Source organism: Myxococcus sp. AM010 (assembly GCF_013372585.1).
GTDB classification, from domain to species: domain Bacteria; phylum Myxococcota; class Myxococcia; order Myxococcales; family Myxococcaceae; genus Myxococcus; species Myxococcus vastator.
This window is the reverse complement of sequence record NZ_JABXEO010000006.1, coordinates 1-115,343: the sequence shown is the minus strand read 5'-3', so window position 1 is coordinate 115,343 and position 115,343 is coordinate 1. Positions and strand designations below refer to the sequence as shown.

At 69.8% G+C, this 115,343-nt stretch carries 83 protein-coding genes (1 of these 83 running past the window's edge); 47 read left to right on the top strand and 36 right to left on the bottom strand.

Features of this window, described 5'->3' with window-relative positions; translation table 11 throughout:
• From HV826_RS05780 to HV826_RS05765, 4 genes are all read right to left on the bottom strand, one after another.
• On the bottom strand, nucleotides 1-1,173 hold the 5' portion of the coding sequence (locus HV826_RS05780) for a DNA polymerase beta superfamily protein (RefSeq protein ID WP_176415997.1). It extends 123 nt beyond the left edge of the window; 1,173 of the gene's 1,296 nt are visible here — the first part of the coding sequence; it begins with the start codon at nucleotides 1,171-1,173; its stop codon lies off the left edge, out of view.
• Between the two features lie 83 nt (nucleotides 1,174-1,256).
• Nucleotides 1,257-2,675 carry a glutathione-disulfide reductase gene (gor, locus tag HV826_RS05775; protein ID WP_176415996.1) on the bottom strand — a complete coding sequence of 473 codons (1,419 nt, stop codon included), beginning with the start codon at nucleotides 2,673-2,675 and terminating at the stop codon, nucleotides 1,257-1,259.
• A gap of 123 nt (nucleotides 2,676-2,798) precedes the next feature.
• Complete coding sequence (locus tag HV826_RS05770) at nucleotides 2,799-5,633, bottom strand: response regulator (protein ID WP_176415995.1); 2,835 nt, start codon at nucleotides 5,631-5,633, stop codon at nucleotides 2,799-2,801.
• Nucleotides 5,634-5,675: 42 nt separating this feature from the next.
• Nucleotides 5,676-6,269 carry an EF-hand domain-containing protein gene (locus HV826_RS05765; protein ID WP_176415994.1) on the bottom strand — a complete coding sequence of 198 codons (594 nt, stop codon included), beginning with the start codon at nucleotides 6,267-6,269 and terminating at the stop codon, nucleotides 5,676-5,678.
• A gap of 384 nt (nucleotides 6,270-6,653) precedes the next feature.
• Between HV826_RS05765 and HV826_RS05760 the strand changes: the two genes are divergently transcribed.
• Nucleotides 6,654-8,201, top strand: coding sequence for an RIO1 family regulatory kinase/ATPase (locus HV826_RS05760; protein WP_255217055.1), 1,548 nt, complete (start codon nucleotides 6,654-6,656; stop codon nucleotides 8,199-8,201).
• A 461-nt stretch (nucleotides 8,202-8,662) separates the two neighbouring features.
• Here HV826_RS05760 and HV826_RS05755 read toward each other — a convergent pair whose 3' ends face one another.
• Both HV826_RS05755 and HV826_RS05750 read right to left on the bottom strand, forming a co-directional pair.
• Entirely contained in the window at nucleotides 8,663-8,887 is a 225-nt protein-coding gene (locus HV826_RS05755) for a hypothetical protein (protein ID WP_176415993.1), read from the bottom strand.
• Between the two features lie 109 nt (nucleotides 8,888-8,996).
• Nucleotides 8,997-10,010, bottom strand: a complete 1,014-nt coding sequence (locus HV826_RS05750; RefSeq protein ID WP_176415992.1) for an NAD(P)-dependent alcohol dehydrogenase — start codon at nucleotides 10,008-10,010, stop codon at nucleotides 8,997-8,999.
• A 53-nt stretch (nucleotides 10,011-10,063) separates the two neighbouring features.
• Between HV826_RS05750 and HV826_RS05745 the strand changes: the two genes are divergently transcribed.
• Both HV826_RS05745 and HV826_RS05740 read left to right on the top strand, forming a co-directional pair.
• Nucleotides 10,064-11,068: a multiheme c-type cytochrome gene (locus HV826_RS05745; protein ID WP_176415991.1), complete on the top strand. Its 1,005-nt coding sequence runs from the start codon at nucleotides 10,064-10,066 to the stop codon at nucleotides 11,066-11,068.
• The gene (locus tag HV826_RS05740; RefSeq protein WP_176415990.1) at nucleotides 11,065-12,588 is read left to right on the top strand and encodes an NADase-type glycan-binding domain-containing protein; all 1,524 of its coding nucleotides are present in this window, start codon (nucleotides 11,065-11,067) and stop codon (nucleotides 12,586-12,588) included. Before HV826_RS05745 ends, HV826_RS05740 begins: the two co-directional genes overlap by 4 nt.
• Before the next feature lie 60 nt (nucleotides 12,589-12,648).
• On the opposite strand, the gene HV826_RS05735 is transcribed toward HV826_RS05740, so the two are convergent.
• Together HV826_RS05735 and HV826_RS05730 are read right to left on the bottom strand one after the other, a co-directional pair.
• Nucleotides 12,649-13,275: a hypothetical protein gene (locus HV826_RS05735; RefSeq protein WP_176415989.1), complete on the bottom strand. Its 627-nt coding sequence runs from the start codon at nucleotides 13,273-13,275 to the stop codon at nucleotides 12,649-12,651.
• 71 nt (nucleotides 13,276-13,346) lie between these two features.
• The gene (locus HV826_RS05730; RefSeq protein ID WP_255208217.1) at nucleotides 13,347-13,823 is read right to left on the bottom strand and encodes a putative toxin-antitoxin system toxin component, PIN family; all 477 of its coding nucleotides are present in this window, start codon (nucleotides 13,821-13,823) and stop codon (nucleotides 13,347-13,349) included.
• A gap of 82 nt (nucleotides 13,824-13,905) precedes the next feature.
• On the opposite strand from HV826_RS05730, the gene HV826_RS05725 reads away from it, so the two are divergent.
• A complete protein-coding gene (locus HV826_RS05725) occupies nucleotides 13,906-15,162 on the top strand; it encodes a DEAD/DEAH box helicase (RefSeq protein WP_176415988.1) in 1,257 nt (418 codons plus the stop codon).
• 18 nt (nucleotides 15,163-15,180) lie between these two features.
• Here HV826_RS05725 and HV826_RS05720 read toward each other — a convergent pair whose 3' ends face one another.
• The 4 genes from HV826_RS05720 to HV826_RS05705 form a co-directional block, all read right to left on the bottom strand.
• Nucleotides 15,181-16,062 carry an alpha-ketoglutarate-dependent dioxygenase AlkB gene (locus HV826_RS05720; RefSeq protein WP_176415987.1) on the bottom strand — a complete coding sequence of 294 codons (882 nt, stop codon included), beginning with the start codon at nucleotides 16,060-16,062 and terminating at the stop codon, nucleotides 15,181-15,183.
• A gap of 96 nt (nucleotides 16,063-16,158) precedes the next feature.
• Nucleotides 16,159-17,850: a penicillin-insensitive murein endopeptidase gene (locus HV826_RS05715; RefSeq protein WP_176415986.1), complete on the bottom strand. Its 1,692-nt coding sequence runs from the start codon at nucleotides 17,848-17,850 to the stop codon at nucleotides 16,159-16,161.
• Nucleotides 17,851-17,968: 118 nt separating this feature from the next.
• The gene (deoD, locus tag HV826_RS05710; protein ID WP_176415985.1) at nucleotides 17,969-18,688 is read right to left on the bottom strand and encodes a purine-nucleoside phosphorylase; all 720 of its coding nucleotides are present in this window, start codon (nucleotides 18,686-18,688) and stop codon (nucleotides 17,969-17,971) included.
• Between the two features lie 13 nt (nucleotides 18,689-18,701).
• Nucleotides 18,702-19,115 carry an energy transducer TonB gene (locus tag HV826_RS05705; RefSeq protein WP_255208218.1) on the bottom strand — a complete coding sequence of 138 codons (414 nt, stop codon included), beginning with the start codon at nucleotides 19,113-19,115 and terminating at the stop codon, nucleotides 18,702-18,704.
• A 185-nt stretch (nucleotides 19,116-19,300) separates the two neighbouring features.
• Here HV826_RS05705 and HV826_RS05700 point away from each other — a divergent pair, with 185 nt between their 5' ends.
• The 4 genes from HV826_RS05700 (at nucleotide 19,301) to HV826_RS05685 (ending at nucleotide 22,718) form a co-directional block, all read left to right on the top strand.
• A complete protein-coding gene (locus HV826_RS05700) occupies nucleotides 19,301-19,972 on the top strand; it encodes an abortive infection system antitoxin AbiGi family protein (RefSeq protein WP_255208219.1) in 672 nt (223 codons plus the stop codon).
• A 59-nt stretch (nucleotides 19,973-20,031) separates the two neighbouring features.
• Nucleotides 20,032-20,472, top strand: a complete 441-nt coding sequence (locus HV826_RS05695) for a hypothetical protein (protein ID WP_176415983.1) — start codon at nucleotides 20,032-20,034, stop codon at nucleotides 20,470-20,472.
• Nucleotides 20,441-20,938 (top strand): MerR family transcriptional regulator, encoded by a 498-nt coding sequence (locus HV826_RS05690; RefSeq protein WP_255208220.1) that lies wholly within the window; start codon nucleotides 20,441-20,443, stop codon nucleotides 20,936-20,938. The genes HV826_RS05695 and HV826_RS05690 overlap by 32 nt, the downstream gene beginning before the upstream one ends.
• 64 nt (nucleotides 20,939-21,002) lie before the next feature.
• Nucleotides 21,003-22,718 carry a CotH kinase family protein gene (locus HV826_RS05685; RefSeq protein ID WP_176415982.1) on the top strand — a complete coding sequence of 572 codons (1,716 nt, stop codon included), beginning with the start codon at nucleotides 21,003-21,005 and terminating at the stop codon, nucleotides 22,716-22,718.
• Nucleotides 22,719-22,766: 48 nt separating this feature from the next.
• On the opposite strand, the gene asnS is transcribed toward HV826_RS05685, so the two are convergent.
• Nucleotides 22,767-24,167, bottom strand: coding sequence for an asparagine--tRNA ligase (gene asnS / locus HV826_RS05680; RefSeq protein WP_176415981.1), 1,401 nt, complete (start codon nucleotides 24,165-24,167; stop codon nucleotides 22,767-22,769).
• A 284-nt stretch (nucleotides 24,168-24,451) separates the two neighbouring features.
• Here asnS and HV826_RS05675 point away from each other — a divergent pair, with 284 nt between their 5' ends.
• Together HV826_RS05675 and HV826_RS05670 are read left to right on the top strand one after the other, a co-directional pair.
• Complete coding sequence (locus HV826_RS05675; protein WP_176415980.1) at nucleotides 24,452-25,480, top strand: kinetoplast-associated protein; 1,029 nt, start codon at nucleotides 24,452-24,454, stop codon at nucleotides 25,478-25,480.
• A gap of 84 nt (nucleotides 25,481-25,564) precedes the next feature.
• Entirely contained in the window at nucleotides 25,565-26,590 is a 1,026-nt protein-coding gene (locus HV826_RS05670; RefSeq protein WP_176415979.1) for a methyltransferase, read from the top strand.
• Nucleotide 26,591: 1 nt separating this feature from the next.
• Here HV826_RS05670 and HV826_RS05665 read toward each other — a convergent pair whose 3' ends face one another.
• Nucleotides 26,592-28,802 (bottom strand): fused MFS/spermidine synthase, encoded by a 2,211-nt coding sequence (locus HV826_RS05665; RefSeq protein WP_176415978.1) that lies wholly within the window; start codon nucleotides 28,800-28,802, stop codon nucleotides 26,592-26,594.
• 170 nt (nucleotides 28,803-28,972) lie between these two features.
• Here HV826_RS05665 and HV826_RS05660 point away from each other — a divergent pair, with 170 nt between their 5' ends.
• On the top strand, nucleotides 28,973-29,782 hold the full coding sequence (locus HV826_RS05660; RefSeq protein ID WP_176415977.1) for an SAM-dependent methyltransferase: 810 nt from the start codon (nucleotides 28,973-28,975) through the stop codon (nucleotides 29,780-29,782).
• Nucleotides 29,783-29,974: 192 nt separating this feature from the next.
• Nucleotides 29,975-30,652, top strand: coding sequence for a hypothetical protein (locus HV826_RS05655; protein ID WP_255208221.1), 678 nt, complete (start codon nucleotides 29,975-29,977; stop codon nucleotides 30,650-30,652).
• 58 nt (nucleotides 30,653-30,710) lie between these two features.
• On the opposite strand, the gene HV826_RS05650 is transcribed toward HV826_RS05655, so the two are convergent.
• From HV826_RS05650 to HV826_RS05640, 3 genes are all read right to left on the bottom strand, one after another.
• On the bottom strand, nucleotides 30,711-32,165 hold the full coding sequence (locus HV826_RS05650; protein ID WP_255217054.1) for a tetratricopeptide repeat protein: 1,455 nt from the start codon (nucleotides 32,163-32,165) through the stop codon (nucleotides 30,711-30,713).
• A gap of 146 nt (nucleotides 32,166-32,311) precedes the next feature.
• Nucleotides 32,312-34,066: a DUF4215 domain-containing protein gene (locus tag HV826_RS05645; RefSeq protein ID WP_176415975.1), complete on the bottom strand. Its 1,755-nt coding sequence runs from the start codon at nucleotides 34,064-34,066 to the stop codon at nucleotides 32,312-32,314.
• A 244-nt stretch (nucleotides 34,067-34,310) separates the two neighbouring features.
• Nucleotides 34,311-35,771 (bottom strand): M20 family peptidase, encoded by a 1,461-nt coding sequence (locus tag HV826_RS05640; RefSeq protein WP_176415974.1) that lies wholly within the window; start codon nucleotides 35,769-35,771, stop codon nucleotides 34,311-34,313.
• A gap of 190 nt (nucleotides 35,772-35,961) precedes the next feature.
• Here HV826_RS05640 and HV826_RS05635 point away from each other — a divergent pair, with 190 nt between their 5' ends.
• Entirely contained in the window at nucleotides 35,962-37,752 is a 1,791-nt protein-coding gene (locus HV826_RS05635; protein WP_176415973.1) for a glycosyl hydrolase family 18 protein, read from the top strand.
• A gap of 41 nt (nucleotides 37,753-37,793) precedes the next feature.
• On the top strand, nucleotides 37,794-38,612 hold the full coding sequence (thiD, locus tag HV826_RS05630; RefSeq protein WP_176416033.1) for a bifunctional hydroxymethylpyrimidine kinase/phosphomethylpyrimidine kinase: 819 nt from the start codon (nucleotides 37,794-37,796) through the stop codon (nucleotides 38,610-38,612).
• A gap of 21 nt (nucleotides 38,613-38,633) precedes the next feature.
• On the opposite strand, the gene HV826_RS05625 is transcribed toward thiD, so the two are convergent.
• Nucleotides 38,634-40,838, bottom strand: a complete 2,205-nt coding sequence (locus tag HV826_RS05625; RefSeq protein ID WP_176415972.1) for a M3 family metallopeptidase — start codon at nucleotides 40,836-40,838, stop codon at nucleotides 38,634-38,636.
• A 169-nt stretch (nucleotides 40,839-41,007) separates the two neighbouring features.
• Between HV826_RS05625 and HV826_RS05620 the strand changes: the two genes are divergently transcribed.
• The 3 genes from HV826_RS05620 (at nucleotide 41,008) to HV826_RS05610 (ending at nucleotide 43,526) form a co-directional block, all read left to right on the top strand.
• On the top strand, nucleotides 41,008-42,537 hold the full coding sequence (locus HV826_RS05620; protein WP_176415971.1) for an acetyl-CoA hydrolase/transferase C-terminal domain-containing protein: 1,530 nt from the start codon (nucleotides 41,008-41,010) through the stop codon (nucleotides 42,535-42,537).
• Nucleotides 42,538-42,547: 10 nt separating this feature from the next.
• The gene (locus HV826_RS05615) at nucleotides 42,548-43,264 is read left to right on the top strand and encodes a tetratricopeptide repeat protein (RefSeq protein WP_176415970.1); all 717 of its coding nucleotides are present in this window, start codon (nucleotides 42,548-42,550) and stop codon (nucleotides 43,262-43,264) included.
• A gap of 76 nt (nucleotides 43,265-43,340) precedes the next feature.
• Nucleotides 43,341-43,526, top strand: coding sequence for a hypothetical protein (locus HV826_RS05610; protein ID WP_163781489.1), 186 nt, complete (start codon nucleotides 43,341-43,343; stop codon nucleotides 43,524-43,526).
• 48 nt (nucleotides 43,527-43,574) lie between these two features.
• On the opposite strand, the gene dusA is transcribed toward HV826_RS05610, so the two are convergent.
• Nucleotides 43,575-44,573: a tRNA dihydrouridine(20/20a) synthase DusA gene (dusA, locus tag HV826_RS05605; RefSeq protein WP_176415969.1), complete on the bottom strand. Its 999-nt coding sequence runs from the start codon at nucleotides 44,571-44,573 to the stop codon at nucleotides 43,575-43,577.
• Between the two features lie 231 nt (nucleotides 44,574-44,804).
• Between dusA and HV826_RS05600 the strand changes: the two genes are divergently transcribed.
• The 7 genes from HV826_RS05600 to HV826_RS05570 all read left to right on the top strand — a co-directional run bounded on the left by HV826_RS05600 (nucleotide 44,805) and on the right by HV826_RS05570 (nucleotide 55,213).
• Entirely contained in the window at nucleotides 44,805-45,815 is a 1,011-nt protein-coding gene (locus tag HV826_RS05600) for an NAD(P)-dependent alcohol dehydrogenase (RefSeq protein WP_176415968.1), read from the top strand.
• Nucleotides 45,816-45,990: 175 nt separating this feature from the next.
• Entirely contained in the window at nucleotides 45,991-46,617 is a 627-nt protein-coding gene (locus HV826_RS05595) for a DUF47 domain-containing protein (protein WP_176415967.1), read from the top strand.
• Nucleotides 46,618-47,643 (top strand): inorganic phosphate transporter, encoded by a 1,026-nt coding sequence (locus HV826_RS05590; RefSeq protein WP_176415966.1) that lies wholly within the window; start codon nucleotides 46,618-46,620, stop codon nucleotides 47,641-47,643. It abuts the gene before it with no gap.
• 388 nt (nucleotides 47,644-48,031) lie between these two features.
• A complete protein-coding gene (thrA, locus tag HV826_RS05585; RefSeq protein ID WP_176415965.1) occupies nucleotides 48,032-50,491 on the top strand; it encodes a bifunctional aspartate kinase/homoserine dehydrogenase I in 2,460 nt (819 codons plus the stop codon).
• Between the two features lie 115 nt (nucleotides 50,492-50,606).
• The gene (locus HV826_RS05580) at nucleotides 50,607-52,217 is read left to right on the top strand and encodes a hypothetical protein (RefSeq protein ID WP_255208545.1); all 1,611 of its coding nucleotides are present in this window, start codon (nucleotides 50,607-50,609) and stop codon (nucleotides 52,215-52,217) included.
• Nucleotides 52,218-52,231: 14 nt separating this feature from the next.
• Nucleotides 52,232-52,732, top strand: a complete 501-nt coding sequence (locus tag HV826_RS05575; RefSeq protein WP_176415963.1) for a hypothetical protein — start codon at nucleotides 52,232-52,234, stop codon at nucleotides 52,730-52,732.
• 381 nt (nucleotides 52,733-53,113) lie between these two features.
• A complete protein-coding gene (locus HV826_RS05570) occupies nucleotides 53,114-55,213 on the top strand; it encodes a spermidine synthase (RefSeq protein ID WP_176415962.1) in 2,100 nt (699 codons plus the stop codon).
• An 11-nt stretch (nucleotides 55,214-55,224) separates the two neighbouring features.
• Here the strand turns inward: HV826_RS05570 and HV826_RS05565 are convergent, their stop codons facing one another.
• Together HV826_RS05565 and rsgA are read right to left on the bottom strand one after the other, a co-directional pair.
• Nucleotides 55,225-56,592 (bottom strand): TAXI family TRAP transporter solute-binding subunit, encoded by a 1,368-nt coding sequence (locus HV826_RS05565; protein ID WP_176415961.1) that lies wholly within the window; start codon nucleotides 56,590-56,592, stop codon nucleotides 55,225-55,227.
• A 113-nt stretch (nucleotides 56,593-56,705) separates the two neighbouring features.
• Nucleotides 56,706-57,791: a ribosome small subunit-dependent GTPase A gene (gene rsgA, locus HV826_RS05560; protein WP_176415960.1), complete on the bottom strand. Its 1,086-nt coding sequence runs from the start codon at nucleotides 57,789-57,791 to the stop codon at nucleotides 56,706-56,708.
• Nucleotides 57,792-58,169: 378 nt separating this feature from the next.
• Here rsgA and HV826_RS05555 point away from each other — a divergent pair, with 378 nt between their 5' ends.
• From HV826_RS05555 to HV826_RS05545, 3 genes are all read left to right on the top strand, one after another.
• Complete coding sequence (locus HV826_RS05555; RefSeq protein ID WP_176415959.1) at nucleotides 58,170-58,640, top strand: FBP domain-containing protein; 471 nt, start codon at nucleotides 58,170-58,172, stop codon at nucleotides 58,638-58,640.
• Between the two features lie 57 nt (nucleotides 58,641-58,697).
• A complete protein-coding gene (locus HV826_RS05550) occupies nucleotides 58,698-61,001 on the top strand; it encodes a hypothetical protein (RefSeq protein WP_176415958.1) in 2,304 nt (767 codons plus the stop codon).
• A 648-nt stretch (nucleotides 61,002-61,649) separates the two neighbouring features.
• On the top strand, nucleotides 61,650-62,030 hold the full coding sequence (locus HV826_RS05545; protein ID WP_176415957.1) for a DUF488 domain-containing protein: 381 nt from the start codon (nucleotides 61,650-61,652) through the stop codon (nucleotides 62,028-62,030).
• Here the strand turns inward: HV826_RS05545 and HV826_RS05540 are convergent.
• The 3 genes from HV826_RS05540 to HV826_RS05530 form a co-directional block, all read right to left on the bottom strand.
• Nucleotides 62,027-62,176 carry a hypothetical protein gene (locus HV826_RS05540; protein WP_176415956.1) on the bottom strand — a complete coding sequence of 50 codons (150 nt, stop codon included), beginning with the start codon at nucleotides 62,174-62,176 and terminating at the stop codon, nucleotides 62,027-62,029. The genes HV826_RS05545 and HV826_RS05540 overlap by 4 nt on opposite strands.
• A 140-nt stretch (nucleotides 62,177-62,316) precedes the next feature.
• Nucleotides 62,317-62,772: a hypothetical protein gene (locus HV826_RS05535; RefSeq protein ID WP_176415955.1), complete on the bottom strand. Its 456-nt coding sequence runs from the start codon at nucleotides 62,770-62,772 to the stop codon at nucleotides 62,317-62,319.
• Between the two features lie 188 nt (nucleotides 62,773-62,960).
• Nucleotides 62,961-65,396: an ABC transporter permease gene (locus tag HV826_RS05530; RefSeq protein ID WP_255217053.1), complete on the bottom strand. Its 2,436-nt coding sequence runs from the start codon at nucleotides 65,394-65,396 to the stop codon at nucleotides 62,961-62,963.
• A gap of 194 nt (nucleotides 65,397-65,590) precedes the next feature.
• Here HV826_RS05530 and HV826_RS05525 point away from each other — a divergent pair, with 194 nt between their 5' ends.
• The 7 genes from HV826_RS05525 to HV826_RS05495 all read left to right on the top strand — a co-directional run bounded on the left by HV826_RS05525 (nucleotide 65,591) and on the right by HV826_RS05495 (nucleotide 76,956).
• Nucleotides 65,591-66,676 (top strand): nitronate monooxygenase family protein, encoded by a 1,086-nt coding sequence (locus tag HV826_RS05525; protein WP_176415954.1) that lies wholly within the window; start codon nucleotides 65,591-65,593, stop codon nucleotides 66,674-66,676.
• Between the two features lie 129 nt (nucleotides 66,677-66,805).
• Complete coding sequence (locus HV826_RS05520; protein ID WP_176415953.1) at nucleotides 66,806-67,447, top strand: DsbA family protein; 642 nt, start codon at nucleotides 66,806-66,808, stop codon at nucleotides 67,445-67,447.
• A gap of 55 nt (nucleotides 67,448-67,502) precedes the next feature.
• Entirely contained in the window at nucleotides 67,503-68,270 is a 768-nt protein-coding gene (locus tag HV826_RS05515) for an RNase H family protein (protein ID WP_176415952.1), read from the top strand.
• An 80-nt stretch (nucleotides 68,271-68,350) separates the two neighbouring features.
• On the top strand, nucleotides 68,351-70,240 hold the full coding sequence (locus tag HV826_RS05510) for a methylmalonyl-CoA mutase family protein (protein WP_176415951.1): 1,890 nt from the start codon (nucleotides 68,351-68,353) through the stop codon (nucleotides 70,238-70,240).
• Complete coding sequence (gene scpA, locus HV826_RS05505) at nucleotides 70,240-72,432, top strand: methylmalonyl-CoA mutase (RefSeq protein ID WP_176415950.1); 2,193 nt, start codon at nucleotides 70,240-70,242, stop codon at nucleotides 72,430-72,432. The genes HV826_RS05510 and scpA overlap by 1 nt, the downstream gene beginning before the upstream one ends.
• Nucleotides 72,429-73,412, top strand: a complete 984-nt coding sequence (meaB, locus tag HV826_RS05500) for a methylmalonyl Co-A mutase-associated GTPase MeaB (protein ID WP_176415949.1) — start codon at nucleotides 72,429-72,431, stop codon at nucleotides 73,410-73,412. Before scpA ends, meaB begins: the two co-directional genes overlap by 4 nt.
• A 76-nt stretch (nucleotides 73,413-73,488) precedes the next feature.
• Complete coding sequence (locus HV826_RS05495; protein ID WP_176415948.1) at nucleotides 73,489-76,956, top strand: methylmalonyl-CoA mutase family protein; 3,468 nt, start codon at nucleotides 73,489-73,491, stop codon at nucleotides 76,954-76,956.
• Nucleotides 76,957-77,049: 93 nt separating this feature from the next.
• On the opposite strand, the gene HV826_RS05490 is transcribed toward HV826_RS05495, so the two are convergent.
• Nucleotides 77,050-78,852, bottom strand: coding sequence for a DUF4215 domain-containing protein (locus tag HV826_RS05490; protein ID WP_176415947.1), 1,803 nt, complete (start codon nucleotides 78,850-78,852; stop codon nucleotides 77,050-77,052).
• A 130-nt stretch (nucleotides 78,853-78,982) separates the two neighbouring features.
• Nucleotides 78,983-80,734, bottom strand: a complete 1,752-nt coding sequence (ybaL, locus tag HV826_RS05485; RefSeq protein WP_176415946.1) for a YbaL family putative K(+) efflux transporter — start codon at nucleotides 80,732-80,734, stop codon at nucleotides 78,983-78,985.
• A gap of 317 nt (nucleotides 80,735-81,051) precedes the next feature.
• On the opposite strand from ybaL, the gene HV826_RS05480 reads away from it, so the two are divergent.
• Nucleotides 81,052-82,713, top strand: a complete 1,662-nt coding sequence (locus HV826_RS05480) for a hypothetical protein (RefSeq protein WP_255217052.1) — start codon at nucleotides 81,052-81,054, stop codon at nucleotides 82,711-82,713.
• Between the two features lie 91 nt (nucleotides 82,714-82,804).
• Nucleotides 82,805-85,804: a DEAD/DEAH box helicase gene (locus HV826_RS05475; RefSeq protein WP_176415945.1), complete on the top strand. Its 3,000-nt coding sequence runs from the start codon at nucleotides 82,805-82,807 to the stop codon at nucleotides 85,802-85,804.
• A 43-nt stretch (nucleotides 85,805-85,847) separates the two neighbouring features.
• On the opposite strand, the gene HV826_RS05470 is transcribed toward HV826_RS05475, so the two are convergent.
• Nucleotides 85,848-87,020, bottom strand: coding sequence for an FHA domain-containing protein (locus tag HV826_RS05470; protein WP_176415944.1), 1,173 nt, complete (start codon nucleotides 87,018-87,020; stop codon nucleotides 85,848-85,850).
• A 2-nt stretch (nucleotides 87,021-87,022) separates the two neighbouring features.
• The gene (locus tag HV826_RS05465; protein ID WP_176415943.1) at nucleotides 87,023-89,320 is read right to left on the bottom strand and encodes a thioredoxin domain-containing protein; all 2,298 of its coding nucleotides are present in this window, start codon (nucleotides 89,318-89,320) and stop codon (nucleotides 87,023-87,025) included.
• Nucleotides 89,321-89,832: 512 nt separating this feature from the next.
• Here HV826_RS05465 and HV826_RS05460 point away from each other — a divergent pair.
• The 3 genes from HV826_RS05460 (at nucleotide 89,833) to HV826_RS05450 (ending at nucleotide 94,631) form a co-directional block, all read left to right on the top strand.
• Nucleotides 89,833-91,266, top strand: a complete 1,434-nt coding sequence (locus HV826_RS05460) for a serine/threonine-protein kinase (protein ID WP_176415942.1) — start codon at nucleotides 89,833-89,835, stop codon at nucleotides 91,264-91,266.
• Nucleotides 91,267-91,485: 219 nt separating this feature from the next.
• Nucleotides 91,486-93,369, top strand: a complete 1,884-nt coding sequence (locus HV826_RS05455; protein ID WP_176415941.1) for a S28 family serine protease — start codon at nucleotides 91,486-91,488, stop codon at nucleotides 93,367-93,369.
• Between the two features lie 236 nt (nucleotides 93,370-93,605).
• On the top strand, nucleotides 93,606-94,631 hold the full coding sequence (locus HV826_RS05450; protein ID WP_176415940.1) for a phosphagen kinase: 1,026 nt from the start codon (nucleotides 93,606-93,608) through the stop codon (nucleotides 94,629-94,631).
• A gap of 27 nt (nucleotides 94,632-94,658) precedes the next feature.
• Here HV826_RS05450 and HV826_RS05445 read toward each other — a convergent pair whose 3' ends face one another.
• From HV826_RS05445 to HV826_RS05425, 5 genes are all read right to left on the bottom strand, one after another.
• A complete protein-coding gene (locus HV826_RS05445) occupies nucleotides 94,659-95,570 on the bottom strand; it encodes a glycine betaine ABC transporter substrate-binding protein (RefSeq protein ID WP_255208039.1) in 912 nt (303 codons plus the stop codon).
• Nucleotides 95,571-95,584: 14 nt separating this feature from the next.
• On the bottom strand, nucleotides 95,585-96,418 hold the full coding sequence (locus HV826_RS05440) for a proline/glycine betaine ABC transporter permease (protein ID WP_176415938.1): 834 nt from the start codon (nucleotides 96,416-96,418) through the stop codon (nucleotides 95,585-95,587).
• Between the two features lies 1 nt (nucleotide 96,419).
• On the bottom strand, nucleotides 96,420-97,604 hold the full coding sequence (locus HV826_RS05435; protein ID WP_176415937.1) for a glycine betaine/L-proline ABC transporter ATP-binding protein: 1,185 nt from the start codon (nucleotides 97,602-97,604) through the stop codon (nucleotides 96,420-96,422).
• 8 nt (nucleotides 97,605-97,612) lie between these two features.
• A complete protein-coding gene (locus HV826_RS05430) occupies nucleotides 97,613-98,707 on the bottom strand; it encodes a hypothetical protein (RefSeq protein WP_176416031.1) in 1,095 nt (364 codons plus the stop codon).
• A gap of 325 nt (nucleotides 98,708-99,032) precedes the next feature.
• A complete protein-coding gene (locus HV826_RS05425) occupies nucleotides 99,033-99,593 on the bottom strand; it encodes a TetR/AcrR family transcriptional regulator (protein ID WP_217918509.1) in 561 nt (186 codons plus the stop codon).
• A gap of 109 nt (nucleotides 99,594-99,702) precedes the next feature.
• Here HV826_RS05425 and HV826_RS05420 point away from each other — a divergent pair, with 109 nt between their 5' ends.
• Entirely contained in the window at nucleotides 99,703-100,146 is a 444-nt protein-coding gene (locus HV826_RS05420) for an isoprenylcysteine carboxylmethyltransferase family protein (RefSeq protein WP_176415935.1), read from the top strand.
• Between the two features lie 173 nt (nucleotides 100,147-100,319).
• Nucleotides 100,320-100,796 carry a hypothetical protein gene (locus tag HV826_RS05415; RefSeq protein ID WP_176415934.1) on the top strand — a complete coding sequence of 159 codons (477 nt, stop codon included), beginning with the start codon at nucleotides 100,320-100,322 and terminating at the stop codon, nucleotides 100,794-100,796.
• A 53-nt stretch (nucleotides 100,797-100,849) separates the two neighbouring features.
• Here the strand turns inward: HV826_RS05415 and HV826_RS05410 are convergent, their stop codons facing one another.
• On the bottom strand, nucleotides 100,850-102,931 hold the full coding sequence (locus HV826_RS05410) for a WD40 repeat domain-containing protein (protein ID WP_255217051.1): 2,082 nt from the start codon (nucleotides 102,929-102,931) through the stop codon (nucleotides 100,850-100,852).
• Nucleotides 102,932-103,192: 261 nt separating this feature from the next.
• On the opposite strand from HV826_RS05410, the gene HV826_RS05405 reads away from it, so the two are divergent.
• The 4 genes from HV826_RS05405 (at nucleotide 103,193) to HV826_RS05390 (ending at nucleotide 109,979) form a co-directional block, all read left to right on the top strand.
• On the top strand, nucleotides 103,193-104,641 hold the full coding sequence (locus HV826_RS05405; RefSeq protein WP_176415932.1) for an FAD-binding oxidoreductase: 1,449 nt from the start codon (nucleotides 103,193-103,195) through the stop codon (nucleotides 104,639-104,641).
• Between the two features lie 100 nt (nucleotides 104,642-104,741).
• Nucleotides 104,742-105,926 carry a bifunctional 2-polyprenyl-6-hydroxyphenol methylase/3-demethylubiquinol 3-O-methyltransferase UbiG gene (locus tag HV826_RS05400; RefSeq protein ID WP_176415931.1) on the top strand — a complete coding sequence of 395 codons (1,185 nt, stop codon included), beginning with the start codon at nucleotides 104,742-104,744 and terminating at the stop codon, nucleotides 105,924-105,926.
• A 150-nt stretch (nucleotides 105,927-106,076) separates the two neighbouring features.
• Nucleotides 106,077-108,251, top strand: coding sequence for a methyl-accepting chemotaxis protein (locus HV826_RS05395; RefSeq protein WP_176415930.1), 2,175 nt, complete (start codon nucleotides 106,077-106,079; stop codon nucleotides 108,249-108,251).
• Nucleotides 108,252-108,581: 330 nt separating this feature from the next.
• The gene (locus HV826_RS05390) at nucleotides 108,582-109,979 is read left to right on the top strand and encodes a hypothetical protein (RefSeq protein ID WP_255217050.1); all 1,398 of its coding nucleotides are present in this window, start codon (nucleotides 108,582-108,584) and stop codon (nucleotides 109,977-109,979) included.
• 44 nt (nucleotides 109,980-110,023) lie between these two features.
• Here HV826_RS05390 and HV826_RS05385 read toward each other — a convergent pair whose 3' ends face one another.
• Nucleotides 110,024-112,429, bottom strand: coding sequence for a helicase-related protein (locus HV826_RS05385; protein WP_176415928.1), 2,406 nt, complete (start codon nucleotides 112,427-112,429; stop codon nucleotides 110,024-110,026).
• Nucleotides 112,430-112,692: 263 nt separating this feature from the next.
• On the opposite strand from HV826_RS05385, the gene HV826_RS05380 reads away from it, so the two are divergent.
• A complete protein-coding gene (locus tag HV826_RS05380; protein WP_176415927.1) occupies nucleotides 112,693-113,733 on the top strand; it encodes a linear amide C-N hydrolase in 1,041 nt (346 codons plus the stop codon).
• A gap of 122 nt (nucleotides 113,734-113,855) precedes the next feature.
• On the opposite strand, the gene HV826_RS05375 is transcribed toward HV826_RS05380, so the two are convergent.
• Nucleotides 113,856-114,833, bottom strand: a complete 978-nt coding sequence (locus tag HV826_RS05375) for an NADP-dependent oxidoreductase (RefSeq protein WP_176415926.1) — start codon at nucleotides 114,831-114,833, stop codon at nucleotides 113,856-113,858.
• Between the two features lie 171 nt (nucleotides 114,834-115,004).
• On the opposite strand from HV826_RS05375, the gene HV826_RS05370 reads away from it, so the two are divergent.
• A complete protein-coding gene (locus HV826_RS05370) occupies nucleotides 115,005-115,304 on the top strand; it encodes a hypothetical protein (protein WP_176415925.1) in 300 nt (99 codons plus the stop codon).
• The last annotated feature ends 39 nt before the right edge of the window (nucleotides 115,305-115,343 follow it).

The following is a 115,343-nucleotide window of genomic DNA, read 5'->3' as shown; positions in this document are numbered from 1 at the left end:
GCGTTCGTAGTCCGGATGCTCCGGCAGACGGCTCTCCCGGTGTGCTGCCTCCAGGTCCGGCGCCAGCGCCTCCGCGTCCCGCAGCACGTCCTCCAGCGGCACGCGGCCCGCCTTGATGTCGAGCAGCCGCGCCTTCAGTGGGCCGGAGGCCTCGAAGACGGGCGCCCCCTCGCGCAGCCACCCTGTCGCCGTGGCCACCAGTCGCAGCAGGTTGTAGGCGTTCTTCGGGCGCAGCTCGCGCGCGGAGGGAGGCCGCTGGCCGCCACTTCGCGCATAGGCGGTGAGCGCCTTGAAGTCGTTGGCCGCCAGCAGCCCCTGGTCCCAGAGCGAGCGGTAGAGCTGCTTCACGTACGTCTTCGCCGCCAGCAGCGCATCGTGCGCCGACGGCGCCTCGCGAGGCGACACGGCCGACAGCCGGCGCGCCACCTCGTCCAGGTCCGGCGCGGGCTCCTCGCACAGCCATTCGAGCAGCAGGTCCCGATGCTCCGCCAGCCGCTGGCTGCGCGTGAGCTTGTCGAGCTGGCTCATGGCGTAGCGCCCGAAGCTGCCGAACAGGGCCTTCGACACGAAGGCGTCGCGCTCCTCCAGGAGCCACGCGCCCACCGGGTCCAACGCCTTCGCGCCCGGCACGAAGAGCGTCTCCAGCGTGTTCGGGTCCGCGCGGAGCGCCTGCTCCACCGCCTTGTGGACCTCCCAGTACGTGGTGCTGCCGTCCGCGCTCACCAAGTCCCTGGGCGCTTCGACCAGTCCAAATCGCCAAGGGAGAGGCAGCGCGAACACGCCGCGCACATCCACGTCCGAGCGCTCGTCGGCCAGCCCCCAGGCATGGCTGCCCACGCGCGTCTCCAGCACCACACACGGCGTCAGCGCGCTCCACGCCGCCTCGCGGCGCTGGGCGAACTGCACCTGCCCCGGGCGCCGGGGCACCAGCTCATCCCGCGCGAACCACACCTCCCCCACGCCGACAATCTGCACGTCGAAGCCGCCGTCATGCGCGCGGACCACGCGGCCCACCACGCCCTGCGGGATGCGGCGGCCTCCGGAGGCCAGGCGCTCCACGCGCGTCGTCACCTCGGTGCCGTGGGGCAGCGGCACCGACAGCCGGTCCACCTGTTCCAGGCCCCGGATGCGCGCGCCGCCTGGGGAGGAGGGCTCCGTCGATGAATCACTCATGGGGTCGTCACCTCTCGAATCGGTGCGAAAGCCGCCCTGGGACGGCGGGACGAGCGCCGCCCTGACCCGCACCAAGGCGGGCCTCAGCGCCGGGTGGGCGCCCCCGCATCATGCCCCAGCTCCGCCGCCATGCGCTCGTCGGGGTCCGGACGCTTGTCTCGCAGGGTGACGAACTCCTCGGCCGCGGTGGGGTGGATGCCCACGGTGGCGTCGAGCTGCTTCTTGGTGACGCCACACTTCACCGCCACCGCAAGCCCCTGGATGATCTCCGGTGCGTCCGTCCCCACCATGTGACAGCCGAGCACGCGGTTGGACTCGCGCTCCACCACCACCTTCATCATGGTGCGCTCGTTGCGCCCGCTCAGGGTGTGCTTCATGGGGCGGAAGCTGGTGACGTAGACGTCCAGCTTCCCATGGCGCTCCCGCGCCTCCACCTCCGTCAGTCCCACGGAGGCCACGGGCGGCTGGCTGAAGACGGCCGACGGCACGTCGGTGTGGTCCATCTGCGTCGGGTTGTCGTTGAAGAGCGTCTCCGCCAGGGCGCGCCCCTCCGCGATGGCCACCGGCGTGAGGTTGATGCGGTCGGTGATATCGCCCACCGCGTAGAGGCTCTCCACCGAGGTGCGGGACCACTCGTCCACCACCACCGCGCCGCGCGCATCCAGCACCACCCCCACCTCCTCCAGCCCCAGTCCCCCCGAGTTGGGAACGCGCCCGGTGGCGAACAGCACCGCGTCCGCCTCCACCGTCTCCCCCCCGCCCGTCAGCAGGCTCACCCCGCCCTCGGCGCGCTTCTCGATGTCCCGGATGAAGGTGTCCGTCATCAGCTCGATGCCCTTCTTCCGCATCTCCTCCGTGAGGAAGGAGCGCACGTCTTCATCGAACCCGCCCAGCACGCTGGCGCCACGAATCAACATCGTCACCTGGGAGCCCAGCCCGTGGAAGACGCCCGCCAGCTCCACGCCGATGTACCCGGCCCCGATGATGGCCAGCCGCCGTGGCAGCTCCGGGAAGGACAGCGCCTCATCGGAGGTGACCGCATGCTCGATGCCCGTGATGTCGGGCGGGAGATAGGGCCGCGAGCCCGTGGCAATCAGGATTCGCTCGGCCGTGTACAGCTTTCCGGCCACCTCCACCGTGTGCGGGTCCACCACGCGCCCGCGCCCCTCCAGCAGCGTCACCCCCGAGTCGCGCAGCAGCCGCCCATACACGCCACGCAGCCGGTCCAACTCCTTGTCCTTGGCGGCCAGCAGCTTGCTCCAGTTGAACGCCGGCTCCTGGACCGTCCAGCCGTAGCCCTCCGCGTCCTGGAACTCCTCCCGGAAGTGCGCGCCATACACCAGGAGCTTCTTGGGCACGCAGCCGCGGTGGACACACGTGCCGCCCACGTCGCGGTCCTCACACACCGCCACCCGGGCCCCGTGCGCCCCGGCCCTGCGGCTGGCCGCCACACCGCCAGAGCCGCCGCCAATGGTGAACAGGTCGAAGTCGAATCGGGCCATGTGCTTTGCATCTCCTCGGTGACATTCGCGAATGAATCTGGAGAGATAACGCTCGGACGGGGCGTCGCGCACCGCCGACGTGCGCCTCCGCCGCGCAATCCGGGCCGCCCCACCCGCGGCGTGTCAGGCGCCGGACAGGGCCAGGACGCTGTCACGCAGGCGGCCCAGCAGCAGCCGCGTCACTTCCAGCTCCGCCTGGCACCGCTCGAGCCGCTCGGGCATGTCCTCCAGCCGGCCGGTGTCCGCCTGCAATTCAATGTCGCGGGCCTGCGACTCCAGCGCGCTCGCGCCAAACCAGGCCGCGTTCGACTTGAGGGTGTGCGCCGCCCGGCCCAGGTCGTCCGCGTGCCCACGCACCAGGGCCGAGTACGCGTCCTCCAGGAGCGCCGGCATGCTGTGCAGCGCGGTGTCGATGAGCTCGGGGAGAATCTGCGCCGCCTGCGCCCCCAGCTCCGCCCACAGCCGGGCGAGCGCGGCGGACTCCAGGCCCGGGATGCGCGCCGCGTCCGGCAGACCCTCCAGGACCGTCTGCAGCGGCGTCAACGCGACCGTCTCGCTCGCGACCCGCCGCTCCGGCGCCACGTCCGAACGCCGGGGCTGGCAGCGCAGCAGCGCCGCCGTCAGCGCCTCCACGCGGATGGGCTTGCCCAGGAAGTCGTCCATGCCCGCCGCGAAGCACTGCTCCCGGTCGGAGTCCATGGCGTTGGCCGTCATGGCGATGACCCAGGGCTGCGCCTTGGGTGGCAGCTCCTGGCGGATGCGGCGCGTGGCCTCCAGGCCGTCCATCTCCGGCATCTGCAAATCCATGAGGACCGCGTCGTAGCGCTTCTGGGACAACGCCTGCAGCGCCTGACGTCCGTTGAGCGCCACGTCAGCGCGGTAGCCGAGCCGCTCCAGCACGAGCAGCGCCAGCTTCTGGTTGGTGGCGTTGTCCTCCACCAGGAGGATGTCGAGCGGCACGGTGTCCCCCGGCCGCTCCCCTGGAAAGGGCCCCGCGCGCGAGGGCCGCGTCTGCCGAGTCTCCGGGAGCTGGGGGAGGTGCTGCGAGAAGCACGACACCAGCGCGTCGTAGAGCTGCGAGTCCTTCAGCGGGCGCGACAACACGCCGGCGAACAGGCCCTCGGGGGGATTGCCCCGTCGGCCCGGCGTCGACACCAGCACCAGGGGAAGTGCCCGCGTCTCCTCGCGCTGCCGGATGCGCTCGGCCAGCGTGGTGCCATCCAGCCCCGGCATGTGGTGGTCGATGAGCACCGCGTCGAACGAAGCCCCCGCCTCCAACTGGGCGAGCGCCTCCAGCCCCGAAGCGGACTCCACGGGCACCAGGCCCCACGACTGGAGCTGCCGGCCCAGCAACCTCCGGAACAGGGCGTTGTCGTCCACGATGAGCACGCGCCGGCCCTGGAGCAGCCCCTGCTCCTGGCGCGGCTGCACCGCGTAGGCCTGTGGCGCCGCCTGGGCGCGCAGGGTGAAGCGGAACGTGGTGCCTTGTCCGGGCACGCCCTCGCTCTCCACCCAGAGGGTGCCGCCCATGGCCTCCACCAGCCGCTTGGAGATGGCCAGCCCCAGCCCCGTGCCACCGAAGCGCCGTGACACGGAGGCATCCAGTTGGTTGAACGGTTGGAACAGCCCCGTGCGCCGGTCCTCGGGGATGCCGGGGCCGGTGTCCTGCACGCTGAAGGTCAGCTCCCAGTCCGCCGCGCCCTCCGCGCCGCCCAGGGCCGAGCCCTCCACGCTCACCACCGCGCCGCCGTGCTCGGTGAACTTGAGCGCGTTGCCCACCAGGTTGAGCAGCACCTGCCGGAGGCGCGACGCGTCGCCCACCAGCATCTGCGGCAGCCGCGGCGCGAGGTCACACCCCAGGTCCAGCCCCTTCTCACTGGCGCGCACGGCCATCAAGTCCAACACGGACTCCACGCACTGGCGCAGGTCGAAGGGCCGCAGCTCCGCCTCGAAGCGACCGGCTTCAATCTTGGAGAAGTCCAGCACGTCGTTGAGCAACGTCAGCAGCGCCTCGCTGCTCTGCCGGATGGTGGCGACGAAGTCGCGCTGCTCCTCCGTCAGCGCCCGGTCCAGGAGCAGGCCCGTCATGCCGATGATGGCGTTCATCGGCGTGCGGATTTCGTGGCTCATGGTGGCCAGGAACAGGCTCTTGGCCTGGTTGGCCGCCTCCGCCGCCTTGCGCGCCCGTTCAAGGTCGGAGATGTCGTGGTAGATGGCGATGAAGCCGAGCTGCCGTCCGCCCACCGACACCGGCAGGGCCCGCAGCTCCACGTCCACCACGCTGCCATCCTTGCGGACCCGCCGGGTGACGGAGCGCAGCCGCCCGCGCTGCACGACCTCGCGCGACGCCTGCTCCGCCTCCGGGAGGACGGTGGGCTCGGTGGCCACCAGCTCGAAGATGTGCTTGCCCAGCGCCTCTGCTGGCGAGTATCCGAACAGGCGCGTGGCCTCCGGGTTCCACGACAGCACGCGGAACTGACGGGTGATGGTGATGATGGCCACCGGGCTGTTGATGACCACCGCCTCGAAGAACTCCTTCTGCTGCCGGAGCGAGGCCTCCACCTCCAGGCGGGCCGTCATGTCATGGAGCTGCAGGACCCAGCCCCCGTCACCTTCTCCGGACAGGGGCAGCGTCACCACCCGCAGGTAGTGCGCGGGGCCGGCGCCGCCTGGACGCTGCCCGGCCAGCTCCGTCTCGCGCAGGGCGGCGTCGGCGGGAGCGCGTGGCTCGGGAGGGCGCCAGCCAGGCAGGAGCAGCCCCACCGGCTGCCCCACGAGTCCACCACGCGGCCCGAAGATGCGCTCCGCGGCGCGGTTGACCTCCACGATGCGCTGCCCAGCATCCAGCACGAGCACCCCATCCCGCGAGTGCTCGAATACCGCTGCATGTGCGCTTGACGCCAGGTCAGCCACCCTTGCCCCTGCCACGAGAATGAAGGTCCGCTCGGAGCGCATCATGCCAGACGCGCTCGCGGACCAGGACGGTGTTGCGGCGAACCGTCAGCGGCTGTTCCACCAGGCCTTGAACTCGTTCCAGGAGATCTTCCCGGTGCGGTCCGTGTCGACGATGTCGACGGCGATCTCCAGCTCCTCGTCGGAGATGTTCTGCCCCAGCGCCTCCAGCAAGCGCGCGAACTCGGCACGGTCGATGGTGCCGGTCCGGTCGCGGTCATACCGCTGGAAGATGTCGAGCACCTCGTTGCCGGAGCTGGTGAACTCGTCCACCGCGGCGTGGACGGGCGCCAGGGGCTGGAACCCCGCGGACGTCGTCTCCACCTGCTCGACGAAGGGCGACCCTGTCGCGGGCCGCTCACGCCGAGTCGCGGACGTCCGCCGCGTCGCCGCCTTCCGCGCGGGGGACTTCTTCGCGGTGGCCTTCTTCGCCGTCGTCTTCTTCGCGGTGGCCTTCTTCGCCGTCGTCTTCTTCGCGGGTGCCTTCTTCGCCGCCGCCTTCTTCGCCGTCGTCTTCTTCGCGGTGGCCTTCTTCGCGCCGCGCGACTTGCCGGCAGCCTTCTTCGGCGTGGCCTTCTTTTGCGTCGCGCTACGCCGGGATGACTTCTTCGCAACAGCCGTCTTGCGTGACTTCGTCGCCATGATGAACCCCTCCCTGGACGGCGCGCATCGTAGCGCTCCCTCGTTCGGGTCCAAGCATCAGCACGCGCCCCAACCCACCCGCCATGGCGTGTGGCCTCCGTCCCCTGCCGAACGCGGACGGTGGGGATGGCCTGGAATCAGCCCCAGGGCACGGTCCAAGATGACCCACCCAGCGCCTTCAAAGCCCTGGCTACCCTGGAACCCCAGGAGGCAAACTGCTAGCGAGCCTTCCGCCAGCCTTCTTGGCTGCTTGCCGCACCGTGTTGGTAGCAAGAAGGGCCCACGAGATGTTCACATACTGCCGTGCGCCGCGAACAGGGCCGCCCGCACGCTTGCGACTACGCCGCCAATCCTGCCCGGCCCCCACTGGAACCCCGCGTCGGAATGAATGACTCGCTAGAGACCCTCCTGGCCGATGGCATCATCGAAGCCATCATCGGCCAGTTGAAGACGGGCAAGGAGGCCGAGGTATGGCTGGTCCAGCATGCCGGCCAGGTGGTCGCGGCCAAGCTGTACAAGGAGCGCCACGAGCGCAACTTCCGCAACAACGTGGGCTACCGGGAAGGCCGCGAGGTGCGCAACTCGCGCACGCGCCGCGCCATGGAGAAGGGCAGCCGCTTCGGCCAGAACGCCGCCGAGGACGCCTGGAAGAGCGCGGAGGCTGACTCGCTCTACAAGCTGCACGCCCAGGGTGTGCGCGTGCCCACGCCGGTGCTGTTCTACGAGGGCATCCTCCTCATGGAGGTGGTGTTGGACCCTGAGGGCCACCCGGCCCCGCGCATGGTGGAGGCCCCACCCGCCACCCCCGAGGACGCGCACGCCCTCTACGTGGACCTTCGGGCGCAGGTCATCAACATGCTGTGCGCCGACCTCATCCACGGCGACCTGTCCCCGTACAACATCCTCATGAGCTACGCGGGGCCGGTCATCATCGACTTCCCGCAGACGGTGGCGGCCGCTCGCAACAACCGCGCGGAGTTCTATTTCCGGCGCGACCTGGACAGCGTCCGCAACTTCCTCGCGAACACCGCGCCCTGGCTGCATGACGCCGCGGGCGACACGAGCGAAATCTGGAATGCCTATGTGCGCCGGGAGCTCACCACGGACTTCGTGCCGTCGGGCAGCGTCCGGGAGGGGACTCGTCAAAACAGGCGTGGAGGGCCTCGGAGCCAGGGGTTCCGGCCCCAGGGTGACGAGCGCCGAGGTGAGTTCAGCCCACCGCCGTCCGCGCCGGTCGAGCAAGCCGCCGCTCCCCAGCGCGACATGACGCCCGAAGAGGCCGCCGAGGCCGAGCTTCGGGAGCTGGAGGCGCTGGTCCTCAGGCAGGGTGGCGGTGAGCGTGGCAAGCCCGCGGTGGCGGCGCCTCCGCCTCGGGGCAGGCGCAATCGGGGCTTCGGCGGAGGCCGACCCCCGCCGAGGGGCGGAGGCAACGGCAATGGCGCTCGGCCGCCGCAGAACGGGCAGCGGACGGGCGGCGTTGCGCCTGGGCGCTCGGGCTCGAATGAGCCTCGTGCGAGTGGTGGCGCCCAGAGCGGCCCGCGCTCGAATGAGCCTCGTGCGAGTGGTGGCGCCCAGAGCGGCCCGCGCTCGAATGAGCCTCGTGCGAGTGGTGGCGCCCAGAGCGGCCCGCGCTCGAATGAGCCTCGTGCGAGTGGTGGCGCCCAGGGCGGCCCGCGCTCGAACGCGCCGCGAGCGAATGGTAACTCGCAGGGCAGCACGCGCTCGAATGAGCCGAGTGCGAACGGCACGCTCCAGAACGGCTCGCGCCAGAATGCACCGCGCGCGAACGGCCGAGGCCTGGGCGGTTCCCAGCCGAATGAGCGGTTCGCGAACAGCGCGCCCTCAGGAGGCCCGCGCCAGAACGAACAACGCAATGGGCGGCCGCCCCGCTCGAACTCGCGCGGGGGCAATCCGGGCGCGCCCCCCCCCTGAGCAGCGTGCGTCCGACAATGGCCGTCCGTCACGGAACGAGCCTCGCGGCGACACCTTCGCCTCACCGAGGAACCCGGGGGAGCCGCGCGGCGGTGGGGCTCGCGCCGACCGGAACGAGCGGCGCGGCACTGGCAGGCCGGAGCCTGTCGTCGAGACCCGGTCCGGGCCCGGCGCCCCAGCGCAGAACACCGTCCGGGAATCCCGTCCGGGCAACGGCGGCAACGAGGGTGGCCCTCGGCAGCCGCGCCAGTCCCAGGGCCGCGGGGGGCCGCGTTCACCACGGACTGGCGGGCCCCAGGTCTCCTACGTGGCCCGCCCGGCCTCCTCGTCCGACCCAGGCTCGCACGAAGCGGGCTCCTGAGCCGTCATTCAAGGCCCCCGGAGCGACCTCCAGGGCCCGACTTCGATGACCTCCCGCCAGGCACCGGCTGTAAAATCCGGTGCCCGGGCGAGGTGCGGCGCTACGGCTTGGTACGAGGCCCCGCCTTGGGCATCTTGCCCGGTGGCTGCTTGGCCTCCGGAGGCTTCGGCCGGGTCGGCGCGGGCTGCGGTGAAGGGCGCTTGTTCGGGTCATGCCCCTCCCAGACCTTGTCGGCGACCGCCTTCGCGCCTCCCTTGATGGCGTCGTAAGCCGCGCCGCTACCAATGACCTTGACGACCTCTTTGATGATCTTGCCTGCGACCATGTGGACTCCCCCTCTGCCGCTGAAGCGACATTGAAATAATACAGGAACGTCCACAAAAGTGAACCTGCGCACACGGTGGGTATGAGCAACTCTGGTCGCGAGCGCTGCTTCACCCGACCCGGATGACCACCTTTCCGAAGTGCGCCCCGCTCTTGAGGTGCTCGAAAGCCGCGCGTGCCTCGGAGAACTCGAAGACGCGGTCCACCACCGGGCGCACGGTGTGCAACGCGAAGGCCCGGTTGAGCGCGTCGAAGCTCTGGCGGTGGCCCACGAAGATGCCCTGCACCCGCAGGTTCTGCATGAGGATGGGCGTCAGCGGCACCGACCCCGCGCCGCCGCTGAGCACGCCAATCACAGACACCGTTCCGCCGGGCCGGACCGCGCGCAGCGACTTCTCGAACGTCCCCGCCCCACCCACCTCCACCACGTGGTCCACGCCCACGCCGCCCGTCAGCGCGCGCGCCGCCTTGTCCCAGTCCGGCGTCGTCCCGTAGTTGATGCCGTCATGTGCGCCAAGCGCCCGGGCGCGCGCCAGCTTGGCGTCACTGCTGGAGGTGATGATGATTCTCGCGCCCATCAGCCGGGCGATCTGCAACGCGAAGGTGGACACGCCACCGGTGCCCTGAAGCAAGACGGTGTCTCCCGCCTTGAGCGCCCCGTGGGTGACCAGCGCGCTCCACGCCGTCACGGCCGCGCACGGCAGCGTCGCCGCCTCTTCATCGGAGAGATAGCCGGGCGTGGGCACCGCGCCGTCCTCGTGCAGCAGCACCGTGTCCGCGAGGGCACCGTCCAGCGGTCCTCCCAGCGTGCTCCCCTGCGCCGCCCGCGTGGGCTCCCCGGCGCTCCAGGCCTGGGCGAAGAGGCTCATCACCCGGTCGCCGGGCTTCACCCGCGTCACCCCCGGGCCCACCGCATCCACCACGCCCGCCGCGTCCGAGTTGGGAATGAGGGGCAGCTTCTGCCGGGGGTTGTAGCGCCCCTCCACCATCATCAAGTCACGGGAGTTGAGGCTCGTGGCCTTCACGCGCACCCGCACCTGCATGGGGCCGGGCGTCGGGTCCGGCCGCTCGACCTGAACCAGCTTGTCCAACCCAAACCCCGCTTGGATTTCATAGGCTCTCATGGGTGAGGAGTTGTACCCCGCGCCTCCCATCACGCCTACAGTGCGGAGCCACCGTGTCCGTGCTCGTCCTCTTCACCTGTTCGCTGCTGGCCACGGCGCCCACGCCGCGCTTTCCCAAGGGCACCGCGCGCATGGACGTGGGGCCCGCGCCGCACGGCCTGCCGGACTGGCGTGTCCAGCGCTGCGCGGAATGCCACGCCGTCCAGGTGGACGCCTGGCGACTCAGCGGGCACGCCACGGCCCGCGCGGATGACGTCTTCCAGGTCGCGTTGACGGAGGACCGGCCCGGCTGGTGTGTGCAATGTCACGCGCCGCTCGCTCGGAACCTGGAGCGGGGTCCACTCCCCAAGGACAGCCCGCCCGAGGAACACGGCGTCACCTGCGCCGGCTGCCATGCGCCCCCGGGCAACGAAGGCCAGGCGCCCGGAATGCCCTGCGCGGGCTGTCACCAGTTCGGCTTCCCCGTGGTGACGAGCGCGGGCCAGCGAGTGCGGCTGTCGCCCACGCAGCTTCAACAGGACACGGTGGGAGAGTGGCGCCGCTGGCAGACCCAGAGCGGCGACACGCGCCATTGCACGTCCTGCCACATGCCCCGGGGCAACCATGGCTTCGGCGGCACGCGGCGCACCGAGTCCCTCAAGGCCGCGCTCCGGGTGGAGCAGGCGGGCGCGTCCCTCCGTGTCTCCACACGCGAGGTGGGCCATGCGTTTCCCTCGGGTGACGTCATGCGCTGGGTGAGCGTGGACGTCTCCGGGGACCCGCTCTTCGAATCCTCCCGCACGGTGGCCACGTTCGGCCGCCGCCTGGAGGTCCGGGAGTGGCCTCATGAGCCCCTGCCCCACCTGGGCGCGGTGGAGGACACCCGCCTGCTGCCAGGAGAGACACGTCACGTGCCTCTCCCCGCGGGGGCCCGGTACGCGCGCGTCATCTACCACCTCGTGTCCCGCGAGCAGGAAGACTCGGGACTCTACCCGCCAGGCCTGTCCCGGCTCGTGCTCTGGGCCTCGCCCCTCCAACCCTCCCCGCCGTCCCACCCCGTGAAGGAACGCACGCCATGATCCTCCTGTCGCTCTTCCTCGCCGCGACACCGCCCATCATGCTCGAACCCGACGCGGGCGCGGCGAACCGGCTGCATCCCCGCCGCGTGACGGCCTCCTCCTTCCTGAAGAGCGGAGGGAAGGACCACCCGCCGCTCTACGTCGCGGATGACGACCCGGCCACCGCCTGGGTGGAAGGCGCCAAGGGCCGGGGCGAAGGCGAAGCCCTGGAGTGGTGGGGACCGGAGCTCACCCGCGCGAAGACGTACCGCCTGTTCATTCGCAATGGCTTCCAGCAGTCCGCGGAGCGCTTCCGCGCCAATGCCCGGCCGCGCAAGGTGAAGCTGGAGCCGCTCGTCCAGGGCGAGACAGGGCCCCAGGTGACGGGCACCCCGCTGGTGACAGAGCTGAAGGACGTGCTCGGGTGGCAGGAGGTCCGCCTGCCTGTTCCGAACCAGGTCCACGGGGTGCGGCTCACGCTCGTCTCGACCTATCCAGGCGCGTCGCACGCCAACACCAGCCTCAGTGACTTGCGCGTGTACGTGGAAGGTGACGACCCCTACAAGCCGGAGGCAGAGTCCGCGGCCTTCGAGCAGGTCCGCGCGTCCGTCCTCGAGCGCAAGCAGGCCGCCGCGCCTGACGGCAACGAGGCCCGGATTGAGTGGGCGCCCCGCTACGAAGGGGAGGTGCTGTTCACGCTGGACCGCTCCCGCGAGGAGGGCGAATACGCGCGAGGGCTGACCTACGCCGTCGGACTGTTCTCCACGATTCCCGTGAAGGACAGCTACAAGCCGGCGCTGGAGCGCGCGAAGAAGCTGGCCGCGCTCTTCGACCGGGTAAACCTCGACTACGAGGGCCAGGACTCCGAGGCGCGCGCGAAGTGGAGACGCGTCACCCCCGCGCAACCCCGGGCCCAGAAGGTCGTGGCGCGAGCGTCGCTCTCCAGCATGGAGAGCGACGGCCTCTCACCGGTCTCCGGTCTGCTCCACCTGGAAGACGCGCGCTTCTTCGAGGCGGATGCCAGCCCCGCGCAGATGCTGGCGACCCTTGAGCAGACCCACGAGAAGGAGGCTCAGGAGGCCAGGGTCTGCATGAGCAGATGCGAGCGCCAGCGCAAGGCGGTCGCCTTGCCCGAGGGCAGCTTTGACTGCTCCTGCGTGCGCGAGTGCCTGGGCGGCTGCAATCGCGTCTCCAGCCTCTCGCTCATGAAGCCCCAGCCCTCGCGCCCCGGCGGAGCCTTCATCCTGGGCTCACTCGCCCGCCCCACGTCCTTCCTCCATGGCAGGGTCGAGTTCACCGGCACCCGTGAGACCTGGCCCACCTTCCGCCAGACGCTCATCGCCTATGCCGGAGCGAAGGCCGAGGCCGTGCTCACCTACGACGACGCAGTCGCCAGGAAGGGGAACGCCCTCCGCATGCGCATCCATGTCCTCGACTGGAGCGAGACGAACGGCAAGGCGAGCCTGTCGGCCATCACCACCTTCCTCGTCTCCGAGACCCACGTCCGGGTGATGCGCCATCACCCGGTGAAGCGGGCCTGAGTCACCCCAGCGGGCCCGGAGACCACCTCCGGGTCCGCCGTGAGCGCTTCAACCCCGCGCTCAGGGCTGCTTCTGGAGCTGCACCGTCAGTGACGTCATGCCGCCGGACGCGCCGAATGAGACGGTGCCCGCGGTGAAGTGCTGCTCGGTGAAGCGCGTGACCAGGGCGCCGGTGATGGTGTCGTGGGACGCCAGGTCCTCATCCCAGAGGCGGAAGGCCCACCCCTCCGCCATCAACTGGCTCGCGCGCGCCGTACACCCTCCCGTGGTCCACGTGGGCGTGGCGCTCTGCACCACGGGCGTCCTGAACGCGGAGGTGGCCCCCGGACACGCCATCTCAACGAACACGTCCGGCGGTGAGCTGTCCGCGTCCCACGCCGAGCCATTGTTGTTGGCGGCCACCTGGGCGGCGACGGGCTGGACGCGCCAGACACCCTCCGGGTCCACGCCGCAGGACTGGTCCGCCTTGCACACCTGCGCGGTACCACACGCCTGGCACGCGGCCCCTGCCTTGCCACACGCCGAGGTCGACGTTCCCGTCTGACAGACATTGTTGAAGCAGCAGCCCGCGCAGTTCGAGGCGTTGCAGTCCACCTTCTGCGGCGTGCCACCAGGGTTGTCGTCCTCTCCACCGCAGGCAACGAGGGTGGACAGGGCCAGCGCTACGAGCATCGCAATCCGGAACATGTTCTCTCGCTTGGGAATCGAGTGCAGGTGCAGCTCGACGCGAAAGATGTTCCGGCGCGGGCGGCGTGTATCTACCCCCTGGGTGGTAGGCGGGCCACGGCCTGCCGGGGCGTGAGGATGGCGAAAGACAGGCCCGCACGGCCCGCCATGGACAGCACCCGCTTGTCCTTGCTCACCAGCCACGCCGCTCCGGCTCGCGCGGCCAGGCTCAGGAACTTCTGGTCGTCCCTGTCCCGGCAGCGGGGCAATGACGGCGTGGGCACGGACTCGGCGGACGGCGCCAGGTGGACCTGGGCCCGGTAGCGCTCGAACGCAGCGGTCCGCTCTGGCGCGCCCAGGCCGGGCTGGAAGTTGCGCGAGGCCAGCACGTAGCCCAGCTCCGCCAGCGTGTCCGCGTCCGTCCAGGCGGTCAGCGCCCCCGCGGCGAGGGCCCCGGCCAGCGGGCGTGTGTAGGGGTCATCGAACACGAAGAGGTCCAGGACCACATTGGTATCCAGGACCACCGGCAGCGGCGTGAAGGGCATCAGGTGTTCCAATCTGGCCATCATGCCCTCCTGGCGGGCGGGAATCACGGCGCCTGCCCCGCGAGGCCCTTTCCCACGAGGCCTCGCGACGTGGTACCCCCAAGCCGTGAGCGACTCCTTCGAACAACTGGGCCTCTCGCGGGAGACGCTGGGCGCCCTGCGCCGCGCGCGTTTCACGCAGCCCACCCCCATCCAGAAGCAGGCCATCCCTCCAGCACTCGACGGCAGGGATGTCATCGGCTGCGCGGCCACCGGAACGGGCAAGACGGCCGCGTATGTCCTCCCCCTGGTGGAACGGCTCGCGGGCAAGAAGGGCACGCTCGCGCTGGTGCTGGCCCCCACGCGTGAGCTGGTCCAGCAGATCGCCGAGCCGGTGCGCTTCTTCGCGGAGCCCCGCCGCCTCACGCACACCGCCGTCATTGGCGGCGAGGACATGGGCGCGCAGGTCAACGCCCTGAAGACGCTGCCCTCCTTCGTCATCGCCACGCCGGGGCGGCTGGTGGACCTGATGGAGAACACCGACGTCCGCTTCCCGCACCTGGAAGCGCTCGTCCTCGACGAAGCCGACCGGATGCTCGACATGGGCTTTTTGCCGCAGCTCGAGCGCATCGTCGCCCACCTGCCCCGCCGCCGGCAGACGCTGCTGTTCTCCGCGACGCTCGGGCCCGACGTCACCCGCTTCGCCAAGAGCCGGCTGTACAACCCCGTGCGCCTGGAGGTCACCCGCAGCGGCACGCCCGCCGAGCGCGCCGAGCAGCGCCTGTACTTCCTCCGGCCCGAGGAGAAGACGCCGCTGCTGCTCACCCTGCTGGCCCAGGACTCGGCGACGGCGCTGGTGTTCACCCGGGCGAAGGAGCGCGTGGACAAGGTCCAGCGGGCGCTCCAGCGCGCGGGGTACAAGACCGCGGTGCTACACGCGGACCGCACGCAGAACCAGCGCAAGCAGGCCATGGAGGGCTTCCGCAACGGCACCTACCGCTGCCTCGTGGCCACCGACATCGCGGCGCGCGGGCTCGACGTGGAGGACGTGGGCCACGTCATCAACTACGACCTGCCTCATGCGCCCGAGGACTACGTGCACCGCATCGGCCGCACGGCCCGGGCCGCCGCCAGCGGTATCGCCTCGACTTTCGCCATCACGCGCGAGGGGCAGGTCATCACGCGCATCGAGCACTTGATGCGCTCGGAGATTCCCCGCGTCCAGGTGCCGCGCGAGGACCCCGTCTTCAAGGAGGCGTGGGAGAGCTTCCTCGCCGCGCAGAAGGACCCGGGCCCTCCGCAGCAGGACCACGGGCAGTCGAAGCGCACGCCGGACCAGGCACCAGGGCGGCACGCGCGCTCGCACGGCAAGCGCCGCGCATAGGCGCGGGGCGGCCTTGCGTCAGGCTGGCGTGCCCGGCGCCTCACGCGCGAGGGCATCGCGGAAGAAGGCGCTGCCCTGGGCGAGCCGCGCCACGTAGGGCCGCACGTCCTCGCGCGCCTCGGGGGAGAGCGCGGCGAACGGAATGACGTGTTCGTCCGGCACGTAGCGGAACGTCAGGTTGATGCGACGGGTGCGAAAGTCGGGCAGCTCCGGGGCCAGCGTCTTGCCCGTGCGCGTGTCCACCCGCTGCACGCGGTGGAACGTCTGCTCCTTCCAGCGCGCGCCACCGAAGAGCTGGAGCGAGCCGTCATCCAGCCACTGCTCCAGCACCACCGCGTCGCGCTCGCCCGGGCGGGAGGAGGTGACGAACTGGAGGAGGGCACGCTCACCGAAGGACAGCGAGGCCACGGGGCCCGGCTCGAAGTCCTTGTGCTCGCCCACGCGGGCGGTGTCCACCCAGCGCCCGTCCTCCAACCGGCTGCCGTAGAAGTTCACCAGGCAGGTGTTGAGGTGCCAGCGGGGAGGCATGTCCGGCCCGCGGTACATCCGCCGCGCCAGCTCCTCGATTTTCGCCACCTGGCGCTGGAGCACCGCCGGAAAGGGCTCGGCCTGGACGCACCGGTTCAGGATGCCCTTGGGCGGGTGGTAGTAGTCGAGGCACGCGAACTGCCAGTTGCCGAGCCAGTACACCGGCCGCAACAGCCTCCGCTGGGACTGCCCCGGCGGCGGGGGGAAGTGCTTGGAGTAGCGCTCCTCCCACAGCGGGTGGAGCGTCGCGAGCCAGCTCAAGGCCTCCGCGCGGTCGGCGGCGGACATGAAGCTCGCGTTGTAGTGGTGGCCGGGGGAGCGCTGACGAGCCTTGTGGGCCAGCGAGCGGCCCTTGTGCGGGGGAAACGCCATGGACGGCCCGTGCCTACCACACTCCGGAACGAACGAGCCCCGTGTCACCACCTGGGAGACACGGGGCCCAAGCCTGCATGGCGGGTGAAGGCCAGGTCACCGGCCGTGGGTGATGCCCGCGGCGCCCTCGCCCTTCTCGCGCATCGGCACGACAGTGGGCTGCACCGCCGGAGCCGGGCTGGCGGCGGCCTGCTCGGCCGAAGCGGCGGGCGTAGCCTCCGGAGACGTCTTGGCGGACGCGGGCTGTTCCTTTGTGGCGGCGGGGACCACCGCCGACGCCACGTTTACGGCGTTCACGGGCTTCACCGTCGAAGCCACGTCGATGGAGGTCCCCGCGGCAGGCTTCACCATCGGCGCCACCTCCCCCGCGGGAGCCGCGGACAGCACGGTCGAAGCCGCCTCGACGGAGGCCGCGCCCACCGCGGGGATGACGGAGGCAGCCTGCCGCGCCGCGGTGGCCCCGGCCCCCTCCGGCCGCGCACAGCCATTCTCCGCCTTGGACTCGGACGCCGCGGCCACCAACGCCGGGGCCGGGGCCACCGCGTCCGGCGGCAGGCGGCGGCCAGGCAGCACGAACGGCGGCGGCACGGGGCAGTGCGTGCAGGGCCCGCGCAGGGGCACGGACAGCCGGTTCCCCGCGCGCAGGAAGTTGCTCCGCATCCGGTTGGCCTTCTTGATCAGCGACACCGTCGACCCGTACTTGAGCGCGATGCCGCCCAACGTGTCGCCGTTCCGGATGCGGTGCGTCGTCACGTTGTGCTCCGGCTGGAGCGCCAGGAACGGCTGCACGCGGCGGCCCAGCTCCTGGGCACGCGGGTTGTGGAAGCGGATGTGGAAGTGGTCGCGGTGGCCGCGAGCGTGCCGGACGACGCCCGTGGGGCCGTCATTGAAAATCGAGTCCAACCACGCCTTGTCCTCGCCCACGCGCACCGCGTGGTCATAGATGACCTTCCGCACGCGACGGTCGACGAGAATCATCTGCACATCCGTCTTCACCAGCACCGAGCGGATGAACTCCCAGTTCAAGGCCACGTCGATGACGTGCTCACGCGCGCGGGTGCGGATGGGGTCCACCGTCGGGTAGTAGAAGCCCACGTCCACGTCACGGCCGTTCTGGTGGCTCTTGTGGGGGCGCATGTAGCCGCCCTCCTTGTGGCTCATCCCGTTGACCCGGAGCGGAGGCGCGTTCGGGAAGCGGGCCCGCACGTCACGGATGGCCTCGGCCAGATAGTTGACCGTCTCCTCGGTGGCCCAGGCGCCCGCGGGGGTGACCACAATCCAGTCGTCCCCCTTCGGGAACTGCTGGGCGTTCACCAGCCGGCCGCTGTGCGCGAAGCCCACGGCCATGGAGCCCAGCGACGCAATCTCATCCTTCCACCGCCGCGCCAGCTCCTCGTCGGAGATGTCCGCCGAATAGAGCGGCCCCGTCGGCTCGGCGCCCGTGGCAACGGCGTCCGGCGTCTCCTTCTCGCCGTCATCGCCCTCACCCTCGGCCAGCTCCTCCTCCTCGGACTCCAGGTCCTCCGCGCTCAGCGCGCAGCCATCCGCGGGCTCGGAAGCAGCCGGGGCCCCCGGCTCGGCGGCCGGAGCGGACGCCAGGGGAGGAGCCTCCGGCGGCGGCTCGGCGGCGGCCACGGGGACGGAGTCCTGGGCACGCACGGCGGCGGCCGGCACAGTGCCAGCATGGGGGGAGACACGCGCGGCACAGCCGGCGCAGACGAGCAGGAGCCAGATTGGGTAACGCACCGGCGCGGAGGATGGCCCGGAATCCCGCTGGGCACAAAGCACCGACCGGGAAATCTGGCCGCCCCCGGCGCCCCCAAGCGCTGTGAGAGCGGCCCTCTCGTACCTCCAGAGCGGAACGGGCCCGCCCAGGCGCCCTGCCCGCCTGCCCTCCAACGAGGCGCTAAGGGGTGGGCTCGGCGTGGGCGACGTCCAGGGCGAGCTCAATCATCTCGTCGAACGTCGTCTGCCGCTCCTGCGGCGTGAGCTTCTCCCCGGTGATGATGTGGTCCGACACCGTGAGCAGCGCCAGCGCGCGGGCGCCCGACTCCGCGGCCACGCCGTAGAGGCCGGCGACCTCCATCTCGACGGCCAGGACGCCCATCCGCGCCAGGGTGGCGTTGAGCTGCTCCTGCGGGTGGTAGAAGAGGTCGGAGGTGAAGACGGGTCCGGCGCGCACAGGCTTGTTGCGCCGCTCCGCCGCCTCCACGGCCCGCCGCGCGAGCGTGAAGTCCGCCACCGCGGCGAAGTCATGACCCATCAGCCGCATCCGATTCACGTTGGAGTCCGTGCCGGCGCCCGTCGCGACGATGACCTCCCGGACCTTCACGTCGGTGCTCAACGCGCCGCAGCTGCCCACGCGGATGAGGACGCGCGCCCCATACGTCTTGACGAGCTCGGTGGCGTAGATGGAGATGGAGGGGACGCCCATCCCGTGCCCCATCACCGACACCCGCCGGTTCCGGAAGGTCCCCGTGAAGCCGAGCATGTTGCGCACGGTGGAGACCTCGCGGGCACCTTCCAGGAAGCGTTCGGAGATGTAACGCGCCCGGAGCGGGTCGCCGGGCATGAGGACCACGTCAGCGAAGTCACCGGGGGCAGCGGAAATATGAGGAGTCGCCATGGGCGCACCATAGCTACGGCGCCGCCACCCAGGCCACGTGGAAGTGGGCGTCCAGCGTGGCGCCGGGGAAGCTCGCCGGCAGCGGCGGGAAGGGCGCCGCCTTCTTCACGGCCGACAGCGCGGCGGCATCCCACGTCTTCGAGCCGGACACCGTGGACACGTCGGCGGAGAGGAGCTTGCCGTCCCGGCCAATCACGGCCCGGACCACCGTCTTCTTCCCCAGACCGGGCGTGCCCTTGGCGCCGGGTTGCCGCCACTTCCCCGCGACGCGCGAGTAGACCTTCTGCTGGTAGTCAGCGCTGGTCAGGTCCTGCTGGAAGAAGGCCTGGAGCCGCGGACTGCCCGCGGCGGCCAGGGCCAGGGGCGACAGGGCCAGGGTGAGCACGGCGGCGAGCGCCAGGCGACCATTTCGGGACAGGATTTCCAAGAGCGCTCCCTCGTCAAGAAGCCGCTCACCATAGCCGCGCGGACGGCCCCCGTCCTCCCGAATGCAAGACAGGCAGGCGCCGCGTGTCATGCGTCGTTCGAGTTGCATCCCCCTGCCCCGTCCGGGACATTGCCCGCGGAGTAGGGATGATGCTCGGCTACCAGACGAATCCACAGTGGCGAGACATGTCTGACTTCGTGGTTCACTTCACGAAGCCGGGACCGCCCTGTCATGACGCCTACCAGAACATGATGAGCATCCTCGGCGCCCGGACGCTCATCCCCGGCGCCGAGGGCTTCGGCATCGCCCGCCGGGAGCCCGCCGTCGCCGAGCGCCACCGCTCCGTGTGCTTCAGCGAGATTCCCCTGGACCAGCTCGCCCGGCTCGTCCAGCGCCGCAGCCTGTATGGCATTGGCTTCAGCAAGAGCTACATCCTCTCCCAGGGCGGCGGCCCCGTCTGGTACGTCCAGTACGCCTCCCCCGCGCATCTGGCCCTGAAGCACCAGGTGGAGCGCGCGCTCGCGGCGCCTTCGCCCCAGCAAGAGCCCATCTGGTCCATGACGCCCTTCGTGGACATCCAGGGCGACCACCACAACGCGCCCTACAGCTACCGCTTCGACTGGGAGCGCGAGTGGCGCGTGCCGGGACTGCTCCGCTTCACCGAGTACGACGTCGCCGCCCTCTTCCTCCCGGAGGAGCTCCACGACACCGCGCGCGACTTCTTCGCCTGGGCCGTGCGCGAGAAGGCGGGCCCTGGCTACTTCTGTCCCTGCCTGGACCCGCTGTGGAAGTCGGAGCAGATCGCCGAGGCGCTCGCGAAGCACGCCGTTGACTCCGTGCGCCTCAAGGCCGGGTAGCCCCTGGGAGACAAGGGCGCTTGACCCTGCACCTTGGTGCAGCCCGTAACGTTCCTCGCATGAACCGGAACGAACCCACCCGCATCATCCAGGCCAGCGCCCTCTACGACCTCGTCGTCACCGCCCCCTTCGCCACGCCGTGGACGGCGGGCTGGCTCCTGGAGAAGCTGCACCACCTCCATGTCGTCCTTGCCCTGCCCGGCGCCGCGCCGCCGGAGTTCGGGCCCATGCACCTCTTCTTCGTGAGCCTGATGGGCACCATCGTCACGGTGTGGTCCGTCCTGCGCCTGTGGAAGCCGGAGCCCTCACTGGGCGCCGCGGACACCGTTGGCCGTGCCGGCTTCTCGCTCTGGATGGCCGTGGCGTTCGCATCGGGCCAGACGGGCATCCTCGCCATCATGCTCGCGCTGGAGCTGACGTGGTTCTTCGTCCAGGGGAGTGCCATCCTCCAGTGGTGGAGGAGACACCATGCGCACGCGCCCCGCTCCCAGACGGCCTGACACCGCCCCCCTGCGCATCAGCGAGCTGGCCCGGGCCGCGGGCGTGGGCATCCCCACGCTCCGGTTCTACGAGCGGCGCAAGCTGATGCCCCCGCCCCGCCGGACACAGAGCGGCTACCGCGAGTACACACCGGAGGACGTGACGCGCGTGCGCTTCATCCGGCGCGCGCAGGAGCTGGGCTTCACGCTGCGGGAGGTCGCCGCCATCCTCGCGATGTCGGACGGGCGCAGCCCCTCCCCCTCCGAGATGGAGACCTTCGCGGCGGCGAAGCTCCACGCCATCGACGCGCGCGTGAAGGACCTCCAGCGGATGAAGCGCGCCATCCAGAAGCTGCTGGCCCAGGGAGGTTGCCCACCAGACACCGCGTGTCCCGTCCTGGCCTCGCTGGGCGCCCTCCCCCCGGCGTCCACGAGCCGACAGCGGCCTGCACCTCGGGGGGTGCCAGGCACGTCATGGAGTGGTTAATCCTGCGAGCCTGACGTGGCGTTCGAGGGGGAGAGACCAGGTGGGCGCAAGACGCTTTCCAAGGATGTTTCTGGCGGGAGTCGCGGGGCTGCTGGTGGCGTGTGGTGGCAACTCCGGAAGCCTTGACGCTCCAGCCCCCGCCAGCGAGGCCCCTGACAACGGGACGCGCCCCGACGCGGGCCTGCCTCCTGATGGCACGGACGGAGGGGCGACGCCCGACGCGGGTGGCGGCCCAGGCACTCCGGACGGGGGCGCCCCTGATGGCGGCCCACCGCCGCAGACCCGCCGCTGTGCGCCCACCGCGGGCGAGCCGCGCTGGGTGCTCGAAGGTGAGCCCGTCTCCGCCACCGTGACATGCTCCACCGGCCACGCCGCGCCGGACACGCGCTTCGTCGTGGACCCCCTGCCACCCGGCGCCCGGTTCGATGTGGCCACCAGCACCCTGAGCTGGACGCCCGGCAAGGACCAGGCCGCGGTGTGGCACCTCACGCTGCGCGAAGAGCGCACCGGTGAGACGGGCACGCTCAAGGTCGGCGTGGCGGAGAACGAGTCCGCGCCCGGCAACGTCCCCATCGTCGACCCGGCGGCCTACACGGAGGAGTTCGGCCTGCCGGTGTTCCACCTCTCCTACGAGGGCAAGCTGACCGCGGGCGGCTACCGGCCGGCGCAGCTCGTCTACCGGGGCCAGCGCTTCGACCTGGAGGCGAAGTACCGGGGGGCCACCTCCAGCGTGTTCCCCAAGCGCAGCCACACCCTGAAGTTCCCGGACGAGGACCTGTTCTCCGAGCCCGTCTTCGGCAACGGCTTCAAGAATCGCAAGCGCGTGGTGCTCATCACCACGTTCAATGACAACGCCTACATGCGCTCGCGGCTCGCCTTCGACGTGTGGAGCCGGATGAGCCCGGGCCATATCCACCTGCGCACCTACAGCGCGGTGCTCTACGCCAACAACAAATACGTCGGCCTCTACACGGTGGCGGACCACGTCAACAAGCGCCTGATGGCCGCGCACGGCATCAACAAGGACGCGGACGCCTTCAAGGCCGTGGACAACCGCGCCAACTTCTCGCGGCTGCGCAAGGACGGCACGCCCAAGGCAAGCCTCCGTGAGGGCTACGAGAAGAAGGAGGGCTCCCCCGAGGAAGGTGAGCCCGGCGCCTTCGCGCCCATGGAGGCCCTCACCGCCTTCATCGCGGACTCGGACGTGGACGCCTTCCGCGCCGGATTCCCTGAGCGCATGAACGCGCGGGACTACGAGGACTGGTGGATCTTCAACACGCTCATCCTGGGCGTGGACTCGCAGGCGAAGAATGCCTACCACGCCTACGACCCGGCCACCGGCGGCCCCTGGCGCTACATCCCCTGGGATCTGGACGCGAGCTTCGGGCAGTCCTACGACACCACCCGGACCTCGCCCACGGCGCGGCCCACGTTCCGGGAGGACAACCTGCTCTTCGAGCGCATGCTGGCCGACCCCGCCATCGCCGGGCCCCTGCGCGAGCGCTACCGGGCGCTGCTGCGCGACACGCTGAACGTGGAGGCCCTGCAGGCCCTCATCGACGGCTACGTCCAGGAGACGGCGGCGTCCGCGCGGCGTGACTGGGCGAAGTGGGGTGAGAAGCACCGCGACTTCGGCGACCCGGATGACCCGTGGGGCGGCCACGGCAACTTCCCCCACTGGCACACGCGCCAGGACTTCAACTCCTACGAGGAGGAAGTCGAGTACGTGCGCCAGTGGATTCGGACCCGCTGGGGCGCGCTGGAGCGCCAGCTGCCCTGAACGGTCGGGTGTCCCCTCCCTCGGTGGAGGGGACACTCGGATCGCGGCCTAGAACGCCGCGGAGCCCGGCACGCGCGGGTACGGAATGGCGTCCCGGATGTTCTGCAGACCGCACATGTAGACGATGAGCCGCTCGAAGCCGAGCCCGAAGCCCGCGTGCGGCACGGAGCCGTAGCGCCGCAGGTCGCGGTACCACTGGTAGCTCTCCGGCTTGAGGCCGAACTTCTGGATGCGCTGGTCCAGCACGTCCAGGCGCTCCTCGCGCTGGCTGCCGCCGATGATTTCGCCAATGCCCGGGGCGAGCACGTCCATGGCGGCGACCGTCTTCCCGTCGTCGTTGAGGCGCATGTAGAAGGACTTGATGGCCTCCGGGTAGTTCATCACCACCACCGGCCGGCCCACGTGCTCCTCGGTGAGGTAGCGCTCGTGCTCCGTCTGGAGGTCCTTGCCCCACTCAGGCGTGTACTCGAACTTCTTCTTGGCCTTCTTCAGGATTTCGACGGCGTCGGTGTAGTCGATGCGCTCGAAGCTGGAGTTGATGAACTTCTCCATGCGCTCGGTGACGCCCTTCTGCACCCGCTCCTCGAAGAACTTGAAGTCCGGCGCGCAGTCATCGAGCACCGCCTTGAAGACATACTTGAGGAAGCGCTCGGCCAGGTTCGCGTCCTCGTTGAGGTCCGCGAAGGCAATCTCCGGCTCAATCATCCAGAACTCGGCCAGGTGCCGCGTGGTGTTGGAGTTCTCCGCCCGGAACGTCGGGCCGAACGTGTACACCTTGGACATGGCCAGGGCATAGGCCTCCGCGTTGAGCTGGCCGGAGACCGTCAGGTACGCCTCCTTGCCGAAGAAGTCCTTGTGCCAGTCAATCTTCCCGTCTGGCGTGCGCGGCGGGTTCACCGCGTCCAACGTGGAGACGCGGAACATCTGCCCGGCGCCCTCCGCGTCGCTCGCGGTGATGATGGGCGTGTTGACCCAGAAGAAGCCCTCCTCATCGAAGAAGCGGTGGACGGCCTGGGCCGCGCGGTGACGCACGCGAGTAATCGCGCTGAACGTGTTGGTGCGCACGCGCAGGTGGGCCACGTCGCGGAGGAACTCCAGCGTGTGCTGCTTGGGCTGGATGGGGTACGTGTCCGGGTCATCCACGAAGCCCAGCACCTGGACTTCATCCGCCTGGACCTCGTAGGCCTGCCCCTTGCCCTGGGACTTCACCAGCGTGCCCCGGCTGATGACCGAGCAGCCCGCGGTGAGGTGCAGGATTTCCTTCTCGTAGTTGGGCAGCGAATTCGGAGCGACGACCTGGATGGGGTCGAACGTCGACCCGTCGCTGACGTTGACGAAGCTGATGCCCGCCTTGGAGTCGCGGCGCGTGCGCACCCAGCCGCGGACCTCCACCTTCGTCCCCTCCTCCACCCCTCCCGCGAGGGCCTTCTTCACACTGACGACCTGCATTGACGCTCTCCCTTGAGCCGTTTCGGGGACTGCGAGTTAGCCGGGCCCCGGCCCCGAGGACAAGGGCGCTGTGGCCCCAAGCGTCACCACCCAGGCCGCCCGGAGGCGCTGCTGGGGGCTCCAAGCACCCCGCCAGGCCGCCTGAAACCCAGCCAACCGTGTCAGACCCTCCAGGTATCTTTCTCCCATGGTCGCCCGAAAAGGGGACCAGCGATTCCACGAAACCCTCACGTCCCTCGCGGGCCTCACGGCCTGCCCTGGCCGTGCCATACCTGGAGAGTCACATGGCTACTCGCAAGACGTCCAAGCGCAACGTCGTCGCCCGCAACCGCTCCACCGAGGCCACCAAGGCCGCCTTCGAGGAGCTCGCTCGCAAGGCGCGTAGCAAGCCCATCGTCTCCACCAAGGAGCAGGACGCGCAGGAGGCCCACGCGAAGAACGTCCTCGCGGACGTGTCCAACCTCACCGCTGAATCCGCCGTGAAGAAGGTCACCGAGGCGGGCCTCACCATCAACAAGACGCTGGCCGGCATCAACGAGCAGGTCATCTCCCTGGTGGAGGAGCTCAAGCAGCTCGACGAGGCCATCCAGCTCAAGACGGAGGAGCTGAACGGGCTGCACGGCAAGGACGTGGCCGCCAGCGCCATCGACGTGCTCGTCGCCGAGTACGACAAGAAGAAGGCGGAGCTCCAGGCGGAGCTGGAGCGGCTCCAGAAGGACATCGAGGATACCCGGGCGAAGGCCGCCGCGGACCAGTCCGCCGAGCGGCAGGCCACCGAGGTCGCCCGCAAGCGCGCCGAGGAGGAGTACGCCTATGACACCCAGCTCCAGCACAAGAAGGAGCAGGACGCCTTCGCCGAATCACTGCGCCAGCAGGCCGCCACCGAGCGCGACCGCAAGGAGAAGCTGGAGAAGGACTGGGCCAGCCGTGAGGACGCCCTGAAGCAGCGGGAGAAGGAGCTGGAGGACCTGCGCAAGCAGGTGGCGGACTTCCCGCTGGTGCTCAAGAAGGAGACGGACACCGCCGCGGCGGTGACAGGCAACCGGGTGAAGTCCGAGTGGGAGCTGAAGCTCACGCTCGCCACCAAGGACGCGGAGACAGCGCAGCGCGTCGCCGCCATGGAGATTTCCTCGCTCAAGGAGACCGCCACCAGGCAGGCCCAGGCGCTCCAGACGCTCCAGACGGAGCTGGCCGAGGCCAAGCGCCAGGTCCAGACCATCGCCGAGAAGGCGCTCGAGTCCGCGTCCGGCGCCCGCGCGCTGGCGGAGGTCCAGGGCGTCATCGCCAACCGCGACTACAGCAAGGGCAAGTAGCCCGCCGCCGGGGAGTCTTGGGCTCACGGGTTACTGCCGCCCTCCCGGGTGATGACAGGCTTTGAGCGCTGTTAGGCTCCTGGAATGGACAAGACCTCCGGCGGGAACGCGTTTCCCACGCAGCTCCTCTATGAGCGAATCGGTGGCTATTGGCTCACCCAGGTCATTGGCGCGGCGGCCCGTCTGGGCATCGCGGACCTGCTCGCCAAGGGGCCTCGGAGCAGTGACGCGCTGGCGGCCGAGCTCGGCGTCAGCGCGGACGGCCTGTACCGGCTGCTGAGAGGCGGCATCCCCGCTGGCATCTTCCAGGAGGTGGGTGCGCGGACCTTCGCCCTGACGCCCATGGGCGAAGGGCTCCGCTCGGACATCCCGGGCTCGCTGCGGGACATGGCCATCGCGCAGAGTGACCGTGCCCACTGGCTGCCGTGGGGGCAGCTCACCGAGGCCGTTCGCACCGGGAAGTCCACGGTGCGCGCGGCCCTGGGCACCGACATCTGGGAGCACTTCGCCAGGCACCCCGACGAGGCGGCGCGCTTCGCCCGGGCCATGGGCAACCTGTCCGCCCTGGTGGCCCATGAGTTGACGCAGCAGGTCGACTTCTCCCTCTTCGCCCATGTGGCGGACATTGGCGGCAGCCAGGGGGCGCTGCTGGCGCAGGTGCTCCGCGCCAACCCCGCCTGCCGGGGCATCCTCTTCGACCTGCCGCACGTGCTCGAAGGCGCGAAGGCCTTGATTGAGGCCCAGGGCCTCACCGGACGGGTGGAGCTGGTGGGCGGCAGCTTCTTCGAGCCAGGGCTCCCCTCCGCCGAGGCCTACCTGCTCAAGCACATCCTCCACGACTGGGATGAGGACGCCTCCCTCGCCATCCTGCGGCACCTCCATGCCGCGGCGCCCTTGGGGGCCCGGCTCTTCGTGCTGGAGCTGGTGATGCCCGACAACCAGACGCCCTCCCCCGTGCCCCTGTTGGACCTCAACATGCTGGTGCTGGTGGACGGACGGGAGCGCACGGCCCACGAGTTCCAGTCGCTGCTGGCCCGGACGTCCTGGGAGCTGGTCCGCATCAGCCCCACCCAGGGCGGCACCTGCATCATCGAAGCCGTGAAGCGCTGAGCTACGGCGCGACCTGTTCGCGGAGGAGGAAGAGCTCCGCGAGCAGGTTGTCCACCGGCGCGAAGTCATCCGTGAGCAGCAGCGCGGGGCCCGCGGCCAGATAGGCGTCAATCTCCGCGCGAGGCACCCGGCCCGTGCGCGGCTGTTCAATGCCCAGGCCGCGCAGCAGCTCCGGCAGGCGCTCCAGCTCCATGGGCCGCGCCGAGCCCGCGACGATGTAGACACCCTGCCCCTTCGAGCCGCTGCGGGCGTCGTGGAGCAGCTCCACGTGGGGGAAGACGTCCTGCATCGTCCGGAGGGCCGAGCGCAGGAAGGAGCCCCGGGGAATCTCGTCGATGACGGTCAGCAGGTAGAGGCCGTCCGGCTTGAGCAACGAGCGCACCAGCACGTCGTACTCGCGCGTCATCAGGTGGTAGGGCACCGACAAATCATTCACCGCGTCCTGGACAATCAAGTCGTACGCGCCGCGCTCCGCCAGCTCCTGGAGGAACTGCCGCCCGTCCAGGCTGAAGGAGGTGATGCGCGTGTCCGGCTTCACGCCGAAGCGCTCCAGCGCGAGGCGCGTCACGGCCGGGTCTATCTCCACCACCTCCATCCGGACCTGCGGGACGTAGGTCTCCACCCAGCGCGGCACCACGTAGCCGCCGCCGCCAATCACCAGCACCCGGGGCTCCGCGGTGCGCGCGGCCACGTGGCGCACCACCTCCGAATGGATGTACCCGTGCGGATAGCCCAGGTACGACGGGTCCTCCAGGTCCACCAGGGTGTGCGTCAGGTGGTCCAGCTGCATGGCCAGCAGCCGCCGGCCGTCATGCTCCACCTGGTTGACCTTGATGCAGAAGTAGTCCGTCTCCTCCGTACACGGAGACGCGAACAGGCCCAGCGCGCCGAGCACCCCCGCCAGCGCGAGCGTGCCCGCGGTGGCGCCGACGAAGCGGGGCCGCCGCCATACCTGTCCCACGAAGGCCGCCAGCGCCACCAGGCCCAGGCTGGCCCCCATCACCAGCGGATAGACGCCCACCTTCGCGATGAGCCACCAGCCGGTGAGGAACGAGCCCAGCAGCGCGCCCGCGGTGCTCCACGCGTACAGCCGGCCCACGGTGCGCCCCGCCCGCCCCACGTCCGCCAGCGCCAGCCGGAGCACCTGGGGTGACAGCGTGCCCAGGGCCGTCACCGGCAGCAGGAACACCGCGGCCGTGTACGCGACGATGCGCGCCTGCAGGCCCAGGCCGTCGAAGTGGCCCTTCAGCACCAGCCACTGGTGGATGGGAGGAATCAGCAGGCAGCTGGCCGCCGCAAGCAGCATGGAGCCGGCGAGCACCTCCTGCCGGGGCCACCGGTCCGCCAGGTGTCCGCCCACGAAGTTGCCCAGCGCCATGCCCGTCAGCACCACGCCGATGATGCCGGTCCAGCTCAACAGGGAGACGCCCACGGTGGGCGCCAGGATGCGGCTGGCCGCCAGCTCGATGGCGAGCGTGCAGAAGCTCGCGCTGGCCACCAGGAAGCACGCCAGCACGGGCCGGGTGCGCAGGTCCACGCCTGTCGAGGACGGCGCGGCGTCCGCTGCCGCCACGGCGGACATTGGTTCGACGGGCGGCGCGGACACGGAGGCCCTGGGCAGCGCCACCAGCGCGCACAGCAGCAGCGCGCCCGCCACGGTGAGGACGATGGTGGGCACGGGGAACCACGCCACCAGCACGAAGCCGGTGAGGAAGTTGCCGGCGAGGCTCCCCAGCGTGCCCAGCGCGTACAGCAGGCCCACGATGCGCCCCGCGCGCGCCAGGTCCGGCAGCAGCAGCCGGAGCGCCAGCGGCGTCACCATGGCCAGCACGAAGCTGACGGGAAAGAAGCCCAGGAAGGTGAGCAGGAAGGTGCGCGGCAGCACGGGGATGGGCCGCAGCGCGGCGCCATCCCCCAGCACGGCCACCCAGCCCAGCGGCAGGAGCGCGAGCACCGCCCCCAGCGCGGTGAGGCCCGCCAGCCACCGGAACGACGCGCCCCGCTCCGACAGCCGGCCGCCGGCGTAGCTGCCCAGGCTGATGCCCGCGAGCACCACGCCGATGATGCTCGTCCACGTGTGGAGCGAAGCCCCGATGAAGGGCGCCAGGAGCCTGGCGGCGGCCAGCTCCAGCACCAAGGTGGCGCAGCTCGTCACCAACACGAGGAGGGCGGCGCGGAGCACATCCAGACGAGACGCGGGGAGAAGAGCCATGCGGTGGCCGCGACTGTACCATCCCCGTCCGGGGCGCCCATCCGTGCTGGCGGGAATCACCCGAGGTGCGGGGAATCACGCCCCGCGCCTACGATGAGGCGTCCCACTCCGGGCGCCACGCCTGAAGAGAGACCGCGGACCCCGTTGCTACGTCTGGAGGCCCTGACCACATGGATACCGAAGCGCTCGCCCGAATCCCGGGCGTCAACCCGAACGTCCCCAACGCCGCCCGCATCTACGACTACACGCTGGGCGGCACGCACCACTTCGAAGCCGACCGGCAGGCAGCGGAGTACATGTTCTCGCTGGTGCCCTCCACCCGGAAGTGGGTGCGCATGCTGCGCGCCTGCCTGCGCACCGCCGCGCAGCGCCTGGCGGCAGACGGCTTCCACCACTGGGTGGACTTCGCGTCGGGCCTGCCCACCGGAGACCATGTCCACGCCGTGCTGCCAGACGCCCGCGTGCTCTACAGCGACGTCAACCCGCTCACCATCACCACGGCCCACCATCTGCTGGGGGACACGCCTCGCGTCCGCTACCTGGAGTGCGACATCCGCCAGGCGGGCGCCTTCCTGCGGCGGCCCGACGTGAATGCCTTCCTGGGGGGAGAGCGCCGCGTCGCCTTTGGCGCCAACGGCATCACCGTGTTCCTGTCCGCCGAGGAGAACCGCCAGTTCTTCCGCGACCTGTACGACTGGGCAGCCCCGGGTTCGAAGTTGTTCACCACCTTCGAGACGAAGTCACCGGACCTCAGCACTCCGAAGTGGGAGCAGTTCGTCGGCATGTTCCGGCAGATGGGCGAGTCCTTCCAGCTCTACTCGCTGCCCGAGTACCTGGACCTGTGTGGCCCCTGGGCCCGGGACGCCACCGGCGTGCTGCCCGTGCGTGAGTTCCTCGGGCTGCCCCCGGAGCACATCACCGCCGAGGACCGCGAGGGCGTGGGCATCGAGTTCTACGCCGTCGTCCTGGAGAAGCGCTGACCGTCCTCATCGGGTGGAGCGAGCGTGCGGGCAGGCGCTCGCGCCCATCCCCGTCGGGGCGGCACCTCGCCACGCCTCCCTGCCGTCTGCCTCCCCAGCGGCGCGTGACTACCGTCTTTGCAGGCAACACGCGCACACGAGAGGAGACGGAGCATGTTTCAATCGAGAAGGCGTCGGGTTTTTGCGGGCGTGATGATGGGAGCGGCCCTGTCGGTGGCCAGCGTCGGGTGCAGCTCGACCCGCTCGGCGAAGGTGGACGAGGCGTGGCTGGCCCGGGTGCCCGAGGACCAGCTGGGCGACGTGCGGGATGCCCAGTCGCAGCGGCGCATGGCGCAGGACGCGGTCACCCGCTCCGAGGTGGCCGTCAATGACGCCAACCGGGAGCTGGAGGTGGCCAAGCGCGAGCTCGACGCGGCCAAGGCCCGCATGGAAGCGAACGAGGCTGCCCTGAAGGCCGCCAGGGCCACCGGCCAGAGCGAGAACATCTCCCAGGCTCAAGCCGAGCTGGGGAACGCGGAGTCGGCGCTCCGCGCGGCGCAGGCCCAGGTGGCGTACCGCGAACGGGTCATCGGCACGATGGAGGCAAGGAAGGAGCTGCGCGAAAACGAGCTGGCGGTGTCCGAAGCGAAACTCAACATGGCGGAGTATGAAGCGCTGAAGGCCAATCAGGACGTGCGCGCCCAGGAACTGTCCGAGGCGGACTTCGCCTCCGCCACCGCCGATGCCCAGCGCAACCTGGAGGAGGCCCAGCGCAAGCTGCAGACGCAGCAGCGCGAGGCACAGCAGGCCCGCGCCAGCTGGGAGCGGCTGCGCGAACAGGCCCGGGGCTACGGCGGCAGCGGCACCGAGTACGAGCAGCGCAATCCGTAGGTCACCGCGACCACCGGCCCGGCCGAGCCAGGACTGGCGCGGCCGGGTCCGTGACGCATCACTTCGGCGGACGGAAGACGTACTGGAACACGGGCGCGTCGGGCCCCGGCGGGTACTGCGCGTCCATGAAGGCGAAGTGGGCGTGGCCGGCGATGACCGCCTCGTTGAGGCTGTCGTAGAGCACCATCACGCCGGTGGCTCGACCGGACGCGTCCACCTGGACCTGGACCTTGAGGTTGCCCTTGAGGCCCGGCGTCTCCTGGAGCCGGTTCATGTAGAGCGCGACCAGTCCCATGGATACCCGGTTGTAGATTTGCTCCTGCGTGCCTCGCGCGGGTTGGGACGGCAACCGGAAGTGGCGCACCAGCGCGGCGGCCTCGCGCTCGGCCTCGGCGACCTGGCGCTCGGGAGCCGCCAGCGCCGCGCGGTAGGCGGCCAGCGCATCCTGATGGCGCTCCTGCTTCAACACCAACCGGGCTCGCAGCACGTGGATGTCGGCGCGGGCGGGCGCTCGCTTGGAAGCCGTCACCAGGTGGGCTTCGGCTGCCGTGGAATCTCCGCGCGCCTCGGCCAGCTCGGCCAGGCGAAGCAGGGGCTCCGCGTCTTCGGGCGCGGAGGCGGCGAGCCGGACCAGGGCCTTGTCCTCCGCGTCGGCGCGGCCCAGCTCACGGTACAGCCGCGCCAGCGCCCCCAGGGACGCGGGCGCCACACCGCCCAGCTCCGCGTAGCGCTCCAGCGAAGAGGCCGCCTTCTCCTTCTCCGAAGCGGCCAGCCACAGGTCGGCCTGGAGCCGGTGCGCCTCCTTGTCCCGGGGCTTGAGGGCCACCAGCTTCTCGCCCGCGGTCGCCGCGGCGCGCACGTCGTTGGCGGCGCGGGCCAGCTGCGCCAGCTTCCGCAGCGCCTCGGGTTGCTCGGGCCAGGCCTCCACCGTCCGCGTCAGCTCCGCGCGCGCGTCCGCCTCCCGCGCGGGAAGCCCGGCCAGCAACATGGCCAGGGACGTCCGAATCTGCGGCGCATCCAGTTGCGCGAGCGCCTCACGCAGCCGGGCTTCCGCCTCCGCGGGCTTGCCCTCCGCCTGGAGCAACACGCCCTGCGCCCACAGCGCCGGCGCGAAACCCGGCGCCTGCTTCAGAGCGGCGGCGATGGGTGGACGCGCCTCCGCCAAGAGCCCCCAGCGCACGTAGATGAGCCCCATGCCCACGAAGGGCCAGGGATTCTCCGGGTCCAGGGTGGAGAGCGCCTTCAGCTCGTTCCAGCACGCGTCCGAGGGAAAGGTGAGCCACGCCCGATACATGCGCGGCATCAAGTCCCCGGGCCGCGCCCGTGACTGCGCCTCCAACTCGCTCTCCACCGCACTGGCGCGGCCCCGGGCCCGGGCCGTCTCCAGTTGCCGCAGCGTCGCCATGACCTCCTCGGGCGGAGGCAACTCCCGGCGCCCCACCGCCCCCCGTGCCGGAGCGGCGAGCACGAGCAACACGAAGCACAGCGGGAGCGCGAACGAACGAGAGGCCATGGGGCGCGCGGACGATAGCAGACGCCCGTCCAGCGGAGGCCGCCTGCTCCCTTGGCGGCACGAACTCAGCAATTCCAGGGAAGCCCCGCTCCGGAAGGACGAGCCTTCCGGAGCGGCGCCTCGACCTTCACGTCAGGACGACGGGCTCAGCCAATCTCCAGCCGGCACGTCGAGCTGCAACCGTCGCGGCTGACGGTGTTGCCGTCATCGCACTCCTCGCCTTCGTCCTCCTGGGTTTCGCCGTCGCCGCAGCGCGGGCCCCAGAGGCAGCCTCGGCCGCACTCGCCGTAACCGCCGGCGTTGACGCCGTCATCGCACTCCTCGCCGGCGTCCTCGTCCACCACCGCGTCGCCGCAGGTGGCGGTGCACTCGGTGCGGGCGGTGAGGAAGTTGTTGAGCGTGAGGCGGTACGACGAGCCAGAGGTGTGGCGTTCAGCCTGGAACACCACGACCTCGTAGATGCCACCCAACCGCAGGCCCAGCGCGCTCGCCTGGCTCGACATGGTGATGGTGCCCGACGCCGGGCCATGCACGCCGCCCAGGTCCAGCGCCAGCCGCCCGTTGACGAAGACCCACACGTCGTCGTCACCGCGGAAGGTCAACACCTCGGTGCCCTTGTACTCGAACCAGTACCGGGCCTCGCTGGTGAAGTTGAAGTTGCGCTGCTGGCTGATGGTGTCCTCGCGCGTCGGCTCGAAGCCCGCGGCCACCCAGCCGCCGCTGTAGAGCGGCTCGTCGTCGAGCGGGAAGAACTGCTCGTCGTCGAAGACATAGGAGCCGTTCTGCTGGCGGTCGAGCACGAAGCTGCCGACGATGGTCTTGTTGACCCCTTCCACCGCCTTGTACCACTGGTCGAACGCGGCCCGGCCGTTGGTGTTGTTCGACTGCTGGCCTTCCTTGGCGTAGACGGGGCGGCCGTTCGCGTCGAGCCGGTTCTGCAGGATGCCGTCCTCACGGCCCCCGTTCTTGTTCTCGAAGTCGATGTGGCCGCGCGGCAGGTCGCCGGTGGCCGGCAGGTCGTAGCCGCGGAAGTCCCGGTAGACGACGGGGATGGACACCTGCGCGGGCGGCTCCTGCTCGATGAGCACGCACGCGAAGCCCTCCTCCAGCTTGCAGTCCGGCGAGCAGCCGTCATTGGCGCGCGTGTTGCCGTCGTCGCACTCCTCCACGGTGCTGCCCGGGAGGATGAGTCCGTCGCCGCACGTCTCCGCGCAGGTGCCGTCGACGCAGCGAGGCTCCGTGGTGCACAGCGGCGAGCAGCCGTCACCCATCACGGTGTTGCCGTCGTCGCACTGCTCGGTGCCCTCGGTGACGTCGTCACCGCAGGTGGTGCGGCTGCACGGCTGCCCCGGCGGGCACTTCCAGCCGTCCTCGAGCCGGCAGATGTCGCTGCAGCCGTCGCCCGGAGCGGTGTTGCCGTCCTCGCACTCCTCGTCACCGGCGATGATGTTGTCACCGCACTCCTTCGCGCGGCAGCGGCCACCCTGCGCCGGGCACGCCCAGCCGCTCTCAATCCGGCAGCTCCCGTTGCAGCCATCACCGCTGGACAGGTTCCGGTCGTCGCACTCCTCGCTGTCCTCGACCCGGCCGTTTCCGCAGTTCGTCAAGCGGACGCACGGCTCGCCCGGCACCTCGCAGAGGAACCCGCCCTCCACCTCGGTGCACGCCGCGTTACAGCCGTCGCCGTCCGCGGTGTTGCCGTCGTCACAGGCCTCGTGGGACTGGCGCTGGCCGTCACCACAGTCGGTACCAGCGTCCGCCGTGGACCCGTCCGGGAGGTTCGGGTTGGGACCGGCATCTGGCTTCGTCGAACCTCCGCCGCCGTTACAAGCCACCAACGTGAAGAGGAGAGATGCGAGCAACGCGCGCGCCAGCTGAGACCTGCGATGGGGGTTCACCATGGGAGCAAATGCTGAAAGTGCTTCGCACGGCTGTCAACGCATCACGGCAAGTCAGCGGATGCGCGGTGCAGACGGCGCGCAGATGTGCAGGCAGGACGGACTTTCCGTGCGTTTCCCGTCCCCTGCGCACATTTACATTCATGATAACAACGGCCGAAACATCACTTTCGTAGAAAGCCGCAAGTGACGTGAATCACGGAACTCACACGCCCCGTGCGGGCCGCTCAGCGCGAATGCACCGGCGTCACTGGGCCACGTTGCGGACGTACTGAGCGTAGAAGCGCACCGCGTCCGCGTAGCCCTTCACCGACACGCGCTCGTCCTTTCCGTGGAGGCGTGACAGGTCGGCGCCGTCCAGGCGCAGCGGCACGAAGCGGTAGACGTTCTCACTCAGCCCGGTGAAGTAGCGCGAATCCGTCGCGCCCAGCATGAGGTACGGGGCCACGACGACGTCGGGGAACACCTGGCGCACGCTGCGCTGGAGCTGCGACCACGCCTCGGAGTCCATGCGCGACACGGGCGACGGCTCACTGATGAAGCCCAGGGTGCCCACCTTCACCCGCGGGTCATCCACCACGCGCCGCACGTGCTCCAGCACGCCCTCCACGGAGTCACCCGGGAGGATGCGGAAGTTCACCACCGCGCGGGCGCGGGCGGGCAGCACGTTGTCGCGCTCGCTGCCCTCGAACATGGTGGCCGCGGTGGTGGTGCGCACCGCCGCGTTGGTGGTGGCCTTCGCGGTGAGCTGGCGCAGCACCAGCGGCTCGAACAGCCACAGGTTGGCGAAGAGCGTGCGCATCCCGAAGCCCATCTCCGGCCCCGCGAACTCGAACAGGGCCCGGCTGCCACCGCGCAGCTTCGCGGGCATGGGCGCATCCTCCAGCCGGGAGATGGCGCGGCTCAGCACGCCCACGGCCGTCTGGGGCGGCGGCATGGAGGAGTGGCCGCCTTCGCCATCCGCCACCAGCTCCGCGCTGGCGAAGCCCTTCTCCGACACGCCGACCAGGGCCACCGGTGACGCCACGCCGGGCACGGTGCCGGACACAATCATCCCGCCCTCGTCCAGCACGGACTCCAGCGTCACGCCTCGCTCGCGGAGCAGCTTCGCCATCGCCTCCGCGCCCTCGCGCCCCCCCACCTCTTCATCCCCGCCGAAGGCGAGCAGCACCGTGCGTTTGGGCTGAAAGCCCGCCGCGAGCAGGGCCTCCACGGACTCCAGGATGCCGAACACGCTCCCCTTGTCGTCCAGCGCGCCACGGCCCCAGACGTAGCCGTCCGCCACCAGGCCGCTGTAGGGCGGGTGCGTCCAGGAGTCCTCCGTGCCGGGCGCCACGGGCACCACGTCCAGGTGCCCCAGCAGCAGCGCCGGGCGCAGCGCTTCGTCCGTCCCCGTCCAGGTGTAGAGCACCGAGTGCGCCCCCACCGGCTCGCGCTTCAGCGTCTGGTGGAGCCGGGGGTACTGCTCCCGCATGTAGTCGTGGAGCGCGGTGAAGGCGGCGTCCTCCGCGGGCTGCCCCTCCGCCGCCGCCAGCGTCTTGAGCCGCAGCGCGCCGCCCAGCCGGGCCGCGGCGGCATCGGCGTCCACGGTGAACGCCGCGGGCGCCTCCGGCTGGACCTGCCGTGACGTGAAACGAAAAGCCTTCGTGAGGAGAACCCCCGCGAGGGCGACGACGACAACCAACAACGACAAGAGGATGCGTTTCATCGGCAAGGCTCGCGGTGGGGGCACCTCACGCTAGCAAAGGCGGCCCGCCACCCCACTGCTTCTCAAGGACAGGGCCCCGCGGTGAACCCCGCCTCCACGAATTACGGATTTACAGCACTGTAATTATTTTCCATCTTCACCGCGAACCATAAGTCGTGTAGATGACGCGGATCGTCACAGGGGGTGCGCAGTGAAGAAGCCGTCCACGGTGTGGAGACAGCGCTGGCTTGGCCTGGTGTTGGGGACACTGGCTGGCTGCGCCGGTGGAGGTGCGGAGGACCCGGGCCTTCCGGGCGCCCCGGGCGCGGCCACGGCCCAGGCGGCTGATTCCGAGGCCTTGGTGACGTGGCTGCCGCCCACGAGCGACGGCGGACACCCGGTCATGTACTACATCGTGCGCTGTGAGCCCGCCTGTGGCGGCGCCATCGTCACGTCGGACCAGTTCCAGGCCACCGTGCGCGGCCTCAACAACGGCTTCGCGTACACCTTCAAGGTGTCGGCGGTGAACCTCAGAGGAGAAGGCCCCGGCTCCGTGCAGTCGGAGCTGGTGACGCCGCAGCCCGGCCTCTCCATCTCCAACCCCACCGTCCCGGGCCAGCCCCGCGGCGTCCGGGCCACGCCGGGTAACGGGCACGCCTTCGTGAGCTGGCTGGCCCCGGCCAGCTACGGTGGCCGGCCGCTGCGCCAGTACCGGCTGACGGCGGAGCCTGGGGGCGTCTCCGTGACGGTGGACGCGCCGGCCGCGAGCGCCGTCATCCCCGGGCTGGTCAACGGCGTGCCGTACCGCATCACCGTGGCGGCCACCAACGAGCAGGGCGAAGGGCCCCCCGCGGTCGCCAACCCCCTCCAGCCTCGCGCCGGAGGCGAGCCCACCGAATGGGTGACGGGCTACTTCGTGGGCTACCAGCTGTGGATGCAGCCGGTGGACGCGGTGGACCTGGCGGGCATCACCCACCTCGTCGTGGGCCGCGTCAAGCCGAACCCCAACGGCACCCTCAACGCGAACTTCGACGCCAACGTCGACGACAGCCACGGGCGCGCCATGGCCAAGGCCCTGGCGACGCGCGCGCACCAGCAAGGGCGCAAGGCGCTGCTGATGCTCGGCGGCTTCGGCGAGCATGAGAACTTCGTGCACGCGGCGTCCGCGGCCCAGCGCGCGCACTTCATCCGCAACATCATCCAGCTCATGGACGAGCTGGGCTACGACGGCATCGACGTGGACTGGGAGCCCATCATCCTGGCCGCGGACATCCCGGAGGGCGCCCCCCTGGAGCCCGATGATGGCGAGCCCCTGCTCGCGCTGCTGGAGGGCCTGCGCGCCGCGCGCCCGGACATCATCCTCACGGTGCCGGTGGACTGGCTGAACTCCAACTTCAGCATGAGCCGTTATCGCGCCGACTTCATGAAGCAGCTGGCGTCGCGCGTGGACCAGCTCAACATCATGTCCTACAAGATGAGCGGCCACTGGGGCGGCTGGGAGAGCTGGCACTCCAGTCCGCTCCACGGCCACTCGCAGTTCCACCCCACCTCCGTCTCGCACTCCGTGGAGGGCTACCTGGACGCGGGCGTGCCCGCGGGGCGGCTGGGCGTGGGCATTGGCTTCTTCGGGACGTGTTGGGGCGGCGTGACGGAGCCGAACACGCCCCTGGATGGCCGCGAGGGTGTCTTCGAGGGCCAGAGCGACAACTTCATGAGCTACACCAACATCATGACGCACTACTACCGCGCGGACGCCAGCCGCTGGGACGACGTGGCCCAGGTGCCCTACCTGTCGTTCCCCTCCGGCCACGGCCCGGGGCTCTGCAACTACGTCTCCTACGAGGACGCGCGCTCCATCTCCGTCAAGGGCCAGTACGCGCGCGAGAAGAACCTGGGCGGCGCCATCATCTGGACCCTCAGCCAGGGGCACTTCCTTCAGCCGACGAACGGCCACAGGGACCCGCTGCTGGACGCGGTGAAGCACGCCTTCCTGGATCCGTGAGCGGAGAGAAGCACTGGCGGCGGAGCGCCCGCTCCCGCACCATGGCGGCCATGGAGACTTCGAAGTCCGTGGCCACCGCGCTCACCATCGCCGGCTCCGACAGCGGCGGCGGCGCCGGCATCCAGGCAGACCTGAGCACCTTCGCCTTCCACCGCGTCCATGGCACCAGCGCCCTGACGGCCATCACCGCGCAGAACACGCTGGGGGTCACCCGCGTGGACGTGCTGCCCCCCGAGGCCGTCGCCGCGCAAATCGACGCCGTGGCGTCCGACATCGGCGCGGGCGCGGTGAAGACGGGCATGCTCGTCAACCCGGCCATCATCACCACGGTGGCGCAGCGCCTGCGCGCGCTGGGCCTGGGCCCGCTGGTGGTGGACCCCGTCATGGTGTCCCGCGCCGGCGCGCGCCTCATCGACGACGCGGCCGTGGGCGCGCTCAAGGAGCTGCTGCTGCCCCTGGCCACGGTGGCCACGCCCAACCGGCACGAGGCGGAGCTGCTCGCCGGCATGAAGCTGGAGACGCTGGAGGACATGCGGGAGGCCGCGCGCCGCATCCACCGGCTCGGCCCCCAGGCGGTGCTGGTGAAGGGCGGCGGCATGACGGGCGCGCTGCGCGGCACCGACGTCTGGTTCGACGGCGAGCGCCTGGAGACGCTGCACCTGCGCTCGGTGGACACGCGCAACACCCACGGCACCGGCTGCACGCTGTCGGCGGCCATCGCCGCACACCTGGCGCTGGGGCGGACGCCGCTGGAGGCCACCCGGCGCGCGAAGGACTACGTCACCACCGCGCTGGAGCACCCCCTGCCCCTGGGCGAGGGCCCGGGCCCCTTCAGCCACTTCTTCCCGCTGGAGGGGTAGCCCGGACCCGTCACCGGGCAACTACTTCGCGGCCTTCTCCGGCGCGGCGGGCACGGGGAAGCCGCGCTTGCGCATCAGCGCCTGGATGCCCGCCTCACGGCCCCGGAAGGCGCGGTACGCGTCGGCCGGGTCCAGCGTGTTGCCCACGGAGAAGACGTGCTTGCGCAGGAGCGCGGCCACGTCCTTGTCGTAGGCGCCCTTGCCTTCGGTGAAGCGCTCGTAGGCGTCCGCCGTCAGCGTGTCCGACCACAGGTAGCTGTAGTAGCCCGCCGAGTACCCGTCACCCGCGAAGACGTGGCCGAACTGCGGCGTGCGGTGCCGCATGACGATTTCCTTCGGCATGCCCAGCGCCTTGAGCGTGTCGCGCTCGAAGGCATCCGCGTCGATGGGCGTGGACCCCGCCAGGTGCAGCTTCATGTCCACCAGCGCGCTGGACAGGTACTCCACCGTCGCGAAGCCCTGGTTGAAGGTGGAGGCCTTCTTGATGCGGTCCACCAGCGCCTGGGGGATGGGCTTCCCCGTCTGGTAGTGCAGCGCGTAGGTGTTCAACACCTCGGGCGTGGACAGCCAGTGCTCCAGCAGCTGCGAGGGGAACTCCACGTAGTCGCGCGCCACCGCCGTGCCGGCCAGCGACGGGTACGTCACGTTGGAGCTGAGGCCATGCAGCGCGTGGCCGAACTCGTGGAACAGCGTGGAGGCATCCTCCCAGCTGATGAGGACGGCCTCACCGGGCTGGCCCTTCACGAAGTTGGAGTTGTTGGAGACGATGGTGGTGACCTCCCCCTGGAACCGCTCCTGGCGGCGGTACGCGTTCATCCACGCGCCGGAGCGCTTGCCCTTGCGCGCGTAGGGGTCGAAGTACCACAGGCCCACGTGACGTCCGCTGGCCTGGTCCTTCACCTCCCAGACGCGCACGTCGGGGTGGAACACCGGCACGTCCGTCACTGGCGTGAAGGAGAAGCCGAACAGCTCACCGGCCACCCAGAACATGCCCTCGCGCAGCTTCTCCAGCTGGAGGTAGGGCTTCACCTCGTTCTGGTCCAGGTCGTACTTCGCCTTGCGGACCTTCTCCGCGTAGTAGCGGTAGTCCCAGGGCTCGATCTTGAGCTTCGCGCCCTCCGTGTTGGCCGCGCGCTGCATGTCCGCGACCTCTTCGTGGGCGCGGGCCACCGCGGGCTTCCAGACGGCCTCCATCAGCTCCATGGCGCGCTCGGGCGTGCGGGCCATGGCGTTCTCCAGCCGCCAGTGCGCGTGCGTCTTGTAGCCCAGCAGCGTGGCGCGCTCGGCGCGCAGCTTCAGGACTTCGGCGATGATGACGTTGTTGTCGCGCGCGTCGCCGTTGTCACCGCGGTTGACGTAGTTGCGCCAGACCTTCTCGCGCAGGTCGCGCCGCGACGAGTACGTCAGGAACGGCTCCATGGAGGAGCGCGTGTTGGTGATGATCCACTTGCCCTTCTGGCCGCGCGCCTCGGCGGCGGCCGCGGCGCCCGCGCGCACGGAGTCCGGCAGGCCCGCCAGGTCCGCCTCGGACCCCAGGACGACGGTGTAGCCCTCCTCGTCCGCGAGCACGTTCTGGCTGAAGGACGTGTAGAGCGACGCCAGGCGCTGGTTGATGGCCGCCAGCTTCTGCTTGGCCGCCGCGTCCAGCTTCGCGCCGGAGCGGACGAAGCGCGTGTAGTGCAGCCAGGTGAGGCGCTGCTGCTCGGGCGTCAGCTTCGCCTTGTCGGGCGCCTGGTACACCGCCTCGATGCGGCGGAAGAGCGCCTCGTTCTGGTAGATTTCGTCGCTGAAGGCGGCCATCTTCGGCGCCATCTCCCGCTCCAGCGCCTGGAACTCCGGCCCGCTCATGGACGAGCTCCAGATGCCGTAGAGCGTCTCCACGTCATTCTGCGTCTTGCCGGCGGCCTCCAGCGCGACGAGGGTGTTCTCGAACGTGGGCGCCGAGGTGTCATTGACGATGGCCGCCAGCTCGCCGCGCGTGCGCTCCATCGCGGCCTCGAGCGCCGGCTTGAGGAGCTCCACCTTCACCTGGTCGAACGGCGGCACGCCGCCATGGCGGCCCGCCCACTTCGCGAGCAGCGGGTTGGCCTGCTCTGGAGCAGCAGGCGCGGCGGGGGCGGCCGGCTGAGGCGCGGTGGCCATGTTCTGGGACTCCTGCGAGGTCGTCGCACAGCCGGCGGACACGAGCACGGCCATGCCCGCGCCAGCGAAGAAGAGCTTACGCATGTAGAGGATGTCTCCCAATGAAAGGGGCTGAAGAGGGGGCGGAGCCTAACGGCATCCCGCCGCGAACCGGGGGACGGAATCGCGGGCGCGCCAACAAGCCTGCCTGCCCATCTGTTCCCGGCCAACGCCGGGGCCACGGGCAAGACGCGGTGTGTTACACCCGTGCCCAATGAGCGCGACGAGCACGCTGAAGGACCGCATCGAGAACGCCGAGCTGCTGGCGAAGGTCGTCCCCGTCGAAGAGGCGGTGAAGCACGTCGTCCACGGCAACACCGTGGCCATCAGCGGCTTCACCAAGTCGGGTGAGCCGAAGACGTTCCTGCCGGCGCTCGCCTGGCACTTCTCTCAGTCGGCACCGGACGCCCGCATCACCCTGCTGTCCGGCGCGTCCCTGTCCGAGGACGTGGAGGGCCCCATGGCGCCCTTCATCGCCAGGCGCGGTCCGTACATGTCCTCGCCCGCTTCGCGGCGCCGCATCCATGCGGGGGAGATGGACTTCACGGACGTCCACCTGTCCGCCTTCGCGCGCAACCTGATGTACGGCTTCTACGGCGACATCGACGTGGCCGTCGTCGAGGTGTCCCGCATCCGCAAGAATGGCAGCGTCATCCTCACCTCGTCGGTGGGCATCAGCGCGGAGGCGCTCGCCCGCGCGAAGAAGATTGTGCTCGAGGTCAACACCTCCGGGCCGGACTACACAGGCTTCCACGACATCGTCCTACCCGCCGTCCATCCGCACGTGGGCTGGCCGCTGCCGCTGGTGAACGTGAGGGACCGCATCGGCAACCCCTACGTGGAGTTCGACCTGCGCAAGGTGGTGGCGGTGGTGGAGTCCCGCACGCCCGACCACCCGGTGCCCTTCAAGGCGGCGGATGACACCGCCAAGCGCATCGCGGAGCACGTCATCGACTTCCTGATGCGCTGCCGCGAGCAGTTCCAGTGGGGCAAGCGCCTGCCGCCCATCCAGTCCGGCGTGGGCAACGTGGCCAACGCCATCATCGGCCAGCTCTACGAGTCGCCATTCCAGAAGATCCGCTTCTGGACCGAGGTCTTCCAGGACGGGATGCTGCGCTACGTGGAGGACGACGCGAAGTTCGAATACGCGTCCGCCACCGCGGTGTCGTTCTCCGCCGAGGGCCGCCAGCGCTTCCTCGACATGTTCGAGCGGAGCAAGGACCGGCTGGTGCTGCGGCCCATGTGGCTGTCCAACAGCCCCGAAATCATCTCCCGTCTCTTCGTCATCGCGATGAACACCCCCATCGAGGTGGACATCTACGGGCACGTCAACTCCACGCACATCGACGGCTCGCGCATCGTCAATGGACTGGGCGGCTCGGGGGACTTCTTCCGCAACGCATACCTGAGCATCGTCCACACGCCGTCCACGCGAAGGCTGCGGGACGGCCGCACGGTGAGCTGTGTCATGCCGTACGTGCGGCACATCGACCACACCGAGCACGACATCAAGTGCGTCGTCACCGAGCAGGGCTATGCGCTCAACATGGACATCCGCTCGCCGAGGCGGCGCGCGCAGGACATCATCGACCGCTGCGCGCACCCCTACTTCCGGCCGATGCTGCACGCGTACCTGGACATGGCGGGCCCCGGCGACGAGCCGCGCGCCACCGACATGAAGGTGCTCCAGGGCTGGTGGGCGGACTACGACGCGGCGACGCGTGCCTTCCCCCAGAACGGCTGAGGCACCGGCGGTGGAGCGCAACGGACGCGAAGCCTGTCCCCCGGAGCTGGCCGCCCAGCTGCGGGAGGTGGACCGCCTGCGACGCAGCGGGCGGTACGCGTCCGCGCTCGCGCTCGCACGGGCATTGGCGGAAGCCCATCCCCGGCAGGCCCGCGTGCTGCTGGAGGTGGCGCAGACGCTGGCCATCTGGGGCGGCGTCCCCGCGGAGGCGCTGGAGTGGTACGAGCGCGTGCTGGCGCTGGCCCCCGGCCACCTCACCAGCCGGCTGCACCGCGCACTGTGCCTGTCCCGCCTGGGCCGCCATGTGGAGGCGGTGGCGGACTTCGACGCGCTCGTCTCGGCGGGTTACCGCAAGGCCCTGGTGCTGCACATGAAGCGCGCCGAAGCGTTGGAGGCGCTGGGCCGGGATGAAGCGGCGGAGCGGGACTGGACGCTGGCGATTGCTGAGGCCCCGGGCAACCCGTGGCTGCTCCAGCAGCGCGCCGCCGCGCGGGCCCGCTTGGGGCGGCTGGACGACGCGGCGAAGGACCTCACCGAGGCGCTCGCGTCCCAGACGGGCGACGAGGTGGACCCGGAGCTGCTGCACGCGCGCGGTGTGCTGCGTGCGCGGCAAGGTGACGTGGACGGGGCGCGCGCGGACTTCGCGGCGGGGCTCTCCGCCTTTCGTGAAGGCGACCCTCCTGCGTTGCTGGACGCGCTCCGTGAAGGAACCCTTCGCAAACCATGACGGGCGCCGTGCGGGCGGTGACGCGCGACCGCCTGTTGTGGTGATGTCTGCTTTGCATCCTTCAAAGAGGCACGACATGACCCAGAAGAAATTGAAGGAGTACAAAGGCTTCGTCTGGACCCAGGACCTCGTCAAGCCGGGCCTGCGAGTGACGGTGATGGCGACCGACCCTGAAGAAGCATTCCTGCTTCTCGAGGAGAAGCATGGTCAGGGCACCATCTTCGACCTGCACAATGAAGAGGAAGCGAACACGATTCGCTAGCGATGCGTCGGCGGAGCAAGCCTGGACGCGCGCCCTCTGGTGTCGGGGTCAGGCCGCGACGTCGGCTTCAGGCTCCCGCCGCACCTTCGCCAGCGCCGCCACGACGACCTCCGGCCCCGAGCCCGACTTGTGGGCATTCTCACTCAGGTGCCTGCGCCACGCGCGAGCCCCCGGGAGCCCCTGGAAGAGCCCCAGCATGTGCCGCGTGACTGCGCCCAGCGGCGCGCCGCGCAGCATGGCCTTCTCGATGTACGGCAGCATGGCCTCGACGACGTCATGCCGCTGCGGCACCGGCGTGGTGGCGCCGAAGAAGCGGCGGTCGGCCTCGGCCAGCAGGTACGGGCTCTCATACGGAGCGCGGCCCATCATCACCCCGTCCACGTGGCCCAACTGCTCCGCGGCGGCGTCCAACGTCTTGATGCCGCCGTTGATGCTGATGTCCAGGTGCGGGAACTCCGCCTTGAGCCGGTGGACCAGGTCGTAGCGCAGCGGCGGTACGTCGCGGTTCTCCCTGGGGCTCAGCCCCTGGAGCCACGCCTTGCGCGCGTGCACGATGAAGCGGGTACACCCCGCCGCCGACACGGTCCGGATGAAGCCCTCCAGCGTCGGCCACTCCTCCAACTCGTCGATGGCGATGCGCGACTTCACCGTCACCGGGATGCTCACCGCCTCCCGCATGGCCCCCACCAGCCGCGCCACCAGCTCCGGCTCCGCCATCAGGCACGCACCGAAGCGGCCCGACTGGACGCGGTCGCTCGGGCACCCCACGTTGAGGTTGATTTCGTCGTAGCCCCACTGCTCACCAATGCGGGCCGACTCGGCGAGCGCCGCCGGCTCCGAACCGCCAAGCTGGAGCGCCACCGGGTGCTCCGCGGCGTCGTAGCCCAAGAGCCGCTCCCGGTCGCCGTGCAGGACGGCGCCCGTGGTGACCATCTCCGTGTACAGCAGCGTGTGGCGGCTGAGCTGGCGGTGGAAGTACCGGCAGTTGCGGTCCGTCCAGTCCATCATCGGCGCGACAGACAGCGGCATGGGAGAAGTCGGCATCATGCGAGAACCCGGGTCAGCGGCCGGAGCGTCCCGTTCGGCGGGCCGCTCCCCTGCCGCCAGCATGTAGCCGGGTTTACCGCCCCTGCCCACCCCTTTGCCGGCCCCTCTCCCCTGGCCGGCGGACAGGCGCACGCGGCGAAACATTCCACCCCAGGCAAATCCACCGAGCCAGCGGGCCCTCCCCGCATGGTTGCCTGGCGGCCCTGACGGTCCGTGGATAGTCATGCCCACATGAAAGCCTACGAGCTGCAACAGCCAGGGAGCGCCGACGCGTGGGGACAGGTGGAGCGGCCGGCCCCCACGCCGGGCCCCGGCCAGGTGCTGGTCCGGATTCGCGCGGTGTCCCTCAACTACCGGGACCTCTACATCGCCCTGGGCCGCTATCCGGGAACGCGCCCTTCCTCCCTCATCCCCGTGTCGGACGGCGCGGGAGAGGTCGTGGCCGTGGGCCCCGGCGTCACCCGCGTGACGCCGGGTGACCGCGTGGCCCCCACCTTCTTCCAGACGTGGACGGACGGCCCGCCCTCACCAGAGAAGACGCAGCACGCCCTGGGTGGCAGCGTGGATGGCGTGCTGGCGGAGTACGTCGTCGTGGACGCCGAAGGGCTCGTCCTGCTCCCGGAGCACCTGTCCTTCGAGGAAGGCGCCACCCTCCCGTGCGCCGCCGTCACCGCCTGGAACGCCCTGGTCGCCGAGGGCAGGCTCCAGCCGGGCCAGACGGTGCTGGCGCAAGGCACCGGCGGCGTGTCCATCTTCGCGCTCCAGTTGGCCAAGGCGCTGGGGGCGCGCGTCCTCATCACCTCCAGCCAGGACGCGAAGCTGGAGCACGCCCGGACCCTGGGTGCGGATGGCACCATCAACTACAAGAAGCACCCGGACTGGGACGAGCAGGCGCTGGCGCTCACGGGCGGCCAGGGGGTGGACCACGTCCTGGAGGTGGCCGGCGAGCAGACCTTCCCCCGCTCCGTCCGAGCCACGAAGCCCGGGGGCCACATCTCCCTCATCGGCATGCTCAGCGGCGGCTTCGCCAGGCCGGACCCCGCCCTGGTGGAGCCCAAGAAGCTCGACGTCCAGCGGACTTACGTGGGCAGCCGCGCCATGTTCGAGGACCTGAACCGGCTCATCACCCAGCACCACCTCAAGCCCGTCATCGACCGGAGCTTCCCCTTCGAGCAGGCGCGCGAGGCGCTGCGATACATGGAGTCCGGCGCCCACTTCGGGAAGATTGTCATCGCCGTCTGAGCGGCCGGGCAACGACCAAGGCGACCAGCCCTGGCTCCCCCCTCTGCCCCCTCGGCGGGCGCGCCCTAGCGAGGGAGGGAGCCACAGGCAAGCAGAAAGGAAGGCTGGAGATTCTCTCCACTTAGGGTAGTCACGGGCGCGTTATCGCCTGCCCCCAGGGGACTTGGAGAGACGGATGCTCGAGAAGCTGATGCCGAAGTCGGACGAGTTCTTCGACGACTTCGATGCGCAATGTGCCGTCACCGTCGAAGGCGCGAAGATGCTCTACGCGCTGCTCAGTGACTACCGCGACGTCGCCACGCGGGTCCAGGCGCTCAAGGACGTGGAGCACCGTGGGGACGAGGTCACCCACACCGCCTTCAACCGTCTCCACCAGCAGTTCATCACCCCGTTCGACCGGGGGCAGATTCACTCCCTGCTCTCCCGCATCGACGACGTGTTGGACTTGACCAACGCCGCCGCCGCCCGCCTGCACTACTACGAAATCCCGTCCAGCCTGCCGGACGCCACGGAGCTGGCGCGCCTGCTGGTCCTGTCCACGCAGAAGGTGCAGGAAGTGGTGGCCGCGCTGCGGCTCATCAAGAAGCCGGAGCAGATTCTGGCCGGGTGCAAGGAAATCAAGCGCCTGGAGACGCAGGCGGATGAAGCCCTGCGCGCGGGTGTCGGCCGGCTCTTCAAGAGCGGGGCGGACACGCTGCTCATCATCAAGTGGAAGGAGATTTACGACTTCATCGAGACCGCCACCGACAAGTGCCAGTCGGTGGCCAACGTCATCGAAGGCGTGGTGCTGGAGCACAGCTAAATGCTACTCGCCGCCGTCATCCTCATCGTCGCGGTCGCACTCATCTTCGACTTCATCAATGGATTCCACGACGCGGCGAACTCCATCGCCACCGTGGTCTCCACCCGAGTGCTGTCCCCCAACCTGGCCGTGGCCTGGGCCGCCTTCTTCAACTTCGTGGCGGCCTTTGGCGGGGGCGTCCATGTGGCCAACACCATGGGCAAGGGCATCATCAACTTCGAGATGCTCCGGGCGCAGGGCCCCAGCGCGGTGCTCGCAGTCATCTTCTCCGCCCTCATGGGCGCCATCGTCTGGAACCTGCTGACGTGGTGGTGGGGCCTGCCCTCCTCGTCGTCCCACGCGCTGGCCGGAGGCATGATTGGCGCCACGCTGCCGGTGCTCGGCTTCGCGGGCCTGGTGGGCTCGGGCATCGCGAAGATCGCCGCCTTCATCGTGCTGTCGCCGCTCATCGGCATGACGCTGGGCATTGGACTGATGGTGCTCAGCACCTGGACGGTGCACCGCCAGACACCGTTGAAGGTGGACTCGTGGTTCCGCCGGCTGCAGCTCGTGTCGTCCGCCATCTTCTCCTACAGCCACGGCACCAATGACGCGCAGAAGGTGATGGGCATCATCGCGGTGGTGCTCTTCGGCACCATCTGGAAGGACCGGCCGTTCCACATCGACTGGTGGATGATCATCTCCTGCCACGCGGCCATCGCCCTGGGGACCTTCTTCGGCGGGTGGCGCATCATCCGCACCATGGGCCACAGCCTCACCAAGCTGGCGCCCATTGGCGGCTTCGCGGCGGAGACGGGCGGCGGCGTCACCATCATCGCGCTCGCCCAGCTCGGCATCCCCGTGTCCACCACGCACACCATCACCGGCGCCATCGTCGGCGTGGGCGCCACCCGCGGCTGGCGCGCGGTGAAGTGGGGCGTCGCCGGCCGCATCATCTGGGCCTGGGTGTTCACCATCCCGGCCGCGGCGCTGACGGCGGTGCTTGTCTACGGCCTCACCCAACTGGTCGTGCGACTGGCGAGCTGAACGCCCGGGAAGGCTCGCGGTGACCTTCGCGAGCCCTTCCCTGTCATGCGGCGACCTGCCGGGTCCCCTGCTTGACTTGCCGCGGCAAGTTCGGCCAGCCTTCCCTTCATGAACGGCGTCAACCGCCAGCATGTGCAGCGCGAGGGAACGACGCTCCTCGCCCGCGCGTGTGTCCTGACGACCGTGCTGACCACCACGACGACCACGACGACGACTCCCCGCCGGGCGCGGGTGGTCTAGCCACGGAAGCCACCTTGGTTTCCAGCTCGGCCCCGCGCTCTCCGGCGCGGGGCTTTTTTGTTTTCACATGCCGCAGGAGCCCCGACATGCAGCCCTCCCCGCAGACGACGCCGTCCCGCCTCGCCGCCTTCCACGCAGAGGTGCGCTCATGAGGGTGATGAAGTTCGGGGGAACGAGCGTGGGCACCGCCGAGCGGATGCGCGGCGTGGCGGACCTGGCCGCGGCGGCGCGCAAGGAGACGCGGGTGATGGTGGTCGCCTCGGCCGTGACCGGCATCACCAACCTCCTGGTGGACGCGGCCCGCGCAGCCCAGGGAGGCCAGCCGGTGGAGTCGCTTCACGGCCGCTTCGAGGACGTCCACCGCGGCATCCTCCGCGAGTTGGCGGCGGAGCTGGGGGAGCCGCGGCTGCGCTCGCTGGAAGAGGGACTCTCCACGCTGGCCTCGGAGCTGCGCGGGCTGCTGCAGGGCGTGGGGCTCCTGCGGGAATGTTCGCCCTCCGTGCTCGCGCACCTGTCCGGCCTGGGCGAGCGCGCCTCGTGCTTGATTCTGGGCGCGCTGCTGCACGCACGCGGACTGGAGCCGCACGCGGTGGAGCCACGGGACGTCATCCTCTGCGCCGGGGACCCGCTCCAGGCCACGCCGCTCCAGGAGGAGAGCCGGGCGCGCTTCACGCCGCTGCGCGAGGCCAGCGGCCCCGGGCTGATGCTGATGCCGGGCTTCTTCGGCGGTGACGCCCGGGGCAAGACGATGTGCCTGGGCCGAGGTGGCTCGGACTATTCGGCGGCGCTGGCGGCGGCGGCGCTGGACGCGGAGCTGCTGGAGATATGGACGGACGTGGACGGCATCTTCAGCGCCGACCCGCGCCTGGTGCCGGAGGCCTTCCCGCTGCCCGAGGTGAGCTTCGAGGAGGCCATGGAGCTGGCGTACTTCGGCGCCAAGGTGCTCCACCCCAAGACGATTGCGCCCGCGCGCGAGCGCGGCATCCCCGTGCGCGTCTGCAACAGCTTCCGCCCCGACCACCCGGGCACCCGCGTCACCGACGACGCCGCCCCTCCCGAGCACCCGGTGCGCGGCCTGTCCTTCCTGCCCGGCATCGCCCTGGTGAACCTGGCGGGCGCGGGGCTCAAGGGCGTCCCGGGCACCGCCGCCCGCGTCTTCGAGTCCATGGCCCGCGCCAGCATCTCCGTGGTGCTCATCACCCAGGGCTCCAGCGAGTGCTCCATCAGCTTCTGCGTCCAGCAGTCGGACGCGGAGCGCGCCGTGCAGGCCCTGGAAGCGGCGTTTGAAATGGAGCGCGCGGCGGGCAAGGTGGACACCATCGAGCAGCAGCGCGGGCTCGCCGTGCTCAGCATCGTCGGGGATGGCATGCGCCACCGCGTGGGCGTGGCGGGCACCTTCTTCAGCGCGCTGGCGGACGTGGGCTGCAGCATCGCCGCCATCGCGCAGGGCTCCAGCGAGCGCAGCATCTCCGCCGTCATCGCGGAGGCGGACGGCCCCCGCGCCCTGGCCCACGTCCACGGGCGGTGCTTCGGCACCACGGAGGTCGTGGAGCTGCTGCTGGCCGGCGTGGGCAGCGTGGGCGGCGAGCTGCTCAGGCAGGTCCACCAGCAGGCGCCCAAGCTGCGCGCCCACGGCGTGGATCTGCGCGTCTGCGTCATCGCAAACAGCAAGCGCGTCGTGACGGCGAGCGAGGGCCTTCCCCTGGAGGACTGGAAGCAGCGGCTGTCGGCCGCCAGCGACGGCGCGCCCCTGGACACCTTCCGCGACTGGGCCCGCGCGAAGCGGCCGGGCCGGCCCGTCTTCGTGGACTGCACCAGCAGCGAGGACATCGCGCTGGCCTACCCGTCGCTGATGGAGGCGGGGCTCCACGTCGTCACCGCCAACAAGAAGGCCAACGCCGGCCAGTGGAGCCACTATCGCAAGCTGCGCGAGACGGCCTCCCGCCACCAGCGCCGCTTCCTCTACGAGACGAACGTGGGCGCGGCGCTGCCCGTCATCGACACGCTGAAGAACATGCTGCGCACGGGAGACCAGGTGCTGCGCGTGGAGGGCATCCTCTCCGGCTCGCTGTCGTTCATCCTGGGCCTGACGGAAGAAGGCGTCCCCCTGTCACAGGCGGTGGGCACAGCCATGGAGAAGCGCTTCACCGAGCCCGACCCGCGCGACGACCTCCACGGCACCGACGTGGCGCGCAAGGTGCTCATCCTCGCCCGCGAGCTGGGCCGCGACGTGGAGCTGGAGCAGGTGACGCTGGACTCCCTGCTGCCGTCGGACTTCGACGCCACCGGGCCGCTGGAGGACTTCCTCGCCCGGCTCCCCCAGGTGGACGCCGCCTTCCAGCGCCGCGTGGAGGCCCTCCGACAGGAGGGCAAGGTGCTCCGCTACATGGGCAGCGTCACGGAGGACGGCTGCTTCGTCGGGCTCGTGCCGGTGCCCCTCTCACACCCGCTGGCGGCGGTGAAGGGCGGAGAGAACGCGCTCAGCTTCACCTCGGAACGCTACAGCCCCACACCGCTGGTGATTCGCGGCTACGGCGCGGGCGCCGCGGTGACGGCGGCGGGCGTGCTGGCGGACGTGCTCCGCCTGGTCGACGGGCCGCTCCCCTGAGTTGACGTCCGGTCCGACAGGTCCGCGGCCAATGTGCGTTTGAAGTTGGCCGCGGACTTGTCGACAATGCCCCGCCTGCCCTCGAATGCGCGAGCGGCATGGGGGAGAGAACCGAATGGACGTGACTCGCAAGCCGACCCGAGGCCTCACCCGCAAGGTGCTGGCGCTCGCATTCACCCTGGCGCTCACAACTGCGTGTCCCGGCGATGACGACGGTGATGATGACGACAGCTATACGGGCGACCCCATCACCCTGAGCGGCACGGTGACGTATGACTTCGTCCCGGCCGTCTATTCGCCCTCCACGCGGCGGGGAGGCCTGGACTTCGCCCAGTCTTCCGCGCGGCCCGTGCGCAACGCCGTGGTCCAGGTGAGACAGGGCACGCGCGTGCTCGTCGAGGGAACGACGGACGAGCAGGGGCGCTACTCGTTCACGTACACCCCTTCCAGCAGCAGCGGGCTGAGCCTGGTCGCGCTCGCCAAGACGACCACGCCGGAAATCCAGATTGAGGACAACACCGACAACAACGCCATCTGGGCGGTGGGTGACGCCATCACCACCACGGTGACGACGAAGGACCTGCACGCGGCCCACGGCTGGGCGGGCACCACCTACACGGCCAGCCGGCGCACCGCGGCGCCCTTCGCCATCCTCGACAGCATGTACACCGCGTCGCGGGCCTTCATGGACGTGCGCCCGGTCAACTTCCCGCTGCTGAAGGTGAACTGGAGCCCGAACAACATGCCCCAGTCGGGCAGCAAGCCGCAGGGCCGCATCGGCACGTCGCACTTCTCCCCCACGGAGAACGAAATCTACGTGCTGGGCCGGGAAGGCATGGACACCGACGAGTTCGACGCCCACGTCATCGTCCACGAGTGGGGGCACTACTTCGAGGCCAACCTGTCCCGCGCGGACAGCCCGGGCGGGCCGCACTCCAGCGGTGACATCCTGGACCCGCGCCTCGCCTTCGGCGAGGGCTACGGCAACGCGCTCGCCAGCATCCTGCTCCCGGAGCCCATCTACGTCGACACGCTGTGGAGCGGCTCGACGCTGGCCGCCTTCGGCTTCGACGCGGAGAGCGAGCCGCCCACCACCGACGACCCGCGCAAGGGCGCCTTCTCCGAGATGAGCGTCTACCGCCTGCTCTATGACTTGTACGACTCCGGCGTGAACGAGCCATACGACCTGGTGTCGTACGACCTGGGGATCCTCTACGACGTGCTCGTCGGCCCGCAGAAGGCGACGCCCGCGCTGACCACCATCGGCTCGTTCATCAACGGCCTCAAGGCCCAGTCCGGCGTCAGCACCGCGGACGTGGACCTGATGCTGGCCTATTACAACATCGGGTCCATCTCCTCCGACTTCGGGGACGGGGACACTCCGCTGCGCGCCATCTACACCGACGTGCCGGGCATCCCGTACACCACCGAGGTGCCGCTGGTGGGCGGGCTCGACTACAACAAGCGCGAGCAGAACCAGTACTACGTCTTCACCGGCACGGGCCGGAACATGACCCTCAGCGTGACCCACGCGACGCAGGACGTGGGCATTGAAGTCTTCGGGCAGGGCGGGAGCCTGGCGGACGCCGACATCGGCTACACCGGCACGGAGACCGTCAGCATCCCGACCCAGGCGGACGCGCGGTACGTCGTCGTCGTGTTCGGCTTCAAGGAGGCGGTCGGCAACTACAGTCCCTTCCCCACCCTCTCCATCACCAGCCAGTGACTTCTGGAGCGCATATGAACTTCAAGGCAATCGCAGCCCTGTCCAGTCTCCTCGCGCTCACGGCGCAGGTGGCCTGCACCTCCCCGTCGAAGTCGAACCCCACCCCTGGCGCCAGCTCGGACACCACGAAGGCCGGCGCGCCGGTGAAGGTGGACGCGAAGCTGGGTGAAGACCAGGCCCGCGTCTCCCTGCGCTTCGACGCGCCGGCGACCGACGTCCAGGTCAGCCTCTCCGGCGTGGACGGCCTGGAAGTGAAGAGCGCCGCCACCCCGGTGTCGGGTGGCAACTTCACCCAGGACGCCCTGTCCGAGTTCGACGTGAGCTTCACGCCGGGTGAAGGGCAGTCTCACCTCGTCGTCACCGTCACGGGTGAGTTCCGGGGCGCGCACCTGTCCAGGGTGTTCAGCTTCGCGGTGGGCACGCCCACGGCGGCGCAGCAGAAGACCGAGGGCACGACGGTGACGGGCGACGACGGACAGCCCATCAAGGTCATGCCCTCGTCCAACGCCGAGTAGTCCCGCTGGCACGGCCGGGGCCCGGGAGACCGGGCCCGGCTGAAGCAGGCCCCTGAAAAAACACAGCGGGGAGCGCGCCCCCCGACGCACTCCCCGCCGCGTGAGCCACTCAGACGAGAGCTCCAGAAAAAAACATTGGGAGCACGCCCCCTCGACGTGCTCCCAATGACTGCGCGGCCCGACTCCGGCGCGCCCTCCCCCTCTGGAAGCAACAGCCCCCCCGGGCTTGCTTCCTCCCCATCCCCACTTCGAAATTCAAACGCACGGCGCCGAAAACCTTGAGGCCTCCCCTGCGTTTTTTTTCGGGCCGCCTGGAGCCATGCTCCGCCCACACGGCCACACACGCACGCTGTGTATGGGCCCTCGCGAGTCGCTCCCAGGATGACCACCGACCTCCCCGCCCCGAAGTCCTCGACCCCCGCGTTCACGGGGACGCTGTTCCACCTCTGGGTCTTCCTCGGCTCCTTCCTGCTCTTCCAGGTGGAGCTCATCCTCGCGAGGCTGCTGCTGCCCTCCTACGGCAGCAGCGCGGCCATCTGGACGACGTGCCTGGTGTTCTACCAGGCGGTGCTGGTGCTCGGTTACTTCTACTCGAGCCGCGTCGCGGTGGCCGCGCACCAGGGCCGCTACCGCTGGGCGCACCTGGGCTTCGTGCTGCTGGCGGTGGTCGTCTTCCCGTTCCGGCTGCACCTCTTCGAGCTGCACCCCGTGGCGGGCATCCTGCTCACGCTGACGCTGTCACTGGGGTTGCCGTTCCTCGCGCTGTCGACGACGAGCGTCGTCGCCCAGGGCTGGTTCACCCGCACGGAGCACCCCTCCCGGGGCGACCCGTTCTTCCTCTACGGGACGTCCAACGCGGGCGCGCTCACGGCGCTGCTCACCTTCCCCTTCCTGGTGGAGCCGGCGCTCGACCTCCAGGAACAACTGGGCGTCTGGTACGTGGGCTACGGCGCGTTCGTCGTCACCGCGCTGCTCTGCATCCAGCGCGTCCGCCCGGCGCTTGCGGGTGGGAGGACGACGTCCGAGCCAGTGGCCCGGAGCGAGCCGGTGCCCCGCGCGCCGCGCGCCTCCCGCATCACCTGGCTGCTGCTGTCCGCGAGCGCCAATGCGCTGCTGCTCGCGGTCACCAACGTCCTCACGCTGGACGCCTCCATCCCGCTGCTCTGGATTCTCCCCCTCTCGCTGTACCTGCTCACGCTCATCGTCTGCTTCTCCAAGCGGCCCCCCACGCCCACGGGGTTGAACCGGCTCGCGCTGGGGAGCCTCGCCGTTGCCGTGGGCGCGGCCATCTTCGCGCTGGCACGCGCGCAGACTTCGCTCCCCTCCCTGGTGCTGCACAGCGCGGTGCTGTGGGTGGGCTGCCTGCTGATGCATGGCAACCTCGTGTGGTGCCGCCCGTCGGACCCGCGCCTGCTGGGCGCGTTCTATCTGCACGTCTCGCTGGGCGGCCTGGTGGGCACCTTGCTGCTGGCCCTCGTCGTCCCCCTGACGCTGGGCTCGCTGGCGCTCCCCTACCTGGACCACGGCATCACCGGCCTGCTCCTGCTGGGCGGGCTGGCGGCGAGGGACATGATGCGCCGAGGCCAGGGGCTGCCCGTCCCGAGGCTGGCGCCCTACGTGTCCAGCGGCGCCGCCCTGTTCGTCGTCGCCGTGCTGGTGCTCTCCGGGTGGATGCTCGCGCGCGGGCGCATTGAAGGCTCGCGCACCTTCTACGGCCTCTACACGGTCAAGGACGCGGGGGGCCTGCGGCTGTTCCAGCACGGCAGCACCGTCCACGGCGTGGAGAACCTCCACCCGGACGCGCGCGGAGAGCCGCTCTCCTACTACCACCGGGGCTCCGCGGTGGGCCGGGTGCTGGCTTCGAAGCGGATCGCGCGTGAGCGCGTGGCCGTCGTGGGGCTCGGCATCGGCAGCCTCGCCGCGTATGGCCGCCCCGGTGAGCGCTGGGACTTCTACGAGCTGGATCCGGAGGTGGAGCGGCTCGCGCGCCAGCACTTCAGCATGCTCGGCTCCAGCCAGGCGGAGCTCCGCGTCCTCGCGGGGGATGCGCGCCTTCGCATGGAGGAAGCCGAGGACGGCGGGTACGACGTCATCGTCCTCGACGCGTTCTCCAGCGACTTCGTCCCCACGCACCTGCTGACCCAGGAGGCGCTGAGCCTCTATCTCCGGAAGCTCGCGCCGGAGGGGCTCCTGCTGTTCCATGTCTCCAGCCGGCTCTTCGACCTGGTCCCCGTGCTCACCCGCTTGAGCACGGAGCTGCGAGTCCAGGGGCTCGTCAATCAGACGGAGCGCCTCACCGCCGAGGAGCTGGCGTCGGGCCGCTCACCCAGCGTCTGGTTCGCCATGAGCGCCAACAGCGGCGTCGTGGCCCGCCTCACCCAGGAGCTGCCCTTCCAGCCGGTGGACACGCCGCCCACGCTGAAGGACAGGCGCGTCTGGTCCGACAGCTACGTCAACCTGCTGCACGCGCTCGCGCCCTGAGGCCGCGGCGGCTACGCGGTCTTCTCCCGGGCCGTGAGCCCCTCGGGCGAGGGCGCGCCGGATTCGGCGATGCGCCGGGTGAGGCGGCGGCGGACGACGTCGACGTGCTCCCGGAAGAAGTAGAGGTTCTCCGCGTAGGCCAGGGGCATGGGGATGCGGTTCACCTCGCGCTCGGCCTCGTCGAGCCGCCGCAGCATCTCCTCCAGCATGTCCCGGCCCGGGTCCTCCTCGAGTTGGAGCTCGATTTCCTTCAGCCGCGCGTACCAGCGGAAGATGCGCGAGCGCACGCGCCACTGGTACAGCGCAGGCGCCACCCGGCCCAGGGGCACCAGGACGGCGATGAAGGGCACCAGCATCACCCAGAGCCGGTCCACCAGGTTGGCGGCCCAGAACGGCAGATAGCGGTGCAGGAGCGGAACGCCTGAGTCGTAGTAGCGGCGCGCCTCGCTGCTGAACGGGAAGCCCGCCTCGAGCGCCGCCGGGAATTCGCCCGTGCGGTCCAGGATGCCGGCCTTGCCGTGGACCTCGCTGGCCGCGCGCATCAAGAGGTAGGCCAGTGCTGGGTGGAGCGCCTCGGTGGCCACCAGGTTCGCGGTGGGCGCCAACATCACCACGTCATGGTCCGGCACGTCCGTGGCCAGGTCGAGCACGCCTCGCGGCAGCACCTGCCGGGACAGATAGGGGTAGCGGCGCACGTAGGCCTCGGCCCGCGAGAAGCTGAGGAGGTTGATGTCCGGCACCCGGGCGAGCCGCTGGACGGGGGGTGACTCCGCCGGGGACACGATGAAGACGGCATCGACCTTGCCCTGCTTGAGCTGCTCGATGGCCTCGTCGCGCTCCAGGTTCAAGAGCTCCGTGGGCGCGGCGCCCACGCCGTTGGCCTCCAGCAACTTCGTGGACAGGGCGCGCGTGCCGCTCTCCTCGGGCCCCACGACGATGCGCTTGCCCTGCAGGGCGTTCAGCTCGTCGATGAGGGGCCCCCGGTAGAAGACCCACAGCGGCACGTAGGAGAGGCTCCCCAGGGACACGACGTGCGGCGCCTTGGTGGCGTCGGACGTCCCGCTCTGGACGAAGGCCACGTCCACGCCCGACTGCTCGTCCTCCAGCAGCTTGATGCTGGTGAGCGAGCCGTCCGTGGGACGAATCTCCACCGTGACGCCGTGCTTCGCGAGAATCTCCTGGTACTTACGCGCGAAGTACCGGAAGCCGCCCTCGTCCCCGGCCGCGGCGATGACGAGCTTCTTCGGCGGCGCGGGCTTGACGAAGTAGAACGTGACGGCGAACGCGATGCTGATGATGACGAGCGCGGGGCCCAACGTCATCCAGAGGTCCCACCGCAACGTGCGACGCAGACGAGCCTTGAGCGAGTCCTTCTTCATGGTGGGCGCGGAGTATAGACACGCCGCGCGCCTTCCACGGGGCCCGGCCGCCCGTGGGGCGGCCGGGCCGTCAGAAGGCGGTCACTCCACCCGCCTCCCGAGGAACGGACGCCTCAGCTCTTCCGGCGCTTGGAGCGTGATGCCTCCCAGCCCATCAAGGTCCGGCTGCGCTCGTGGCGCCGGTGGTCGCGCTCGGCGGACGCATTGCGCTGACGGGCCTGGTACGCCTGCTCGCGCCGCAGCCGCTCGTAGCTGGCGAGCCGCGCCTCAGGCAGGGCCCCCGACGACACGGCCGCGCGCACCGAGCACCCGGGCTCCCGCTGGTGCTGGCAGTCGGTGAAGCGGCAGCCGGCGGCCAGCTCGAGGATGTCAGTGAACGTCTGGCCGATGCCGTCATCCTCGCCCCACAGCCCCAGCTCGCGCATGCCGGGCCCATCGATGAGCAGTCCGCCGCCCGGGAGCACGAACAGCTCGCGGTGCGTGGTGGTGTGACGGCCCTTGTCGTCCTCGGCGCGGACCGCCTGGGTGGCCAGCCGCGCATCGCCCAGAAGCCGGTTGACCAGCGTGGACTTGCCGACACCGGAGGACCCGAGGAGCGCCCCCGTCTTCCCGGCCGGCAGTTGCGCGCGAAGGGGCTCGATGCCCTCCCCCGTCCAGGAGCTCAGCGCGAGCACGGGCACGCCCGGAGCCAGGTCCTCCACCTCCGCCACGAGCGCTTCCGCGTCCGGGCGCAGATCCGCCTTGGTGAGCACCACCACGGGCGCGGCGCCGCTGGTCCACGCCAGCGCCAACGCCCGTTCGATGCGGCGGGGATTGAAGTTGCCGTCCAGCCCGGCGACGAGGAACACGACGTCCAGGTTGGCGGCGATGAGCTGCCCGTCGCGCTCACTGCCCGCCTCGCGCCGGGCGAGCACGCTGGCGCGAGGCAGCACCGCGTGGAGCAGCGCCTCGCCCTCCCCGTCGGGGAGCTGGAGCGCCACCCAGTCGCCAATGGTGGGCAGGGATTCGACGCCAGGGGCATGATGGAGAAGCCGGCCCGCGGTGCGCGCCAACAGGGCGCGCGTATCCGTCTGGACCGTGAGCAGCCCTCGATGCTGGCGCACGACGCGGCCAGGGACGAGGGGCAGCGGGGACTGCGAGACGAGCGAAGAGAATGCGTGTTCGAAGGCTGGACCCCAGCCGAGGGTTTCAAGCGACATGGTTGGAAGGACTCCGGACAGAGCGGTGCCACTGGCGCACCTGGTTCTTCAGGGCACCCCGAGGAGCGCACGGCCGCGCTGTGTCGGACCTCACGGCCGGCTAGGCGGCCTGCGCCCTCGAGGCGAACAGGACTTCCACCGCGTCGAGCACAAGGGGCGAGTTCACGAGGCCTCCAGAGGGTTTCAAGGGGCGGCGTCCATCACCGCCCGGCACGGCATGTGTACTCCGGCGAGCGGCGACGGGGAATAGCCACTTCGCCCCTTCGACCTGGGTCCCATGGACGCGCGTGCACCGGGCGAGCGCTCGCCTGGTTGGTGGGTTCCGGTGGAAACGGACACGCCCCACTGTTAGGGGCAGATGTTCTCCAAGGAGCAGCCGTGTTCCGCTTCGAAAACGACCGGGCGCTCATCGAATCCTTCCGCCCCAGAGACCGACGCGTCATCGAGATGCCCCCGGGCATCACCTTCCCGCTCTTCGTGCGTGACTACCTCGCCTGGACGGAGACGTCCGGCGCGCGCGTGTACCTCATCTTCTCCGCGCCGGGCAGCCGCAAGCCCATTGGCATCATCTTCCGCCGGGACTCCCTGGGCGGAGAGCCCGTCACCCGCATGTGCGAGTGGTGTCACAGCTATGGCTCGGCTCACGAGGTGTGCCTGCTCACCACCGCCGTGGACAACAAGCGTCGCGTGGGGGTGAACCTCTGCGCAGACCTGCGGTGCAGGGAGAAGCTGGAGGACGCGGCGGACCGCTCCGGCCGGCACCCGCTTGAATTTCTCGGAAAGCTCAATGAGCGAATGTTCCGTTTCGCGCACGAGGCCTTGGGCATCGAGGCGCAGCCCGCCGCCTGATATCCGCCGGGCAATCGGGCTTGACCGTGGAGGCATCCTTCGCTCTTTAGCGAAGTGATGCCCCCTGTCCGCCTCCTCGTTCTCGCCTCGCTGCTGGCCGCGGGGCTCGCCGCCGCCGCTCCCGTCGTGCAAGTGCCAGAGGGTGGCCGCCCCGTGGAAGTGCTGGCCCAGGGGGTCGTCTGCGGGCCGGTCCGCAACGGCTGGAGCCTGGGCCCGGATGGGCGCTCCGTACATCCGCCCGCCAGGCCGGACGACAACATGCGCACGCAGGACCTCAAGGTCGCCGACACCCCGGCGCAGTGCGCGACCAGCGAGCGAATCGTCACGGTGATTGCCACCGGGCCGCTGCCGCGCATCGACTCCTCGGGGACCTCCTTCTATCCGGACGAAGGCCGGCTGGAGCTGCGCGGCGTGGGCCTGTTGAACCTGGGCGTCGCGTGGTCGGGAAAGCCGCGCGGCGAGCCGGAGCGCCCCGCCATGCAAGGGCAGGACGTCTGTCTGTCCCCCTCCAAGCCCCGGGGGCTCGCGGACTGCGCGGTGCCCGTGCCGCAGGGCCTGCCCACGGACACGTCGCTGTACTGGATTCCTCCCTACGGCCGCATCGGGCCGGACGTGAAGACCTACGACGCCTTCGGGAACCTGGTGGACCCCGAATCGCTCCGCATCCGCCCCGGCCGCACCATCCTCACCGAGCCCCTGGTGCTCTCCAACGGCATCGACGTGTCGAAGGGGCCGGGCAGCGTCCCCGTCAGCCACTCCGAGGCGATTGCCACCGCCGACTGCGGCATCGCCCGCTGCGAGCCGGACGAGGGCTTCATCTCCGTGCGCAACGTCCCAGGCGTGGATGCCACGGTGACGCTGCGCGCGCGGCTGGTGCCACGTGTCTACTTCTCGCGGGGCGACGTGCTCGATCAGGTCATCACCACCACGCTGTCCGTGCTGGCGTGTCCGCTCACGGCGGTGGAGGGCTCGGTGCTGCGCGGCGCGGAGAACTCCGCGCTCGTGGTTCGGTTGGATCCGGTCTGCGCCCACGACCCGCGCACCCTGCTGTGGACCGTCAACGGCCTGCGCGCCCGCGTGGAGCGCGTGGTGAAGCTGGCGGAGGGCACCTATGTGATGCTGCGCACGGGCGGCACGTCCGACCAGCAGGTCACCATCACCGCGCTGACGTCGCGGCAGGATGGAACGGTGGTGGCATCGGAGACGGCGAAGACGCTGCCCCTCCCCGTGCCCCGTGCCAGCCTGGAGCTGCCCGGACATGGCTCCATCGATTTCATCCCGACCAACCGGCCCGCCGAGGTGAGCATGGCGTCCAACGCGGGCCTGGGACGCTTCGTGCTGGAGCCACTGCCTGGCGCCTACAGCGTCACGACGCGGGAGTCCGTCACCCTCATCCAGGGCGAGGCGGCGCCGGGCGCCTTCGTGGCGCTGCGCTTCGGCTACCGGCTTCCCACGTTGCCCGCAGAGCTGGCCACCACCGACCTGGTGATGGTGGATGAGCGCTTCCAACGCGTGGTGCGCGAGGCCAGCGTGCCCGCCCGCATCGAGAACCTGGTGGAGTTCGTCTGCGCGGACAAGGACGGCAAGGACCAGCAACTGGAGCCCAGCCGCCCCCACCGGATTCCCTATGAGATGCGCAACACCTGTCGCGTCATCGTGCACCGTGAGCGCTTGAAGCCGGAGGATGGGAACCAGGAGGTCCTGCTCCGCATCAGCGTCACGAGGCCGGATGGCTCGGTGCGCGGGGAGAGCGGCGTCGAGCAGCGGATGTTCCTGCGTCCGCAGGGAGAGCAGCGCGACATCCCCGTCCCGGGCAACCTGGGGCAGTACGACCGCATCACCGTCCAGGTCTCCCATGTGGCGGATGAGTCCCGCTACGCCTTGAGCGCGACGGACCGCACGGGCCTGCCGTCCGCGCAGTGGACGGCCATCGTCACCGGTGGCCTCTTCCGGCTCTACACGACGGCCGCCATTCCCGCGGGCCTCTACCGCGCCACCGAACCCACCGGGCAGCTCGCCATCAACTTCGGCGTCGTGTCGCGCCTGGCGTTGCTGAACAACGAAGGCCAGGAGCGGCTGCTTGGGATTGAAGCGGGATTGATGGGACTGGGGCTCGTGCCGCAGTCGGGTGACATCCAGTTCCCGCCGACGCTCGCGGTCGTCCTGGGTCTGGGTCTTCGCGTTCCGATTGGACCGGGCGCCGCCGTGGGTGCGCAGGCGTGGATGGCCTACGAGTTCCGCGGAGACATCCGGCGCCGCACGGGGGGAGACCCTTCGCTGGACCCGGTCGTTCCGTCGAGCAAGTGGTCCTTCATCTTCGGCCCCAGCATCTCTGTCGGTAACGTGGGATTCAATCTCTGAGCGTTGATGAGGCGAACCGGTCCTCGCGGATGAACTCTTCCGCTGAGGACCGGCTCCCACTCGCCCATCCCACACACCCGAGCCGTCCGACTGAAACGGGCTGAAATGCCCCGTTCTGCTACGCCACGCCCGACCTTCCCGCCGCCCTGTGATGCCTGTTCAGCGTCAGCGCGTGCTGACGGTGTCAGTGCGACTGACTGCTGACTGGTGCTGTCTGTGTCATCGTGACCGACTGCTGACCTGTGATGTCTGTGTCAGCCCGATCGTGCGTTGACTGTCTTGCGTGCTGCTGCGTCCTGCCCTGTCCTACCTGCCGCCCGTGCTGCGTACTGCTCGTACCGCCCGATCTACGTGCTGCTACCGCCCCGTCCGACCCGCCGCCCTTGCTGCCCCGTCCTGCTGTGCTGCCCCGTCCAACCCGCCGCCCGTGCTGCCCCGTCCTGCCCGCCACCCGTGCTGCCCCGTCACGCTGCTGCATCACCCCATAGCAGGGCGCGTGCCGCCGCCGATCCACTCCCCAAGGCCAGCATTTCCAAGCACTTGGAGACATCACCCTGGGCCAACGGGGCCAGAGCCCTTCCCGTCCCGGTAAGAAATCCGGTCCCCCGCGGATGGAATACCGTCCCTCCGATTCAGGGTTGCCCGGCGATGCCGCTCAAAACCAAACGTTGGTGTGTGCCTTCGGAGCCAGATGACGGCTTCCGCGTCCTTGTCTGCCGTTACCGGCCACGAGGCCTGCCCAAGGCCAAGGAGACGTGGGACGCGTGGCAGAGCAACCTGGCGCCCAGTCCGGAGCTCTTCGCCGCTTTCTATGGAAAGGGCCGCACACCCATCACGCTGGAGGCCTACCGCGAGCGGTACCTCCAGGAGATGGCGTCGCAGCAAGAAGCCATCACCGCGCTCGCCAGGCGAGTGCGGCAGGGTGAGACGGTGACCCTCCTCTGTTCAAAGGACTGCATCCTCGAACAGGTCTGCCACCGAACAATCCTGGCCGGGCTCATCGAAGCGGAAGCGGCGCGGATGCATTAGAGCGGCTCCGTCCACGCCTGGCGCCGGCCCGTCGCCTTCTCAATCGCGTCGAGCAGGCGGTGCAGCTTCAACGCCTCGCTGAAGTCGTGCGCATCCGGCCCCAACTCCCCCCGCGGCAACCAGGCGTGGTCGCCGGGAGCAGGCAACGGCTCGAACGGCGGCGGCAGAGCAGAGGCGGAGGCCCGCGCCTCCCACAAGCCTCCGCGAACGGCGGAAGCCGCGGCCGGGGCGGCGGTGAACCTGCACCGTCACGCTCCAGACCGCGGCCATCCCCGTGCGGCGTGGACTATTGTTTCATCTTGTCGATGGAAGACGCCATGTTCTCCGTCGTCTTCTCCACCTTGAACTTGGTCCGGACCTGGTCCCCCTCCTTGATTTCACGCCGGAGGTGGCTGTCGATGTCCCGGTGCTTCTCGATGGGCTTGCCATCGATTTGCGTGGAGTGGCTCACGCCCATCGCCACCACCGCGCCGTTCTCATCCTTGATGAAGACCTTGTCCCTCCGCAGGGCCACCACGGAGCCGCTCAGCTCCTGCTGTCCCTGCATCTGGCTGCCGCCCATCCCGCCGGACATCTCCGAGCCGCTGCTGGGTGGCTGCTGCATCGATGGGTCCTGCGGCGGCATTGAGGGCTCTTGCGGCGTCGAAGGTTCCGGCGGCATCGCCGGCTCCTGCGAGCCTTGCGCCAGAGCCGCGCCACCCCACGCCAGACCCGCGATCATCCCCATCACCTTGAGCTTCATGACCGACCCCTTTCGTCCTGGAGGGCGCACCTCGCCTCCGGAGCCAACCGTGGCCATGCCCGGCGGCTTTGCCAGCCGGTGCCACGGTGCGACGCGCCCCCTGGAGCGCGCCCCCAAGCTCGTCCGCCCCACCTCGCGGGGTGATGCCAGGCGCGCCCCAGTGAAACGCAGTGCCCCTGGACGCCTGCTCAGTCCGCCCGAAGCGCCACCGCGGGGGAGACTCGCGCGGCCCGGCGCGCGGGCAGCAGCACCGCCAGGACGGCCACCGCCAACAGCACCGCCGCCACCGCCGCGTACGTCAATGGGTCCGTGGGCAGCACGCCGCTCAGCAGGTGCGTGAGGCCGCGGCTGGTGGCCACCGCCAGCCCCAGTCCCATGACGAGCCCACAGGCCGTCAGCCCCAGGTAGCGGCCGAGCACCAGCCCCATCACCTGCGCCCGACGCGCGCCCAGCGCCATGCGGATGCCCAGCTCGCGGGTGCGCTGCAGCACCGCGTAGGCCACGACGCCGTAGAGTCCCACCGCCGACAGCACCACCGCCACCGCCGCGAAGGCCCCCGCCAGCAGCAGGTAGAAGCGCAGCGGCGCCACGGTGCGGTCAACCACCGAGGCCAGCGTGCGAACACTCCCTGGCGCCAGGCTCGCATCCAACGCACGAATCTCCGCGCGAGCCGCGGGGGCCAGGTCGAGCGGCGCCCCCTTCGTGCGCAGCAGCACCACCATGCTCGTGGTCCGCGCCTGCACGTAGGGCACGTACACCTCCGGCAGGGACGGCGAGCCAAGCCCCTCCAGCGCCATGTCGTCCACCACCCCCACCACGCGCCCGCCCATGGCACCGCTGCCCCAGTCCATGCCCGTGTCCAGCGTGCGCCCCAGGGGCTCTTCGCCAGGCCAGAAGCGGCGCGCCGCCGCCACGTTGACCAGCACCGCGCGCCCACCCGCGCCCTGGTCCGCCGCCGAGACGCCGCGGCCCTGCAGCACCTTCACGCGCAAGGCCTCCAGCGCCCCGGGCGTCACGACGCGCACGCTGGCCTGCCAGGGCTCCGTCCCCTCCGGAACAGGCCGCAGCGGGTCCTTCACGGGAACGGTCCACCGGGCCCCATCCAGTGGAAGCCCATTCACCGCGCCGACCTGCTCCACGCCGGGCAAGGCCCGCAGCCGCCCGAGCAACGTGTCATAGAAGGCCGCGGGCGCGGCGGTGCCAAAGCCATAGTGAAGCGGCGGCAAGTCCACCTTCACCGTCAGCACACCCTCGGGGTCGAAGCCAGGCTCGGCCCGTTGCAGGTGCACGAAGCTGCGCAGCAACAACCCCGCGCACACCAGCAGCAACACCGCCAGCGCCGTCTCCGCCACGACGAGCACGGAGCGCGTGCGGTGCCCCTGCGCGCCGCCACCCCCGCCGCCCACCACCCGCTTCAGCCCATGAACCAGGTCCAGCCGCCCCGCCTGGAGCGCGGGCACCAGTCCGAACAGCAGCGTGGTCAGCACGGCCAGTCCCGCGGTGAAGGCCAGCACGGGGCCATCCAACGACACCTCGTCGATGCGGGGAATGTCCCGAGGCCCCCACGTGGCCAGCGCATCCAATGCCCACATCGCCACCAGCAACCCCACGGCCGTGCCCAGGCCGGCGAGCACGCCGCACTCCACCAACAGCTCGCGCGCGATGCGGCCACGGCTCGCGCCCAGGGCGATGCGCACGGAGACCTCCCCCTCACGCGAGGCCGCGCGCGCCAGGAGGAGGTGCGTGAGGTTCGCGCACGCGATGAGCAACACCAACCCCACCGCGCCCAGCATCAACAAGAGCGATGGACGGACGTTGCCCACCAGCATGTCGCGCAGCGGCTCCACGCGCGCGTCCTTGTCTTCGTTCGTCTGGGGGTACTGCTCCGCCAGACGGTGGGCGATGGCGGAGAGTTCGGTGCGCGCGGACGCCAGCTCCACGTCTGGGCCCAGCCGGCCGTACACCTCCAGCCAGTGCGCCCCGCGCCCCTCGGGCTTCGTCATGCCCTCTTCCCAGCGCAGCGGGAGCCACAGCTCAGAACGGGAGGGGAAGTCGAAGCCAGGCGCCATCACCCCCACCACCGTCCACGGCTCGGGAGTGCCCAGGTCCACCGAGCGCCCCAGCACGGCGGCGCTCCTACCGAAGCGCCGCTGCCACAGCGCATGGGAGAGCACCGCCACCTTCGGCGCGCCGGGCTGGACGTCATCGGGATGAAGCGCGCGTCCCATTTCCACGCGCGCGCCCAGCAGCGGGAAGAAGTCGCCCGTCACCATCCCCGCCTGCACCTTCTCCGGCGAGGTGTCCGCGCTGTCCGCCGCCAGCGTCAGCGTCACGGACGACACCGCGGACAAGCCGTCCAACGTGCGGCTCTGCTCCCGCAGGTCCATGAAGTCCAGCACGGAGGTGGGCCCCGGCCCCTGCTTCCGCTGGCTGTACACGTGCACCAGGCTCGCGTCGTCGTGCATGGGCAGCGGACGCAGCAGCACGGCATTCACCACGCTGAAGATGGAGACGTTGGCGCCAATCCCAAGCGCGAGCGTGACCACCGCGACCAGCGTGAAGGTGGGACTGCCACGAAGCCGACGCAGCGCGAAGCGGAGGTCCTGGCCCAGGGTCATCGTCATGTCCAGGACGCCTGAGCATGCCGCGTGCCACCCCCGGCGTACAGGCCCTCTGGACGAAGTGAGAAGTCCGGTTGCGCGTGCGTGGGAATCGGAGTCCCGTATCCGGACATCCCGCGCGCTTCCACGTGTCGTTTCTCCCACCGTGCCCCGCGCCCGCGGTTATCCCTCCGCCATTGCCGACCCAAGGAGCCGCGATGAGCCCGCACCGACCGAACGAAGCCCTCCAGAAGCTGGGCATCCACCACCCCATCATCCAGGGCCCCTTTGGAGGCGGGCTCTCCACCGAGCGCCTCGCGGCGGCGGTGTCAAACCTCGGAGGGCTGGGCTCCTATGGGGCCTATCAGCTCCCCCCGGAGGAGCTCGGCCGCGTGGCGGACCGGATTCGGGCGCTGACGGACAAGCCCTTCGCGCTCAACCTCTGGGTCTCCGACCATGACGCGGGCGGGGACGCGCTCAGCCCGGAGGCGTTCGACCGCGTGTACCGCCTCTTCGAGCCGTACTACCGCGAGCTCGGCGTGGAGAAGCCGGCCATGCCCGAGCGCTTTCACCATCGCTTCGAGGACCAGGTGGAGGCGCTGCTCGAAGCACGGCCGCCTGTCTTCAGCTTCGTGTTCGGCGTGCCCTCTGCCTCCATCCTGGCGGAGTGCCGGCGCAGAGGCATCCTCACCTCTGGCGCGGCCACCACGCTGGCCGAAGCCGAGGCCCTGGACGCGGCCGGTGTCGACCTCATCGTGGCGACGGGCTTCGAGGCCGGCGGCCACCGTCCTTCCTTCCTCGCGCGCGCCGAGGACTCGCTGATGGGAACGCTGGCCCTCACGCCGCTCGTGGCCGACCGGGTGAAGGCGCCCGTCATCGCGGCGGGTGGCATCGCGGATGGCCGAGGCCTCCGCGCCGCGCTCACGCTGGGGGCCCAGGCCGCGCAACTGGGGACGGCGTTCCTCGCCTGTGAGGAGTCGGGAGCGACGGACACCCACCGCGAGCTGCTCTTCAGCGACCGCGCGAAGCACACCACCTTGACGCGGGCCTTCACGGGCCGGCTGGCGCGAGGCATGCGCAATCGCTGGACAGACGAGCTGGCCGCTCAGCAGGAGGCGCTCGCGCCCTTCCCCATCCAGAGCTGGTTCCTGTCGAAGCTCAAGCCCGCGGCGGTCAAGGCGGGCCGCACGGACCTCGTGTCGCTCTGGGCAGGCCAGGCCACGCCCAACCTTCGGCACCGGACCGTGCCCGCGTTGATGGCGTCCCTCATCAAGGAACTCGCGCCCCTCTCTGCCACGCACTGAGCCACGCGGCATCGGGCCCGCACGCCCGGCCGGAGTCCGGGAGGGCTGGCGTCACCGGCTCCCGTGCCCGCACGAGGATGGCCAGCATCAGGGGATGTCCCTTGCCGGGGACCGCAAGGAGCCTCGCCCATGGCCCCATCGGACACGCCGGTCCGCCTCGACGTCTGGAGCGATTACGTCTGCCCCTTCTGCTACCTCGAGCTCCCCGTCCTCGAGCAGCTGCACGCCCGGCTGGGCGCGGCGCTCGACATCCACTGGCGCGCGTTCGAGCTGCGCCCGGCGTCCGTGCGCCCCCTCGCCCCGATGAGCGAGCTGCCGCGGTCGGCCTGGCCCCGCGCCGTCTACCCGATGGCCGAGCAGCGGGGCTTGAAGATGCAGCCGCCGCCGCTTCAGCCGAGGAGCCGGCTGGCGCTCGAAGCCGCGGAGTTCGCCAAGGACACCGGGTCCTTCTCCGCGTTCCATGAGGCCCTCTTCCGCGCCTTCTTCAAGGACGGCCGGGACATCGGAGACCTGGGCGTGCTGGGGGACCTGGCGGAGGACGTGGGCCTGGACCGCGAGTCCATGACCCGCGCACTGGAGGCGAGCCGGTACACCGCGCGCGTGCTCGCGGACGAGGAGGAGGCCCAACGACTGGGCATCCGCGGCGTCCCGGCCATGCGGCTCGCGGGCAAGGGGCCCGTGCTGCTGCTGAACGGCGCCCAGCCGGAAGAAGCCGTTCGCGCCGCCTTCGCGCGCGTCCGGCCGGGCCCCTCCCCGAGTGCCATGCACTGAGCGCGCGGCCACCGCTGTCCTGGCGGCGGCACTTCGCGCCGAATAGGGTGCCGACATGGAGCACCGCCCGACCCTTGTCTTCGCTGATGGCGCCTGTTCAGGAAACCCCGGCCCGGGTGGTTGGGGGAGCCTCATCGTCACGCCCGACGGACTGGTGACGGAGCTGGGCGGCCACGAGCCGGAGACCACCAACAACCGGATGGAGCTGACGGCCGTGGGCAAGGCCCTGCGCCACCTGGAGCGCACGCCGGGTCCCATCCACGTCCACACGGACTCCACGTATGTGATTCAGGGCGCCACCAAATGGGCGTTCGGCTGGAGCCGGCGCGGGTGGAAGACGGCGGAGGGCGGCGAGGTCGCCAACGCCGTCTATTGGAAGCGGCTGATGGCGCTCCTGGCGCAGCGCAAGGAGCACCACGCCGCCGAGGCCGCCGCCGTGGCGTGGTTCTACATCCGGGGCCACGTGGGCGTCCCCGGCAACGAGCGCGTGGACGCCATCGCCGTGGCCTATTCGAAGGGGCGCGACGCGCGGCTCTACACCGGCCCGCTCCAGGGCTACGGCGTGGCGGTGCATGAGCTGCCGGAGGACATGTCCCTGCCACCGGAGAAGCCCAAGGAGCAGCGCGAGGCCTCGGCCAAGGCGTACTCCTACCTGAGCCAGGTGGGCAGCGCCGTGAAGCGCCACGCCACCTGGGCCGCCTGCGAGCGCCGGGTAAAAGGGGTGTCCGGCGCCCGCTTCAAGAAGACAAAGAACGCAGTGGATGAAGCCAAAGTGCTGGAGGACTGGGGCTTCAAGGGACAGGACGTCCCTTCGGAAGACTGAGGCAGCCCCTCCAAGCCCATTGCCCCGCCGGTCCATTGCGCCTATGGGTCGGGGCCACTCCCCTCCCGCGAGGACGCAGCATGGCTCAAGAGCCTCTCCATATCGCCTCGGAGTTCCCGGCCCCGTCGGTGGAAGACTGGCGCCGGCTCGTGGACAAGGATTTGAAGGGCAAGCCCTTCACCGCGCTCCAATCGCAGCTGGAAGGCGGCCTGTCGCTCCAGCCGCTGTACACGCAGCAGGACGCCGCTGCCTCGCCGCCCGAACCGCCTGGCGTGGCCCCCTACGTGCGCGGCACCCAGGCCCTGGGCCTCACCGAGGGTGGATGGGTGGTGTGCCAGGAGTACAGCGAGCCGGACGTGTCACAGGCCGCCGAGGCCATCCGCACGGACCTCGAGCGCGGCGGCTGGGGCGTGTGGCTCCACCTGGGCGACCCGCACGGCGTCCGCGTACCGGATGCAGAGGCGCTGCGGCGGCTGCTCGCCCATGCGCCGCTGGATACGACCCCCGTCTACCTGGAGCCCGGGTCTGACCCGCTCGCCTCCGCCCAGCACCTGCTCCACGTCGCGGAGCAGGCGGGGGTGTCCCGCGCGGCGCTGAAGGGCAGCCTCGGCGTGGATCCGCTCGGCGTCCTGGCTCGCACCGGCGCGCTGCCCGCGGGGCTGGACGCGACGCTGTCCCAGGCCGCGCCGCTGGTCACCTCGCTGCGTGAAGCCGCGTCCGGCCTCCGGGTGCTGCTCGTGTCCACGCGGGCCTACGCGGACGCGGGCGCCACGGCGGTGCACGAGCTGGCGTGGGCCATCGCCACGGGCGTGGCGTACCTGCGCGGGTTGGAGCGCGCGGGCGTCTCCCCCGACGTCGCGGCGCGCTCCATCCAGTTCGCGGTGTCAGTTGGCGGACAGTTCTTCCCGGAGATTGCCCGGCTGCGCGCGGCGAGGCTCTTGTGGTCCAAGGCCGTGGCGGCGTGTGGCGGCTCACCGGAGGCCCAGGCCATGGCGCTGCACGCGCGCACCGCGAGCACCACGAAGACGCAGCGGGACCCGTGGGTGAACATCCTCCGCGCCACCGCGGAGTCCTTCGCCGCCGTCGTCGGTGGCGCGGACAGCGTCAGCACCTCGCCCTTCGACGAAGCCCTGGGCACGCCCGACGCATCCGCCCGCCGGCTGGCGCGCAACACGCAGCTCATCCTGCGCGACGAGTCGAGCCTCAACCGCGTCGCCGACCCCGCGGGCGGCAGCTACTACCTGGAGCAGCTCACGCAGGACATCGCCCGCGCGGCGTGGGCCGAGCTGCGGCGCATCGAGGCGCTGGGCGGCATGGCTCAGGCGCTCACGAACGGCGACGTGACCCGCGTGCTCGCGGAGACGCGCGCGGCGCGCGACAAGGCCGTGCGCACCCGCCGCCTGCCCATTGTCGGCGTGAGTGAGTTTCCCCACCTGGGCGAAGCGCCCGTCCAGCGGCAGTCCCGCGCCGCGGCGTCCACTGCGCCCGACACGTCGGGCCCCCTGCCCCTGCGCCCGGTGCGCGCCGCCGAGCCCTTCGAGACGCTGCGCGACGCGAGCGACCGCCACCTCGCCGCGCACGGTGCGCGCCCGAAGGCCTTCCTGGCCAGCCTGGGCACGGTGGCGGAGCACACCACCCGCTCCACCTGGACGGCCAACGTCCTGGCCACGGGGGGTATCGAGCCGGTGGACGCGCACGGCTTCGCTGACGTCGCCGACGCGGCGGCCCGCTTCGCGGCGTCGGGCGCGACGCTGGCCGTCATCTCCGGACCGGACGCGCTGTATCCCGACTGGGTGCCCGCGCTGACGGCGGCGCTGAAGGCGAAGGGCGCGCGCGCGGTGGCGGTGGCGGGCCGTCCCAGTGACCACGAGGCCGCCTTCCGCGCGGCGGGCGTGGACGCCTTCTTCTACGCGGGAGCGGATCTGTTCTCGCTCTTGTCCTCACTGCACCAGCAGCTCGGAGTGGCCTGATGCGCCCCCACGTACCGGACTTCTCGGGCATCGACTTCGACGCCCCCGAAACGCACTCCGCCGCGCCCACGCGCGAGCAGCAACTGCGTCAGGCCGCCGAGGCCACGCGCGACGCCGGGCGCTGGGACACGCCCGAGGGCATCCCCGTCAAGCCGGTGTACACGCGCGAGGATTTGGAGGGCGTGGAGCACCTGGGCTCGCTGCCGGGCCTGCCGCCCTTCGTGCGCGGCCCCTACTCCACCATGTACGTGCAGCAGCCGTGGACGGTGCGGCAGTACGCCGGCTTCTCCACGGCCGAGGCCTCCAACGCCTTCTACCGCCGCAACCTCGCGGCGGGGCAGAAGGGCCTGTCCATCGCCTTCGACCTCGCGACGCACCGGGGCTACGACAGCGACCATCCTCGCGTGGCGGGTGACGTGGGCATGGCGGGCGTGGCCATCGACTCCATCAAGGACATGCGCATCCTGTTCGACCGGATCCCGCTCGACCAGATGAGCGTGTCCATGACGATGAACGGGGCCGTGCTCCCGGTGCTGGCGCTCTACGTGGTCGCCGCCGAGGAGCAGGGCGTGCGGCCCGAGCAGCTCAGCGGGACCATCCAGAACGACATCCTCAAGGAGTTCATGGTCCGCAACACGTACATCTACCCGCCCGGCCCATCGATGCGCATCATCGGCGACATCTTCCGCTTCACTGCGGAGAAGATGCCGCGCTTCAACAGCATCAGCATCAGCGGCTACCACATGCAGGAAGCCGGGGCGACGCAGGACCTGGAGCTGGGCTACACGCTGGCGGACGGCGTGGAGTACGTGCGCGCCGGGCTCGCGGCGGGCCTGGGCGTGGACGCCTTCGCGCCGCGCCTGTCCTTCTTCTGGGCCATTGGCATGAACTTCTTCATGGAAGTGGCCAAGATGCGCGCCGCCCGCCTGCTCTGGGCGAAGCTCATCAAGGGCTTCTCCCCGAAGACGGACAAGAGCCTGGCGCTGCGCACCCACAGCCAGACGTCCGGCTGGAGCCTCACCGCGCAGGACGTCTTCAACAACGTCGTGCGCACCTGCGTGGAGGCCATGGCCGCCACCCAGGGCCACACGCAGAGCCTGCACACCAACTCGCTGGACGAAGCCATCGCGCTGCCCACGGACTTCAGCGCGCGCATCGCCCGCAACACCCAGCTCTATCTCCAGTTGGAGAGCGGCACCACGCGCGTCATCGACCCGTGGGGCGGCAGCTACTACGTGGAGCGCCTCACGCACGAGCTGGCGCGCAAGGCGTGGGCCCACATCCAGGAGGTGGAGGCGCTGGGCGGCATGACGAAGGCCATCGAAGCCGGCCTGCCCAAGCTGCGCATCGAGGAGGCGGCGGCCCGCACCCAGGCGCGCATCGACTCCGGCCGCCAGGCCATCATCGGCGTGAACAAGTACCCGCCCGAGCGCGAGGACTCCATCGAGATTCTCAAGGTGGACAACTCGGCGGTGCGCGAGGCGCAGATCGCGCGCCTGCGCGAGCTGCGCGCCGAGCGCAACGCGGACGATGTCCGCCGCAAGCTGGACGCGCTCACCGAGGCGGGCCGGCGCGGCGACGGCAACCTGCTGGCGCTGGCCATCGACGCGGCCCGCGCCAAGGCGACGGTGGGCGAAATCAGCGACGCGCTCGAAAAGGTGTTCGGGCGCTACGAGGCCACGGTGCGCAGCGTGTCAGGTGTGTACTCCAGCGAGGCGGGCAAGGACGCCCAGGGCATCATCGAAGCGCGCGCGAAGGCGGACGCGTTCCTCGCGCGCTTCGGCCGTCGGCCGCGCATCCTCATCGCGAAGATGGGCCAGGACGGGCACGACCGCGGCCAGAAGGTCATCGCCACCGCGTTCGCGGACCTGGGCTTCGACGTGGACATCGGCCCCCTGTTCCAGACGCCCGAGGAGTCCGCGCGGCAGGCCGTGGAGAACGACGTGCACGTCGTGGGCGCCAGCTCGCTCGCCGCTGGGCACCTGACGCTGGTGCCGCAGCTCAAGCAGGCCCTCAAGGCGCTGGGCCGCGAGGACATCATGGTCGTCGTGGGCGGCGTCATCCCCGCGCAGGACTACGACGCGCTGCGCGCCGCGGGCGCCGCGGCCATCTTCGGCCCCGGCACGGTCATCTCCAAGGCGGCCATCGAGCTGCTCGACAAGCTGGCCGCGTCGCTGGAGGAAGAGGCGTGAAGCTGCTGCCCGCGGACGCGTATGTGGACGGCGTGCGCGCGGGCGACCGTGCCATGCTCGCGCGCGCCATCACCCTGGTGGAGAGCGAGCTGCCACGCCACGCCGCGCTCGCCCAGGAGGTCCTCACGCGGCTGCTCCCCGCCACGGGGGGCAGCCGGCGCGTGGGCATCAGCGGCGTGCCGGGCGTGGGCAAGAGCACCTTCATCGACGCGCTGGGCATGCACCTGGTGAACGCCGGGAAGCGCGTGGCGGTGCTGGCCATCGACCCGTCCAGCACCGTGTCCGGCGGCAGCATCCTGGGTGACAAGACGCGCATGGCGCGGCTGGCGCGGGAAGAGGCCGCGTACATCCGCCCCAGCCCCTCCAGCGGCACCCTGGGCGGCGTGGCGCGCAAGACGCGCGAGACGCTGCTCTTGTGCGAGGCGGCGGGCTTCGACGTCGTGTTGGTGGAGACGGTGGGCGTGGGCCAGTCGGAGACGGTGGTGGCCGACCTGGTGGACTTCTACCTGGTGCTCATGCTGGCGGGCGCCGGAGACGAGCTGCAGGGCATCAAGCGCGGCATCCTCGAGGTGGCGGACATGCTCGCCATCAACAAGGCGGACGGCGACAACAAGCCCCGCGCCGAAAGGGCCCGCTCCGAGCTACGCGCCGCGTTGCACCTGATGCGGCCGGGCGCCGAGCCGGAGATCACCACCTGCAGCGCCCTGGAGGGCAGCGGCGTCGAGAAGCTGTGGACCTCCATCGAGGCGCAGCTCGGGCGGAGCGTGGCCTCGGGCGCGCTGGAGCGCCGCCGCAAGGCGCAGCAGGTGCAGTGGATGTGGACCATGGTGCAGGACGGCCTCCGAGCGGCCCTGCGTGCGCACCCCGAAGTGTCCGCGCTGGTGCCCACGCTGGAGGCGGACGTGCGCGAAGGGCGCGCGACACCGACGTCGGCCGCACTGCGGGTGCTGGGCGCGTTCCTGCCTGAAACGAGGGCCTGACGGCCCGCGTCGTGGAGCGGTCAGTCGCGCTCCAATCCCTTGCCTCGACGTAAACGGCGCTCTTACTGTACGCGCCGTGCGAAACGTCCAGCAGACCCCCGTTCCCCAGCCCTACAAGCCTCGTTTCCACGTCCGCATCGTGACGGCCGCCTCCCTGTTCGACGGGCATGACGCCGCCATCAACGTGATGCGCCGCCTCATGCAGGCCTCGGGCGCGGAGATCATCCACCTGGGGCACAACCGCTCGGTGGCTGAGATTGTCGACTGCGCCATCCAGGAGGACGTGCAGGGCATCGCCATCACGTCCTACCAGGGCGGTCACGTCGAGTTCTTCAAGTACATGATTGACCTGCTGCGCGAGCGGAAGGCCAACATCAAGGTCTTCGGCGGCGGCGGCGGCACCATCCTCCCCTCGGAGATTGAAGAGCTCCACCGCTACGGCGTCACGCGCATCTACTCGCCGGACGACGGCCGGGCCATGGGCCTGCAGGGGATGATTGACGACCTCATCTCCCAGTGTGACTTCGAGAAGCGGCCAGAGGACTTCGCGCCCCTGCTCGACACGCCGTCGCCGCGCGACCCGTCCCGGATTGCCCCGCTCATCACCATCGCGGAGAACTTCGCCTCGAAGGGCGCGGAGCTGCGCGAGGCCATGTCGCACATCCAGGCGAAGGGGCCGCGCGTGCCCATCCTGGGCATCACCGGCACCGGCGGCGCGGGCAAGTCCAGCCTTGTGGATGAGCTGGTGCGCCGCTTCCTGACGGACTTCCCGGACAAGACGCTCGCCGTGCTCTCCGTGGACCCGTCCAAGCGCAAGTCCGGCGGCGCGCTGCTGGGTGACCGCATCCGGATGAACGCCATCGACAACCCGCGCGTGTACATGCGCTCGATGGCCACCCGCCAGAGCAACCTCGCCCTGTCCAAGCACGTCGGCGACTCCATCGAAATCTGCAAGGCCGCCGGCTTCGACCTCATCGTGGTGGAGACCTCCGGCATCGGCCAGTCCGACACCGAAATCACCGAGCACTCCGACGTGGCGCTCTACGTGATGACGGCCGAGTACGGCGCGGCGACGCAGCTCGAGAAGATCGACATGCTCGACTTCGCGGACGTCATCGCCATCAACAAGTTCGACAAGCGCGGCTCGCTGGACGCGCTGCGCGACGTGCGCAAGCAGTGGAAGCGCAACCACAACGCCTTCACCACCGCCGATGACGCGGTGCCCGTGTACGGCACCATCGCCTCGCAGTTCAACGACCCGGGGATGAACCAACTCTACCGGGCGCTCATGGACACCCTCTCCGCGAAGACGGGCGCGCCGCTGAAGTCCGGCTTCGAGCTCACGCCGGGGATGAGCGAGAAGAAGTGGATCATCCCGCCCGAGCGCACGCGCTACCTGGCGGAGATCGTCGAGGCCTGTGAGTCCTACGACGGCTTCGTGAAGGCCCAGGCCGCCATCGCCCGGCGCATGTACCAGCTCCACGGCACCATCGAGGCGCTGCGCACCAACGTGGGCAGGAAGCGCCTGGAGATCGTCGAGCCCAAGGACCCCTCGGACACGGTGCAGGTCACCGAGCACGTCGAGGGCGAGCCCGCCTACCTGAGCGAGCTGGTGGAGCTGTACAAGGACTTGGAGTCGCGGCTCCACGCCGACTGCCGCCGGCTGCTGGCTGAGTGGCCCGCGACGAAGCGCCGCTACGCCGCGTCCAAGTACCAGTTCCAGGTCCGCGACAAGGTCATCGAGCTGGACTTGTACGCGGAGACGCTCTCCCACCTGCGCATCCCCAAGATCGCCCTCCCCCGTTATGAGGACTGGGGTGACATCCTCATCTGGCTGCTGCGGGAGAACGCCCCGGGCGCCTTCCCCTTCACCGCGGGCGTCTTCCCGCTCAAGCGCGAGGGCGAGGACCCCGCGCGCATGTTCGCTGGCGAGGGCGGCCCGGAGCGCACCAACAAGCGCTTCCACTACGTGTCGCGCGGCCTGCCCGCCAAGCGCCTGTCCACGGCCTTTGACTCGGTGACGCTGTATGGCGAGGACCCGGACCACCGGCCGGACATCTATGGCAAGGTGGGCAACTCGGGCGTGTCCATCGCCAACGTGGACGACGCGAAGAAGCTCTACTCCGGCTTCGACCTGGCGGACCCGTCCACGTCCGTGTCCATGACCATCAACGGCCCCGCGCCGATGCTGCTCGGGTTCTTCCTCAACGCCGCGGTGGACCAGCAGTGCGAGAAGTGGATCCGGGAGAACGGCCAGGTCGACGAAGTCGAAAAGAAGATGGACGCCCTCTACCGCGAGCGCGGCCTGCCACGGCCCCGCTACCAGGGGGACCTGCCGCAGGGCAACGACGGGCTGGGCCTGCTGCTGCTCGGCGTGTCCGGCGACGAGGTGCTCCCGCGCGACGTCTACGAGCGCATCCGCGCGAAGACGCTCCAGTCGGTGCGCGGCACCGTGCAGGCGGACATCCTGAAGGAGGACCAGGCGCAGAACACCTGCATCTTCTCCACCGAGTTCGCCCTGCGGGTGATGGGCGACATCCAGCAGTACTTCATCGACCAGAAGGTGCGGAACTTCTACTCGGTGTCGATTTCGGGCTACCACATCGCGGAGGCCGGGGCGAACCCCATCTCCCAGCTCGCCTTCACCCTGGCCAACGGCTTCACCTTCGTCGAGTACTACCTGTCGCGGGGCATGGACATCGACGACTTCGCGCCCAACCTCTCGTTCTTCTTCTCGAACGGGATGGACCCGGAGTACGCCGTGCTGGGCCGCGTGGCGCGCCGCATCTGGGCCAAGGCCATCCGGGACAAGTACGGCGGCAATGACCGCTCGCAGAAGCTGAAGTACCACATCCAGACGTCTGGCCGGAGCCTGCACGCGCAGGAGATTGCATTCAACGACATCCGGACCACGCTGCAGGCGCTGCTCGCGCTCAACGACAACTGCAACTCGTTGCACACCAACGCCTACGACGAGGCCATCACCACGCCCACCGAGGAGAGCGTGCGCCGCGCGCTCGCCATCCAGTTGGTCATCAACAAGGAGTTCGGGCTCTCCAAGAACGAAAACCCCAGCCAGGGCGCGTTCATCATCGAGGAGCTGACCGACCTGGTGGAGGCGGCGGTGCTGGCGGAGTTCCGCGCCATCTCCGAGCGCGGCGGCGTGCTGGGCGCCATGGAGCGCATGTACCAGCGCTCCAAGATTCAGGAAGAGTCCCTCTACTACGAGACGCTGAAGCACGACGGGACGCTGCCCATCATCGGCGTGAACACGTTCCTGGACCCCAAGGGCTCTCCGACGGTGACGCCGCCCGAGGTCATCCGCGCGACGACGGAGGAGAAGAACTACGCCATCACCGCGCGCGACGCCTTCTGGAAGCGGAACGAGGCGACGGCGCCCAAGGCCCTGGAGGCCGTGCGCCGCGCGGCGCTGGACAACGGCAACATCTTCGCCGCGCTGATGGACGCCTGTAAGGTCTGCACGCTCGGCCAGCTCTCCCGCGCGCTGTACGAGGTGGGCGGGCAGTACCGGCGCAACATGTAGCCCTGACGCCGCGCCCCATCCGGGCGGACGCGGCGATGAGACTCACGGGCCGAGGCGCTTGCCGCGCCTCGGCCTTTTTCATGTCACGACGCCTCAGCCCAGCTCCAGCATGCAGGTCGCGCTGCAGCCGTCGCGGCTGGTGGTGTTGCCGTCGTCACACTCCTCTCCTTCGATGTACTGGACGACGGAGTCGCCGCAACGGGGCGCCAGCATGCATCCGGGCGTGCATCCGCCGTAGGCCCCGTCGTTCACGCCGTCATCACACGCCTCGCCCTCGTCAATGATTGCGTTTCCGCAGAGCGAGCGGCACTCCGTCCGGCGCGTGCCGAAGCTGTTGAGCGTGAGCTGATAGGAAGAGCCCGTCGTGTGGCGCTCTGCCTGGAAGAGGGCGACCTCATAGATTCGGCCAGGCACCAGCCCCAGCTCCTCGGCCCGAGCGGAGAGCGTAACGGTTCCCGCCTCCGCCCCATGGATGCCGCCCAGGTCCAAGGCCAGGCGGCCGTTGATGAACACCCACACGTCATCGTCGCCGCGGAACGACAGTACTTCCGTGCCCTTGTATTCGAACCAGGAGCGCGTCTCGCTGGTGAAGTGGAAGTTGCGCGGTGCCGAATCGGAACCGGGGCGCGTCGGCTCGAATCCCGCGGCCACCCAGCCCAGCGCATCCAGCGGGAAGAAAGTCGGGTCTTCGAACCGGTAGGCGCCATTGCCCGTGTGCGCCAGAGTCATTGAAGAGACCACTGCGCGGTTCACCCCATGGGCGTCGCGGTACCACTGGTCGAACGCAGTCCGGCCGTGGGTCGTCGCGGAGCTCTGCCCCTCCTTCGCGTAGACGGGCTTTCCGTCCACGCCGAGCGCGCTCTGGACGATGCCCCGCTCCACGCCACTCTTGTTCTGGAAGTCGATGTGTCCACGCGGCAGCCCCTCCCCGGCTGGCAGGTCGTACCCTCGGAAGTCCCGGTAGACGATGGGGAAGGAAATCTCCTGGGGCGGCTCCTCCTCGATGCTCACACAGGCGAAGCCCGGCTCGAGCTTGCACTCCGGCGAACAGCCATCATTCGCGCGGAGGTTGCCGTCGTCGCACTCCTCCGTGCTGCCCGGCAGGATCACCCCGTCGCCACAAACGTCCTCGCAGCTGCCGTCGCTGCAACGCGGCTCGCGTCTGCAGTCGGGCAGACAGCCGTCACCAAAGTCGTGATTGCCGTCATCACAATGCTCGGTGCCCTGGACCTGAAAGTCACCACAGACGGTGCGCGAGCAAAGCGCGCCTACCGCGGGGCAGTGCCAGCCATCTTCCAGTCGGCACGTGGAGTCGCAGCCATCACCATTGATGATGTTTCCGTCCTCGCACTCCTCGGCACCAGCGGTGACGCCATCACCACACATGGCCGCGGAACAGGGCCCACCCGCGACCGGACAGGTCCACCCGGGTTCAATGTCCTGGCAGGTGGCAGAGCAGCCATCGCCGCTCTCGACGTTGCCGTCGTCACACAGCTCCGAGCCCAGCACCACGCCGTCACCACAGACGAGCGAGCCCGCATCAGGCTCGGTGCCCGCGTCAGGCTCCGTCCCTGCGTCGGACTCGGTGCCAGCATCAGGCTCGGTGCCCGCATCGGCCTCGGTGCCCGCGTCAGGCTCCGTGCCCGCATCGGGCTCTGTCCCTGCATCACCCTCCGACCCGGAATCGGGCTGGGCACCCGCATCCGGCTCGGCGCCAGCATCGACGTCAGCGCCTCCATCCTCCGGCTGTTCGCCAGCATCGGCGGGGATGGACGCATCCGGCGTCGCACCGCCATCTGGCTCCGGGGACGTGTCTCCACCACACGCCGAAAGGACCAGGGCCAAGACCGCAAGCATTCGCTTTGCGGCCGACAATCGACTCTCGCTGTTCACCATGGAACCGATGGTGAAAGCAGCCCATACGGAATGTCAATGACAGCGGCTGACGGTCAGCGACCACACGCCGGGCGGGGCGCCTGCACGCCCGATGTCTCGAGTGGGAACAGCGCCCCAGTTCCCGCGGGCCTCAAGGAATCACGGCGTCCGCGGGCGCCGGCAGCAGCGGCCGGGCCTTCAGCGCGGCCAGCCGCTCCAGCACGTAGTCCAACATGCTCCGCGCCAGCGCGTGCTCGCCCATCACCACCCGGGCAACGCCCAGCGACTCCAGGTAGTCCCGCTCCTCGTCGCCGTGCGTGCGCACCACCGCGGGGAGGGACGGATTCACGCCCTTCACCTGCTCCACGATGGCGCGAGCCTGCAGCGCGTCCGGCGTGGCGATGATGAGGATGGACGCCGTGTCCAGGTGCGCGTGCTCCAGGATGCCGGGCACCGCGGCGTCCCCGTAGATTGCGGGCACACCCTCCTCACGCAGGCGCTCCACGTACTCGCGGTTCTGTTCAACGACGACGAAGGGAATCTTGCGCTCCGCCAGGCTCTGGCCAATCACGCCGCCCACGCGCCCGTAGCCAATCAACACCGCGTGCTCGCGCAGTTGCACGTCCCCCATGCCAATGGGCAACTCAGACAGCTCGTCCTCCTCGGGGTCCATGCGCGCGGCGAACCGTGGCTGTCGGCGCAGCCACGCCAGCAGCGGATCAATGGCCTTGAAGACGAGCGGGTTGAGGGTGATGGACAGCAGCGCCCCCGACAACACCAGGCTCTGCCCCTCCTTTGGCAGCAGCCCGAGCGTGACGCCCAGCCCCACCAGGATGAACGAGAACTCCCCAATCTGCGCCAGGCTCGCGGACACCGTGAGGGCGGTGTTCACCGGGTAGCGGAACGCCAACACGATGAAGAAGGCGGCCAGCGACTTGCCCAGGACGATGATGCCCAGCACGACGAGGACCTGGAGCGGCTGCCGCACCAGCACCATCGGGTCGAAGAGCATCCCCACCGACACGAAGAACAGCACCGCGAACGCGTCCTGGAGCGGGAGCGAATCCTCCGCCACCCGGTGGCTGAGCTCCGACTCGCTGACGACCACGCCCGCGAAGAAGGCGCCCAGCGCGAAGGAGACGCCGAAGAGCGCGGCGGCCCCGAAGGCAATGCCCAGCGCCACCGCCAGCACCGACAACGTGAACAGCTCGCGGGAGCCCGTCTTGGCCACCTGGGTCAGCAGCCAGGGCACCAGCCGCTTGCCAGCGACCACCATCACCACCACGAAGAGGCAGACCTTCCCCAGCGTGACGGCCAGGGTCCAGACGAGGCCGTCTCCATCGGCCGCCGTCGCGGGCGTCTGCGTGTCGGCGGTGCCAAGGACGTTGCCCAGCGCGGGGAGGAGGACCAGGGCGAGCACCATCGCCAGGTCCTCGACAATCAGCCAGCCCACCGCGATGCGGCCATTCACCGAATCAAGGGCGCCCCGCTCCTCCAGGGCGCGCAGCAGCACCACGGTGCTGGCGGTGGACAGCGCCAGGCCAAACACCAGGCCCGCGCCCAGGCTCCAACCCCACCAGTGCGCGACCGCGGTCCCCATCACGGTGGCGGCGGCGATCTGCACGATGGCGCCCGGCACCGCGATGTTGCGCACGGCGAGCAGATCCTTGATGGAGAAGTGAATCCCCACGCCGAACATCAACAGGATGACGCCAATCTCCGCCAGCTGCCCGGCGAGGCCCCCATCCGCGACGAAGCCCGGCGTGAACGGCCCCACGGCCACGCCCGCCAGCAGATAGCCCACCAAAGGTGGCAGCTTCAGCCAGCGAGCGACGAACCCACCGACGAAGGCCAGTCCGAGTCCAACGGCGATGGTGGCGATGAGCGTGGTGTCGTGAGGCACGGCGGAATCTCCCTGGGCGCTACGCGGAAGGGGGTATGAAAAAAGCGGCGCGGCGAGGAATCCAGCCGTGGGGGCAGGAGCCTCGAACACCTTTCGTTCATGGGTGGTCTTGAGCGGACGCTCGCGCTGATGCAGTGAGCTTGCGCCGGGCGGCAATCTACTACGCGGCGCGCCCGTTCCCAACCTTCATTGGCACGCGGTGAGCGATGTGCTCGCCAAGCATCACTTCGAGCGAGCGACGCGCCATGTCACCCCGTGGGCGGTGCCTCACCGCGTCCCCAGCTTGAGGAAAGAGCACATTTTCGCGGAGGTCCCTGATGCGTGCTCCCCTGCCCTTTGTCTTGATGTTGGCCCTGGCGCTCGCCGGCACGTCCGCCGCTGCCGCGGAGCACTCGGCCCCGACCCTGGATTCCCTGGCGGACGGCGCGCTGCTGCTCGACGGGCTGGGGACGCACGAACGCCAGGTCACCACGGCCTCCCCTCAGGCCCAGGCCTTCTTCAACCAGGGCCTGCGGCTGGCGTATGGCTTCAACCACGATGAGGCCGCGCGCTCGTTCGCCCGAGCCACGCAGTTGGACCCCACCTGCGCCATGTGTTTCTGGGGCGTCGCGTTGGTGCTGGGCCCCAACTACAACATGCCCATGCTGGCGGAGAATGCGCCCGCCGCCTGGGACGCCCTCCAGCGCGCTCGGCAACTCGCCCCCCGCGCGACGCCGGTGGAGCAGTCACTCATCACCGCGCTCGTCCAGCGTTATCCCGGCCCGGAGGCCCTGCCGCCGGAGAAGATGGCCCCCTTCAACGAGGCCTATGCCAATGCCATGGCGGGCGTGGCCAGGCGCTTCCCGGAGGACCTGGACGTGCAGACGCTCCACGCCGAGGCGCTCATGGACCGGAACCCCTGGAAGCTGTGGTCGCTGGACGGGGCGCCGGCTCCCGGCACGGAGCAGATTGTCGCCACGCTGGAGTCCGTGCTCGCCAGGGACCCCCTGCATCTGGGCGCGAACCACTATTACATCCACGCGGTGGAGGCCTCGCCGCATCCAGAGAAGGCGGAGCCTTCCGCGGACCGACTGGGCGCGCTGGCGCCCAATGCGGGGCACGTCGTCCACATGCCGGCCCACATCTATCAGCGCGTGGGCCGCTACGCGGATGCCTCGGAGAGCAACCGGAAGGCGGCGGCGGCGGACCTGGCCTACCTGAAGCAGGCGAAGCCGCGCGGCCATGTCTATCCCATGTACACGTCCCACAACTTCGGCTTCCTGGCGTTCTCCGCGTCCATGGAGGGGCGGAAGCAGGAGACGCTGGAGGCGGCCCGGGACTCGGCGAAACACTTCCCGCCGGAGCTGCTCACGATGATGCCGGGCATGGACTTCTTCGTGGCCCAGCCGCTCTTCGCCATGGTGCGCTTCGGGGACTGGGAGCGCCTCCTCGCCGAGCCCCGCCCGGATTCGAAGTACCCCGTCCAGGAAGGGCTCTGGCTCCACGCGCACGGCATGGCGCTGGCGGCCACGGGGCAGGTGCCACAAGCCCGCGCGGAGCTGGCCGAGCTGCGGCAACTGGCCCGCACCGTGCCTCCGACGATGGCCGCGAACCTCAACACCGCGAAGGACGTGCTGGGCGTCGCGGTGCGTGTGTTGGAGGCCCGCGTGGCCCAGGCCGAGGGCCGGCCCCAAGCCCTGACGCTGTGGCGGGAAGCCGTCGACGCCGCGGACCGGCTCTCCTACGCCGAGCCCGCGGACTGGTTCTATCCGGTGCGCCATTACCAGGGCGCCGCGCTGCTGGAGGCCGGGCGCAGCGAGGAGGCGGAGGCAGTCTACCGCGAGGACCTGATGCGTAACCCGAAGAATGGCTGGGGCCTGTTTGGCTTGACGCAAGCGCTCGAAGCGCAGGGACGTCAGGAGGAAGCGGCTCGCACCCGCGCCGCTTTCGAGACGGCCTGGGCGCGCGCGGATTTTCCGCTCACGACGACCGCGCCCTGAGGGCCAGGGACACACCCTGACACCCCGCCGCACCTGGAGCGAGGCCCGGGTTGCACGAGGCTCCGCATGGGGATAGGGAAGCAGGCCTCGTATGTCTGCGACCGCGGAGCTGCTCGATGCCGTCCGGGAGGAAGCGCGCCCGGACACCTGGTCTGCCGGCACGGGGCTCGCTCGCGCGGGCGCCGTCTCGGTGCAGTCCGTGGATGAGGAAGAGGCCGTGCTGCGGGTGCGCATCCCCAGCCGGCCCACCCCCGTGAAGACGGTGCTCTACCTGGATGAAGCCATCTGGGAGTGCGACTGCCGCGGCCGGGTGGACCCCTGCGAGCACGTCGTCGCGGCGGCGCTGATTCTCCACCAGCACGCCACGGCACGGCGAGCCCCCGCGCAGCGCCCGGGCGCGAACGCCGTCACCAGGCCCGGCGCACCCGCGGCTGGCGCGCCGAAGCCGGAGCGCATGGTGTACCGGTTCAAGCGCGTGGACGGCGGGCTCCAGTTGGAGCGGCTGGTGGTGCGCCCGGACAACACCGCGCGACTGCTGGCGCGCAGCCTGGCCTCGCTGCTCACCAACCCCGTGGAGGCCGCTCGCATCCAGACGCAGCCGTGCGACTTGCTCGCGGACAAGCTGCTGCTGAAGCCCACCCGGGGCGCCCTGCCGCCCGAGCGGCTCAACGCGCTGCTGCGCGTCCTGGAGCCCGCGCGCACCGTGCTCTTCGACGGCGTGTTGGTATCGGTGACGAGCGAGCCCCTCATGCCCCGCGTCACCGTGGAGGACCGCGGTGAGAACACGGTGCTCAAGGTGGAGAAGGACCCGCGCGTCACCGAGGTGGTGAGCCCCGGCCTCGCGCTGTGCAGCGGGACGCTCTGTCCCCTGGGGGAACAGACCCTCACGGGGCCCTGGTTGGAGAAGCTGCCGCAAGAGCGCGCCTTCGCCCCCCACCAGATGGGAGATTTGACGGGGAAGGTGCTGCCGGACCTCGCGCGGCGCATGCCGGTGGACGTGCGCAGCCAGCGGTTGCCGCCCATCGACCGCACACTGAAGCCTCGCATCTCCCTGGAGCTGAACCAGCTCGACGCGGGCCTCTCGGTGCTGCCGACGCTGGTGTATGGCTCGCCGCCTACCGTGCGTATCGACAGTGGACGCATGGTGTACCTGAAGGGCGCCGCGCCCGTGCGCAACGAAGCCGCCGAGCAGCTGCTCATCCACCAGCTCCGCGACGAGCTGAACATGGCGCCCGGGCGGCGCGTCACGGTGCAGGGCAAGGAGGCCGTCCAGCTCGCCGACAAGCTGCGGCGCTGGCGCGGGGGCCTCACGGGGGATGGCGCGGCGGTGGTGACGAACCCGAACGTGCAGCTGCGCCCGGTGCTGAAGGTGGACACGGGCGCTGGCGCCGAGGGCGTACCGCACGTGGGCTTCTCGTTCGACTTCCAGGTGGAGGGGGAGGACCGGGAGTCACCTCGCACGGTGGATGCGGCGGCGGTCATGCGCGCCTGGGAAGAAGGAATCGGGCTGGTGCCGCTGGAGGGCGGCGGCTGGGCGCCCCTGCCCGCGGAGTGGCTGAAGTCCCATGGCCAGCGCGTGGCGGACCTGCTGTCCGCGCGAGGCCGGGATGGCCGGCTCGCCAACCACGCCATTCCGCAGCTCACGGGCCTGTGTGAAGCGCTGGAGCACCCCTCCCCGCCGGGCCTGGAGCGGCTGGCGCCCCTGGTGAAGGGCTTCGAGAAGCTGCCCGAGCCGCAACTGCCGGAAGACCTCACGGCGACGCTGCGCGCGTATCAGCTCCAGGGCGTGAGCTGGCTCACCTTCCTGCGACAGGCGGGGCTGGGCGGCGTGCTCGCGGACGACATGGGCCTGGGCAAGACGCTGCAGACCCTCTGCGCGCTGGGCCCAGGCACCCTGGTGGTGGCGCCCACGAGCGTGCTGCCCAACTGGGAGGCGGAGGTGAAGCGCTTCCGTCCCTCGCTGAAGGTCTCCGTGTACCACGGCCCCGGACGCGCGCTGGATGAGGCGGCCGACGTGACGCTGACGACGTATGCCCTGATGCGCCTGGACGCGGAGGTCCTGGGCGCGAAGCAGTGGAGCACCGTCGTGCTGGACGAAGCCCAGGCCATCAAGAATCCAGACAGCCAGGTGGCGCGGGCCGCCTATGGCTTGCAGGCGGACTTCAAGCTGGCGCTGAGCGGCACGCCCATCGAGAACCGGCTGGAGGAGCTCTGGAGCCTGATGCACTTCACCAACCAGGGTTTGCTCGGCGGACGGAAGGACTTCGAGGAGCGCTGGGCGCGGCCCGTGGCGGACAACCACAAGGGCGCGGCGGAGCGGCTGCGGGCGCGCATCCGGCCCTTCATCCTGCGCAGGCTCAAGCGGGACGTGGCGCCGGAGCTGCCGCCCCGGACGGACGCCGTGCGCCACGTGACGCTCACGGAGCGGGAGCGCGCCGTCTACGACGCCGTCTACGCGGCGACGCGCGAGGAGGTGGTGTCACAGCTCGAAGCGGGCGGCAGCGTGTTGAAGGCGTTGGAAGCCCTGTTGCGGCTGCGGCAGGCGGCGTGCCATCCGGCGCTCGTTCCGGGCCAACAGGCCAAGACTTCGTCCAAAGTGCAGGCCCTGGTGGAGGCGCTGGGCACGGCGGTGGAGGACGGGCACAAGGCGCTCGTCTTCTCACAGTGGACGTCGATGCTGGACCTCATCGAGCCCGCGCTCCAGGAAGCGGGCATCGGCTTCATCCGGTTGGACGGCAGCACGGCCAACCGGGGCGCGGTGGCGGCGTCCTTCCAGGACCCGAAGGGCCCACCGGTGATGTTGATTTCCCTCAAGGCGGGAGCGACGGGGCTCAACCTCACGGCGGCGGACCACGTCTTCCTCGTGGACCCATGGTGGAACCCGTCCGTGGAAGCCCAGGCCGCGGACCGCGCGCACCGCATCGGGCAGCAGCGGCCCGTCATGGTGTACCGGCTGGTGTCTCAAGGAACGGTCGAGGAGAAGATCCTCACGCTTCAGGCGAAGAAGCGGGAGCTGTTCGAGGCCGCGCTCGGTGGCGGCTCCGGGGCCACCGCGATGACGCGTGCGGACCTGATGCAACTCCTTGCGTAGCCGTCTCCGCGCCGCGCAATGCACGCCGCAACTCCCGTGGAAATCAACTGCCCACAGGACGCATCGTGAAGGAAACAGCCTCCGTACCGAGCATGTACTCATCCCCGTCCGAGACCTGCTGCCGGGTGATGCGCTCGTTGTTGAACCAGGTTCCATTCGAAGAGTTCAGGTCTTCGATGAAGACCTCGTCCCCCACCCGCGTCACGACAGCGTGCTCACGCGAGACACGCTCCGATTTCACGACAAGGCTGCAACGAGGGCCTCGGCCAATCGTGAAGCGCTCCGTGGAGACGGCCACCGGCGTGCCTTGCGCCCACCGGACGAAGACCTCCAGCGGCGCGGGAGCCTTCACGATGTTGGTGGTCTCCGCCGACTGGTCCTCCAGAATCGTCGCGGCTTCGCCAAGCGGCCGGAGCTTCGGTACAGGACGCGCCACCAGTGGACGTGCCGCAATCGGCGTCGCGACGGGGGCCTCTGCCTGAGCAGCCTCCGCGGGCTCCTCCACGATGCCCAGTGCCGCAAGCTCCTCGGCAATGTCGTCACTGGACACGTCCCCCTTCACGCCGCTGCTCGCCGGTGCCTCGGCCTCATCGTTCGCAGCTTCTTCGGACTCCGAATCGTCTGAGTCTTCGGCGGACTCATCGCCTCCCGAGTCCTCAACCGACTCCTCATCATCGGCTTCGTCGGACTCCTCATCGTCGGCGTCATCGGACTCCTCGGCATCAGAGTCGTCGGCCTCCTCATCATTGGAGTCGTCCGATTGGGCGGCCAGCCCCTCTGACGGCTGCACGGAGGCCTCGACCTCCGCGAGAATCTCCTGCATCCGCGCGAGCACCAGCTCGGTCGAGTTCACCTGCGCCACGGACAGAGGAACCGGGGTGACGCCAGGAGGCTCCGTCGCGGGCTCCTCCGTCACGTCGTCCGCAGAGAAGGCGCCTACGGACAGAGCAGCCGCGGCCGGGACAGCCGGAGGCGAGCCCCCGCTCGGAGCCTCCACCACGGGACGCGCCGCCACGGGTGCAGCGGCCTGGGCCACGGGCGCCACCACCCCGCCCAGCGACACCACGGAGGGGGACACGTAGCCGTTCTGGCGCGCGAGTTGGAACAGGGCCTGCGCCACCAGCGCATCCCGGTCCACCCCCATGTCGCGGCTCATCAACTCCAGCGCCCGCCACAGGGGCTCGGCGACTTCAATCGTCTGACGAATCCGCTTCATGACTACCCCCTCAGATTGTTCTGCCACGGCGACACATGGTTCGCGTCGGTCAGCCAGAAGAACATCGCCTGCGTCTCCGCGTACTGCTCTTCGGCAATCCCCGCCAGGTTGGGATGCAGCTCCTGGAGGGCAACTCCTTCGAAATCAAACGTCGGCAGGTCCGGGTCGATGCGACCTTGGGTCCGCCGATTGCGGCACTGCCACAGCCGCTGCGTGGCCTGCCCCGCCGCGTGACCGAAGTCCGCCGGAGGCGTCAGCGCATCCGGCATCCGAAGCGCATCCTCCCCGCACGCCCACAAGAGCCAGGTCAGCGCGCTCCAGTCCCCACGGACCGCTCGGGACAGGGCCGGCAGCCCCAGCCCCTTCAAGGACAGCGTCTCGTCGATATCCACCGAGTCACCTTCCGCATCCTCGACCTCCGTCTGCTCCAGCTCGACGGGCCCGTCCGGCAGCAGGGCCGACACATCGGGCGGCAGCCAGGGCACGTTCGCGCCGGGCTTGAAGCGGGAGAGAATCTCCGCGCGCAGCAACTGGAGCCGCGTGGCGTACTTGCGGACCACCGCCTGCACCGCGTCCAGGTCCTTCGTGGGCCCGTCGGGGACCTCGTCGAACGTGCAGTGAACAGGCTCACGCCCCGGCCAGAACTCGAAGCGCGGGAACAGCACCCGCCCATAGGCCGAGAGGAACTTCCACGAATCCGGCTCCGACGGCGCCAGCGCCTCCGCGTCCTTCCGCATCTGCTCGCCCAGCCCCAGGTTCGCCAGGATGAGGCTCCGGGTGAACAGGTACGCCGAGCGCTCCGGCGCGAGCAGCATCGCGGCCAGGATGAAGTCCAACGCCGCCCGGGGCCGGTCCTGCTGGTCGTGGAGCACCGCGAAGCCCCGAAGCAACGTCGCTGCCTCCGCGCCACGCATCAACGCATCCGCCAGCGCCGCCCGCTCATCCCCCGCGCTGTTCATCACACCTTCGGCATGCTCGCGAGCGCTCGCCTCCGCGCGAGGCAGGGTGAGCGCCTCCAGCCACGCCTTCAGCGTGCCCGCATCCAGCGACACGGCGCTCGCACGCGCCATGGCCAGCAGCGCCTCCCGGTACCGCCGGTCCGCCCGAGCCTGCTCGGCGAACGCGCGCCACGCGTCAGCGCTCCTTGGCAGGTTCGAGAACACCTCCGAGGCATCCAGTGTCTCGTGGTCCTGGACAACGCCCAGGTCCCGGGTGGCGACGGCGTTGCCCTCCGCATCCAGCAGCTTCCACGTGCCGCACGCGAAGTCGTCCTCCATCTCCCCTTCGTCGAACCGCACCCGAGCGTCCGCGTACTCGTCCACGGCGCGGGAGTGGTAGCGCCCTTGCCGGCTGCCCTCGCGGAATTCACCCTCCCAGAGGAGCTGTCCCTCCCGGTCCCAGAACCGGCACAGCCCGTGGCGCTCGCCGTCCGCGTTGAGCGACACGGACGCCCACTGGTCCTGGTCCTCTCGGTACTCGGCCTTCTCCGGGAGGTTCGCGGGCCGCGTGGGGTACGGCACGCCGGTGGAGGGCACCACGCGCTCACCGGCGCCGTTGTAGTGCAGCACCTGCGTCACGCGGCCGTGCGCGTAGACCATCACCGTGCGGCGGACGTTCTCGCTAAGGCCAATCTCATGCATCCGCTCGGTGGTGAACTGGTCGGACGCGTACCAGGTGCGCGGGCCGTGCAGGTTGCCCTGCTCGAAGGCCCCGTCCTGGGACACCTCCCCGCTCTCATGAAAGCGCTTGAAGGGCCCGTGGGGCTTGCCGTGGACGAAGATGCACTCGTTGCAGAGGGTTCCGTCGGCGCGCCAGTACTTCCAGGGGCCGTGCTTCTCACCCTCCTCGTCAGTGTCGCCGAAGCACCACTCCTTGTCGCCGTCGTCCCATTCCGCGTGGGGCGGGATGCCAGGCGGCGGCGTCCCCTCCTCCGTCAGCTTGCGGTTCGCGGCCCGCTGCTGCTCGACGGCCAGGTCCACGGAGTCCAGCATGCTCAGCCAGGTCGCGAACGCCGAAGCCGACATGGCACCCGAGGCGCGCCGGACCTCGACGCCATCCTTGAAGGCCACCAGCGTGGGAATGGAGCGAATCTCCAGCCGGCCGGAGACCTCCTCCTGCGCCTCCGTATCGAGCTTGCCGAAGGTGATGTTCGGGAACTCCTTCGCGGCGGCCTCGAAGGTCGGCGCGAAGCCACGGCAGGGGCCACACCACTCCGCCCAGAAGTCCACCACGCACACCCCCGCCTCCTGGGTGATGCGCTCGAAGTTCTCCTGGGTCAATTCAACGGTCTGTCCCGCCACGGCGACTCCCTTGCGAGGTGCGTGGGGCGATAGAAGTGAGTGGGAGCCCTCACGTCAACGGCGCAGTTCAAGAACGGCTCGCGCGACGCCTGAACACCGCCAAGCCCGGGAATTCACACGTGAATCCCGTCTCAGAAAACGAAAAAGCCCAGGCCTTGAGAAGAGCGCGCCCACGGAATACGGCCTCAGCCCCACGGGGCGAGGAGCACCGCCAGAAGACTCGGTGGATGCAAGCCGACGACGCGCCCTACGTCCTCTTCCGGCGCGCGCCCCAGGTCCTGACGACGGAGGTCGTCGGGAAGAGGCTGCGTCCCTGGCTTGATGGGGTCCGTCCCACCTGGGAGAGGTCACCATGACCCCGGGTGAAACAGCTCCGCGAAACTCCTGAAACAATTACAATCCCGGCAGGTCCCTGAGCGAAGGGCCTTCCGCGAATTCAACAGCGGCTGCATCCGTCATCGGGAGGATCGACGCCAACGTTCTTCATCAGGCTCGGGTATACACGTTGCGGCATGAGTCGCTCATCCTTGGTCGAAACAGTGCTGGGGCAGCAGTATCGAGTGCTCCGGCGGATTGGCGTGGGGGGGATGGGCACCGTCTACGAGGCGGAGCAACTCAACGGAGGCCGCACCGTGGCCGTCAAGGTGCTCCGGCAGCACCTCCTTGGCGAGCCGGCCGTGCATGCGCGATTCCGCCGCGAGGCCCAGGCCACCGCGGGCTTGAATCACCCGAACATCGTCGAGGTGATGGACTTCCACGACGCCCCGGATGAGCCACCCTTCCTGGTGATGGAGCTGCTGCAGGGCCAGACGCTGAAGTCGCTGATGAAGAAGGAAGGCCCCCTGCCCATGGAACGCGCGGCGGCCATTGCCCACCAGGTGGCGACCGCGCTGGTGGCGGCGCATCAGGCCGGCGTCATCCACCGCGACATCAAGCCCGACAACATCTTCCTGGTCGACACGGGGACCGAGGCCCTCCAGGTGAAGCTGCTGGACTTCGGCGTCGCGCGGCTCATGCATGAAGACGACGCCACCGCGCTGGGCACGGAGTCCGGCGCCTGGGTTGGCACGCCGTCGTACATGGCCCCGGAGCAGATCCGCTGCCGCCCTGTCGACGGACGCGCGGACATCTACTCGCTGGGCGCCTGCCTGTATCACATGGTGACTGGACAGCGGCCCATCGACGTGGCGGACAACGTGGCCCTGCTCTCCGCCGTGCTCCACAATGTGCCCGCCCCGCTCAGCGGCGTGCGCACGGACGTGCCGGATGGCTTCTCCCAGGTGGTGGAGCGCACGCTGCAGAAGGACCCGGCCGCGCGCTACGCGGACTCCCATGAGCTGGCCCAGGCGCTCGAGCCTTGGATTCGCGCCGCCCCCCCGGAGCCCGCGAACCCAGCACCGGTGCCCCCAACGCCTGTCGCGGCGGAACACGTCGCCACACCGCACACGCCCGGACCGCAGCACGCCTTCGTCGCGGGGGAACACGTCCCCCCGCCGCACCCGCGCTCCCGCCTGCAGACCATCCTCATGGTCACCAGCGCGCTGGCGGTGGGCCTCGCCGCGACGGGAGGGCTCGTTCTGACGGCCTCCGGGATGACGCCCGCGGAGGAGCTCGCCCGCCTCCAGGTCGTCGAGTTGCCCCGCCTGACGGTGAACGGCGCCGCCGCGCCCCGCGGATACAGTGACGGCTGGGTCGCCGAGTCCATCGAAGGGCGCATGCCCGCGCTCGACAGCTGCTACGCGCGAAACGGCGAGGACGCCGCGTGCCGTCAGGACACCTACGCCCTGGTCTACTCCCCCGATGGCGTCGTCCTCGGGGCACGCATGCAACCGCCCCAGCCCATCCCGCTCGCGCGGTGCATCAACAAGGTGCTCCGAGGGCTCGCCCTGGGCAAGCCACGCGAAGCCATCGCCGGCACCGCCACGGTCCTGCTCAGGCGGGAGTAATCCCTCCCAAGAAAATCCGAACCTCAACGCCGCGAGCGCGCCCGGCGTGAAGCAAGCGCCTCTGCGAGCGAGAAGGCAGACAACGCTTCGCCTGGAAATCTCCAGCGAAACGCGGGAGCTGGCGCCCGCACCATGACGAGATACGGCGACGGCAGACCGATGCGCTAGTGTCTCGCGGCAATTGCAGCCACGGCACCGCGTCCATCGACAGAGGGGTTCATGCTCAGTTCAAGAAGGTCGTCCCACTCCATCCTGCTTCTAGTCCCGCTGCTGCTGGCCCTGACCCAGACGGCCTGTGGCGACGACACGCCCGAGCCCAGCCAGGACGCAGGCATCCAGACGCCCGATGCTGGCAGGGACGACGCGGGGCCTTCCCCGGACGACGCAGGCACCGACGATGCCGGCACGGAGCCGGACGACGCGGGCACCGATGACGCAGGCACCGACGATGCCGGCACGGAGCCGGACGACGCGGGCACCGAGCCAGACGACGCGGGCACCGAGCCAGACGACGCGGGCACCGACGATGCTGGCACCGAGCCAGACGACGCGGGCACAGACGATGCCGGCACGGAGCCGGACGACGCGGGCACCGATGATGCCGGCACCGAGCCGGACGACGCGGGCACGGGTGAGGAGGACGGGGGCTCGGACCCGACGGACGGGGGCAGCGGTGACGGAGGCACGGAGCCACCGGAGTGCCCGTTCGGGCCACCGGATGGCGGTGTCTCGAACCCGGGCGACCCGACCGTCGTCCAGGACCCGACCGCGGACATCCTGGACCGGCTGCGGGCCATTCCCGGCCTCACCGTCGCGGAGAACCCCAACGGCGTCACGGTCCCCGCGGGTCACCGCTTCTTCGTCATGGAGTACGACCAGCCCGCTGACCACGCACGCCCCGAGTGCCAGCGCTTCAAGCAGCGGTTGGTCCTGCTGCACCGCTCCGTCACCGCGCCCGTGGTCTTCTACACGAGCGGCTACTACGTCTCCCTGAGCGCGGGCCGCCGCGAGCTGACGACGTTGCTGGCCGCCAACCAGCTCTCCATCGAGCACCGCTTCTTCCTGCCCAGCCGTCCGGAGCCCGCGGATTGGAGCCAGCTCACCATCAAGCAGTCGGCGGACGACTTCCACCGGGTCGCCCAGGCCCTCAAGCCAATCTATTCCGCGTCCTGGGTGTCCACGGGCGTCAGCAAGGGCGGAGAGACCATGGTGTTCTACCGCCGGTTCCACCCCGAGGACGTGGACGCGACGGTGGCCTATGTGGCGCCGCTCGTGCTCGGCGAAGATGCGCGCTTCCCCGACTTCCAGGCCACCGTGGGCGGCCCGGAGCTGGCGTGGTGCCGCGAGCAACTCCACACCTTCCAGCGCGCCGCGCTGAACCGCCGCGAGGAGTTGGTGACGCTGCTCCGTACCTACGCCGCGAACCGGGGCCTCACCTACAACCAGCTCGGCTTCGAGCGGGCCCTGGAGCACGCCGTCATCGAGACTTACTTCGCCTTCTGGCAGTACTCCGTCCCCCAGTACTGCGACGCGTTCCCGGATGGCACGGCGTCGAGTGAGCACCTGCTGGAGATGATTGACTGGGCGGTGGGCCTCGCCACGTTCTCCGACAACGGCAGCTCCGGCATCACCCCGTATTACCCCTACTACTACCAGGCGAGCCTGGAGCTGGGCTGGCCCAAGCCCTACGAGGCGCACCTGGGCGACCTCATCCAGTACCCCGGCACCAACATCGCGCCGGTGTACTCGACGCCCGGCGTGCCCGCCGTGCTCCGGCCCCAGGCCATGCAGGACATCGAGGCCTGGCTCGTGGCGCATGGCCAGCGGGTGATGTTCATCTATGGCGACCTGGACCCGTGGACGGCGGCGGCGTTCCCGCTCGGCAACGCCCAGGACTCCTTCGTGTTCACCGTTCCGGGCGGCAACCACGGAAGCGCCATCAACCAGCTCCCCACCACCCTGCGGGTCCAGGCCCAGGACATCGTGCGGCGCTGGGCAGGCGTCCCATCACTGAAGCACGCCCCGGTGCCGCTCCCGGAGGCAGACACCGTCGAGTTTGGCCCCCACCTGCCGCCCCGGCTGCAACAACCCCCGGCCCGGTAGCCCGCGGCGAACGCCCCTCACTGGAAGCAGCCCTTCCGGCGAGGGGCTGAACCCATCCAAGCGGCCCCAGGGGCCGGCACCGCCCTGGTGTCCGGCGCGCTGACGCTGACGTGTCATCTCTCCGGCTGACGTGTCAGCGTCGCGTGTCACGCGGCGCCGCCATTGCCAAACATCGGAAATCACATCCATGTGAGCAGCAACCGCCGTGGCATGTGTCGTGCTCAAGCCGCGGAGCGATGCTGCTCCACAAGCACCTCACCCCCGAGCTGAAGTCCCGGCTCGACATGCTGACGACAGGCAACGGCTGGACGCTCCGGAAGGCCATCCAGAGTGGCCTGGACCACGAGGACTCCCAGATGGGGGTCTACGCGGGTGACAGCGAGTCCTACGCGCTCTTCTCCCCGCTGCTGCATCCCATCATCCGGGACCACTGTGGCCATGACCTGAGCGGACACACGAGTGACTTCTCACTCGACGGGCTGCCCCAGGACGACCTGGACCCCACGGGCGAGTTCATCCTCTCCACGCGGGTCCGCGTCGGACGGAACCTGGCCCGGTACGCCTTTCCTCCAGCCATTGGCGCCAGGGACAGGGCCGCGCTGGAAGCAGAGGTCGTCCAGGTCCTCTCCGGCCTGAAGGGCAGCCTCGCGGGCGACTACTACCCGCTGGCCCGCCTCTCCGAGGCGGAGCGGCGGGAGCTGGTGCACCACCACGTCCTGTTCCAGCAGTCGGACCGCTTCCTGGACAGCGCGGGCGTCAACCGCGACTGGCCACGCAACCGCGGCATCTTCCACTCCGCGGACCTGCGCTTCATCGTCTGGGTCGGGGAGGAAGACGCCCTGCGCATCATCAGCATGCAGCCCGGCGCGGGGCTGGCGCAGACCTTCCTGCGGCTCCAGACAGCGCTCGAGCAGCTCGACGGGCAGCTCGACTTCGCGCGGGACTCACGGCTGGGCTTCCTCACGGCGTGCCCCACCAACCTGGGCACCGCCATGCGCGCCTCCGTCCTCATCCGCCTGCCCCGCCTGTCACGGCGGCCGGACTTCCGCGCGCGGTGCGCCCGCCTGGGGCTCGCGGTGCGGGGCCTGCACGGCGAACACTCCGAAGCGCATGAAGGCATCCATGACGTCTCCAATGCCGTCCGGCTGGGCGTCACCGAGCGGGACATCTACCAGCGGCTTCGGACGGGCCTCCACGCGCTCATGGAGCTGGAGTCCGCGGCGCGCAAGCGCGGACACCCGGGCGCGGCGTCCGGGAGCTGAGCGCCCCCGGAGCGCCTCGCTTCACGCTCAGGACTTGGGAATCCAGCCGTCCACGAGCGCCTGGTTCTTCTTCACCCACTCCCGGACGGCCTTCTCCGGCGTGTTCTCTGCTTCGGCGACGGCGCCCATCAGGCTGCCGAGCTGCTGGTCATTCAGCTTGAAGTTGCGCAGCAGCGTCGCGACCTCGGGCAGGTCCTGCTCCAGGCCCACGCGGGTGAGCGTGTGGATGGACTCCTTGGCGCCGTAGACGCCCTTCGGGTCCTCCAGGAACTTCAGGTCCCAGCGCGCGAACTTCCAGTGCGGCTTCCAACCCGTGACGACCACGGGGCGCTTCTTGGCGATGGCGTCCTTGAGCTCCGCGGTCATCGCCGGGCCGCTGGAGGGCACCAGCTTCAGGTCCAGCTTGTACTCCGCGATGGCCTTCTCCGTCGTCGTCATGATGCCCGCGCCGGAGTCGATGCCCACGATGGACTGGTTGAAGTCCTTCGCCTTGCCGTTGAGCTGCTCGATGCTGGTGATGTCCAGGTCCGCCGGGACGACCAGGCCAATCTGGGCGCCCTCGTAGGTGGTGCTCAGGTCCACCACCTTGCCCTTGAAGCGCTCCATGTAGCTCTGGTGGGTGAGGGGCAGCCAGCTATCCAGGAAGATGTCCGCGTCGCCGTTGGCGAGCGAGGCGAACACCGGGGCGACGTCCGCCATGGTGGTCGTCACCTCGTAGCCCATGCGGTCCTCCAGGATGGCCTGGACCAGGTTCGTCATGGCCACGCATTCAGCCCAGTTCACGTACACCAGCCGGACCACGGGCTTCTTCGCGGGGGCGGGCGCCTGGGTGTCACTGGCGGCGGGCGCCTTGTTCTCCTCCTTGCATCCGGGGGCGACGAGCAGCCCCGCCACGGCCGTGAGCAGCAGGGGCAGGCGGGAGAGAGAGGAAGTCTGCATGGGACGGGTCTCCTTCATGATGAGCGCGTCCGGGGCTTGCCCAGCGCGTGAGTCAGGCGGTCCAACACGATGGCCAGGATGACCACCGCGATGCCGCTCTCGAAGCCCAGTCCGATGCGGAGCTGGGTGATGCCCTTCAGGACCTGCTCGCCCAGTCCCCCCGCGCCAATCATGGCGGAGATGACCACCATGGACAGCGACAGCATGATGGTCTGGTTCACTCCCGCCAGCAGCGTGGGGACGGCGATGGGGAGCTGGACGTTGAGCAGCGTCTGGCGCGGCGTCGCGCCGAACGCGATGGCGGCCTCCACGACCTCGGCGGGCACCTGCCGGATGCCCAGGTTGGTGAGGCGCACCGCGGGCGGCATGGCGAAGATGACGGTGGCCACCACGCCGGGCACCTTCCCCAGGCGGAAGAAGAGCACCGCGGGGATGAGGTAGACGAAGGCGGGCATCGTCTGCATCAGGTCCAGGGCGGGCCGCAGCACCCGCTCCACGACGCGGCTGTACGCGGCCCAGATGCCCAGGGGGATTCCCAGCACCAGCGCCACCATCGCCGAGCTGAGGACCAGCGCCAGCGTCTCCATGGTGGCCTTCCACAGGCCCATGTCCTGGATGAGCAGCATGCCCAACGCCGTGAAGACGGCCGTGCCCAGGCCGGACAGGCGCCAGGCGAGCACCATCAACACCGCGATGATGGCGTAGCTGGGCGGCAAGAGCAGCGCGCTCTCCAAGCCGTTGATGCAGGCCGTGAGCACCGCGCGGATGGCGTCGAACACCGGCGCGCCGCGCGTGCCCAGCCAGTCAATCAGCTCCTCGAAGCCTTGGCCGATTTTGAGTGTGCTCATGTCAGCGCTGCTCCCCTGCGATGCTGGCCAGCAGCGTGGCGCGGCTCACGATGCCCAGGAACGACTGGTCCTCGGCGACGACGGCGATGGGAATCTGCGTGGTGGCCGCCACCGCCACCAGCTTCGCCAGCGGCGTGTCCGGTGACGTGGTGGGCAGGTCGGTGACGAGCGCGCCGTCCAGGCTGTGCTTGTTCTCCGCCAGGAGCCGCAGCGCGTCTTCAATGCGCACCACGCCCACCAGCTTGCGGGCCTGGTTGGTCACGAAGAGCGTGGAGGTGCCCGATTCGCGCATCCGCTTGACGGCCAGGGCCGGCCCGTCCTTGGGGTGCACCACCGACTCCGGCCGCCGCATGATGGCCCGCGCGGTGAGGACCTTGGTGCGGTCCACGTGCTCCACGAAGGCGCGCACGTAGTCGTCCGCGGGGCTCGTGAGGATCTCCTCCGGAGTGCCGAGCTGCGCGATGCACCCGTCCTTCATGATGACGATGCGCCCACCCAGCTTCAGCGCCTCATCCAGGTCATGGGTGATGAACACGATGGTCTTGTTCATCCGGGACTGGAGCTCGAGCAGCTCGTCCTGCATCTGCCGGCGGATGAGCGGGTCCAACGCGCTGAAGGCCTCGTCCATGAGCAGGATTTCCGCGTCGGTGGCGATGGCCCGCGCCAGGCCCACGCGCTGCTGCATGCCGCCGCTGAGCTCGCGAGGCAGCTTCTCCTCGTAGCCCTTCAGGCCCACCAGCTCCAGTGCCTGCATCGCCTTGGGCCGCGACTCCCGCCGCTCCAGGCCCTGCATCTCCAGCCCGTACTCCACGTTCCGGATGACGCTGCGGTGAGGCAGCAGGCCGAAGTTCTGGAACACCATGGCCATCTTCCGGCGCCGGACGTCCAGCAGGCCCGCCTTGTCCGCCCGGGTGACGTCCACGCCGTCCACGTGCACGCTGCCGGCGGAGGGCTCGATGAGGCGGTTGAGGCAGCGGAGCACCGTGGACTTGCCGCTGCCGGACAGGCCCATGATGACGAAGATCTCGCCGGCCTTCACCTCGAACGAAGCCTCCTGGATGGCGACGGTGCAGCCCGTCTCCTCCAGGATCTGCTGCTTGCTCTGCCCCTTCTCCAGCAGGGCAATGGCCCGCTCCGGGTTCCCGCCGTAGATCTTCCGCAGACCGCGGACTTCAATCTTCTCCATGGGGCCGCTCAGAAGTAGTAGCCGACGTTGATGTTGAAGCGCGTGTCCCACGAGGCGTTCGGGTCGCCCTCCGCGAGCGCGTTGCCATAAGCAGGCCCCAGCCAGGGCTGGTTCTTCCCGCTGGCCACGTCCACGTAGGTGTAGACGGGCCCCGCGGTGACGAGCATGCCGAGCACGTTCTGCATCGACGTCTCGAACTCGGCGTTGGCCTTGTCGAAGAGGCTGAAGCTCTCGTAGAAGGTCAGCTTCGTGACGGGCCCCCACGCCACCGGCACGTCGTAAGCAAGGCCCGCCACGTAGACGGTGCCCCGGGTGGCCATCTTGTAGGGCGCGTCATAGGCACCCATCGTCACGATGGAGTCGTCGTGGCCCTCCGGGTTCTTCAAGTCGTAGCCGTAACTGAGGACCTCCATGCGCAGGTTGAACGGGCCGTAGTAGCCGTCCAGGTGCACCGCGCCGGCCCAGTTCAGACCATTGCGCCGAGTGACGCTGTTGTAGATCTGCGCGGTCTGCGCGGAGACGCCCACCTCCGTGCGGCCCAGGTCCCCGTGCTGAAAGGTATACGCCGCGCGCGCGTTGACCTTGTTGCTCTCGTGGTTCGCGCTGTCCACGCCCAGGTAAGCCTCGCCCGGGTTGGCGCTGTTCACCTGCACCACGTCGTAGGAGTAGCGCGCGCTGTCCGTGCTCCGGCCGGTGAAGTTGCCTTCGTCGCCCTTGTAGAAGGCGAACTGGAGGTCCCACGGCCCACTTGTGTGGACCAGCTTCAGGCCCATGTCGTAGTCGTCCTCCATACCCATGTAGTAGGGCAGGGAGAAGAACCAGCTGTGCGAGGCGTACGGCAGCGCGCCGAAGGGCACCCGGTGCACGCCCAACTGGAGCTGCGTCTCCTTCGTGAACTCATAGCCCACCCAGCCGTGGTGGAGCATGGAGTATCCCGAATAGAGGCGGTACTCGGCGGACAGCAAGACCTTGGAAAGCCTGGCGTCGACGTTGAGCCGGAAGGTATCGAAGGCCACGTCGCCACCGCGGTTGCGGTTGTCTTCTTCTCCAGACCACGTCTTCAAGAAGGCATTGAGGCGCAGCGCACCACCGACCTTGAGCATGTCCGGGTCTTCCACCACCTCCTCCTCGGCGCGTGCGGCGGGCGCGAGCAGGCAGGTCAATCCGGACAGGAAAAGCGCATGCGAGAAACGAGTAAGACGGGTGGACAACCGCGACTCCTGGCAATGGACGACAGGCGCGAGCGGACCGGAACGGGCCTCACTCGTCCTGAGCGCCAGACTTGGCACAAGGGGCGGTCCTCTCCCGGCCACACACAGCGAGGACGCTGGCGCGCGAGACAGTCCACCCAGGGAACAGTGCGGCCAGTCGTTAACAGGTCAGGCGGAACACGTCTAGCCCTTTGGGCTCAAACAATGTGGGCGCGACTCAACGCCGGAGCAGGAGGTAGCCCTCCACCGCCTCGGTGATGGCCGCTTCGAGCGCGCCCTCGGCCGCGACCGGCGGATCAAGCACCGCCGAGTGCACGAGCGCTTCGACCATCCGCAGCACCATGTGCGTGGCGAGGTCCAGGTCATCACGGCCGACCTGCTCGCGATGCGCCTCCAACACGGCCCTGGTGCGCTCGAACAGGCGTCTGGCCGATTGGCTGACGTCAGCCGGTCGCTCGAAGAAGGGGTACTCCACGTGGAGGATGCGCTGGAGCCGGGGCTCTGCCCGGTGAACGGCCAGCGCAGCCGTCACGACGCCCTCGATGACCTCCCGCAGCGTCCCGCCATGCGCCGCCGCCAGGGCACGGTCCACGACAGCCTGCATCTGCAGATGGTGCCGCTCATGCAAGGCCGTCAGGAGGGCGTTCTTGTTTGGGAAATATTGATAGACGGACCCCACGCTGATGCCGGCACGCTCCGCGACCCGGTTGGTCGTGGCGCCCTCATAGCCATGCTGGTCGAAAACGCGAGCCGCCGCCTCCAGGATGACGTCGACCATGTGCTTGGAGCGTCCTTGTCGAGGCTCCTTCCGAGGAGACTCGGGACCCTTTGCGGGCTGGCGAGAACGCGAGTTTCGAGCGGCAACCGCGGTTTCTACATTGCGAGGCATGCAAAGACTCCTTCCTCCGCGTCTCGCGCTCATCCTGGCCGCTTTGATGGCCGCCTTCGACAGCTTTCTTCCCGGCCCCGCGCTGGTGCCCTCAGCACTCCAATGGCTGGGCCTGCCGCTGGTCGTCCTGGGCCTTGGCGTCGCCATCGCCGCGCGGGCCCAGTTCGCGCGCGCACGCACCAACATCTACACCTTCAGCAAGCCCGACTACCTGGTCACGGATGGGCTGTTCCGCTTCACGCGAAACCCCATGTACCTGGGCTTCTGCCTGGCGCTGACGGGCCTCGCCGTCTTCCTGGGCTCACTCGCGCCGGTGCTGTGCGCGCTGGCCTATCTCGTCATCTCCGACCGCTGGTACATCGCGTTCGAGGAGGAGATGATGCGGGCCCGCTTCGGCGAGGCCTACCAGCGCTATGCGCGGCACACCCGCCGGTGGCTTTGACCCGCTCCTCGCTGAGCCCCCACGCCCTCCCGTGACATTGAGGCGCGGTGCGCATGATGTGTGTCCAGGCCTGCCAGCATGCTAGAAGCCGGGGTCGCCGGATTCACACCCAAACCCGAGTAACCACCATGACCTTTTTCTCGCGAAAAGTGTTCGCCCTGCTTGTGTTCTTCATGTCCTCGACCGCGCTCGCCGGTGAGACGTGGGTCCAGGGCCGCGCGGTGCTCCACGCCTGTGTCTATGCCAGCTCCTACGAGGCCCAGCTCGAGCTGAACTACCGGAACTACTCCCTGCCCTGGGGCACCTCTGTCTATCTCATCCACGGCTGGGGGGGCCTCGACAGCTTCGTCCCGTTCGACTGGGAGAACACGCAGACCCTCGAAGTCTCCGCGTCCGCGCCGTACACGTGGAGCACCACGGTGACGAGCATCATCTCCAACCGCACGTCGCCCAAGTGGTACGAGCACTTCGACTTCGTCTGGAAGGTCGTGCTCCCCAACGGCCACGAGTTCTACGAGAAGGGCAACGGCTCCACCTGGGGTTACTACGCCGCCAGCCTGCTGGACATCACGGAGCGCCCGTGCACGTCGGACGGCAACTTCGTGGGCCCCTTCTACCCGCTGTCTGTCACCTCCATCGAGAAGTGGTAGCCATTCCATGACGCTTCAGCGGCGGGAGCGCCAAATCCAGACGCCCCGCCGCGTCAGTGGAGGGTGAACACGCGCCGCGAGTCATCCCAGGACATTCCATGGCGCCGCAGCACCCGCGCCAGGTCCAGCTCCACGGGCGGCGGGTGTGCGAAGTCCTCGAAGCGCAGCAGGTGGAACGTCCGGTCGGAGGCCGCCGCCGCCAGCCACGCCCCGTCGGAAGAGAAGGCCACGGCGGAGACGAACCCCTGCTGCCCGGGTGCCTCTCCCATGAGGGCCCCGTCAGGCAGCCGCCAGACCTTCACCTCGCCCCCCATTCCACCGGACGCCATGAACGCCCCCTGAGGCGCCATCGCGAGCGACAAGACGCCCACCGTGCGCGCATCCATCGATGTCAGCACGCGGCCGTCCTCTGGATTCCAAAGCCGGATGGGCTGACGCATCCCCGCGGTCAGCAGCGCCCCGGACGCGAGGAACGCGACGGCGCGGACCCGGTCGCCCGCCTCCAGGACGCGCAACACCGCGCCCCGCGCCACCTCCCAGACCCGCACCGTGTGGTCCGCTGAGCCGGAAGCCAGCCTTTGCCCCGTGGCATCGAACGCCAATGCCCACGGCTTCCCGGTGTGCCCTGTCAGCCGGGCCACCTGGGTCGCGGAGGGGACTGCCCAAAGCACGACGTCCTGCGCCACCCCGGCCGCGAGCAGCGCGCCGTCCGGGCTGAAGGCCAACGCCCGGATGGACTCACGCGCGGCGGGAAGCACCATCACCTGGCTCCCGGACCGGACGTCTCGCACACGCACCTCCCCCTTCAACGTTCCCACCGCGAGCAACCGCCGGTCCGCGCTCACGGCCACGGCCCCCACCGCGTCAGGTGTCTCCAAGCGGGAGTGGAGTTCGCCGCTGGACGACACCGACCAGCTCCGCAGGCCGTCCTCCCCACCCGACACGAAGGCATCTGGTCCCACGGGGGCCAGCACCTCAGGCCAGGCGGGCAGCTCCCGCAGCAGGACGTCCGGAGGTCGCTCGGGCCGTGACCAGACCTTGAGGACGCCGTCCATGCCACCAGAAGCGAACGTGCGTCCGTCCGGTGACAGGGCCACGGCCATCACGAAGGTCCGGTGCGCATCCAATCGCTCCAGGACCTCGCCACCGCCGCGCACGTCCACACGCTGCACGCGTCCCTCCCAGCCCGCCTGCACGAGCTGCTGGAAACCGGCAGCGATGGCCACGGCCGAAAGCGTCCCCGGGTTGCGCTGCACGTCGAGCAGCGCGCCGGTCCGGGCATCCCAGAAACGAATGGCCTGGTCCGCGGACGCGGTCATCACCCGCTCGCCATCCGCGGAGAACGCGCAGGACGCCACCATGTCCCCGTGTCCCGTCAGCCGGTGCAGCTCGCGCCGCGCCGGCAGGTCCCACACCCGCGCGGTCCGGTCCATGCTCGACGACACGAGCCGCGCTCCGTCGGGGGAGAAGGCCACCGCGATGACGATGTCGTCATGCATGAACCGGAGCACCTCCGCGCCGTCACGGAGACGCCAGACACGAACCGTCTGGTCCAGGCCACCGCTCGCCAGCCACTCACCCTCCGGGGAGAAGGCCAGGCCCCGCACGACCTCCGTGTGCCCTGACAGCAAGGCCACCCTGCGGCCCTGCTTCCAGTCCCAGAGCCAGAGCGTGCCGGGCCTGCCAGCGGCGGCCAGCCAGCGACCATCCGGCGAGAACGCGAGGGCATGGAGCTCGGCGTCGTGGCCCTTCAGCTCCGCCACCTGCGCTCCGGCCTCCACGTCCCAGACGCGCACGACCGAGTCATACCCTCCCGACGCCAGCAGCCTGCCGTCTGGTGAGAAGGCCAACGCCAGCACCGAACCCTCGAACTGCTTCGCCCATTCGAGCGGCGAGGCGCGCTGCTCCGCCCATACCTGCCCCCAGCGCGCCATGGGTGAGTCCTCCGTGTGTCTCGCGGCCGCGAAGGAGCCCGCCGCCAGGGCCCATTGCTTCGTCTCGATGGCCGCGTCGCCGCGCGCCCGGAAGAGCTCTGACCGCCCGTCTCGCACCACCGCGGCCTCCGGCGAGGACCGCCGCCCCGCGCAGGACACCGTGAGCAGGACCAGGACCCACCACCACGAACGCAGGCGCATTCCGGAGTCATCACCCGGGACGCGGCCCCGGCACAATCCCCTTCGCCCAGCGCATGAGGCCGTGGCGGAACCGACACTGCGCATTGTCAGCCCCCTCTCCCCTATCGAGCCTGCCAAGCGCCACGTCCGCGCCCATCCGCCAACGCGTGCCTGGGCGCCCCTTCCCGCCCACCTGCCGTGAGCGCCCCTCCGCGCGCGCCAGGCGTCCCTAGCTTGGCGGTAGGGGGCCTCTCCCATCACGGCCCCACGGAGGAGAAAGCCATGCCCCTGGACCCTCGAAGCGAGCCTGCGCGCACAGGCGAAGGACGGCCGCCCGGGCTGCCCCCGGGCCGAGTCGAGCAGCTACGGGCCCGCTTGCGCGGCCGGCTCGTGCGCCCCGAGGACACGGACTACGAGGAGCACTGCCGCGTCTACAACGCCATGATTCACAAGCGGCCGGCGCTGATTGCCCGGTGCGCCGACGTGGCGGACGTCCTCGCGGCGGTGGAGTTCGCGCGCGAGCAGGGCCTCATGCTCGCGGTCCGTGGGGGTGGACACAACGGTGCCGGCCTGGGCACCTGCGACGGGGGGCTCGTCGTCGACCTGTCGCTCATGCGCGGCGTCCGGGTCGCCCCCGAATCGGGCACCGTGCGCGTGGCGGGAGGAAGCGTCTGGGGCGATGTGGACCATGCCACGCACGCCTTCGGGCTCGCCGTCCCCTCGGGAATCATCTCCACCACGGGCGTGGGTGGCCTCACCCTGGGTGGCGGCCTGGGCCACCTCACGCGCCGCTACGGCCTCACCATCGACAGCCTGCTCGCCGTGGACATGGTGCTGGCGGACGGGCGCTTCGTCACCGCGAGCGCCGAGCAGCACCCCGACCTGTTCTGGGCCGTGCGCGGCGGCGGCGGCAACTTCGGCGTCGTCACGTCCTTCCTCTTCCAGGCCCACCCGGTGGACACCCTCCTGGGAGGCCCGACGCTCTGGCCCCTGGAGCGCGCCGAGGAGGTGATGCGGTGGTACCGCGAGTTCATCTCCACCGCGCCCGAGACACTCACCGGCTTCTTCGCCTTCATGGTCGTCCCGCCCGCGGCGCCCTTCCCGCCCCACCTGCACTTGCAGAAGATGTGCGCGGTGGTGTGGTGCTACACCGGAGACCCGGCCCAAGCCGATGCGCTCTTCAAGCCCGTGCGCGCCATGGGCCCCGCGCTCGACGGCGTGCAGACCCTGCCCTACCCCGCGCTGCAGAGCATGTTCGATGCGCTCTATCCACCGGGCCTCCAGTGGTACTGGCGCGCGGACTTCGTGCGGGAGCTGGGGGACGAAGCCATCTCCCGGCACGTGGCGTTCGCCCACCGCCTGCCCACGATGCACTCCACCATGCACCTGTATCCCATCGACGGAGCGGCGCACCGGGTGGCTCCAGGCGACACCGCCTTCAGCTTCCGGGACGCGCGGTGGGCGGAGGTCATCGTCGGAGTGGACCCCTCTCCCGCCAAGGCCGGGGACATCACCTCCTGGACGAAGGACTACTGGGAAGCCCTGCATCCCTACTCCGCGGGCGGCGCCTACGTGAACTTCCTCATGGACGAGGGCCAGGAGCGCGTCCAGGCGACGTACCAGGACAACTACGCAAGGCTGGTGGAGGTGAAGGACCGCTACGACCCGGACAACCTTTTCCGCGTGAACCAGAACATCCGCCCCAGCAGCGGCGCGCCGCTTCGCCATTAAGCCACCATTCCCTCGCGCCCTCGCTCGCCCGGAGCGGCCTCGGTTGGTACCTTCCGTGCCCGCAAAGTTCGCTCCACCCCAATCGCGAGGAGAATGCGGCATGGCAACGGGCTTCGAGGCTTACAGGATGGAGGACCCCACGCTCCTGGCGGGTGTGAAGGAGGCCCTGCTGCAATCCTACTTCGCGGACTTCGACCAAGGCTTTCTCCAGACGTCGGCGGGGCAATCGGACATCGCGGACCACGTGGATGGCCGGTACAACCGATGCGTTGACCACGTGCTGCCCTGGCTCGCGAGGTACGCGCAGCTGGGCAAGGCGGACATCGTCGAGCTGGGCTGCGGCACGGGCTCCAGCACCGCGGCCTTCGCCCAGGTCGCCCGCCATGTCACGGGGTACGACATCCACGCGCCCTCCGTGCGCGCGGCCGAAAGCCGCATGAAGGCCCTGGGTTTGCGCAACGTCGCCATGAGCGTCGTGGAGCCCGCGCGGCTGCTGGAGACCCTGAAGAAGGAGAACCCCAACGGCGCTGACGTCTTCGTGCTGTACGCGGTGCTCGAACATCAGACGCCCGCCGAGCGACTGGAGACGCTCCGCACCGGATGGGACCTGCTGCGGCCAGGGGGCCTGCTCGTCGTCGTGGATACGCCCAACCGGCTCGTGTACTTCGACGCGCACACGTCCCTCATGCCGTTCTTCCACTTCCTGCCGCCGGAGCTCGGGTGGCCGTACGCCTCGCGCTCCCCTCGTGAGAACTTCCGCGAGGCCATGGCGCAGGTGTCCGCCGAAGACGCCCCCATGCTGTTGACCCGATGGGGCCTGGGCGTCAGCCACCATGAACTCGAGCTGGCGCTGGGGGACATCGACCCCGTGCTGGTGGGGACGGGCTTCGAGCCGGAGGTGCTCGACATGTTCCCCGTCACACTCGACGAAGAGCTGCTGCGTTTGTACGTGGAGAAGAGCGGCGCGCGCGTCCCCCTGGCGTTCACCCGGAACACGCTCAACTTCGTCCTGCGCAAGGGTGACAACGCCGGCCTCATCGCCCGCCGGCCTCCGCCGCCTCCGGTGCGACACCTCGTCAACGAGACCTCACACGCAGCCCAGGCGCAACGCGTCCACGCGCTGGAACAGCGCGTCCGGGAGCTGGAAGCGCACATCGCCACCCCGCCCCTGCGGCACCAGCTCGCCGACAAGCTCAACGGCGCCCTCAAACAGACGGCCCTTCACCGTCAGGCCCGGAAGCTCGTCGAATGGTCGGTGGACCGCGTCAAGCGCGGCGCGCGCTGAGCCTTGGCGACGAAGCCCGTGAAACATATAATCCTGGAAATTCAGCACCCAGGAATCACCGACCGTCGATGAAACATATACGGACAGAGGTCGAGCGGCCGAGCGGGGTGAAGCAGACCCATTTTACAGGAGCGTCCCCCGCACCCGAGGATGGACGCATCCATGCGTCACCTCCGCATTCCGACTCACGCGCCGGCGCTTCACGTATCCTCCGGTGTTTCACCTGTCTCACCTGCCGTCGCACGCCTGTTTTCACGACGTGCGTCGTGGTGCTGGGTGCTGCCGTTCCTCCTGATACTCTCCACCTCCGCGTGGGCGGACACCGGGCGGCCCAGCGTCGACCTGAATGAGGGCTGGCGATACCGCTGGGGAGACTCCCCGCCGGGCCCCGCCGAAGTGCCAGCCTGGGCCCTGGAGTCAGGGGATGAGCAGGCGTGGCAGCCCGTGGCGGCCCTCCGCGAGCCGCCGGGCCGGGGAGCGCGCAACTTCCTCTGGCTGAGCATCCCCATTCCCCAGGAGCGGTGGCTGGAACCCGCGCTCTATCTGGGCACGGTGGCCAATGCCTTCGAGGTCTACGCCAACGGCCAGCGCGTCTACACGAGCGGGCGGCTGAATCCCTCGGGCACGGAGCAGACAGACAACCTCGCGTGGCGGCTCATTCCCCTGCCACCCACGGTGGAGGGCACGCGCCTGCTGCTGCGCATCCAGAGCAGCGGCCCGCTCATCGGCGTGGGAGGCGCGGCCCGGGTGGGGGCGCACCATCAACTGCTCGCGACGGTGACGCGCACGGGCCTGGCGCCCTTCGTCATGGGCGTGCTGCTGTTCATCATCGCCGGTGCCGCCGCCGTGGGTGCCCTGGTGCGCCGCCAGGCGCAAATGCTCCTGCCGCTCACGCTCTTCGCGGGCGGCTCGGCGGCCATGCTGCTGGGCACGAGCGGCCTGATTCCCGCGCTCTGGGGTGCCTATCTGCAGGGGAGCCAGCTCACGTTGGTGGGCTCGTACTGCATCCTGCCCGCGCTCGCCTGGTTCATCTCCGACAGCGTCCTGGAGAACCGGATGCGCTGGTTCCGTTGGAGCGCATGGGCCACCTGTGTGCCGGCCGCCATTCAGGTCATCATCGTGATGGCCGACCTGGGTCTGGCGCAGCGGTACCTTGGCCTCTTCGTCGTCTATTCGGTCCCCTGCCTGCTCGGGTGCGTCATCGTCGCGGGTATCTCTGCGTGGCGAGGCAACCCCGACGCGCGCATCTTCTCCATGGGACTGGCCGTGTTCTTCGCTGTCGTCCTCCACACCACGCTGCCGGTGTTCGGCCTGGTGGAGTCCACGGACTCGCTCATGCACTGGGGCTTCGTGGCGCTCACGCTTTCGCTGGTGGGCATCGTCGTCCGCCGCTCGGCGTTGATGGTGCGCGCGCTCGAATCGCACACGCGTCAACTCGAGGAGCGCCGTCATGAGGTGAAGCGGCTCGCCCAGGACATGGGGAGCGGCGCCGGTGAGCTGGCCACGGTGGCGCAACAGCTGCGCACGTCCAGCGAGCTGCAGACGGTGGGTGTCAGCCGGCAGGCCGCGGCGCTCCGGGAGGTGGAGCAGACGGTCCAGGAAATCCGGCAGGGCTCCCTGGTGACGGCGGACAAGGCGCGGCTGCTCGCGGGCTCCATTGAAACCGCCGAGGAGGCGGGGCGCGACGGCGGCGCGGCCATCACCCGCACGTTGACCAACCTGGAAGCCATCCGCCAGGAGGTCTCCGAGATGGCGAGCAGCATCCTCGCGCTGGACACGCGCACCCGTGAAATCTCCAGCATCGTGGACACCGTGAAGGGTCTGGCGGACCAATCCAACATGCTGGCCATCAACGCCGCCATCGAGGCCGCGCGCAGCGGGGAGCACGGCCGGGGCTTTGGCGTCGTGTCGCGCGAGGTCCGCAGCCTCGCCGACCAGTCCATCCTGGCGACCCACCGCATCCGCGAGGTGCTCGACGGCGTGAGCCTGAGCATGCGGGAGACCGCGAAGATGAGTGAACAGGGAGAGCAGCGCGTGAAGGCGAGCCTGGACGCGGTGCGCGTCTCCGGCGCCCAACTCCAGCGGCTCACGGCCATCATCGACGACACCGGCACCAGCGTTCGGCAGATCTCCGCCGCGGTAGCGCAGCAGGACGCGGGCACCTCCCAGATTGCCCTGGCCATCCAGGAACTGTCCGCGCAGATGCAGCACACGCTGCGCACCGTCGAGGAGACGCAGAAGGTGTCGGGCTCGGTGCAGACGCTGGCGGAGAACATGGCGGGCACGGCCCGCACCGCGCTCCAGACGGGCACGCTCGACGACTGAGCAACGCCTCTACCGCGCCATGTCCCGGCGGCAAGCCGTTGTCGCGTGCGGCGGGACACGCTCGCCTCCGACTTCAGCGGACGCAGCGGGTAGGCCCGGGGCCCGAGCCCCTGCCTGGCCTACCCCACGCATGAAGCGGCGCCTCCCGGGACACCGGCTCCGGCTTGCCGGGCATTGAAGCGTCCTGCGCACGGATGCGTGGAGCCCTCCCAGTCAATGGCAGCCCCTCCGCCGTGTCCTCACCCTGGCCTCGCGTCAAAGGGGAGGAAGCTCATGAAGGGTTGGCGGCTGGGTTGTGCGGCACTCGCGGCGTGGTGGTGGGTTGGGTGCATGGGCGGACCCGACGAGCAGGCGGCGTTGGAGGCTGTCGAACAGGAGCACGTCGAAGCGCAGTGGAAGGACGCGGAGAAGAAGGTCTATTCAGAGAACTTCGGGAAAGGCGCGGGCCCCGAGTGGAGCCACCGCACCGTGTCCCGGACGAGGAAGGGAGAGCGGAAGTTCCTGGGGCCCTTCAGCGAGCAGGAGGTCACGCTCAGCCTGGCCGGCCTGCCGGACCATGACGAGGTCGAGGTCCAGTTGGAGCTTTTCGTCTTCAAGTCATGGAACGGCAGCCCCCCGACGAAGGGGCCGGACCGCTGGGTCGCGAGCGTGGACGACGGTCCCGTCCTGGTGGATGCCACCTTCGCCAATGACGACGCGCCGCTCGACGCACGCCACGGCAACCGTGGGTACGCCATCCATCCCCTGTCCTTCACCTTCCGGCACACCGGAGACCGGCTGACGCTCCGCTTCGCGGACTCGCCTCGAGGCGAGGCCAAGAAACGGTGGGGCCTGGACTCGGTGAAAGTGAAGGTCCGGAAGAAGGTGGGCGACCTGCTGGTCAGCAACAACGTGGACAGCAGCGTGCTGCGCTACGACGGGAAGACGGGCGACTTCGTGGGCGTCTTCATCCCGCCTGGCGCCGGCGGGCTCGACAATCCGCAGGAGCTCCTCTACGGCCCTGACGGCAACCTCTACATCGCCAGCTTCACCAGCAGGGAGGTGCTGCGCTTCAACGGGAAGACGGGCGCCTTCATCGACGTCTTCGTGCCCGAGGGCAGCGGCGGGCTGGGCTTCCCCGGAGGCCTCATCTTCGGTCCGGATGGCAACCTGTATGTCGCCGACAGCTTTGGCGGCACCAACAGCGTGCTGCGCTACGACGGGACGACGGGCGCCTTCATCGACGTGTTCGCCTCGGGCGGCGGATTGTTCGTTCCCCAGAAGATGGCGTTCGACAAGAAGGGGAACCTGTTCGTCGTCAGCATCCTCGGCAACAACGTGGTGCGCTACGACGAGAATGGCGCGCCCTTCCCCGCGGCCGGACAGCCCGGTGCCATCTTCATCCCAGACATCGAGTCGGTGACGATTTCCATTGGAAAGGACCACAAGCTCTACGTTGGCACCACGCCCGGAGAGGACGTCCTGCGCTTCAACGCCAGGACGGGTGCCTTCATCGACGTCTTCGCCGAACCGGGGAGCGCTGGACTGGTTGACTACGTGGACATGGAGTTCGGTCCCGATGGCAACCTGTACATCCCGGACTTCCTCCCGGCCTCGGTGTTCCGCTTCAGCGGGAAGACGGGGAACTTCATTGACGTCTTCGTGCCGGCTGGACGCGGCACCGGTGCGGCCACCCTGACGTTCATGCCCTCGCAGCGAAAGAAGCCGCATGGGTACGAAGCGGACTGAGCGCCGCCATATCGACGCGTAGGGTGCCCGTGAGGGCCAGCCCCTCATGACTCCGAGGGGCCGTCTCGAAGCTCCGGCGCCTTCCGATGCGCGCCGCGCTTGCCAGCCGCGGGCGCGGTGCCGCCACGTCGTCGGCGGCGGCGCCGCGGCGGAGGGTTTCCAGTGGCGCCTCCCAGCTCGCGCAGCACCCGCGCCCGGACTCCCCCCTCCAGGCGGAGCTCCTGCATGAGCGCCTGCACCTGCCGGCCCCCGTGCGGGTGGCGCAGGGCCTCGCACAGCCGCTCGACGATGTCGATGCGCAGCGCCACGCTCCCGAGCACCTCGTACCCGTAGTCCCGTGCTTCCCGGCGGTCCAGCTCGGAGCGCTGAAGCACGGGCTCTCGTGGCACCCCGGTGGGACCTGGCCGCTGGAGGAACAACGACGTCAGCATGCAGCGCCGCTCCAGCGCATGCGGGGTGAGGGCCTCCGCGACATGGACGAAGCGGTGTCCCTCGCGGACGCCTTGCTCCGCCAAGCGCGCGCGGGCCTCCTCATCCAACAGTCGCCACTGCTCATGCGCCTCGCCCCGCGCAATCACGCCCAGGCCCTCGGACAGGCGATACGCGAGCCCACGCGCCGCCGCGTTGCGCCCCGCTCCGGAGAAGGACTCGGCGGGAAAACCGCCCATGGCCTCGGTGACGAGGTCCCGCGCCAGCGCCAGCAGACGCCGCTCCAGCCGCTGCCGCGCGCCGCCCGTCCAGACCTCCGGCTCCGCCAGCGCCAGCAAAGGGGCGCGACGGTCCGTCCCGCGAACGAGGCGCGCCAGGGGCTCGCCTTCGAAGGAGATGGCGCCCGTCGCATCCACCTGGAAGGCGTCATGGCCCGCGTCCACCACCCGCTGGACGAACTGCTCCTCCGTCATCGCGAAGCCCTCGGCGCCCGGCAGCGCCTCCAGCAGCTGCCCCAGCCTGGCGAAGGGGCTGGCCGAGCCGGACGGAGGCCGCGCGGTGGCCTTCACGAAGCGCCGCGTGCTGCGCCTCGCGGCACGCTGCACGAAGCGCTCGACGAGCCGCTCATGGAGCGCGTCCCCCAGCGCATCCTCGATGCCGCGCGTCCGCTCCTGCCAGTGCTCCGCCTCGTGCAACCACCCCGGCCGCTGGCTGATGTACGTCCAGATGCGGATGGCCGCCAGCCGGTCCATCAGCGTGTGGAGGTCTCCGGACACGTCGTCGAGCGGCGCCACCTGCCTGTTCAGCCAGACGGCGTCCAGCTTCCCGTCCCCCGCGGTGAGCTGCAGGAAGGTCTCACGCAGCAACGCGACATGCTGGCCAAAGAGCCCCTTGCGGAAGTCGGGTATCTGGCAGACCTGCCACAGCAGCTCCACCATGGCGGGCCCGGTGGCCACGGCCTGGATGGCTGGGACGCGCGAGAGGTCCTTGAGCGCATCGAAGTCATCCGCGCGCTCCACCCGGATGAAGGCCGTGTGGCCCGGCGCGCGCGCCAGTGAATCCAGCAGGGCCTCCGGGCTCGAGAAGTCGAGCGCGGCATTGCGCCAGATGAGGCTCCGGACCGCCGGGAAGCGGTGCGTCTCGATGGCGGAGACCACCCGCGGCGACAGCTCTGACAGCGTGTTCAGCGTGCCGAAGCTCCCGTCGTTCAAGTGGCGTCCGGCGCGGCCCGCGATCTGCGCCAGCTCGTCCGGGTAGAGCTCGCGCTGGTCGGCGCCGTCGAACTTGGACAGCGCGGCGAAGGCCACGTGGTCGAGGTCCAGGTTCAGCCCCATGCCAATGGCATCCGTGGCCACCAGGTACTGCACCTCGCCGGACTGGTACATCGCCACCTGGGCGTTGCGCGTCCGGGGAGACAGCGCGCCCAGCACCACGGCCACGCCGCCCCGGAGGCGCCGGAGCGACTCGGCCAGCTCATAGACGCGGTCCGCGGAGAACGCGACCACCGCCGACCGGGGCGGGAGGCTCTTCAAGGAGCGATGCCCGGAATACCGAAGCTGCGACAGACGGGTGGCGCGCTTCACCGACGCATGGGGGATGAGCGTCTGGACCATGGGCCGCATCGTGTCCGCGCCCAGGAACCAGGTCTCCTTGCGTCCCCTGGCGTGGAGCAGCCGATCCGTGAAGACGTGCCCGCGCTCGCGGTGAGCGGCGAGCTGGATTTCATCCACCGCGAGGAAGTCGACGGGCCTGTCCGTCGGCATCGCCTCGACGGTGCAAATCCAGTAGTCGGGGCGCGGGGGCACGCGCTTCTCCTCCCCCGTCATCAGCGCCACGCGGCCCTCGCCCACCCGAGCAGTCACCCGGTCGTAGACCTCACGGGCGAGCAGGCGGAGCGGCAACCCCATGATGCCCGAGCCGTGCTCGAGCATCCGCTCGATGGCTCGGTGCGTCTTCCCTGTGTTCGTGGGCCCCAGCTCCGCCACGACGACGGGCGGCCGGCTGGATGGGCTGGAGTTCATTCGCGGATTCTAACCTCGGGCGGTCCCCTCCGCCCGGCTCCACGGCAGCGTGACGTCCAGCCCACCCCCGGCCTTGAGGCTGGCGCTGACGCCGTTCGCGCATTGACACGTCACGCGCCCCGCGAAACGCGTCAACGGACACGCCCATGCGCGGCGCCGCACGCCAAAGGGCGGAAAGCACTGGGGCACTCCGATAGCAGCACATGGCACGCGGAGTGCTTTGGCCCAGCCCAACGCTGACACCTCTCCACGGAGCTCGCCGCATGTGTACGAACTTCCTCCTCGTCGCGAAAGATTCGAGTGCCGTTGTTGGCCGCAGCATGGAGTTTGGCGTCGACCTTCACGCCAGGCTGAGGGTCCATGCGACCGGAGAGACGTTCCACTCTCCCGCGTCCATGGTGAACCCGAAGGGCCTCACCTGGACCTCGAAGTACGGCTACGTGGGCGTCACCGCCAATCTCCACGGCCTCACCGTCATCGCCGATGGAATGAACACGGAAGGCCTGTCTGCTGGCGCGCTCTGGATGCCCGGCTCCCAGTTCCCTTCCGCCACCGACGCGTCCAAGGCCCTGGCGCCGGAGCTCTTCGTGAGCTGGGCGCTGGGGAACTTCGCCACCGTGGACGAGCTGCATGACGTCCTCGTGCGCAAGCAGGTCCAGATCTGGCACAGCGACTGGCTGTCGAAGCTCGCGCCGCTGCACTTCCCCGTCCACGATGCGAAGGGCAACAGCCTGGTCGTGGAGTTCATCGGCGGGGAGATGAACCTCTACACGGGCAAGGACAATCCCGTGGGTGTCCTGACCAACCACCCGACCTTCCCCGAGCAGTTGGAGAACCTCAAGAACTACGCGCAGCTGACGGCGTATGACATCGACAAGGTGACGCTCGGCTCCGCCACGTTCGAGCCCCATGGCTGCGGCAGCGGCATGCTCGGACTGCCGGGCGACTCGACGCCGCCCTCGCGCTTCGTCCGCGTCACCTACCTCCGCCAGGCCGCGCTGCAGCCCACCAACGCGAGCGAGGCCCGCCTCCTCGCGTTCCACCTGCTCAACACGGTGGACATCCCGCTGGGGACCAGCCGCAAGCACGCGGACAAGCCCGAACATGAGAAGCGCGACTACACCCAGTGGGTCGTCGCCAAGGACCTGACGAACCGGGTCCTGAACATCCGCTTCTACGACAGCCTCGCCGTGCAGTCGGTGGACCTGAAGTCGCTGGACTTCGCCGTCGCCGCGAAGCGGAAGGCGGTCGACGTCCCGCCCATCAACGAGGGGGTCGACATCACCCAGGCGCTGGCGGGCTGAGCCCACCTCACGGCCGCTGACCTCCCGATGCGTGACGCCGGGCATCCAGCGCTGAATGCCCGGCCGTCCTCGTGCGTCCCCGCGAGTCCCACACACGCGCCCTGGGTGTAGCGCGCGGCATCTCAGTGAATGCGCAGGGCCAGCTTGCCCAGGTGGTGCTTGCTGGCGGCTTCGAGCGCGCGGCCCGCCTCGTCCAGCCGGTACACCTGGAAGACTTCGACATGGAAGGGCGCTGCTTCAATGAGCCGGTTGAGGCGCGTGAGGACCTCGGCGTTCGACTCGCCATTGTAGGCCGTCAGCTTGACGCCTTCGGGGGCCCGTGGCTCCGGCTCGACGCCATGCGGGTAGGCGATGTGGCCTCCCTTCTTCACGGCTTGCAGCGCCGGCTCCCGGCCCTCGCCGCCCGCGAGCACCAGCGCCGCGTCGAGCCCGTCCGGCGCGAAGTCGCGAATCGCCTTCGCCACGTCCTCACCACCTCGCCCGTCCACCACCTTCTCCGCGCCCAGGCGCTTCACCAACGCCACGCCGTCCTGCCCCGAAGCCACCGCCAGGACCCGCGCCCCCAGACGGCGGGCGAGCTGCACCGCCAGATGGCCCACGCCGCCGCTCGCGCCGTACACCAGCAGCGTCATGCCCTGTCGAGCGTTCAGCGCGTCCTGCACGCCTTGCAGCGCGGTGATGCCGTCCGCCGCCAGGACGCCCGCCTGTTCCGCGCTCAAGCCCTTGGGTACGAGCGCCGTGTTTTCGGCCTTCACCACCGCGTACTCGGCGAAGAACCCGCCCTTGTCGTTGAGGAAGCCGGAGCCGTACACCCGGTCGCCCACTTGACGGATTTTGACGCCCTCGCCCACCGCCACGATGGTCCCGGCCCCATCCGTCCCCAGCACGTAGGGGAAGGACGACTTGCTGGGCTTGAGCGACTCCATCTCACCCTCGCGCTCCGCGGCGTCCCAGCTGCCGACGCCCGCGGTCTCCACCTGGATGAGCACCTCCCCCGGGCCCACGGGTGGGACGGCCACCGTCTTCATGCCTAGCACCTCCGGCCCACCGAAGCGGTCGATGGCGGCGGCCTTCATCTGCGACGGAATGGATGTCTTCATGGCGGCTCCTCGCGGGCGGGGTGCGCACGCCCCGATAGGGTTCTTCCGGAGCGTGGGCATGCTTCCCGCGAAATGCAGAGGCCTCCCACGGCGCCGCGAGCCAGGGGCCGCCCCCATGCCCGCCCCTCCGGCACCTTCCGGCGAAGGTCCGGCGCGCTATCGTCGCACCACATGCCAACGACGACATCCTCCAAGGGCCCTCGGGGTGACATCGACGCCCGCGACTTCGTCAAGAAGGGCGTGAACCGGGCCCTGCGCGCCGCTGGGAGCAGGCGCGGTCCCGCGGTGCGCATTGCGGCGCGCGCGCTGGCCACCGGGCTTGCGGCCAGCGAAGGCGCCACCACTCGCTGGATTGGCAGGGATGCGCTGCGCGCCTTCGCCAGGTTGGAGGCGAAGCCGCCCAAGCCCGCCGCCAAGGCGCCCCGTGGGAAGACGGCGACGCGGCCCCCGAAGCGCTCGCGCGCTCCCTGACCTGCCATGCCCTCCACCTCCCCTGCCCTGCCCCCCCGC

Excerpts from the sequence above, each read along its gene's own strand:
- HV826_RS05390 (WP_255217050.1), top strand. The coding sequence starts at position 108,582 with ATGGGCGGACCCGACGAGCAGGCGGCGTTGGAGGCTGTCGAACAGGAG.
- HV826_RS05455 (WP_176415941.1), top strand. The coding sequence starts at position 91,486 with ATGCTCAGTTCAAGAAGGTCGTCCCACTCCATCCTGCTTCTAGTCCCG.
- HV826_RS05545 (WP_176415957.1), top strand. The coding sequence starts at position 61,650 with ATGCCGCTCAAAACCAAACGTTGGTGTGTGCCTTCGGAGCCAGATGAC.
- HV826_RS05490 (WP_176415947.1), bottom strand. The coding sequence starts at position 78,852 with ATGGTGAACAGCGAGAGTCGATTGTCGGCCGCAAAGCGAATGCTTGCG.
- HV826_RS05650 (WP_255217054.1), bottom strand. The coding sequence starts at position 32,165 with ATGGCCTCTCGTTCGTTCGCGCTCCCGCTGTGCTTCGTGTTGCTCGTG.
- HV826_RS05750 (WP_176415992.1), bottom strand. The coding sequence starts at position 10,010 with ATGAGAGCCTATGAAATCCAAGCGGGGTTTGGGTTGGACAAGCTGGTT.
- HV826_RS05660 (WP_176415977.1), top strand. The coding sequence starts at position 28,973 with ATGGATACCGAAGCGCTCGCCCGAATCCCGGGCGTCAACCCGAACGTC.
- HV826_RS05375 (WP_176415926.1), bottom strand. The coding sequence starts at position 114,833 with ATGAAGACATCCATTCCGTCGCAGATGAAGGCCGCCGCCATCGACCGC.
- HV826_RS05760 (WP_255217055.1), top strand. The coding sequence starts at position 6,654 with ATGAATGACTCGCTAGAGACCCTCCTGGCCGATGGCATCATCGAAGCC.
- HV826_RS05530 (WP_255217053.1), bottom strand. The coding sequence starts at position 65,396 with ATGACGATGACCCTGGGCCAGGACCTCCGCTTCGCGCTGCGTCGGCTT.
- HV826_RS05510 (WP_176415951.1), top strand. The coding sequence starts at position 68,351 with ATGGCTCAAGAGCCTCTCCATATCGCCTCGGAGTTCCCGGCCCCGTCG.
- HV826_RS05475 (WP_176415945.1), top strand. The coding sequence starts at position 82,805 with ATGTCTGCGACCGCGGAGCTGCTCGATGCCGTCCGGGAGGAAGCGCGC.
- HV826_RS05435 (WP_176415937.1), bottom strand. The coding sequence starts at position 97,604 with ATGGAGAAGATTGAAGTCCGCGGTCTGCGGAAGATCTACGGCGGGAAC.
- HV826_RS05765 (WP_176415994.1), bottom strand. The coding sequence starts at position 6,269 with ATGGCGACGAAGTCACGCAAGACGGCTGTTGCGAAGAAGTCATCCCGG.
- HV826_RS05405 (WP_176415932.1), top strand. The coding sequence starts at position 103,193 with ATGCCCCTGGACCCTCGAAGCGAGCCTGCGCGCACAGGCGAAGGACGG.
- HV826_RS05450 (WP_176415940.1), top strand. The coding sequence starts at position 93,606 with ATGCTGCTCCACAAGCACCTCACCCCCGAGCTGAAGTCCCGGCTCGAC.
- HV826_RS05735 (WP_176415989.1), bottom strand. The coding sequence starts at position 13,275 with ATGTTCCGGATTGCGATGCTCGTAGCGCTGGCCCTGTCCACCCTCGTT.
- HV826_RS05445 (WP_255208039.1), bottom strand. The coding sequence starts at position 95,570 with ATGCAGACTTCCTCTCTCTCCCGCCTGCCCCTGCTGCTCACGGCCGTG.
- HV826_RS05670 (WP_176415979.1), top strand. The coding sequence starts at position 25,565 with ATGGACAAGACCTCCGGCGGGAACGCGTTTCCCACGCAGCTCCTCTAT.
- HV826_RS05755 (WP_176415993.1), bottom strand. The coding sequence starts at position 8,887 with ATGGTCGCAGGCAAGATCATCAAAGAGGTCGTCAAGGTCATTGGTAGC.
- HV826_RS05370 (WP_176415925.1), top strand. The coding sequence starts at position 115,005 with ATGCCAACGACGACATCCTCCAAGGGCCCTCGGGGTGACATCGACGCC.
- HV826_RS05590 (WP_176415966.1), top strand. The coding sequence starts at position 46,618 with ATGCTACTCGCCGCCGTCATCCTCATCGTCGCGGTCGCACTCATCTTC.
- HV826_RS05640 (WP_176415974.1), bottom strand. The coding sequence starts at position 35,771 with ATGAAACGCATCCTCTTGTCGTTGTTGGTTGTCGTCGTCGCCCTCGCG.
- HV826_RS05730 (WP_255208217.1), bottom strand. The coding sequence starts at position 13,823 with ATGATGGCCAGATTGGAACACCTGATGCCCTTCACGCCGCTGCCGGTG.
- HV826_RS05380 (WP_176415927.1), top strand. The coding sequence starts at position 112,693 with ATGTGTACGAACTTCCTCCTCGTCGCGAAAGATTCGAGTGCCGTTGTT.
- HV826_RS05610 (WP_163781489.1), top strand. The coding sequence starts at position 43,341 with ATGACCCAGAAGAAATTGAAGGAGTACAAAGGCTTCGTCTGGACCCAG.
- HV826_RS05385 (WP_176415928.1), bottom strand. The coding sequence starts at position 112,429 with ATGAACTCCAGCCCATCCAGCCGGCCGCCCGTCGTCGTGGCGGAGCTG.
- HV826_RS05740 (WP_176415990.1), top strand. The coding sequence starts at position 11,065 with ATGATCCTCCTGTCGCTCTTCCTCGCCGCGACACCGCCCATCATGCTC.
- HV826_RS05620 (WP_176415971.1), top strand. The coding sequence starts at position 41,008 with ATGAGCGCGACGAGCACGCTGAAGGACCGCATCGAGAACGCCGAGCTG.
- scpA (WP_176415950.1), top strand. The coding sequence starts at position 70,240 with ATGCGCCCCCACGTACCGGACTTCTCGGGCATCGACTTCGACGCCCCC.
- HV826_RS05655 (WP_255208221.1), top strand. The coding sequence starts at position 29,975 with ATGATGGGAGCGGCCCTGTCGGTGGCCAGCGTCGGGTGCAGCTCGACC.
- HV826_RS05425 (WP_217918509.1), bottom strand. The coding sequence starts at position 99,593 with ATGGTCGACGTCATCCTGGAGGCGGCGGCTCGCGTTTTCGACCAGCAT.
- HV826_RS05410 (WP_255217051.1), bottom strand. The coding sequence starts at position 102,931 with ATGCGCCTGCGTTCGTGGTGGTGGGTCCTGGTCCTGCTCACGGTGTCC.
- HV826_RS05420 (WP_176415935.1), top strand. The coding sequence starts at position 99,703 with ATGCAAAGACTCCTTCCTCCGCGTCTCGCGCTCATCCTGGCCGCTTTG.
- HV826_RS05665 (WP_176415978.1), bottom strand. The coding sequence starts at position 28,802 with ATGGCTCTTCTCCCCGCGTCTCGTCTGGATGTGCTCCGCGCCGCCCTC.
- HV826_RS05690 (WP_255208220.1), top strand. The coding sequence starts at position 20,441 with ATGCGCACGCGCCCCGCTCCCAGACGGCCTGACACCGCCCCCCTGCGC.
- gor (WP_176415996.1), bottom strand. The coding sequence starts at position 2,675 with ATGGCCCGATTCGACTTCGACCTGTTCACCATTGGCGGCGGCTCTGGC.
- HV826_RS05440 (WP_176415938.1), bottom strand. The coding sequence starts at position 96,418 with ATGAGCACACTCAAAATCGGCCAAGGCTTCGAGGAGCTGATTGACTGG.
- HV826_RS05565 (WP_176415961.1), bottom strand. The coding sequence starts at position 56,592 with ATGAAGAAGGACTCGCTCAAGGCTCGTCTGCGTCGCACGTTGCGGTGG.
- HV826_RS05400 (WP_176415931.1), top strand. The coding sequence starts at position 104,742 with ATGGCAACGGGCTTCGAGGCTTACAGGATGGAGGACCCCACGCTCCTG.
- HV826_RS05575 (WP_176415963.1), top strand. The coding sequence starts at position 52,232 with ATGAACTTCAAGGCAATCGCAGCCCTGTCCAGTCTCCTCGCGCTCACG.
- HV826_RS05595 (WP_176415967.1), top strand. The coding sequence starts at position 45,991 with ATGCTCGAGAAGCTGATGCCGAAGTCGGACGAGTTCTTCGACGACTTC.
- HV826_RS05550 (WP_176415958.1), top strand. The coding sequence starts at position 58,698 with ATGCCCCCTGTCCGCCTCCTCGTTCTCGCCTCGCTGCTGGCCGCGGGG.
- HV826_RS05700 (WP_255208219.1), top strand. The coding sequence starts at position 19,301 with ATGTCTGACTTCGTGGTTCACTTCACGAAGCCGGGACCGCCCTGTCAT.
- HV826_RS05460 (WP_176415942.1), top strand. The coding sequence starts at position 89,833 with ATGAGTCGCTCATCCTTGGTCGAAACAGTGCTGGGGCAGCAGTATCGA.
- thiD (WP_176416033.1), top strand. The coding sequence starts at position 37,794 with ATGGCGGCCATGGAGACTTCGAAGTCCGTGGCCACCGCGCTCACCATC.
- HV826_RS05675 (WP_176415980.1), top strand. The coding sequence starts at position 24,452 with ATGGCTACTCGCAAGACGTCCAAGCGCAACGTCGTCGCCCGCAACCGC.
- HV826_RS05580 (WP_255208545.1), top strand. The coding sequence starts at position 50,607 with ATGGACGTGACTCGCAAGCCGACCCGAGGCCTCACCCGCAAGGTGCTG.
- HV826_RS05535 (WP_176415955.1), bottom strand. The coding sequence starts at position 62,772 with ATGAAGCTCAAGGTGATGGGGATGATCGCGGGTCTGGCGTGGGGTGGC.
- HV826_RS05395 (WP_176415930.1), top strand. The coding sequence starts at position 106,077 with ATGGACGCATCCATGCGTCACCTCCGCATTCCGACTCACGCGCCGGCG.
- HV826_RS05685 (WP_176415982.1), top strand. The coding sequence starts at position 21,003 with ATGTTTCTGGCGGGAGTCGCGGGGCTGCTGGTGGCGTGTGGTGGCAAC.
- HV826_RS05520 (WP_176415953.1), top strand. The coding sequence starts at position 66,806 with ATGGCCCCATCGGACACGCCGGTCCGCCTCGACGTCTGGAGCGATTAC.
- HV826_RS05570 (WP_176415962.1), top strand. The coding sequence starts at position 53,114 with ATGACCACCGACCTCCCCGCCCCGAAGTCCTCGACCCCCGCGTTCACG.
- HV826_RS05525 (WP_176415954.1), top strand. The coding sequence starts at position 65,591 with ATGAGCCCGCACCGACCGAACGAAGCCCTCCAGAAGCTGGGCATCCAC.
- thrA (WP_176415965.1), top strand. The coding sequence starts at position 48,032 with ATGAGGGTGATGAAGTTCGGGGGAACGAGCGTGGGCACCGCCGAGCGG.
- HV826_RS05625 (WP_176415972.1), bottom strand. The coding sequence starts at position 40,838 with ATGCGTAAGCTCTTCTTCGCTGGCGCGGGCATGGCCGTGCTCGTGTCC.
- HV826_RS05600 (WP_176415968.1), top strand. The coding sequence starts at position 44,805 with ATGAAAGCCTACGAGCTGCAACAGCCAGGGAGCGCCGACGCGTGGGGA.
- asnS (WP_176415981.1), bottom strand. The coding sequence starts at position 24,167 with ATGCAGGTCGTCAGTGTGAAGAAGGCCCTCGCGGGAGGGGTGGAGGAG.
- HV826_RS05415 (WP_176415934.1), top strand. The coding sequence starts at position 100,320 with ATGTCCTCGACCGCGCTCGCCGGTGAGACGTGGGTCCAGGGCCGCGCG.
- dusA (WP_176415969.1), bottom strand. The coding sequence starts at position 44,573 with ATGATGCCGACTTCTCCCATGCCGCTGTCTGTCGCGCCGATGATGGAC.
- HV826_RS05645 (WP_176415975.1), bottom strand. The coding sequence starts at position 34,066 with ATGGTGAACCCCCATCGCAGGTCTCAGCTGGCGCGCGCGTTGCTCGCA.
- HV826_RS05515 (WP_176415952.1), top strand. The coding sequence starts at position 67,503 with ATGGAGCACCGCCCGACCCTTGTCTTCGCTGATGGCGCCTGTTCAGGA.
- HV826_RS05695 (WP_176415983.1), top strand. The coding sequence starts at position 20,032 with ATGAACCGGAACGAACCCACCCGCATCATCCAGGCCAGCGCCCTCTAC.
- HV826_RS05770 (WP_176415995.1), bottom strand. The coding sequence starts at position 5,633 with ATGATGCGCTCCGAGCGGACCTTCATTCTCGTGGCAGGGGCAAGGGTG.
- HV826_RS05720 (WP_176415987.1), bottom strand. The coding sequence starts at position 16,062 with ATGGCGTTTCCCCCGCACAAGGGCCGCTCGCTGGCCCACAAGGCTCGT.
- HV826_RS05430 (WP_176416031.1), bottom strand. The coding sequence starts at position 98,707 with ATGCTCAAGGTCGGTGGTGCGCTGCGCCTCAATGCCTTCTTGAAGACG.
- rsgA (WP_176415960.1), bottom strand. The coding sequence starts at position 57,791 with ATGTCGCTTGAAACCCTCGGCTGGGGTCCAGCCTTCGAACACGCATTC.
- deoD (WP_176415985.1), bottom strand. The coding sequence starts at position 18,688 with ATGGCGACTCCTCATATTTCCGCTGCCCCCGGTGACTTCGCTGACGTG.
- HV826_RS05480 (WP_255217052.1), top strand. The coding sequence starts at position 81,052 with ATGCGTGCTCCCCTGCCCTTTGTCTTGATGTTGGCCCTGGCGCTCGCC.
- HV826_RS05470 (WP_176415944.1), bottom strand. The coding sequence starts at position 87,020 with ATGAAGCGGATTCGTCAGACGATTGAAGTCGCCGAGCCCCTGTGGCGG.